Genomic DNA, 115,343 nt, shown 5'->3' on the forward strand with positions numbered 1-115,343 from the left:
GAACTTCCAGCCGAAAGCCTAGGAGAGCCGCCATGGAGCACATTGCACAGGTCGTCGACCCCTTCGTCTTCCGGCTGTCGATTTTCGTTCTCGCCGTTTTCGTCGGCTATTTCGTGGTGTGGTCGGTGACGCCGGCGTTGCATACGCCGCTGATGAGCGTGACCAACGCGATCTCGTCGGTGATCGTGGTCGGCGCGCTGCTCGCGGTCGGCGTCGGCATGATCTCGAGCGGCTCGGGCTGGGCGCGCGGTTTCGGCTTCATCGCGCTGATCTTCGCCTGTGTGAACATTTTCGGCGGCTTCCTCGTCACCCAGCGCATGCTGGCGATGTACAAGAAGAAAGTGAAGTGAGCGGCGTGCACCTCGGGGTGACGAAGACAATAGGGGACCTGAGATGAACGCCAATCTGGCTGCAGTTCTGTATCTCGTGGCGGGTGTGCTGTTCATCCTGTCACTGCGCGGGCTGTCGAGCCCCGCCTCATCCCGACAGGGCAATTTCTTCGGCATGATCGGCATGGGAATCGCGGTCGCGACCACGCTGGCCAGCCATCCGCCGGCAGACGGCCTCGCCTGGCTGCTGGTCATCCTCGGCATCGCGATCGGCGGCAGCGTCGGCGCCGTGATTGCGCGCCGGGTGCCGATGACCTCGATGCCGGAACTGGTCGCGGCCTTCCACTCGCTGGTCGGCATGGCCGCGGTGCTGGTCGCCGCCGGCGCGTTCTACGCGCCTGAGGCCTTCGACATCGGCACGCCCGGCAACATCCATCCGCAGAGCTTGGTCGAGATGTCGCTCGGCGTCGCCATCGGCGCGCTGACGTTCACCGGTTCGGTGATCGCGTTCCTGAAGTTGTCCGCCCGCATGAGCGGTGCGCCGATCATCCTACCGTTCCGCCATGCCATCAACATTGTGCTGGCGCTGGCGCTGGTGTTCTTCATCGTCGGCCTGGTGCTGTCCGGCAGCGCGCTCGACTTCTGGCTGATCGTCATCCTCGCGCTGGCGCTCGGCGTGCTCATGATCGTCCCGATCGGCGGCGCCGACATGCCGGTCGTGATCTCGATGCTGAACTCCTATTCGGGGTGGGCCGCGGCGGGCATCGGCTTCACGCTCGGCAACTCCGCACTGATCATCACCGGCGCGCTGGTCGGATCGTCGGGCGCGATCCTGTCCTACATCATGTGCCACGCGATGAACCGCTCCTTCATCTCGGTCATCCTGGGCGGCTTCGGCGGCGAGACCGCCGCGGCCGGCGGCGCGACCGGTGAGCAGAAGCCGGCCAAGCTCGGCTCGGCGGACGATGCCGCCTTCATCATGAAAAACGCCTCCAAGGTCATCATCGTGCCCGGCTACGGCATGGCGGTGGCGCAGGCCCAGCATGCGCTGCGCGAAATGGGTGACGTCCTGAAGAAGGAAGGGGTCGAGGTGAAGTACGCGATCCACCCGGTCGCGGGCCGCATGCCCGGCCACATGAACGTGCTGCTGGCGGAAGCCAACGTGCCCTATGACGAGGTATTCGAGCTCGAGGACATCAACTCCGAATTCGCACAGGCCGACATCGCCTTCGTGATCGGCGCCAACGACGTCACCAATCCGGCCGCCGAAGAGGACAAGACCTCGCCGATCTACGGCATGCCGGTGCTCCAGGTCTGGAAGGCCGGCACCGTGATGTTCATCAAGCGCTCGCTCGCCTCGGGCTACGCCGGCATCGACAATCCGCTGTTCTATCGCGACAACACCATGATGCTGCTCGGCGACGCCAAGAAGGTCACCGAGAACATCGTCAAGGCGATGTAGCGGAACTACCAAATGCAGTGTTCGGGCAGGGACCCGCGCCACAAATGAAGTTACAACCTAAACTTGGAAATTTCGCGCTGATGCCTATCGGCCGGCAATTACCGCGCGAATAGGCTGCTGGACCTGACCACTCTCGACTTGGCTTCACGCGGCTGGCAAAGCTAAGAAACTTCTCGACCCGATGGCGGACGTCGAGGCCTCCGGCTCACCCGACCCGCCGAAAAGCCGGGACTTGACGTTCTGGATGATGAGCGTCATGCTGATGGTCAGATGACGACCGTCAGGCGTAGCCTATTCCGCTGTGTCGCTGCGTCAAACTGACAAGCACTGCCGCCCATCTTTCGGGGAATCGGCGTAAGGGTGCGCTTCTCGAGGGTGGAACATGACGGCCGCGCTTCTGAGCACGAAGTCTTCGCGAGAAAGCGGCGTCGCTTACGTCGAAATTGGTTCTCCTGCCGCGCGTATTGATAAACCGGACGCAATTAAGCCGCGAAAGGCTCGCCTGACCGAGGCGAACTGGGACCTCTTTAGACTGTTCTTGGCGGTGGCGAAAACCGGGAGTGTCAACCGCGCCGCCAAAGAGCTCGCGATGAGCCAACCGACTGTCAGTCGGCGGATGAAAGAACTGGAGCGGCATGTGGGCGCTCCTCTTTTTTTTCGTATACCGTCTGGTGTTAAGCTGACGGAAGAAGGCGAGGCTCTGCGGCTTTCTGCAAAAGGTTTGATGCAGTCGTTCGAAGCTTTTTATCGCGATATGTCGCTTCACGTCGGGGATAGATCGTTTGCAATCAAGATCTCTGCCACGGAAGGCGTGACCAAACACTGGTTGCTTCCGCGCGTCGCGAAGTTGCGCGCGCTCAACGGCCACATTCGGATTGACATCAACTCCTCCGTCCAACAGCAGAATCTCGCATCCAGCGATCTCGATTTCGTCATTCGAGTGGGCCATCCCGGCGATGACGAGTTGATAGGCAGGAAAGTGGCGACGGTCGCTTTCGGCATTTTCGCTTCCGAATCGTACCTAGCCGAGCATCCAGCCCCTAAAACGGTGGCTGATCTCGCCAACCACGAGATCATCGGAAGCTCGGCCGATTTCGGGGGACTTCATAGCCAGCGCACGGGTGGGATGGGATTGCTGACCAGTTTTGAGGCTGCCGGCGATGCGAAGGGTAGCTTGAGGGTCATGCCTATCGCCAATCATTTTGCCGCCGCCGGCGCAGGGCTCGGCTTGGCATTCGTGGCGGTACCGTTCGCTTTGGCGGAAGGATTGGTGCGTGTTCTGCCGGATGAGTCTACGTTGATGGACATATGGCTACTCCGTCGACGCGAGACTGATCTACGGAAGCTGACGCGGCAGGTGCGTCGCTTTCTGGAAAGCGAGCTCACCCAGTCAAGGTCGTGGTTCGCGGGCCAGCAAGTCGTGCGCAAATCCCTGCCTCGCCTCGCCTGAGACGGAATCATCCTACCGTGCCGCTTGGTGGATCGTAGCGACGGACAGCGCGGATCTACCCGAGGAAATCCTTAGCGTAAGCTGCGTTACTGACTTAGGGACGGCTTCGGTGCGTTACATGGCGGCTCGCAACACACAACCTGATAGGTCGGTTGGCACCAAGGGTGCAGGTGCGAAAGCCGCAAAAAGAAGGCGAGAGATCGGACGGCACGCCAAGTCGGCGCGCGGCGTTTCAACAGGTACTGGTCTCCGCGTATTCCAGTATGGACTTTCGTGCAGCCATCAGGATTTTATTCGACGTTTCCTCGTCGCTTGTGACCCGCGATAGCGTTATCGCGCCGACGACCGTGCACATCACTGATATCGCAAATTCGGTGGTGTAAGCGTCCTCTGTGAGATTGGAGACGTCTTCGAAGTATTTGGTGAGATGTTTGGTCATGATCTTGCGAGTCCGCTGGTCGGCCCGCGCAACATCGCCTGCCAGAGCGGAAAGAGCGCAGCCTGACCCCGGATTGTCTCTATGTCCCTTGCTCAGATAGGTATTCAAGAACGATTTGAGCGTGTGCGGTCCTTTTGCGCTCCTTGTGCGAATCGCGATGGCATTTCCCTCGCTAAGCGCCTGTTCGAGCGCCTCGGCGACTAGTTCGTCGCGCGATGCGAAGTGTCCATAGAAGCCGCCGTGCGTCAATTTGGTGGATTTCATCAGGCCTCCGATGCTGACACCCGCCAGCCCGGCCTCTCTGAGCTGAAACGCTGCCGCCTCCAGTATGCGCTGACGGTTCTTCGCCTTGTTCGCCCGAGAATGCCCCACCTTCGCCAGCTCCCAAAATGCCCCCGACAATCTGGAGAGCGACCGCCGAGGTGGATTCTGCATGATCGTTCTCATGCAGATATCGTGTAGAACATACAGGCATTCGCGCCGGAATTCCAACCGTTTTCGACACTGCGGCATGTCGATACAGTTGCGGCGCGATATAGGTCAGTTTGCTTCTAACGTTACAGGCTGCACACCTGAATGCGCTTAAACTTCGCGGCGGCCGAGAAAAGCTAGGCGCTCGAACAGATGCACGTCCTGCTCGTTCTTGAGCAGCGCGCCGTGCAGCGGCGGGATCAGTTTGCGCGGGTCGCGTTCGCGGAGCTGCTCGACGCTCATGTCTTCGTTGAGCAGCAGTTTCAGCCAATCGAGCAGTTCGGAGGTCGACGGCTTCTTCTTCAGGCCGGGCACCTCGCGCACCTCGAAGAAGATGCGCAGAGCCTCCTCGACCAGACGCTTCTTGATGCCGGGGAAGTGGACGTCGACGATCCGGCCCATGGTGTCGGCATCGGGGAATTTGATGTAATGGAAGAAGCAGCGGCGCAGGAAGGCGTCCGGCAGCTCCTTCTCGTTGTTGGAGGTGATCATCATGATCGGGCGCTGCTTGGCCTTGATGGTCTCGCCGGTCTCGTAGACATGGAATTCCATGCGATCGAGCTCGAGCAGCAGATCGTTCGGAAACTCGATGTCGGCCTTGTCGATCTCGTCGATCAAGAGTACCGGGCGCTTCTCGGCGGCGAAGGCGTCCCAGAGCTTGCCGCGCTTGATGTAGTTCTTGATGTCCGACACCCGCGCATCGCCGAGCTGGCTGTCACGCAGCCGCGACACCGCGTCGTATTCATAGAGGCCCTGCTGCGCCTTGGTGGTGGACTTGATGTGCCAGGTCAAAAGCGGCGCGTTCAGCGCCTTCGCGACTTCTTCCGCCAGCACCGTCTTGCCGGTGCCGGGCTCGCCCTTGATGAGCAGGGGGCGCTCCAGCACGATCGAGGCATTAACCGCAACCTTAAGGTCGTCAGTGGCGATGTAGTCTTTCGTCCCGGTGAATTTCATCGAGTCAGCTTGCTTCCTTGGAGAAGGCGACGGTGTCCGCAGATCGGGTGCGCCAGCGAAAGTTAGCGGCAGAAGCGCCTTCGACGCAATGACGTCGGTTCATGCTAACCTATTCATTTTTGTCTCCCGCCTATTCACTGTTGAGCGCACAACAGTAACCGTCTTCTCTCCGACCGCGCCGAACAACGGATGGAAGCCTCGAATGCGCTCTGCCCTTGACGGAGGTATGCGGCACCCTCATCTTCAGCGTATGTTCCTGCAATTCTTCACATCGCTGCGCGACGCGCAGGTCCCCGTGACGCTGCGCGAATACCTCACGCTGATGGAGGCGCTCGACGCTGATCTGTCGGACTACTCGGTCGAGAATTTCTATTATCTGTCGCGCACTTCGCTGGTGAAGGACGAGCGCAACCTCGACAAGTTCGATCGCGTCTTTGGCACCGTGTTCAAGGGGTTGGAAAGCCTGCTCGACGCCATGGAGAAGGCGGAGATCCCCGAGGAGTGGCTGAAGAAGCTCGCCGAAAAATACCTCAGCGAGGAAGAGAAGAAGCAGATCGAGGCGATGGGCTGGGACAAGCTCATGGAGACGCTGAAGAAGCGGCTCGAGGAGCAGAAGGGCCGGCACCAGGGCGGCTCGAAATGGATCGGCACCGCCGGCACCTCGCCGTTCGGCGCCCACGGCTACAATCCCGAAGGCGTCCGCATCGGCCAGGAGAAGAACCGCAACAACAGCGCCGTCAAGGTGTGGGACAAGCGCGAGTTCAAGGATCTCGACGGCAATGTCGAGCTCGGCATCCGCAACATCAAGGTGGCGCTGCGGCGCCTGCGCAAATTCGCGCGCACCGGTGCGCCCGACGAACTCGATCTCGACACCACCATTCGCGAGACCGCCAACCACGGCTATCTCGATGTTCACATGCGCCCCGAGCGGCGCAATGCGGTGAAGCTCTTGGTGTTCTTCGATATCGGCGGCTCCATGGACGCGCATATCGAGCAGGTCGAGGAGCTGTTCTCGGCGGCGAAGAGCGAGTTCAAGCACATGGAGTATTTCTACTTCCACAACTGCCTCTATGAAGGCGTGTGGAAGCAGAACAAGCGTCGCTTCACTGACCGCACCCCGACCTGGGACGTGCTGCACAAATACCCGCACGACTACAAGATCGTGTTCGTCGGCGACGCCTCGATGTCGCCATACGAGATCATGGTGCCCGGCGGCTCTGTCGAGCATGTCAACGAGGAGCCGGGCTCGGTTTGGCTCGACCGCATCATCCGCACCTATCCGCATGCGGTGTGGCTCAACCCGGTCGCCCAGAAGCACTGGGACTATTCGGAATCGACCACCATCATCAAACGCATCTTCGCCAACCGCATGTTCCCGATCACGATCGAGGGCTTGGAAGGTACGATGAAGGAACTGGTGCGGTAGTGCAACTTCGCCGCAGCCCCGAGCCTTCTCAGAATGACGGCACGATCCGGCAGCCGAAGCCGAACTGGAGCTGCTGCGCGGATTGGAAGTGGCGACCGGTCGATCCGTAGGCTCTCAGCCTTTGGTCTTCATCTCAAAGACGTGCTCGGGCCCGGGAAAGGCCCGCGAGCGCACGTCCAACGCGTATCCCTCGATCGCGGCCTCCATAGCCGGTCTCAGATTTCCGTAGCGGCGCACGAATTTCAGGGTCCGCGGCGAAAGGCCCAGCATGTCCTCCAGTACCAGCACCTGGCCGTCGCAGGCCGCACTGGCACCGATACCGATGGTAGGGATGGCGATGCTTTCGGTGATCTTCCGCGCCAGCGGTTCGGCGACCGCTTCGATCACCAATGAAAAGGCGCCGGCCTCCGCAATCGCCTTGGCGTCGTTCAAGATCGGACCCCAGCTACCCTCGTCCCGGCCTTGCGCGCGATAGGAGCCGAGTGTGTTGATCGACTGCGGCGTCAACCCGATATGGCCCATAACCGGCACGCCTCGTTCGGACAGGAAGGCGATGGTGTCCGCCATCCGAATTCCGCCCTCGAGTTTCACCGCGCCGCAATGGGTTTCTTTCAGGATCCGCACCGCGGAATGAAAAGCCTGTTCCTTGGATGCTTCATAGCAACCGAACGGCATGTCGACCACGACCAAGGCGTGCTGTGATCCACGCAGCACCGCTTGCCCCTGCAGGATCATCATCTCCAGCGTGACTGGCACCGTGGTCTCGAAACCGTGCATCACATTGCCGAGTGAATCACCGACCAGGATGACGTCGCAATGGCGATCGACCAAAGCGGCGGTATGGGCGTGATACGACGTCAGCATCACGATCGGCTCGCCATTCTTGCGGGCGCGGATATCCGGCGCGGTCTTGCGCTTGATCGTCGACTGAACCGACATGCTAGACTCCAGACAAATCATGCGCCCTGGTAGGACGGGAAACAAGCGACGATCCCGATCGCCTTCAAGATCGTTGCCGGACCGGCGGCGCGAGCGGCGCGTATGAGGCGACCTCTCAGGCAAAAGGACAGACGACGTTCGCGCGGGTGTCGTTCGTACCCCCGGAATTAAAAGGTTTCGGCGGGAACGTCCGTGATATTTTTGCCCCCGGCGAGTATCCGACGCAGGTTCAGAGCCGTCTCGGGCAGAGTGCGTTCCAGAAAGAATGCTCCGGTCGATAATTTCGCCGCAAGGAAATCCGAACGTTCGCCTGCTGCAATCTTCTCCTGCGCCGCCTTAATCATCATGGCCCACATATATCCCAGCGCCACCAGCCCGAGAAGATGCATATAGTCGGTGGATCCCGCGATTGCGTCGTTCGGGTCGCTCATCGCGAATTTCGTCACCGCGCCCGTAGCCGTTTTGAGATCGGAGGTGGCGCTGCGCAACGCCACCGTTGCCGGAGCTAAGCCGTCGTTTCCGCCGTTCTCCTCGATAAAGCGGTCGACTTCGCCGATGAAAGCCCGGATCGCTCGCCCATTCTCGCGTGGCAGCTTGCGCGCGACTAGATCGAGCGCCTGAATTCCGTTCGCGCCTTCGTACAGCGGGGTGATCCGTACGTCTCGGACGAATTGCTCGGCCCCGGTCTCGACGATGTAACCGTGTCCGCCGTACATCTGCTGCGCAGCCAGCGCGTTCGCCATGCCGCGGTCCGTCAGCACTCCCTTGATGACCGGCGTCAATAGACCCATGAAGTCGTTAGTGGCCTCCCTTATCGCGGGGTCATCGCTGCGGTGGGCAACGTCGTTGCGCAATGCGCTGAACAGGACCAGCGCGCGCGCGGCTTGGTTGTGCGCCCGAATTCCTTGCAATGTGCGTCGCACGTCTGGATGCACTATGATCGGATCGGCAGGCTTGTCAGGAGAGGCGGGGGATCCGAGTGCCCGGCCCTGGAGGCGCTCCTTCGCGTAGTTGGCGGCATTCTGATAGGCGACCTCCGATTGGGACGTGGCCTGCAGGCCAACGCCTATTCGCGCTTCATTCATCATCACGAACATCGCTTCCATGCCCTTGTTCTCTCGACCGACGAGCCAGCCCGTCGCGCCTTCGTAATTGAGGACGCAGGTCGGATTGCCGTGAATTCCCATCTTGTGCTCGATTGAGCCGCAGCTGACCGCATTCCGGTCGCCCAGCGTGCCGTCCTCGTTGACCAGCCGTTTGGGTACGACGAAAAGCGAGACGCCCTTGATGCCGGTCGGCGCTCCGTCGACCCGGGCGAGAACGAGATGAACGATGTTCTCGGTCATGTCGTGTTCGCCACCGGATATGAAAATCTTGGTGCCGGTGATCCGATAGGTTCCGTCGGCCTGTTTGACGGCCTTGGTCCGCATCATGCCCAAGTCGGTGCCGCAGTGTGGTTCCGTGAGATTCATCGTTCCGGTCCACTGACCGGAAAGCATTTTCGGAACGTAGCGCTGTTTCTGCTCCTCACTGCCGTGTACGAGCAGGGCCGCCACGGCTCCCTTGGTGAGCCCGGAGAACATCTCTAGCGCCATGTTTGCAGAGGAGAACATTTCTCCGACCGCGCAGGAGATCGTCATCGGCAGGTCCTGACCTCCGTATTCGCTTGGACCTGACAAGCCGATCCAACCGCCTTCACCGAGTTGTTTGAACGCCTCGCGGAATCCCTGGGGGAGGGTAACACTTGCGTCCTCGTGACGGGTGCAGCCCTCGATGTCGCCGCGGGAGTTCAGTGGGTGCAGCACTTCTTCGCTGAGGCGGGCCGCTTCCGACAGGATGGCAGTCCTGACGTCGCGGGTAGCTTCGGAAAATCCCGGCAGGTTGTTGAACCGATCGATCTTCAGAACGTCGTCCAGCAAGAATTGCAGGTCCTGTACGGGAGCGCGATAAGTTGTCATTCATCGATCCTGTTCGCTGGTTTACCGGCTCGCCTCAAGGGCGCTCGGCATTGTTGATCTCTCTGCACGCCGGAGATCTGGCCCTTCAAGGGCGAGGCGCCAATCGACGCCCTAAGTTCTCCACGCAATTTCCGTAATGCCCAAGCCCAATATGCTTTCGAGGCGCGATGTAAGCATCACAACAACGGAAGCATATTCCGGGATTGCGTGTTGACCGAGCCTCCAATTGGCCTCGGCCTTAAGGCCGAGAGAAGTCAATTAGGCCGATGCAAGGCAGCACGCCAGTTCTCCTTTGAATAACCGGTAGTCATAATTCCTCCAACCGCGTCGTGCGCTGTAGCATCAACGCAAGGCGACAAACTTAGGGCCTCCAAAAGGCGCCAAAATAGCCGGCAGCCTGGCGTTATCCGCCCCTCTGAGGCTCCCACGTGCCAAGCAGTCTGGATCGGCGCCCTTTGTTGGGATGGAAGCACGCCGCATAGCGTCTCCCCGGCGTGGAGATGGGACTACCCGTGCAGACCGGGTGGCTTCGCTTCAAAAGACTCTGCACGTTTTCATTCTCGGACCTCGCAACCGCGCAGAAACAGTGCTGCGCAGCGCCGAACTCGAACTTCGATTTGCGCCCGTGTAGGCAGCTTTGCGCCGCCAAAAATCCTCGCGCGCTGCGGCGCCGAAGCCAGCATACCGATTAGCATACCAGCCGCCTCATCAACATTTTCGAGCGCGATAAAGCCGCGGTCCTGTTGAACCCGTAGCCAGCCAGTCAGCGCATTGGCGGTGCGTTGCATGCCGTTGCGATAGAATGCACGCGCGAGATCGGAAGACTGACCGGCCTCCTGCAGCACTATGCGCTGCATGGCGACAACCTCTTCATCCAGTGTGAGATCGGCGCAGACCATCAGCACTTCACGCAACCCGGTCTCAATGTTCGAATGCTCGAGTGTGCGTAGGTTGACCTCGGTCAGGAGGCGATCGAGACGATCGGAGACCATCCCCTCAAACAGCGCAGATTTGCTCGGGATTAGGCGGTACAAGGTCTTTGTAGACACGCCGGCGGCTCGCGCCACCATTTCCATACTCGTGGCAGCAAAACCGCTGTCGGCGAAGAGCTGCCGTGCAGCTTCATAGATAATGCCGCGGGTTTCGTCGTCCGGCCGTTGCTGAGGCCGACCGCGATCCCGCCTTTCCGGCTTGGCCCTCATCTCACCCATGCTTTTAGTTATACCTGTTATTCGGTTGACAGTGCCAGGATAAGCACTAATTTGGAAAATATCAAGTTTCCTAAATAGCCTGTCGCAAAGGGCGAGCAGAGGACCCGGAGCAATCGCCATGAATAGCCATTCCCCCTCTTTCCCCGTCGATAGCCCGGTATCCGCCGACGCCGCGCACGGGTTTCGCCCGGGCTCCTCCGGCCAAGCCCCCGCCGATGGCGCAATTGCCGCACCACCCGCAGGATTAAAATCCAGCCTGCGCAGGAGGCTGATGATTGGAGCGGCGTTGGCGTTGGTCAGCGGGGCCGCCTGGTACGGCTGGGATTACTGGACCGTCGGCCAGTATATGGTCTCGACCGACGATGCCTACGTGAAAGCCGACAATACTACCGTCGCTCCCAAGGTCTCCGGCTACGTGCATCAGGTGCTCGTCGGCGATAATGAACCCGTTAAAGCAGGGCAGATCGTTGCCCGGATCGACGATCGCGACTTTAGGGTCGCGCTTGATCAGGCTGATGCCGATGTTGCGGCAGCAGACGCCGCTATCGTCAGCAAGGAGGCGCAGCTCGGCGTGCAGCAAGCGGTCATCAACGCCGCAAACGCTACCCTCGACGTCGATCGCGCGGCGCTGGCCTTCGCAGCGCAGGACAGCAAGCGCTACACCGATTTGGCGGCCACTGGCTCCGGAAGCGTGCAGAATGCGCAACAGGCGCAATCACGCATAGCCAGCGCGCAGGCGGTGATGGCCCGAGACGTCGCCAACCTCACTTCGGCAGAAAAACAGGTCGATCTCCTCAAGGCGGAGATCGTGCAGGCCAACGCGGCCCGCGCACGTTCCGTCGCCCTGAGGAGGCAGGCGCAGCTAAACCTCAGCTATACCTCAATCGCGGCGCCGGTCGACGGCGTGGTCGGGAATCGGTCGCTGCGCATAGGGCAATATGTTCAGGCTGGAACGCAATTGATGTCGGTGGTGCCAGTCGATGGCGCGTACATCGTCGCGAACTATAAGGAGACGCAGCTCCGCGGCGTGCGCAAGGGCCAGACGGTCGACGTCGAGGTCGACATGTTTCCCGGCCAGACGGTACACGGCCATGTCGACAGCATCGCACCTGCAAGCGGCCAGGAATTCGCGCTGCTGCCGCCGGACAACGCCACCGGCAATTTCACCAAGGTCGTGCAACGCATCGCGGTCAAGATTGTGCTTGATGGCGACAACGACGCCACCATTCAACTGCGGCCCGGCATGTCCGTGATTCCCAGCATCGCAACGCACAGCCTGCCGCGCCAGATTTCAGCCGTAGTACCCAAAGCGGCAACCAAGGCTTTCGGAGCTTCCTGCCATGTCAAATTCAACCCCTTCAGCCTCGATCTCCGCGATTCCAACATCTAGGCTCGCACATTCCGGTCCCGATCGCGCCACCCTGACCACATGGATTGCCGTGCTTGCCGCGATGATCGGCTCGTTTATGGCGATCCTCAACATTCAGATCACCAACGCCTCCCTCCTCAACATCGAAGGCGGCATCGGCACGGGCGTGGATAGTGGATCGTGGATCTCGACCTCTTACCTGATAGGTGAGATCGTGGTGATCCCGCTCACTGACTATCTCAGCCGGGTGTTCTCGTTCCGCATTTATATGCTGGCCAGCGCCACTGCTTTCGCGATTTTCTCTGTCGCCTGTGCCTTCACCCACGATCTACCATCGATGATCGCGATGCGAGGTCTGCAGGGGTTTGCTGGCGGCGTACTGATTCCAATGGCCTTCACTTTGGTCTTGACCAAGCTACCAAAACCACAACAGCCGGTTGGGTTGGCGATCTTCGCGCTGTCGGTTACGTTCGCACCTGCGATCGGACCGACCATCGGCGGTTATCTCACGGAGCATTACGGATGGCAGGCCATCTTCTTCGTCAACGTGCTGCCGACCATCGTGATGGTGACGGCGCTTGCTTTTACTTTGGAGAAGACGCCGATGGAGCTGGCTCTGCTCCGGGAAGGCGATTGGGCCGGCATCGTCACTATGGCGATCGGACTGTCTGCGCTGCAAACCGTGCTTGAAGAGGGAAACAAAGACGACTGGTTCGCTTCCCCCTTCATCCTACGCCTCGCAATCATTGCACTGGTCAGCCTCGCTGCATTCGTCTGGATCGAGCTGACCATCGAGAAGCCACTGATCCGATTGCGTCTCCTAAAAAGCCGCAACTTCGGCTTCGGCACTATCGCGATGACGCTTCTCGGATTTGCACTGTTTGGGTCGGTCTACATCCTCCCGGCTTATCTAGGTCAAGCGCAGGGTTATAATGCCCAGCAGATTGGCTCGGTGATGGCGTGGACCGGCCTTCCCCAACTTGTTTTGATCCCGCTGGTACCGCAGTTGATGAAGCGCTTCGACACGCGATACATAGCAGTTATTGGCCTTGTGATCTTTGCGTATAGCTGCATCATGAACACCGCGCTTTCCCCCGATTACGCGGGAGACCAACTTTGGATTCCGAATATCATTCGTGCAATCGGTCAGGCCATGGTGCTTACGCCGCTGACGTCCGTTACCACCGGCGAAATCGCCCCGCAGGACGTTGCGGCAGCCTCGGGCATAAGCAATATGCTGCGCAATCTGGGGGGAGCGATCGGCACCGCGACCTTGGCAACGGTGATTACCAAGCGCGAGCAGTTTCACTCCAATATCATCGGTCAGTCAGTCACTCTCGGCCGTGAAGAGGTCCGGAACCGCATACAGCAGATGGCCGACTACTTCATGGCTCGCGGGATGCCCGATCCTGCGGCAGCTCGTCAGCAGTCAATCCTCGCACTTGCAAAGGCCGTAAAGCACCAAGCGATGGTGATGGCATTTAGCGACACCTTCGCGGTGATCGGCGTCGTGCTGGCGCTCGCCGCAGTTGCCGTTCTCCTGACTCGGAAGGTAAGAGGTAGCAGTGTCGCCGCGCATTAGCTTCCGCCGATTATCGTTGCAACAGCCCTGCGCTCACCCTGCCGCCTAAACAATTCACGGTCCGATTCGGCTAAAATGATCAAACCAGGCCCTAAGAGCCGTTACCGGGCTCATACCCTCCATGGGCAAACCCGAAGGCCATGGACAGCCGCAGCCGCTCTCTACCTAGCTTGAATCCGATCAGACCTTCGCCGGCTCAGGCGCCGGCTGCCATCGTGTCGGCCGTGTATACCCTGACTGAAATCTGCAAGATACACGGCGTCCTTCCGCAAGCTGGTTCGCTCACTTGCTGGCCAGGCTTGCAGATCAGACGACCAGCACAGTCGCCGACCTGCTTGCTTGGAATGTGAAGGCGAAAAGCACTCAAAGGGCGCGCGGCTGCCTGAGCGTACGCCATCGCGCCTACGCGGGGCGCTGGTCGGATGCCGTACTCAGGTTAGGATGTTTTCAGGATTGAAATAGCCCTCTCGCAAAGGGCGATACGCTGGGTCTCGAAGTCGATACCGGCCTCGAGCACGAGAAGACGGAGCTTTTCAGCCCGCGTCATTCTCTTTTGCGAGAAGTCCCTAGCCTCAATTTGCCGGTAAACCTTAAGTTTCTCCCGGTGTAATCCGGCAAGTCTCTCGAGCTTTGCGATCAGGTGGGTGGGACCGATGATCGCTTCCGCCCGAAGCCGAACCATCAGCTCATCGCGAACCGGAGACGGGGCCTGCGCCTCCGCCAGCCAATGTCGCAGCTCCTTTAGACCGGCGGGCAGCACAAGATAAGTCTTCTTGCCGCCTCGCGCGCCGTCCACCAGAGAGCCTCGGACGAAACCAGCAGCTTCGAGACGGGCCAGCTCCCGGTAGATCTGCTGATGAGTCGCTTGCCAAAAATACCCGATGGACCGGTCGAAGCGTTCGGCCAGTTCGGATCCGGAACAGGGTCGTTCGATCAATGCGGTTAGCAAGGCATGGGGCAAAGACATCGGCGAAAGAGTCTCAATGTGGCAGTAAAGCTTCTCGCACCACTTATGGACGAACTCAATGGCGAGGTGGCCACACTTCTCGGCCGCGATTGGCTTCAATAAGACTATACGCTCGCGATGGACGGAATGCCCGGTGGATGAAGCCCGTTTCGCAACTTGCTGCAGTCCGGGCAGAGCAAAGGCGGGAGCGGCAATCCTGGCCAAGCTGAGAGTCCCTGTTGCGCCCGGGCCAAACGTCAGCTCAGACTGGACAACGGCAGATTCGAATGGGAGTTCCGCTCTCTTGTCGCCTCAAGCGACTGCTTCCGCGCTCTCCCGCCGGAGCGAGAGGCCAGTCGCGAATGCCTCTTTATGCCGCAGCCGCTTTCTTTGGCGCAAAGCGGCCGTAGAACGTTTCTCCCTTCGTCGCCATCTCCTCCAGCAACTTCGGCGGGGTGAAGCGCGAGCCGTATTTCGCCTCTAACTTGTGACAGAGCTCGACGAACTTCTTGGGGCCCATGAAGTCGATGTAGGACAGCGTGCCGCCAGTGAACGGCGCAAACCCGAAGCCGAGGATCGAGCCGACATCCGCCTCGCGCGGATCGGTGATGACGTGATCCTCGACCGTGCGCGCGGCTTCCACCGCCTATACTACAAGGAAGCGCTGCTTCAGTTCCTCGACATCGAGCGTATCGGGATCGCGATGCCTGGATTGTAGCGAAACCAGCTCCGGCCAAAGCCGCTTCTGACCCTTGCCCTTCTCGGGGTATTCGTAAAACCCCTTGCCGTTCTTGCGGCCGAGGCGTCCTCGCTTCTCGACCATCTCCACGAGCAGCGCCTTGTCATCTGGATCGACCGCCTGCGGGCCAATGTCCGCTTCGGTGGCTCTCAGAATTTTCAGCGACAGATCGATGGCGATTTCGTCGTTGAGTGACAGCGGTCCGACCGGCATGCCGGCCATCCTGCCGACGTTCTCGATCATCGCCGGCGGGATGCCCTCCTTAAACATCTCATAGCCCTCCGAGATGTAGCGCTGCACGCAGCGGTTGGCAAAAAAGCCGCGCGAATCATTAACGACAATCGGCGTCTTGCCGATCTGGCGCACGTAGTCGAGCGCGGTGGCCAATGCCACATCGCCGGTGTTCTTGCCCACAATGATTTCCACCAGCAACATCTTCTCGACCGGCGAGAAGAAGTGGATGCCGATGAACTTCGACTGGTCCTTCCACTCCTCCGCCAGCGAATTGATCGGCAGCGTCGACGTGTTCGATGCGAAGATCGCGCCCTCGCCCATTAGCGGCTGTGCCTTGGCGTAGGTTTCTGCCTTCACCCTGCGGTCCTCGAACACAGCCTCGATGACGAGATCGCAATCGCTGATCCTCTCGTAATCTGGTGTCGCAGTGATGCGTCCTAGGATCGCGTCGCCCCTGCCCTGCGCCATGCGTCCTTTTGAGACGAGCGCATCAACCGCGGCCTTGGCGTAGCCCTTGCCCTTGTCAGCACTGCCCTGATCGCGATCGATCAAGATCACATCGATGCCGGATTGTGCTGACACGAATCCGATGCTGGCGCCCATAAAACCCGCACCGATCACGGCCAACTTCTTGACCTTTGCGGGCGGCACGTTCTGCGGACGGCGCGCCCCCTTGTTCAACTCCTGCATCGAGACGAACAGAGACCTGATCATCGCCGCCGCTTCCTTTGAGCGCAGGATCTTGGAAAAATAGCGCGACTCCACGCGCAGCGCAGCGTCCATCGGCAGTTGCAGGCCTTCGTAGACACACTGCACGATCGCGAGGGCCGCAGGATAGTTGCCGTAGGTCTCGCGGCGCAGGAACGCATTCGCCGCTGGGAAGAACTGCGAACCCACTTTCGAGTAGACCGCATCGCCGGGCAACTCGAAGCCCTTTTCGTCCCATCGCGCAACGGCCTTGCCGCCGGCCTTGATCCATTCCTTCGCCGTATTGATCAGATCGGCTGCCGGAACAATCGCGTCGACGATGCCGAGCGCCTTGGCCTTCTCGAGATCTATGGCGTCGCCCTTGAGCAACATCTGCATCGCTTCCATCGGCGGCATCATGCGGGGAAGACGCTGCGTGCCGCCGCCGCCGGGAAACAGACCGACCTTGATCTCCGGCAGACCTAAGCGTGTTTTAGGATTGTCGGACGCAACTCGATAGTGACAGGCCAGCGTCAATTCAAACGCGCCGCCGAGTACCAAGCCGTTGATCGCTGCGACCCACGGTTTTCCCGACTTCTCGATCTTGCGTAGAATTTGCGAGAGCCTGAAGACTTCGTCGAACACATACTTATTGGCGGCTTCCTCGCCCTCGGTCTTGAGGATCTCCACGTGTTTTCGGTTTATGTCCCCTAGCATGGTGAGGTCCGCGCCGCCGGAAAAGGCTTCCTTGCCCGACGTGATGACCACGCCTCTGATGGCGGCATCCTTGGCAGTCGCTTCGACGATGGCGGCCAATTCGGTCCCGGTGGTCTCATCCAGCACGTTCATCGACTTGCCCGGGATGTCCCACGTCACCAGCGCAATGCCGTCCGCGTCGGTCTCGATCTTGAAATTCCTGTAGGACATAAGATAGTTCCTCGGTGCCAGCTGCCATCAGGAGCGAGACACGTCACCCCACCCCTGGCTCGCTCAGTTCTCGACGTGGAAGGAGAGACTTAATTAAACCCGTTCGATGATCGTCGCGGTTCCCATGCCGCCGCCGATGCACAACGTGACAAGCGCGGTCGACTTGTTGGTTCGCTCCAGTTCGTCAAGCACCGTGCCCAGGATCATCGCGCCGGTCGCGCCGAGCGGATGCCCCATCGCGATCGCACCGCCGTTGACGTTGATCTTTTCGTTGTCGATTTCGAACGCCTGGATGAAGCGCAGCACCACCGAGGCAAACGCCTCGTTGAGCTCGAACAGATCGATATCAGAGAGTTTCATGCCGGAGCGTTCCAGCACCTTCCTGGTCACGTCGACTGGACCGGTCAGCATCATCGCAGGCTCGGAGCCGATATTGGCGAACGCGCGGATCTTCGCCCGCGCCCTCAGGCCCCGCTCCTTGCCCGCTGCCTCGCTACCTAGCAGGACAGCGCCGGCACCATCGACGATCCCTGAGGAGTTGCCGGCGTGATGCACGTAGTTCACAACCTCGATTTCCGGATGTGACTGCACGGCGACTGCATCAAAGCCGCCCATTGCGGCCATCGTTGCGAACGACGCCTGCAGCTGGCCGAGCGACTGCATTGTCGTCGACGGACGCATGTGCTCATCCTTATCGAGAATGGTGATACCGTTGATGTCCTTCACCGGCACCACTGATTTATTGAAGCGGCCTTCGTCCCAGGCTCTGGCAGCGCGCCGCTGGCTCTGCACTGCGTACGCATCGACATTCTCACGCGAGAAGCCGTACTTGGTGGCGATCAGATCCGCCGCCACGCCCTGCGGCATGAAGTAGCTCGGCAGCGCCATGGACGGGTCCATCGGCCAGGCGGCGCCCGACGACAGGATACCGACCCGGCTCATGGATTCCGCGCCGCCGCCGATGGTGAGTTTGTGCTGTCCCGACATAACCTGCGCGGCGGCGAAATTCACAGCATCAAGACCCGAGGCGCAGAAGCGGTTGATCTGCACGCCCGGCACCGACGTGGCGAAACCTGCGTTCAACGCGGCGAACCGCGCAATGTCACCGCCAGCCTCGCCGACCGGATCGACGACACCAAGCACCACGTCGTCGATGCTGTCGGCTTCGAGGTTATTACGTTCCCTCAAAGCCTTCAGCGGGGCGGTGGCCAGCGCCAGCGCGGTGACCTCATGAAGCGAACCGTCGGATTTGCCCTTGCCGCGCGGGGTGCGGACATGATCGTAAATAAATGCCTCAGGCATTGGTCTCTCCTTCTTTATCCTTCTCCACCGTGAGAGAAGGAGATATCGTCAGGGCACTTCTCGAGGTCATCACTTCATGATTGTGTCGATAGCCCGTTAGACCCGATGGTGTCCCGCTGCTCTTCCGACTACCCGCTAACGAGTACGGTCGCGCTTTGGCGTAAGCACATGGTCGAAATCTCCAAGCGCGGGGAACTTAAGGGTGGGCTGTCGGTCGAGTTCACGCACATAGACGCGCAGATCCTTCAGCTGCGTCTGCCTCTCGTGGTCCGTAACGTATGGAACATGATAGGCGACAAATGGCTTGTGTACGGTTAGCCCGACATAGCCCAATGTCCCCTGAAAGAAATGACGCATCATCCCGGTGTCGAGTTCTCCGTGAAGGGCGTCTGGTCCGAACATATTTTGGCGCCCACCGAGAGACATCGCCGTAAATGTTCTCTTACCCTTGAGACCACCCAGGTCGTAAAACCGTTTGCCGCCATGCATCGGGCCGGAGAGCAAGACACGGTCGATCCAGCCTTTAAGAATTGCCGGAACGCTGAACCAGAATATTGGAAAAGTGAAGACGATGAGGTCCGCCGTCAGTACATTCTCTACTTCGCGGGCAATATCGGGAGCCAGCGTCGAAGCAGTGTAGCCATGCCGTTGTTCGAGCGTGTATACCAAGTAATCGGGTCGGCTTCTTGAAGTGAAATCGTCCCCGGAGAGAACTGGGTTGAAACCGTCGTGATAGAGATCGCAACTGGTGACACTCGCACCTGCAGCCATCAGTTCGTCGACAACAACATCGCGCATCGCGCTCACAAAGGACTTCGGCTCAGGGTGCGCATGGACCAGATGAACACGCATCTCATTTTACCTCGCTTGCAGCGGTAATCGCACCGGAGACGCGCTTCGCCATTTCCGCGGCAAGCGCCTGCGCTGCATTGAGCGGCCGCATCATCGCTTCGAACTCGACGATCTTGCCGTCGTCGTCAAAGCGAATGAACTCGATCCCCTTGGCCATCTTGCCGCCAACCTTGGCGCTGAACTCGAGAACAACATTCCGGCCATCGGCAGTCGTGGCTTGACGATGGTAGTTGATATCCTCGAAAATCTGGACCGCGTTGCTCATGGCGAGAACCAAGGCTTCGACGCTGTGGTCGGAATTGAATGCGATCGGCGAGCGGTAGACGACTTCAGGATGAGTGATCGAGCGAAGGTCGCCAAGATCTTTCCTTGCGATCATAGCGTGCCACTTCTCCAGAGATGCTACGGCGGCCGGGTGAAGATGGGGCAGTCCAATCATTGCGACTTCCTCGCCTTTGGAATTCCCGATTGCGTGCTCAGAGGGTGATGGCGCGCTTCGCGTCGAGTTCGACCGCTAACCACGCTTTGCCTTGTCCTTCTCATTTTGAGCCACGATGGCGTCGCGCGCCTCAGCCCAATCTGAATCCTTCCAGTCGCGCATCTCGTAAAAGTTTCCGCCCATCGCCAGCGCCTGGGCACCGTCCATCACGATGGTCTCGCCGTTGATCCAGTCGCAGCCGCCGGAGATCAGAAACGTCGCGAGATTTTGCAACTCGCTCATGTCCCCAAGGCGGCCCATGGGGTTCGCGGCGACGGTCCTCGCACCGGCCTCGTCGCCGGGCTTGATGCGCTTGCTCATGCCTTCGGTCGGGATTTCTCCCGGCGCGATGGTGTTGAGGCGGATGCCGTACCGGCCCCATTCGGTGGCCAGCGACATGGTCATGGCGTGAATCGCGGATTTGCTCATGGTCGACGGCACCACGTACGGACCACCATTACGTACCCATGTCACGGTAATGGAGACAACGTTGCCGCGCTGTCCCCCGGCGATCCAGCGTCTGCCGACGGCGTGGGTCACGTAGAACGTGCCGTGCATCACGATATTGGCGATGGCATCAAACCCGCGCGGCGAGAGATCCTGCGTTCGGGCAACGAAATTGCCGGCCGCGTTGTTGATGAGATCGGTAAGGGGACGGTCCTTGAAAGCGGACTCGACCATGGCGTCGACCGCCGCGGCGTCGCGAATGTCCACACCGTGGGCGGTGACCTTGCCGCCATGAAGTTTCATCAACTCTGCGGCGGTCTCCTCGCAAACGCCTTTGCGGCGTCCGCAAATGTGAATGTCTGCGCCGAGGCTGAGAAATTTCGCGGCCATAGCTTTGCCGAGCCCGGTGCCGCCGCCGGTCACCAGGATATTGCGGCCCGTGAGAAGTCCGTCGCTGAACATGATGCAATCCTCCTTGCGTTGTTTTTTTGTTGCTTAGCTCGTTGGTAGTCCGACGTAGATGGCGCCAGTCAGAACTCGCTGGCGGCGCGTGGTGAACCGGAGTTCGGGCGGGGGCAGCCCACGACATCCTTCTTTTTGCAATCCGTTGCAGAACCTATTTAACGCGCAATTTTGTCTTTTGCAACAAGTTGCAAACAACTAAGATTAAGGTCGGTGCGGAGATGGGAGGTTGCGGCGTCCGGTGGTCCTTTGGCTCGCTTTCGCGCCGCATCGTCAAGGAACAAACCCGCTAAACATCAACGGCTTAGCGGAGGCCGGCACTACATTTTTGATGGCTGGCCTTGCCAACCTAGAACCCGCATTACGTGACGCCGAGACGCCCTTCATCCGATACCTTTCACAGCCAACCAACGCCACGTAGACAAGATGACGGACAAGTTCCTCGTGACCGACGCGCCGGCGCCACACGGCTCAGCGCCTGCTCATAAAGGCCCTGCCGTCAGGAGATGGTCCACAGGGAGGATGAGCGCTCAGAGGCGCTTCGGCGCGGAGGTCGTTGTGGGCGATTTCTTCGAGCATGCCAGCATCCATGCACCCGCCGACACTGGTCAAGCGATCCGTCGCTTCGTATCTTTCGGCCAGGGAGGATCTGACGATGAAGCTTGGACTGTCAATCGGCTATTCGGGCCCGCAACTGGAGGTGCCGGTCGCCCTGGTGCAGCGGGCGGAAGAACTGGGTTACGACTCGGTCTGGTCGGCCGAAGCCTATGGCTCCGACGCGATCACGCCGCTTGCTTTCCTCGCCGCTAAAACCAACCGCATCAAACTCGGCACCGGCGTCATGCAGCTGGCTGCGCGAACGCCGGCCAACGCCGCCATGTCGGCCGCCAGCATTGACGCCATGTCCGGCGGTGGCCGCTTCATCGCGGGCCTCGGTGTTTCCGGACCGCAGATCGTCGAGGGCTGGTACGGCCAGCCGTGGGGCAAGCCCTATTATCGGGTCAAGGACTACGTCGCGATCATGCGCAAGATCTTCAAGCGCGAAGAACCCGTGACGCACGAAGGCCGCGAGATCAGCCTGCCCTACACGGGCGAAGGCTCCGCTGGTCTCGCGAAGCCGCTCAAATCGATCCTGCACATGAACCCTGATATTCCGATGTATCTTGCGACCGGCGGCGAGACCATGGTCAAGCTGACGGCTGAAATCGCCGACGGCTGGCTGCCAATGGGTTTCGTGCCGGGCGCCATGGAGGAATATGGCCCATGGCTGGAGGAAGGTTTTCGGCGCGCCGGCAACGGCAAGAGCATCAAGGATTTCACCATCCAGGCGTCCGTCCATGTCGAGGTCGACAACGATGTCAAAGGCGCGCTGGCGGGCCTCAAGCCGGAGGTGGCGCTCTATGTCGGCGGCATGGGTCACCGGACCAAGAATTTTCACAACGACATCATGGTCCGTCGCGGCTTCGGCGACGCCGCCAAACGCATCCAGGAGCTCTACCTCGCGGGCCACAAGGACGAGGCCATCGCCAGCGTGCCTGACGAATGGGTCGATCTGAAATCGCTGGTCGGCCCGCCGGCGCGCATCCGTGAACGCTACCGTGCCTGGGAGGACAGCGGCGCGGATTCGCTCAGCGTGCAATCACGCCAGCCCGAGGCGATCGAAGTGATGGCCCAGGCCGCGCGGCTGAACTGAGGTCCCCACCAGCGGAGAGCAAAGTTATGCGTCCACCCCTTCCAGGCGGTCATGCTCGACGGGCTCGGATTGGATCTCGTCTGGTTCACCGAACATCACTTCCCTCGATGACGGCTACCTGCCCTCGTGGGTGCCGATGGCGGGCGCGATCGCCGCTCGCACTAAACATGTATGGCCGGATCGAGGTCGGCCTCGACGTGGGCTATGCGCCGCACGAATTTCGCGGCTTCGGCCTGCCCGTCGCAAGCCGCGTCGCTGACGGACGAAGGCAGCGAGGTGCTGCGCCACTGCCTCACCGGTGAAAAATTCAATTTTCATGGCAAGCGCTACGATTTCGACGAGAGATCACACCTAGCGCATGATCTGGAAAAGTGTTCAGCGATTTTCCGAAAAGATCATGCGCAAGCAAAAATAGAGGAAAGACGCGCATGAGTGTCGGGATCGGATTGGGCTGTGCGGAGTTTCCGTTTTCCGGCGCAGCGGCATACTGGCGCTGGGTCGACATGTGCGAGGCCGGCGGCGTGGATTCGATCTGGCAGACCGACCGGATCGTCGGCCGCCAGCCGTTCCTTGAATCGATGACCACGATGGCTGCTTTGGCCGGGCGCACGCGGCGGATGCGGTTCGGCATGAATGTCGTGTCGCTGACGTTCCGCGATCCCGTGCTGCTGGCCAAGCAATGCGCCACCATCGACATGCTGTCCGAAGGCCGCCTGGTGCCCGCTTTCGGCATCGGCAGCCCGCTGGCGCCGGAATGGGAGGCGCTCGGCATAGACGCGAAGACGCGCGGCCGCAAGACAGACGAGTGCCTCGATATCATCCGACGTCTCTGGCGGGAGGAATCGGTCGACTTCAGCGGCGACTTCTACCAGTTGAAAGGCGTCACCATCGCGCCGAAGCCGGTACAGCCAGATCTGCCGATGTGGATCGGCGGCTCGACGGATGCCGCAATCCGGCGCACGGCGCGGATCGGTACCGGCTGGCAGGCCAGCGACGACCCGCCGGCAGAGACCGGTCGCGTCGTCGCCGCGATCAAGGCCGCTGCCAAGGAAGCCGGCCGATCCATCGACGAAGATCACTATGGCGCCGGCTTCGCATTCCATTTCGGTAGCCGGGACGGGCTCGGTATCGGCAGAGCGATGGATGGCTACGCCAAACGCACCGGACGTGACGCCACGCACGCGTTCGCGATCGGCGACGCCGACGCGATCCTCGCGCGCATCGCCGAATATGTCGACGTCGGTGTGTCGAAATTCATTCTGCGACCACTCGGCGGCGATGACGACACACTTCTGGCTCAGACCCATCAGCTGATCGAACAATTGCTGCCGCGTGCGGGAGCGCGCTGGCCAAAACGTCCAAAGACAGGCGATAAATAACGCAACAACAAAAAGGGAGAGAACGATGCGCATCGGCGGGGCCAGTTTTTCACGGACCATTCGATGTCGCCGACCGACCTGACGCAGGCACTGGAGGAGCGCGGCTTCGATTCGCTCTGGGTACCCGAACACTCCCACATTCCGCTGTCGCGCAAGTCGCCCTTCCCCAGCGGCGGCGACGTGCCGAAGAAATATTACGACGTGATGGACCCGTTCGTGATGCTGGGTGCGGCCGCGGCAGTCACCAGAACGCTGCTGCTCGGCACGGGCATTTGCTTGATCGCCCAGCGCGATCCGATCCAGACCGCCAGGCAGGTCGCTTCGATCGACTAGATCCCGGGCGGCCGTTTCCTGTTCGGCATCGGCAGTGGCTGGAACGAGGACGAGATGGCTAACCACGGCATCGTTTTCGAAAGCCGCCACAACCTGGCGCGCGAGCGTGTCGAGGGAATGAAGGAAATCTGGACCAAGTCAAAGGCCGAGTATCATGGCGAGTTCGTCAATTTCAACCCGATGATAACCTGGCCGAAGCCGGTGCAGAAATCGCATCCGCCGATCATCGTGTCGGCGGCGCCTTCCCGTTCGGCGCCCGGCGCACCCTGCGCTACGGCGACGGCTGGATCCCGCACCGCACACGCAGCTCGTACGCGGACGCACAGGCGCTTCCGCGAGATGGCAAACGAAGCAGGCCGCGATCCCGCGTCGTTGCCGATCACGATCTGGGGCGCCAAGGAGAATCTCGACTTGCTCAAGCGCGACCGCGACGACGGCGTCTCGCGTCTCATCGTCAGCCTTCGATTCCGCCAAAGCCGATACTGCCGGAACTCGACCCCTGGGCGAATTTGATCCGCCAGCTCGGCAGCAAAGGCTTAGACGAGCGGCAAGACCTCAGCCCGGAATTCTGCATGCCGGGGAGCACTTCTTCGGCTGTCGAGCCGCCGAGGCCGAAATCGACGCTGCCGACACCCCATGTCGCGCATCGCCCGGGCGTTTCCAACACCCAGAACTTTGAGAAGTTCTACAAGGCCGCGGGTGGCACGATCGTGACTGCCGAAGCGCGCCTCCTTCGACCTAAAGTGATTCGTGAAGGAGCCCTGTGGCGCAGCGGCTTCTGCCGCGATGTCGCGGACACCGGCGCCGGCATATCCCTTGGAGCGCGCATGACCTCGAGTCCCGCCTCGATGATCCGACCGCGTAACGAACGCCGATCATGCAGTGCGTCTACGAAGCCCTGCAATTGCCGATGGATGCGGCGCTGCGCGTGAAGTCGAGCTACTTCTCCAAGATCCCGCGCTCCACGGAAGCGGCGACGATGATCCGCTCGCTGTTCGTGTCGAGATAGGAGTTGTACGAGTGACGGATCCAGCAATCCGAATCCCTTCTTGTGAGAGTGCTCACGCCCTTCTCATTAAGCCATCGAGGCATCGCACCGTTTCCTTCACGCACCGGATCGCTCTTTCGATATCGAGGTCCTCCATTGCGACCACCCCGATCGAGAACTCTGGTGAGCCTGCTCGATTGTCTGTGCGGCCTAGGGCCACGGCAACGCCAACGGCGCCGCGTTGCAGTTGGCCCTGGGTGAGGCTGTAACCGTCTGCCCGCGCTTGGCGGACCGACTCTGGATCATCGCGCTGAGGGGGGCGGGCCGCAAGGATGGCAAGACCGGCGGCACCCTGCGAAAGCGCATGACGGCTTCCGACTCGATAGCCGACCCGGATCAAGTGCCCGGGAGGCTCTTCGACCTGCATCGCCACGCAATCGTCACCTTCAGCGACGGCAATAAAGGCCGTCGCTGCGGCGTCCGACGCTAGTTTCCGCAGCGGCGCCTCCGCCAAGACTCTAAATTGCGGCATGAACTGGCCTGCAATCGCGGGAATACCAATACCCAGTAGCACGCGCCCGTCGGGTGAGCGGGTCACCATCGCATGTGTTTCCAAAGTCGACACGATTCGATAGGCGATCGCCCGATGAACCCCTAGAGCCTTAGCGATCGCCGCCACGGTTAGTCCCTCCGACGACTGAGCCACCAGTTCAATTGTCGACAGGCCGCGATCCAGGGTCTGCAGCGTCCCCGATTCTTTTTCCTTCATCTGCCCCTCTCGTTCGCCCATGCCTACCCAAATCCCTCCGATTGACCAAGGGACCTCTACTTCATATAATCTATTATAGAACATTATGTGCGATAATAGAGACAGAGGAGACGACCATATCATGAGCATCGCGACCCGCCGGGGACCCGAAACACAAGCCGCCTGCCCATTCACCGGCGTGACGGCTCCGCGAGCGCCCACCGGCTGCCCCTTATCGGAGCGCGTTGCGAGTTTCGACCCTTTCGAGGAAGGCTATCAGCTGGACCCGGCGGAGTACCTTCGCTGGGCGCGTGAATCAGAACCAGTGTTCTACAGTCCAAAGCTCGGTTACTACGTCGTGACGCGTTACGACGACGTGAAGAGCATTTTCCGCGATAACCTCACGTACTCTCCGAGCGTCGCATTGGAGAAGATCACGCCATTCTCCGAAGAAGCTCAGCAGGTTCTCAAGTCGTTTGACTATGGCATGAATCGGACGTTGGTGAACGAGGACGAGCCAATTCATATGGAGCGTCGCCGCGCGCTGATGCACTCCTTCAATCCAGATCAACTCGCTGCGCATGAGCCCATGGTCCGGCGTTTGGCGCGCGAATACGTGGACCGTTTCGTCGATAATGGCGAAGCCGATCTTGTCGATGAAATGCTGTGGGAAGTGCCGCTCAGTGTCGCGCTGCATTTCCTGGGCGTGCCCGAAGAAGACATGGATAAGCTACGCGAGTACTCGATCGCCCATACAGTCAATACCTGGGGAAGACCGACGCCGGATCAACAAGTCGAGATCGCCCGGAAGGTCGGCAATTTCTGGCAACTGGCCGGCCGCGTGCTCGAAAAGATGCGTGCTACGCCTGACGAGCACGGCTGGATGCGCTACGCGATCCGGCGGCAGAAGGAGTTGCCTGAGGTTGTTACAGATTCCTATCTTCATTCCATGATGATGGCGATCATCGTGGCCGCGCACGAGACCACGTCCCACGCCACGGCGAATGCCATCCTCGCCCTGCTCCGCGACCGGCCCCTATGGGACCAATTGTGCGAGAACCCGGACCTCATCCCCAACGCAGTCGAGGAATGTCTCCGTTTTTCCGGGTCGGTAGCGGCTTGGCGGCGGATAACAACCCGCGATACCACGATCGGAAACGTGCAAATCCCGGCTGGCTCGCGGCTGTTGATCGTCAGCGCATCCGCCAACCACGATCCGAGTCATTTCGAGAACCCCGACGCTATTGATCTGTATCGCGCCAATACCACGGATCACCTCACATTCGGCTACGGCAGTCATCAGTGCATGGGCAAAAATATCGCTCGGATGGAGATGCGGATCTTCCTCGAAGAATTGACCCGCCGCCTGCCGCACATGGAGCTGGTCCCTGACCAGCGCGTTACCTATGTCGCCAACACGTCGTTCCGGGGGCCGGAGCATCTGCGCGTGCGCTGGGACCCGTCGCGCAATCCGGAAAAGCTCGCGGGAGGGGTATCGTCGCCAAAGCGAAATTTCCCGATCGGTGCGCCGTCGATCCGCAACGTCGCGCGCTCTCTGACCATTGCCGCGGTAGAGCCCGAGGCGGAACGAGTCGTGCGACTGACGCTGGTACCGAGCGGCACCGATGAACTTCCCGGCTGGACGCCCGGCTCGCACATCGACGTGGTCCTCGGCGATCTCGTTCGCCGGTATTCGCTTTGCGGAGAACCGGGCGTCCCGACTTGGGAAATTGCCGTGCTGCGCGAAGCTCAAAGTCGCGGCGGATCGGCTTTCATCCACGACCAGCTTCGGCCTGGAATGAAGCTCATGGTCCGCGGACCCAAGAACCATTTTCAGCTCGACGACCGTCATTCAGGACCGTACATACTAGTAGCGGGCGGTATCGGCATCACCCCGATCATTGCGATGGCCGACCGCCTCATGCACCTCGGCCGGAACTACGAATTGCACTATTGCGGTCGAGCACGCCGCACGATGGCTCTGCTGGACCGGGTGGTTAGAGCCCACGGCGATCGGCTGCATCTCCACGTCTCAGAGGAGGCAACGAGGCTGGATACCGCGCGGCTCGCGGATCAAACGGCGAGCGGCGCTCGGATCTACGCGTGCGGTCCGGATCGCCTGCTCGACGCGCTCGCCAGCGAACCTGGATTGCGGCCCGGACAGCTCCACGTCGAGCATTTCACAGCGACTGAGGCCCGGCTGGATCCCAACGTCGAAAACGCGTTCGACGCCGTGCTTAAGGATTCCGGCCTTACCGTCCGTGTCGCACCCGATCAGACCTTGCTGGAGGCGGTTCGGGCTGCTGGTCTCGATGTGCAAAGCGATTGCGAGGAGGGACTTTGCGGCACCTGTCAGGTCGAGGTGGTCGAGGGGGACGTTGACCATCGCGACCGCGTCCTCAGCAAAGAAGAACAGCGCGCTGGCGATCGGATGATGGCTTGTTGCTCGCGTGGCCGCGGAAAGATCGTGCTCAACCTGTAAAACTGGTCGAGCCGGGTGGAGGCGGATCGCCTTCGCCCGGCGCGACGCCACCTTGTAAAGAGTGGCCGCTCGGCGTTCGTTTTTCGGGTACCCGGACTCGTAAGCGGAACAGGTTCCCCGCTAGGATAACCACCTACAGATATTCCCAGATATCCTTGTCTCTGATCGAGGACGGATCGCCGTCGTAGCGGGTGGTCCGTCCATCCTTGACGATGCAGATAGTGTCGACGACGCTGAGCAGGGATAGGACGTTCTGTTCGACGACGACCGTGGCGACACCTTCTTCGGCGCTGAAGCTACGGATAGCGTCCATCAATTGATGCACGACTACAGGAGCCAACCCAGTGGTCGGCTCGTCGAGCAACAGCACGCGCGGCTTCCCGATCATTCCCAGCGAGATCGCCACCATCCTCTGTTCGCCGCCACTCATCAGTCCCACCGCCTGGCGTTGACGCTCCCTCAGTCGCGGAAACAAGTCGTAAACTATCTCCTTGCGTTGCCGGCGCTGACCATCGGTCCATCCCCTTGTTAGGACGCTGACCGCCAAATCAATGTTATCGCCTACGCTCAGCCCCGGAAACACGTTGCGCTCCTGCGCGACGTAGCTGATCCCAGCCGCCAGCCGCTCGCGAACCGATAGCCGCGAGATATCGCGATCCTCGTAGCGAACTGCGCCCGAACTTACCGGCAAGATCCCGTAGAGGGTGCGCAGCAACGTAGTCTTTCCCGCGCCGTTCGGCCCGATGATGCCGCACAGCTCCTTCGGCCCGATGGTGAAGTCGACCGATCTGAGGACTTCTTGGCTGCCGTACCCGGCACACACGCGATCTGCTTGCAGAATTACGCTGTCCATTTCATTTGCCCAGATACAGCTGCACGACGTCCGGATCTCGCAGCACGTGGTCGGTGCTCCCCTCGCGAAACACCTTGCCCATGTGCAGGAATACAACCCGGTCGGCCAATTGACGGACAAGCCTGAGATTGTGCTCGATGAACAGAATTGTCTGGCCCTCGTCCGCGAGCTCGCGGAACTGGTGCGCGATATGGTCCACGACCCCCTCTTCGAGGCCTGCGCACAATTCGTCGAAGCACATCAACTTGCCGTCCGCCGCGAGCGTCTGCGCGAGCATCAACAGCTTCTGCTCTCCGTAACTGAGCTCTGACGCCCTAATCTCGGCCCGCCCTTCCAACCTGCAGAGAGCTAGAACCCGGCGCGCAATCCCCTCCGCCGCGTCTGAGTCGCGAGATTTGAATGTCCGCAGGAGATTTCCCACCAGGGTTTCCTCCTCCGGCAAGCGCGCCGCGAGCATCACCGATTCCACGACGGTCAGTGATCGAAAGGATCGCGGATGCTGGAACGTCCGCAGCAGGCCCGCGCGCGCCCGCTGATGCGCGCTGGTTGCGGTGATGTCGACCCCATGCAGGAAGATTGTCCCGGCATTCGGGCGGATCAGCCCGGAAACAATGTTGAGGAGCGTCGATTTTCCGGCACCGTTCGATCCGATCAGCGCGGTCACCTGGCCGCGTGGAATACTGGTCGTGACGCCCTTGAGGATTTCGATTCCGCTGAAATGCTTGCAGAGACCGTTTAGTTCGAGAGCCACACTCATGCGCTGGTACCCGCATCTGCCGTCCGGCGATGTCCGAGCAATCCCTCGGGCCGCACGAACACGACAAGAACCAGGATCAAACCGTATGCCAGTTGGCGCAACGCGGCGCCGACCCCCAGCGGCAACGGTACGAATTTCAGCAATTCCGGCAACGCCAACAGCAACGCAGCACCCAACACCGGTCCCCGAAGCGTGCCAGCCCCTCCCAGCATCACCATCAGCAAAATCAAGATCGATATGCTGATGTCGAAACTGCGCGGGTCGACGTAAGTCACGTAGTGCGCATATAGACTGCCGGCGAACGCAGCAATCGCTCCGGAAACCGCGAAGGCGGAGATCTTCATCGCAGCAACGTTCTTTCCGAGCGCGACACAGCCGATCTCATCGTCGCGCATCGCCTGCAGCAACTTGCCATAAGGCGAACGCAACAGCCGCCACATTACAAAATACACGAAAACGCTGCAAACCGTCGCAAACGAGAGGAACGAAACGCCCGACAGCGGCATTCCGAAGATCGACAGCCGCGGGATACCGGGCACACCCGCGCTTCCACCCGTGACGTCAGCCCAATTGACCAAAAGCAGCGTCGTAACGATCTGAACCGCGATAGTGATGATTAGCAGATGGATTCCGCGAACTCTCAGCGCGGGGAGCGCAATAGCGCCACTCAACGCGGCAGCGCAAAACATTCCCGCAGCAATCGCGACGAAAGGCGGTACCCCGTTGATCGTCATCAGCGCGCTCGTATATGCGCCCACACCGAAGAACGCCGCCTGCGCCAGCGAAATCAGACCCGCGAAACCGACCAGCAGGTCGAGAGAGATCGCCAGAATTACGTAGATGTTGAGTGTGATCAGAAGATGAATAACGTACTGCATGAGTTTCAGACCCTGCCGAACAAACCGTGGGGCCGATAGAGAAGCACCGCGTAGAGGATCAGGAAGGTGATCAGCAGGCGCCAGCCCGCAGCGAGGTACCAGACAGTCGCACTTTCAGCGACCCCGACCACGATTCCCGCCACCAACGCCCCGATGATGCTGCCCCGACCACCGATAATCGCCACGATTGCTGCGACCAGAACAATGTGGAGCGCTTCGATCGGTCGAACTCCAGTGTTGTAGAGCATGAAAGACGCGGCTGGAACGACAAGGAACGCGGCGATCAGGGTGGTTTGCCGCGCGACCCCGACAATGTCGATTCCTAGCACGCCAGCTAGGTCCGGGTTCTGAGCAACCGCCTGGATGCGCTTGCCATAGACGGTGAAGTGCATGAAGCCCGTCAGAGCAGCGAATACCAAGCCAGTGGAAACGACCACCGCTATCGCAAACGGATCGAGAACCAGAACGACGCTTGGCGCCAGCGGCGTCCGCATCGCGCCAGCGTCGAGCGTTGCTCCATCCAGACCGAAGGCGATGACGAGGGAATATTCTATAATGATAAGTGCGCCGAGCGACGCCGTGAGCATGCCCATCTCGTCGGTACGACGCTCCTTCAGCGGCTGATAGATCAATCGATCAGTCCCGAAGCCGAGCACTCCCGCAGCAATGAGAGCGGCGGCTATCCCGATCGGAAGCGGAACGCCGAAAATGCCGACGAATAGATAGAGCACCAGACCCGCGGCGACCAGCACCCCGCCATGGGCGAGGTGCACCACATTTGATACCCACCAAGTCAGGGAAAAACCGATCGCGAGCATAGCGTAGATGCAGCCCGACACGAACCCATCGACGATGAGGTTGGCGAGGAGGCCGTAGGACGTCATGACTGCACCGACTTAAACACGCGTTGAGAGACCTACCCTGCGATCAGGTAAGATCAGCGACCTTGACGAACCTGCCATTGGCAACTGTCTTTACGAACTCGGAACGGCGCACACTGCCGTCGTTGAAATTGAATGCGTAGTTGCCGCCGACGCCTTCGTACGTCGGGAACTTTGCCTTGAAGGCGGCGCGGAAGTTGTCGGCCGAGATCTTATCGCCGCCCTTCGCGATCGCGCGCGCAATCTCGGCGTACAGCCTGATCAGATCGTAGTGGTTGGCCTGGTGTACGTTCGGCGGTGCACCGTTCTTGGCCTTGAACGATTCAACGAATGCCCTTGCGTTGACGTCCGACGTGGCCGCGTCGAAAGCGGGCGTCGAGAAAAAGCACTTCGTCGCCTTTTCGCCAATTGACAGGACTTCCGGATCCTCGAACGCTCCGAAAGAGATGAAATAGCCCTGATAGCCAAGCTCGCGGGCCTGCCGAACGATCTGCGCCGCCTGTTTGCCCGTCGATGTCGTGATGTAGATCGCCTCCGGGCCTGCGGCGATCATCTTCAGCATTACAGCACGGAAGTTGGTCTCGTCGATCTGGTGCGTCTCTTCGACAATTACCTTTCCGCCCGCCTCGGTCCAATCCTTGTGGACGGCTTTGCTGATCCCGGTCCCCAGGTCGCTGACGATAGTGAGGATGCCCAGCTTGGAAGCCTTGAGCACGTTTCGCGCATAAGGCAGGATTTGCTTCGCCGAGTCGTCCGCGTACATCCAGGTCGATTGGAAATTCGGGGAGATGCCGCGCACTGCCGGCGAGGCCGTGCTCGCCGACAGGAGATAGACGCCGTCACGTTCCGCCAACGGCGCAACACCGACAACCACCGCGGTCCAACCGGTTACAAGAACTCGGGCACCGTCAACGTCGACGAGCTTGCGGTACCCATCAATTCCATTTCGCGCCAGACCCTGGCTGTCCTCTGGCAACAACCGAAGCTGGCGCCCTTCTACGCCGCCGGCAGAATTGATCTCGTCGATGGCAAGCGAAGCACCCGCCATCATCATGTTGCCGAGCTTTCCAGAGCCGCCCGTTAGCGGCATGAGAAACCCAATGTCGATTGGACCGGCCGCGAAAGCCGCCTTTGACAGCATCGAGGCAGTCGTCAGACCAGCCACACCGCTCACAAAATGACGCCGCGTCAAATCAATCGCCATATCGAACCTCCCTTTGCGCGTATTAGCTTGAGCTGTGCCGCGATGGCTGCGCACCACTTGATTGTGGCCGCAGCTTGGTTATTACATCTAAACATATATGTAAAGTATTATAGGTCGCGCCGCTTGATTTATTCAGGCTGCGTGGTCAGAAAGACCTCCAACCCACAGAGTGCTTCGAATGAGCCACTTGTTCTCGGACAAGGTGTCCCTCACCTTTCAACTTTCTCAGTTGCTGCGTAACAGAATCAAGCAAGGCGTCTATCCGCCCGGGGCGCGCCTTCCGCCCGAGGTAAGGCTCGCGGGCGACCTGGGAGTGAGCGTCATTACGGTGCAGCGAGCGCTCAAAGATCTCGAGGGTGACGGACTGATAACTAGGACTCGGGGACGCGGCACATTTGTCTCCGAGCAATCCGCCGCTTCCGCAGCGCACGTGGACCGCGACGTTTTGGCGTTCATGTTTCGGGATGAGTTTGATCCGGGAACGGAAATTCAAACTTGGGCACTCGTGGACCGTCCTGCAGGACTACCGGGATTTGACAGCTCGATCAAAACGTTAAAACTTCTCCGGCGCCGCGTTTACTACGGGGGCAAACCATGGTCTTTCGGATCGATTTACATCCTTCCTGACGTGGCCAAGGCTATGAAGAAGTCGGACATCAAGCGATTCCCGATGTTCCGTCTGATGCGCGAGCAACTCGGCTTGGAGCTGAAAGACGTCGATCTTTCGTTCTTCGCCGAAGTTCCATCTCCTGAGGTGAGCCACGCACTTGATATTGATCCGGTGGCGCCAGTCATGGCCTTTCGAGGCGTTTTGCGCGACGTCGAGGATCGCGTACTGACGGTCCTAGAGATTTATTATCGCGCCGAACTTTTCGCGGTGAAAATCAATTTGGATCTCAGGAACCCAACTGTCGCTGTGTAGCAATTTGCGGAGCGCGCGGAACTGCGGTGGCGGCGGAGCCGACAACACGCTTCGCGAAGGCGGAAAACTCGGCGAGCGCCTGCTGTGCGCTTTCCAGGAACGGATACAAGCTGAAGATGTGGAGCCGCTCTGCGTAAAGATGCAATGTGACGTCGACACCGGCCCCTCGCGCGCGATCGGACAGCCGCCGCGCGTCGTCGACCAGCACCTCCGTCTCGCCGGCCTGGATGAGCATGGGAGGCAATCCGTGTAGATCACCAAAGATCGGAGAGACCAAAGGGTCAGTGGCCGGCGCCGACTGGAAGTATCCCGTGGCCATGTAGGTCAGGATATCGCGATCAATGATCGGATCCTGACCTTCGCGCTGGTCGATGCTTTCGCTTGACAAGCTGTTGTCTGCGAGAGGGGAGAGCGCGAGGAGCCCACCGGGGAGGGGCAGACCAGCATCGCGAATGCGCATTGCTGCTGCAACCGCCAAGCCGCCACCCGCAGATTCGCCGCTGATGATGATGCTGGACGACTCGAAGCCTTGCCCGAGCAACCATTTATACGCTTCGACCGTGTCGTCGAGGGCAGCCGGAAACGGATGCTCCGGCGCCAAGCGATAGTTTAGGGCAAAGCAATGACCATCGACGGCCTCCGCAAGGCGCTCGCCGTATTCGGTCGAGCATTCAGCCGATCCGAATGCGAAGCCGCCTCCGTGCAGGTGAAGTACGACATTCTGGCGAGCGGTGTTCTGAGGATCAATCCACAATCCGTCCGCAGCACCGACTATCACCGTCTGCATTGTCGTCGAGGCTTTCGGTCGAAACTGACTGAAAAATCTGTCGTAACCTTTCCGGAGGCCGCGGACACCGCTCGCCTCCTCTTCGACAGTGAATAGATCATGCCACATCTCCCAAGCTCTTGCTTGAGCTGGCGTGTCGGTATCGTAAACAGAGCGGAGGCCGCGCTTATCCGGGGCAATGCGCTCCTCGCTTGAGGCCTTCACCACATCGTACGAGTACAGCCAACGCCAGATCGTTGTGGCCAAGGGATCGATCTGCGCCAGCCCCTTCATTCGCCCGTCGCGCGCGCGAGACTGGATACCATCCTTCTCGGTCCAAAAAATATGAGACGATCGCGCGGTGGTCTGCACTTTGGTCGCACGCGGCCGACGCCGCGCTTCGTAGTCGACCATCGCATCGGCGATACGCTTGGTGCCGTGTTTTGCGAGCGTGGCCGCCAGCATGCTGCTGTCTTCGAGAGCTTGGCATGCACCCTGCGCAAGGTACGGCAACATGGCGTGCGCCGAGTCGCCGAGCAACGTCGCCCGGCCGACTGTCCAGCGCCGCAGCGGATCGCGGTCATAAAGGCCCGTCACGAAGGCTTCGTCGATTGCATCCACGAGTCCGGCGAGACGTTCATTCGCGCCGCGCATCGACGCGCGCAGATTGTTCAGGTCTGCGGACGCGTCCCACGACTCGCGATGAAATTCGGTCGCCGGCACCACACCGCCGAAATTGAGCAATTTTCCGGGGCGCACCCAGTACGCCCAAACCATACGGTCGGCACCGGCCCACCCGTAAAACCGCTCCTTGAAGGCGAGTTTCTGCACGCGCTCTGCCCGAATCAATGCGCGCCAGACCAACTTACCTGAAAAGACCGTGGGCCCGTCGCCCACCAACTTCTTTCGGATTACCGAGTGAAGGCCATCCGCACCTATAAGCACGTCCCCATGAATTTGCTCGCCATCGGCCAGCGTGACGCGAACGCCATGGGCATCTTGTTCGAAATCGTCGACCCTGGCATTGAGCCGCAATACGCCGGGGGGCAGCGCGGTCAAGAGAACCTCGAGCAGATCCGCACGATGAAATTGATAAAACGGTTCTCCGTAGCGTTCGGCAGCTGCGGGTCCGAGCGGCATATCCGAAATGACGCTGTCACTGTCAAATGAGAGCACGCGAAAGGAAATCGGCCTCACCCCGACAGCGTGAGCTTGCGGCAGAATCCCGAGCTGCCTCAAAACCGCTGTGCCGTTGCTGGAAATCTGAACACCTGCACCGATCTCGCGCAGCGCCGGTGCTTGCTCAAGCAATGTAACCCGCATTCCCAATCGCAAACACTGAAGAGCAGTACTCAACCCGCCAATCCCCGCCCCGACGATGACGACCTGCATTTGGAGACTCCCTGACTGTTCGGGCCGCAGGCGCGTTAAGAAGCGTAGCGGCTCGAACCCGGTATTACATATAAACGTATATGTAAAGCGTTATGGTGGTCGAACGCCGCCCGTACAATTTGCAAGTTCCCAGTGCCCCGGTTAAACCCGAAACGCGCGAAGATCGACCTGAAGAGCAGATGCAGATGCCAGGTTGTTGGGAACGAGTCGGCAGGCCGCAAGAACCTGCAATTCGGCCGGCCGCGGGTTGAATGTGACCGAAGCTGATGCCTCTACGTCAGACTGGATAGCACGCGAACTCATCGCGAAGCCGCAAACAGGCCGGACGCTCTGCCCCGCCGACGCAACGACGCAACGCACGAAGATTTTTATTCAGAAGTCGCTGTGCGGCTTCGGTGATTCCATCCAGCTCGCCCCGCAATCGATGATCGGAATTGTCGCCGAGGCCTCACATGCGATGCCATCCCGCATCGGCCATGGCGGTGCCAGGCCAAACGGATTGCCAAGGGCTTCACCAACATGAATTGGCTTGTGCATAGAATCTATTTTCGTCGGTGCTTAACAACCACCTTGGCTTCCATCAGGCGCTTGATCGCGTCCGCGCCGAAACCGTGATCAGAAAGGATCTCGCGGGCGTGTTGCGAGAACTTCGGCGGAAGCGACGTCAATCCTCCGGGGGTTCTTCCAAGTCGGATCGGCGTACCGATTCCCCGATACCAATCATCTTCATAAACGATGCCGCGGGCCCTCGTATGCTCGCTCTCTATCGCTTGGCGGGTATCAAGCACCGGCCCACAAACCAATCCTGCACGCAGGAGCTCTAGAGCGAAGGATTCACCGTCTACTTCGCTCAGCTGCGTAGTAATAATCTCGTTTAACAGTTCGCGATTTTTCTGCCGGTCTCCATTCGTTGCAAACTGAGGATCACTTGCCAAATCTGGGCGACCGATCGCTTCCGCCAGCTTGCGGAACGCGTCGTCGTTACCCACACCCAACATGACAGGAACAGTTCGGGTTGGAAACATCCCATACGGCACGAGACTGGCGTGCTGGTTTCCTGTGCGCTTGGGACTCTCTCCGGACATGAAGAAGTTGGTAAAGTGTGGATGCATCAGCGACATTGCCGCATCGTACAGCGTCACCTCGAGAAACTGTCCCAGGCCGGAAGTCACTCGCTCCACCACCGCCAGCAGGATTCCGTTCACGCAATAGAGGCCTGTCGAGATATCGACCACCGGCAGTCCCAAGCGCATCGGTCCGGATTCCGCAGAACCGGTTACACTGCAGTGCCCCACCATGGCTCCCACGACTCCGTCATATCCTGGGAAGCCGCCGAGAGGTCCATCGGCACCGAAGCCTGAAATCTTGCAATAAATCAGCTTCGGAAACTGCTTGCTCAGTTCGTTATAGCCAATTCCCCAAGCCTCCATTGATCCGGGCTTGAAGTTCTCGATCAGAATGTCGGCGTCCTGCAGTAGGGCCAAAAGGACCTGCCGTCCTTCCTCGCGAGTTAAGTCAAGTCCAATCGATCGTTTGTTACGATTGATTCCGTGGAAGTAAGCGGCGTCCCCATCGTGAAACGGAGGACCCCAATCTCGAACCTCGTCGCCTTGAGGTGGCTCTATCTTGATTACGTTCGCTCCATGATCGGCCAGAAGTTGCGTGGCAAATGGCCCACCTAGTACCCTGGTTAGATCGACGACCTTGAGACCGTCCAGAGCTCGTCCCGGCAGTGTCATTCCTGCTCTCTATCACTTAGATGTCAACTGGATCTCGCGCAGCGCCAATTGCCTGAAATCGAAGCTCACCAGGCAGGTAAACTGCGCCACTCGTCGTCCGCACCAAGAACAGCTTTCTCCGCGTCGTAGCTGTAGAGCCAATGCTGCTCTGGCGTGATTCGATCGCCGAATTCTACGTTTTTCTTGCGAAACCGGGCGTTTCGCCTTGCGACCTTCTCAGCATCGGCGAGATGATACCAACCCTCCGCTTCCCGCGAGTGTCGCACCATACGGTTTGCCCGATCGATTCGGAGATCTTCGTAGCGTTTTAACGCAGCTTTCGGATCCGATGCACCAATTTGGAGACAGCGCGCCAGCACCCACGCATCTTCAATCCCTTGGCCGGCACCAGACGCATGATAGGGGAGCATGGCGTGAGCCGCATCGCCCATCAGAGTGATCCCTCCCTGAACCCAGCTTTCAAGCGGGTTGCGGTCGCACATGCCCGTCACGAAGATTTCCTTCGTCTTTTCTATGACCCGCGCTGGCCTGTCGTACCAGCCCTTGAAAGCCCCAAGAATCTCTTCTCTTGAAGCGGTCTGCGACCAGGATTCCAATTTCTTGCCGTCTGTCGGCCCGGTGGCAAGCCAATTGAACTTGCGACCCGCGGAAATGTAGTAGTAGACGAAGGAAAGATTTGGCCCCATGTCGATATAGGCGGAAATGGGGATATCGAGATCGGCGATGTCCTCCGCATCAACCACGCCGCGCCACGAAACATAGCCTGAAGCACGCGGAGGCTCGGGCTGGAAGATCTGCTCACGAACCACCGAGTGGATGCCGTCGGCACCGATCAGGACGTCCGCTTCGTATTTGTCTCCGTTCTCGCAAATGACCCAAGCTCCACTTAGTCCCTGCCCAACAGCTTTCACTTTTTGCTTCATCTTAACCCGCTTTCGGTCCAGACGTCGGGTAATCGCATCGATCAGATCGGGTCTGTACGCGTGATAATAAGGGTGACCGTAAATTTCTTGAACCTGCGGCTTCAGCGCGACACGCAGAACAGTTTCTCCGGTATCCCACACCGAATACTTGTGAAAATCTGGCTCGGCGCAAACGCGTTGCAGATCTTCGCCAAGCCCAAGCCAACTCAGAATGCGCACAGCGTTAGGACTAAGCTGAATTCCAGCGCCCACCTCGCCGAAAGCTGGTGCTTGTTCTAGCAGCAAGTAATCAAGACCAGCCTTGTCCATACCAAGTGCCAGCGTCGAGCCTGCGATACCGGCGCCGACGATGATCGATTTCATCGACCTCTCCTGTTGTATGTTCAACCACCTGCAAAACGGGCCGCTGCATTAGTGGTCACTGCATTTTGATCTCTGCGTCTCTCACCACAGCGCCCCACTTCTCGAACTCAGTCCGAAAAAAAGCGCTGAACTGCTCTGGAGCGCCTCCCGCGACCTCTGCACCCTGAAGGGTCAAAACCGCGCGAAATTCCGATTTTGCTAGGCTCTTGTCCAAGGCGGAAGACAGCCGCTCGATAACGCCCGGCGGGGTCCCAGCACGAGCAAGCAAGCCAAACCACGTACTCGCCTCGACATTCGATACGCCCGCTTCCTTGAGCGTCGGAATGTCCGGTGACAAGGTTGAACGCTTTTCCGACGTGATGGCCAGCGCGCGCAAATTGCCCGATTGTACTTGTGGAAGTGCGGTGATCAAGACGTCGAACATCATGTCACTTCGCCACCGAGCAGCGCGGTGAGCGCGGGGGCACTGCCCTTGAAGGGAACGTGCAAGATGTCAAGCTGCTGCCTCAGTTTGAACATCTCTCCAGCGAGGTGGGAGGCGCTTCCAAATCCGAAAGAGCCGTAGCTCATTTTGCCCGGCTGCCGCCTTGCAAGATCAATAAGTTCTCGCAAGCTGTTCGCAGGAACTTTCGGATTGACGATGAGAAGAAGCGGCGAAGTCGCAATGAGCTTGACCGGGACAAAGTCATCTACCGGATTGTATGGCAGTTTCGGATACGTATGAGGCGTGACAGTCAGCGGACCCGCCGCACTAAACAATAAAGTCGACCCGTCAATTGGTGCTTTGCTGACGAAGTCATGAGCGAGGACGCCGCCTGCTCCAGGCTTGTTTTCTATGTAAAAGGTCTGCCCAAGTTCATCAGTCAGTTCCTTGGCTACCAAGCGGGCAATTGCATCAGTAGAACCACCTGCCGCATAAGGAACGATTATCCGAACAGGTTTGTGCGGGTAGCCTTGCTCGTTCGCGCTACAAGTGACTGATGTTGCTACAGCGAAACTTGCCGCTACGAGCACTTTCGCTATGCCTCGCGGGATTTTCGACATGGCGCTACCTTGCATTTGAACCGAGAACTGATCGCAGCGGTTCTATAGATTACTCTTGCAGGCTGGACCGGGAGTGGGGTGTATGGTCGGCGTGGAATTTCAGCAGAAATGTCGACCCACGGGTCATTCGACGATAGCTAACTCTTCACCTTCAACTCCTCGCCGCGAACGGATGATCCGGCGGCTTCATTGTTAGCGCATTTTCCGGTATTAAAAAAATTGAATGTTCTCATGTTAAGATAAGGCAATCTCATGGCTGTCTCCATCCGGCAATTGCGCGCATTTATTGCGATTAGCGAACTCGGGAGTTTCACTCTGGCTGCAAGACGACTTCACGTGACGCAATCCGCGCTAAGCCTCTTGATTAGGGACTTAGAGCGAGAGTTGCGTGTGAGACTGATGGATCGAGGTCCGCGCGGCATTTCCCTCACTGTCGCGGGCTTTGACTTCCTTCCGCCAGCGATCAAGGTGATCGAAGACCTAGAAGCGGCGGTGAATGGAGCTGCTCAACTTCGCGACCGGCGTCGAGGGTTTGTCCGGGTTACCTGCACGCCTCTTTATGCCTCGACCTTCGTGCCGCAAGTCTTGGATGGATTTCGGGCGCGATTCCCTAACATAGACATTCGTCTGCTCGATACGCTGAACGAGGAAGTATTTCGACGAATACTCATTGGCGAGGCAGATCTCGGCATAGCCCCCCAGAGGCCTACACCTCCAGAGATTGACGAGACGCCCCTCTTCGTTGACCGCATCGACGCGATCTGCCCGCGCGGTCATGAACTTGCAAAGCGGAAATCGGTTTCCTGGAAGGAGGTGCTGCGCTTCCCGTTCATCAGCTTGACGAGAGACTTCACGGCTCGGCTGCAAGCCGATCTTTCAGATGGCTCGTCCTCGCTGGTGTTGTCGCCGGTTCACGAAGTTTCGTACCTCGCCACAGCCTTTGGACTCGTTAAGTTCGGCCAAGGCATCACGGCTCAGCCTCTAGCTGCCAAACCCATGCTCGCCTCTTTCGGACTAGTCGCAGTTCCGACGGTGCAGCCCATCATCCGCCGCCAGGTCTCACTCTTCACGCGACGGGGGCGTACTCTATCGCCGGCTGCGGACGGATTTCGTCATTTTGCGATCGGCAGCACAGAAAAGCTGGGCGTTTAGTCGATAACAATACGAAGCTACGTGGCCGGAACGAGATCGAACATCTAAGTCCGGACGTAGCTTTGGCCGCCAAGATAGAACCGTATGAGATCCGTGTTTGAATGCAGTTCTGGAGCAGTTCCTTCAAGCGCGATCCGACCGTTCTGCAGAATATAACCGCGTTTTGCTATGTCGAGCCCGAGCGATGCATTTTGTTCGGCAATGAGGATCGTCACGCCCTCTTCGCTTGAGAGCAGTGTGAGTCGCTCCGCGATTTCGTCGACGATCCGAGGAGCAAGGCCGAGGGACGGTTCATCGAGGACAAGCAACTTGGGCGAACTCATCAAGGCGCGTGCAATCGCAAGCATCTGCTGTTCCCCGCCGCTCAGCGTTCCTGCTGCCTGATCGAACCGATCGCCGAGACGAGGAAACATCGCAATGGCGTGATCAGCGGCTCGGCGCAAGGCGGCGGAACGGATGGCCGGCCGGGAGTAGGCCCCGAGTTCCAGATTTTCCCGGACGGTCATTTCCGAAAAAACGCCGCGTCCCTCGATCACCAGCGCCATCCCGTGCTCGACCCGAGCGGCGGCATCTAGCTTTCCCATGTCTGCATCGCGAAACTTGATAAGACCTGCAACCGGCCTCACCAGCCCCGCAATCGCATTAACGGTGCTGGACTTACCTGCCCCGTTGGCACCGATCAGGACAACAATCTCGCCCTGATTGACGTGAAGGTCGAGACCGTCGACTCCGAGGACAGTTCCGTAGCGGACCTGCAGTCCCTTTACATCAAGCATGTACGTCGCCACTCTCGCCGAGATAAGCGAGCCGTACTTTCGGATCGCTGATGACTGTCTTGGGATCACTGTCGATGATCGGCATACCGCTGTTCAGCACCAGGACGCTGTCAGACAGCGGTAACACCAGACTCATGATGTGATCGACAAGTACAATGGCGCGGCCGTTCGCTTTCAGTTCGCGCAGAAGGGACGCGAGTTGTTCGATGTCTGCGGAAGACAGGCCAGCTCCCGGCTCATCAAGCAGCAACAGCCGGGGATTCCCAGCGAACGCGGTTCCTATCTCTGTCAACCGACGCTCGTACTGATTGGTCTGGTCAGGATAGTGTTGGGCAACGTGCTCAAGGCCGACCTGCTGGAGAACATGACTTGCCTGGTGTTCGTCGCGTTGCGTCGCGCTGCCAAGCACGGACGCACCAAGCAGAATGTTCTCATAGACCGTCAGCGTCGGAATCAGCCGCGCGTGCTGGAACGTTCGCCCCAGCCCCAGTTGCGCGCGCTTGAATGCCGGTGCTGTCTCCACGCTCTGGCCGCACAGCTTGATCGTTCCGCCATCTGTTGCGATCGCACCAGAGATAAGAGCCAGCGCCGTCGATTTTCCCGCTCCATTGGGCCCGATAATCGATTTGATTTCTCCGGCGTCGACATGAAAGCTCAAGCCCGTTACGGCCTGCACGCCACCAAACGCTTTTTCGATTTCATTCACCGTCAGAACGCGCTCGTCACGATGAAACGTCGTATTCGGTACCTTCCGCGTGACCGGCGCGAAGAACGATCGCCGGCGCACCACACCCGCAAGGCCGTTCGGCGCAAACAACATGATGGTCGCCAGGATGGACCCGAAGATAACCGGCTGCCAGGTTGCCGCCTCGCGCAGCAGTTCCGGCATCCAGCCCAGAAGGACCACACCGAGAATGCCGCCCCAGATGCGCCCCATGCCGCCGACAACCAGCATGATCACAAGAATCAGCGAATAGTTCAGACCGAACGTATCCGGCGCGACAAATTGAACATTGTGGACGTAAAGGCTTCCGCTAAGCGCCGCGATTGCAGCGCTTGCGACAAAAACCGAAGCCTTGAGAAACACGACGTTGATGCCGCGCGCGGACGCAGCGGTTTCATCGGCATGAATGGCGCGCAGCTTCAGCCCAAGGCGCGAGCCGGCCAGATTCCAGAGCACGATGAGCACGACCGCGACAACGCCGAGCACAAGATAATAATAAACCAACGGATCGCGCAGAATATAGCCGCCCAGCCTCAGCCTCGGGATCGAGATCACGCCAGACGAGCCCCCGCTCCATTGTGACGTCACGCGGATCATTGCATCGAACAACACGGGAAACCCGAGCGTCGCCAGGGCGAGATAGTACCCGCGCAGTCGAAGCGTCGGCACGGCTACAGCCGCCGCGAGCAGCGATGCGGCGATCGTGCCAACCGGCATCGCCGCCCAACCCGACCAGCCGGCCTTTGTCGTTAAGAGTCCGGATGCATAGGCGCCGATGGCAACAAAAATTCCGTGCCCGAGCGAAAGCTGCCCGGCATATCCGAGCAGCAAGTCGAGGCCGATCACGACGAGAATGTTGAGAAGCAGGAAAGTCCAGACCCCGAGGACGTAAGCATCCTGCGACATTGCCGGGATCGCGGCGAAGGCCGCGAGTATTCCGAGGACCGGAGCTTGCCTGACCCCGACACCCGACCAGCCGGACGTTTTGCTCATCTCGCGGATCCCGCCGCCGCACGACCGAACAGGCCTTGCGGTCGAACCAGAAGAATAACGAGGAGCGAAAGAAACGCGTATGCGTTCTGCAGGTCGGACGAAATCAACCCGACGCCCAGGCCCTCAAGCAGCCCGAGAACCACACCGCCAACGACGGCACCGAACGGATTCGCAAGGCCGCCAACAATGGCTGCGGTGAACCCCTTGATCGCCAGAGGAACGCCGTTGTCGTACGACATCATCTGCGACGGCGTAATGAGAATGCCAGCGAGGCCGCCGATCCCTGCGCTTGCGACATACGCCAGCAGAACCATGCGCCTTGGCCGTATGCCGATCGTCTGCGCAGCGCGGCTGTCGTTGGCGCAGGCACGCATAGCTTTGCCGATCATGGTTCTGTAGAGAAAAACCCACAGCAGCGCGCAGACCGTGGACGTCGCAAGCAGGGTCGTGATCGTGCCGTAGTTGACGGTCGCGCCCATCAGCCGGATGGTGCCATCCGAATAGAGCGCGAAAGTTTTGAAGTCGGTGCCCCAGATGTGTTGCGCAAGCCCTTGCATGGCGATGGCTACGCCGATGGTCGTCATGATGTAGGTCAGTTCGTTGCTGCCCCGCCGCGCCGTTGACAGAAGCGACTGCAAGGCGCCGCCCAGCACGACGGACGCCGCAAGCGAGAGAGGAATCGCGACAGCCGTAGGAAGGCTGGCAGCCGTGAGGGAGACCGTGGCGAGTCCGCCGTAAACGACGAACTCGCCTTGCGCAAAGTTGATCACCTTACTGGTGTTGTAAATCAAGCTGAACCCGACACCGATCAGGCCGTACACGGCGCCGATTGCGAGGCCTCCTGCGAGGAACTGCGGGATGACATCCCAATCCATACTGATCAGACCCGGCTCTTACTTTTCATAATCGGCAAGACGCCAGCCGTCTTTGTCCGCGATCATCATCACCAACGCGTCGCTCCTCAAACCGGCGTGGTCCTGCGGCGTGAAGTTGAAGATGCCAGTGATGCCGACGTGGTTCTTCACGTTGTTCTCGAGCCAATCGCGGATCTGCGGATCGCCGTTGGTCTCCCGGATGGCTTGCAGCACCATGTTGGCGGAATCGTAGGCTATACCGGCGAACATGTCCGGGGCCGTTCCGTACCTGGCCCTGTACTTCGTGACGAATGCTTCGGCGGCCTTCTTTTGCGGATGAGTGTTCGGCAACTCGTTCCACACCAGAACGGGCGCACCGACGATGGGTTGACCAATTACGGCGTCGCCGACAGCGTCACGAAACGCACTGTTGGCTTGACCGTGACCGGAAATGATCGGGGTGGCCAACCCCAGTTCGCGTGCGTTTTTGTAGACGATCACCGACGGTGCGCCGAGGCCGTGCATGAAGATCGCATCGACGCCGGCTGATTTCAGCTTGGCGAGCTGCGATTTCAGGTCGGTGGAATTTGCAGGGAAGGATTCTTCGCGGTCCAGCGACACGCCGACGCCTGGCGCGAGCTTTCGCAAATTGTCACGTCCGTCTTCTCCATAAGCGTCGGCCGAATAGAGAATGCCAAGCTTCTTCCAGCCCGCGCGCTTGGCATAGTCGAGCACCTTGGCCACCGACAGGTCTCCGCCCTGCCCCGGCCGGAACACCCATTTGCGCTCAACAATCGGCTGCACGACACCGATGCCGGACACGGGACACAACAGCGCGACTTCGGCCTCGTTAACGATCGGAATGGCGGCCATCGCGCCACCGGTCCGGCTCGGTCCGATCAATGCGAGCACCTTGGATTGGTTGATCAGCTTGCGGGCCGCGAGAACCGTATCGGTTTCGGTGCTCTTGGTATCCTCGAACATCAATTCGATCTTACGGCCGCGGATGCCGCCGGCCTGGTTTCCTTCATCGACCGCAAGCATCACCGCGTTCTGTTCGGGCTTGCCCAGGAACGACGCGCCCCCGGTGACATCCAGCATGGCGCCGATCTTGTAGGGCTCCTCTGCCGACGCCGGTTGCGCGATGATGACGCCAAGGCCTAGGACGGCCAGTAAGCGGCGCGCCGATCGAACGTGATGCTGTTTTGTCATGATGTGTTTCCCCCTGCGACCCGCTTCTTCCTGGATTATGTGGCTCACGGTTGCCTTCAGACCTGAACGTCGTGCTTCTCCCAATAGGACTTTCGGACATCCCGTCTCAGAATTTTCCCGAATGAGGACATCGGCAATTCATCGCGGAAGTCGATTTTCTTCGGTACCTTGAAGCTCGAGAGCGATGCCTTGCAGTGAGCGATGAGATCACTCTCGCTCACGGTCTGTCCGGGCCTCAGCGTTACCGCCGCCACAACGATCTCGCCCCACTTCGGGTCAGGCGCACCGACCACTGCCGCCATGTTTACAGCCGGGTGTTTGTAGAGAATGTCCTCGATGTCGTTCGGATAAATGTTCTCGCCTCCGCTGATGATCATGTCCTTCTTGCGATCGACAATGTACAGGAAGCCTTCCTCATCGAACCGGCCCATGTCGCCGAGCGTGAAGAAGCTGCCACTTCGGGCACTGGCGGTGGCCTGCGGATTGTTGAAATATTCGCGGATGAGCGTCGCACCGCCGATGTGGATCTCTCCGACTTCGCCTTGCGGGACCGGATGGCCGTTCTCGTCGCGCAACTCGACGAACATGCCGATCACCGGACGGCCGACGGAGCGGACTTTCCGCAGCTGATCGGCGGGACCGAGATTGGTGACGAGACCGACCTCAGTACCGCCGTAGAATTCATTGAGACCGGCATTTGGAAGCCGCTTGATCAAGGCTTCCTTGGTGTGGGTGAGCAGCGGCGAGCCGCCGCTGATCACCATGCGCAGCGAACCGAGGTCGAACCGATCGATCTCCTCGCTCGCGACCATGGACGCCCACATCGTGGGAACCATGAAGGCCCATGTCGCCCTGTTTCTGTCGATCATGCCGAAGACATTCGCCGGTGTGCTGTCGCTGGAGACAATCACCGTGCCGCCGCGGAAAAGCTGAAGCAACGCAAACAGGGCCGGCGCTTCATGAAACAGCGGAGCCGCGACAAACTCCCTGTCATCCGACGTAATGCCATAAACCGTGGCTATCCGGCGCAAGCAGTCGGCGAATTCTCGATGCGGGTTCACACAGCCTTTCGGAAAGCCGGTGGTGCCCGACGTATACCCTTGAAAATAGCAGGTCGAGAGATCGGCCGGCACTTCAGGCTCAACTTCACGGCCGGATTGAACGAGATCCTCGTAAGAATAACTTCCCACGCCCTCGGGACCGTCGCTGACGATGTACTTCTTGCCGACGGTCAGAAGTTCATCCCGCAGCGATTGCACCATCGGGATAAACTGGGAGTCAAACACCAGCGCGCTGGCGCCAGAGTGATTGACGACGTACTCCACTTCGCTCGCAACAAAGCGAAAATTCAGCGGTACGACCGTAACCCCGAGCAATGCGGCTGCCTGATAGAGTTCAAGATACCGGCTGCTGTTTTGCATGACCACGGCAACACGGTCACCAGGTTGGACGCCGATGCCCGTGAGCGAGTCGGCCAGCCGTCGCACGCGCGACCAAAGTCGCGCATACGTCTGCTCACCTTCCGATGAAATAATGGCAACTTTTTCGGGCGTGTAAGTCGCGTGCCAGCGCAACGCATCGCCAATTCTGCTCGGCATGGCTTCTCCCCGGCATTTTTCTTCCAAACGATCGTACGTTCGATTAGCTGCGCGAGTTAGTGGAGCGGCTCATCGCAACCCGCGGGGGGGCGCCGCCTCCGGCCCTCCAAATTCGCTCAATCCGGAAGGTTGTAGCCGAGCTCGGCGAGACCAATCAGATCGCCGGTCGAGTCCTTGGCTTCGACGGCAATCTGGACCCAGTTCTTTCCGGGGCCATAGTGATGCTTGCGTTTGACCTTGCCGGTTGCTGTGACGGTTTCGCCCACTTTTACGGGCTTCGTGAACTTCGCATCGACGAATCGGATGCTGCCGCCGTTCTCGCCGACGACACCCCAGGCGCGCGTGACGACAGATGCGAGTGTCGACATAGTCATCATGCCGTGCCCGACAGTTTCGGGCATGCCGAAGACCTTTGCGCGGGAAGCCCATTCCTCGTTCGTATGAACCGGATTCATATCGAGCGACCCAAGCGCATACCGATCGATTACAGCCTGGGCATAGGACTGCACTACTGGCGGAAACTCGTATCCGGCATTGATCGTGCTGAAAGTTGGATCGGACATTTCGGGCTCCTTTGGTCAGGCGTTGGCGAAGCGGGCAACATCTGCCTGCGTTTCAGGGAGAATCAGCGAGCACCACCAGCGCGCCTTGAGCACGCCGCTCTCGTTGCGGAAATCGAGAAGCATCTGAAGGTAGGGCTTCTTGCGCTGAACGAATTTGTCCGTTGTCGTAACGGTCGTCGTGATCACCTCGCCATCCCGGAACGGCTCGAGAATTTCGATCCGCTGGTGGGGATTGCGGGCACCAGGCGTTCGGATCCACGTTCCGATACCCTTTTCACCGAGACTGTAAAACCCGATGGTGGTCACGAAGATCGGATGCTGCAGGACTGCGCCGGTTGGCGAGTTCTTCCGCGCAAAGTCCGGATCTATCATCAGGGGATCAGTTTCACCGCAGGCGCGGTTGTATGCGACGATGTCTTCCTCGGATATCTTGAACGTACGCATGGCCGGTCCGGAATCCCCCACGGTCGCCTGCTCCCACGTCTCATAGTTTTCCCAGCCGACCATGAAGTCCCGGGAGAAATGCCGCTGTTTTTCAGTTTCAATGTATTTTTCGAGACGCACGGGAACAGGCATGGCATCCTCCTTTGGCTCAATATCCAACCGAACGATCGTTAGAAAATTAACCTACCGAACGATCGTTTGAAAATCAAGACCAGAGAAATTCGGAGAAGCGGATGCCTTCGGCAGTATCGACAAAGGCGCAAAAGCCCAAGACCAGCAAAGAGATGGCGCCCAAAGCGGACCGCGCGACGAAGGGAATGCAGGCCAGGGAAAGAATAATTTCAGTCGCCGAAGCGATTTTCAACAAGCAAGGGTTCGACGGAACGTCGATGCGGGACATTGCGGCCGCCGCGGAAATGCAGCCGGCGTCGATGTATTACCACTTTGAATCCAAGGAGGAATTGTTGTGGGCAGTTTGGGAAAAGGGGGGAATTGAACTGCGGAACCGGGTCAATGCCGCCATCGAGGCAGAGACTGGCCCATGGCAACGCATGGAAACCGCATGCGTTGCTCACGTGACCGGTTTGCTGGATTGGCGGCGCGCAAATCAGGTCCTATTCGTCATGCCGCCTTGGCATTACCCTGAGAGCATCAAGGCGCGCGTGATCGCGCTCCGGCACGGGTACGAACAAATCTTCGTAAGCCTTATCGATGACTTGCCGCTACGAACCGGCATCGATCGCCGTTATCTGCGCCTCACGCTGATCGGCGCGCTTTCATGGTCTCTCTTTTGGTTCAAGAAGGAGCGCGACACACCAGCGGCTATAGCGAAGCAAATTTTATCGATGTTGCGTGAGGGCATAGAGGGCACGAAGTAGCGTAAAATTCCACGCCTGCCAAAACGCGAGGCGGTCATCATCCACTGCCGGGCGACGGCCGCGTGGCAAAATGGCCGACTGTAGGGCAGTCGGCCGGGGGTCCAAGTTGAGCGGAGCGATACCGCCTGCTTTGCGGGAGTCGCAATCCCAGTCAACTGCGAATCTCCTGAACCGATTCTCAAATGGAATTGACAAATATCCGTCTTGAGGTCGAATTGGCGTTCGGTTCTGCTAGAAAATGTTCACGACCTACGTCGGCAAGCGACTACTTAGCTCCCATGAAAGGCCGCGAATAGATTTGCCTCAGGTGCAGCATTATCTTGCGGCAGTTCGGCCAGTCCAGCAGCAGCGCTAGGATTGGTGCAAAGGAAGAACAAGGGAGGCGCCACAGATGGACCATATCGATACGACCAGGGAACTCTTCGCGCAATTCCGGGGGGACGACCGGCCAGGCCCGATCCACATGCTCAACTTGGTGCGCTTGCGCAAGGAAGCGGCATATTCGGACGGCCGGAAGGCGAGCGGCGCCGAAGCCTATGCGGCCTATGGCCGCGAGAGCGCACCGGTGTTCGAGCGAGTCGGTGGCCGGATCTTCTGGCGGGGTAAGTTCGAGTTGATGCTCATCGGTCCGCAAGAGGAGCGCTGGGATCACTGCTTCATCGCCGAATATCCAAGCGTTGCGGCATTTGTCGATATGATCCGCGATCCCGTATATCGCGAAGCGGTGAAGCATAGGCAGGCGGCCGTCGAAGATTCACGCCTAGTCCGCCACGCGGTGCTGCCGGTCGGCAGGAACTTTGGCGAGACAGCGCAGTAGGCGAGGGGCTGCGGATGTGGCCCATACACGGCCGCAACAACGGTCGCCCGCGGGTTCGCTGCTTCATCCCGGCCAGCCGGATGTGACCTGTAGTCGGGTCCGCCCACTAACCATCGCTGGCCCGACCTTGTTGGCCCTACCTTTCCCGTTGTGCCCGACCGAACGGCCGTGCCGCGCAGCGAAAGTTTCTCGGAAGCTCGCGTTTGACTTCCGTGGCACAGAGCTTGGGCCATCTGCGGCCTGACGCGTTTCGGGCAAGCACCTGATGGAGGCGGGTAGAACGCCGGCTAGGCGCGGAAAAGATCGGCGCATTTGCCACATTATCCGACATAGCGATGCCGCGGACCGCGCGCCACATCTTGGATGAGGAGATGATGCTGGCGCATGGTGCTGGCAACAAACTCGCGCTGCCGAAAGTCGTCTCGTTCGATCGGGTTCGGGACTTAGATATCGTCATCCCTTCACGCCGTCACGGGCTCAGGCGCATCGTGGACGACGCGGCCGCCAAAGCTGGCTTCAGCCTGAGACCCCGCTTGAGATTGGCACGCCGTCGGCTATCTGCGAGGTAATCGCCACGACGGGCATCTGGATTGACCAAGCTGCCTCAAGACGCCCCGGCTTGCCGGACCGCGATACTTCTCCGATATCGAAACGGCGAGCAGCCATCCTCTCATAGGCTTCGTATCGCCGCTATGGTGCTAGGGAATAGGCCTTAACACCCAGCTTCACATGCGTTCTATTTTAGAATTGACAACATTTGCTTCTGGTGATTACTTCAAGGAGCAAGTGAGAGAAACCTCCCGATAACTTGCATGACTCGGAGCCACCTTCATAAAGGTGGCTCTTTTTTCGAACCTCCGCTCTAACGGAACGTCGCTTAAGCGCAATGGTTTTTGTCGTCTGCCGATCCTAATTTGGCGACTTGAGCGAATGATCCGCGTGGAAACACGCCTCCTGTTGGAAATGTCGCGGGCGAGAAACGATGACCCCCTCTTCCAATTCTCAGATTTCGCGGTATGGCCGCTGGCTCGCGGAGAACAGAAGCCTCTCCTTCGCGAACTACGAGGAAATGCGACAGTGGTCTGTGCGCGATCTGGAAAGCTTTTGGCACAGCGTCTGGGACTATTATGATTTGCAATCGCCAACGGCGTTTTCGGCGGTGATCACCGAACGCAAGATGCCGGGCGCAATTTGGTTTCGTGGCGCGCAGGTCAACTACGCCCGCCAGGTTTTCCGGCACGTCACCGCAGCGGACGCTTTTGGTCTCCCGGCGATCGTCAGCGGCGGCGAGGATGGCCCTCTCAAAGAGACGAGTTGGCCCGAGCTACGGCGCAAGGCGGCCGCCCTCGCGCTGCACTTGCGCGAAGAGGGCGTTGGCCCCGGAGACCGCGTCGCGGCGTACTTGCCCAACATCCCCGAGACCATCGTTGCGTTTCTGGCAACCGCCAGCATCGGCGCGGTCTGGAGTGTTTGCGCGCCTGACATGGCCGCGCCTGCCGTGATCGATCGTTTCAAGCAGATAGAGCCAAAGGTTCTTATTGCGTGCGACGCCGTCACCTATGCCGGCCGGCGGCACGACCGCCGCGATGTTGTCGACGCGCTCAGGCGATCTCTGACGACAGTCCAGCATGTGATTCTGCATGGCGAGCGGATCGGGGCGCCCGACGCACAACTTTCCAGCGTTCTCGCAAGCACGAGTGCGGCTATCGAGGGCTTCGAACCGATCTGGCTTCCGTTCGACCATCCGCTCTGGATCGTCTATTCCAGCGGCACTACAGGACTACCGAAGCCAATAGTGCACGGCCATGGCGGCATCATCATCGCGATGATGGCACTGTTGGGCCTTCACAACGATATCGGCTGCTCCTATCACCCAAACTCGTTCGGCGAGCGTTATCACTGGTACTCTTCGACCGGCTGGATCATGTGGAACAGCCAAATCGGCGGCCTGCTCGGCGGCACCACCTGCTGCATCTTCGACGGCAGCCCCGGTGGCGCCAAGGACAAGCCGGACTGGACCACCTTGTGGCGCTTCGTCGCGCAGTCGAAAGCCACCTTCTTCGGCGCGGGCGCGGCGTTCTTCGCCAATTGCGCCAAGGCGGAGATCGATCTTGCCGCCGCCGGCGATCTGTCGCGGCTGCGCTGCCTCGGCTCGACCGGCTCGCCACTCAGCGCCGACACCCAGGCCTGGTTCAACGAACGCTTCGCGGCGCTGTCGAAGACCAACGGCAGCGCGGCGCAGGCCGACATCTGGTGGGCCAACATCTCCGGCGGCACCGATTTCGCCGGCGCCTTTATCGGCGGCAACCGCGAGCTGCCGCAAACGCCGGGCGCGATGCAGTGCCGGCTCCTGGGTGCTGCCGTGGAAGCCTTCAACGAACAGGGCCGCGCCGTGATCAACGAGGTCGGCGAACTCGTCTGCACCGAGCCGATGCCGTCGATGCCGCTCTATTTCTGGAACGACGAGGGCGATGAACGGTATCGCTCGAGCTATTTCGAGACCTATCCGGACAATTTCGACGGCAGCGGCCGCGGGCCGGTGTGGCGGCACGGCGACTGGCTCAAGGTCAATCCGGACGGCTCCTGCATCATCTACGGCCGCAGCGATGCCACCATCAACCGGCACGGCCTGCGCATGGGCACCAGCGAGCTCTATTCGGCGATCGAGGCGCTGCCGGAAGTGCTGGATTCGCTCGTCGTCGACCTCGAATATCTCGACCGCGATAGCTACATGCCGCTGTTCATCGTGCTGCGCGAGGGCGTCGCGTTCGACGGCACGATGCAGGCGAAGATCAACAAGGCGATCGAGGCCAGTCTGTCACGACGTTTCCTGCCGAACGAGATTTTCGCCGTCGTCGAGATCCCGCGCACGCTCTCGGGTAAGAAGCAAGAACTGCCGATCAAGAAGCTCCTGCTCGGACAGCCGGTGGAGAAAGTCATCAATAAGGAGGCTATGGCCAATCCGGCCTGCCTCGACTGGTATCTCGCATTCGCGCGCGACTATCTGGCGCGGAGTGCGGCTAACTAGACCACGCTTGGAGACGCCGGCGCGGCGTGCCTCCGTTTCAGTGCTGGTCGCGGCCAGGCCGGTGGGTAGCGTTCAACCCACGCGCAGGCAAAACGCAAGTCGGCCATCACCCACTACCGGCCGGCACGCGTGGCGGTAGGCGCGTGAACGCCGTGAACCCCTAGGGAAGCAGTGTGCTTCCAAATTCGCATGTAGATCACCGCAGTCGCATCCTGCTCGGTCCGCTCGCAAGATCAAGACCGGACGGGCCCTCGATGCGTACCCAGTCGATCTTGCCAGCCGGAATACACAGCTCATGCTTCAGATGATGATGATGATCGTGTCCCGGCCCTGGAAACGTTCGCTCGATCTCGCCGTCTGGTGCTTCTTCGGCCGCATCGTCCCTTCTGATGCAGGCAAGGAATGATGCTTCCCGCCTGGAGGGAATTGCTAAACGAAATTGCGGGGTTCTGAAACCCACCGCTTCACAAAAATCGCAATCTTGAAAGGGCCTTAGCTCGACCGCGATTGCCGTTCAGCGGCTCAGGCCTTCTTCACGGATGAGGAAGGGGTATGAAACACATTACAACAGCGGACGATTGACACTCCCTAGCATATGCTCGTCTATTCAGCTCTGCGGCCTCTCAAAATGGTCGCAAGAGCGACTTCATATTACGCGCGGATGGTAACGATGAACGAGCAGCCTCTTCCGAAGCAAACGGCAAACGTCCTTGGTAAAAGGATGGCTTACTACGACGGAGGAACAGGAACTCCGATTGTGTTCCTCCACGGCAACCCGACCTCTTCGTATGTTTGGCGCAATGTAGTTTCAGAACTGAGAGGATGTGGTCGTCTCATTGCGCCTGATCTGATCGGTATGGGAGATTCGGAAAAGCTGCCAAATCCGGGGCCTGACACCTATAGCTTTGAAACCCAACGTCAGTACCTTTGGTCACTTCTCGACACTCTTGTAGCACCCACGGAAAAAATCATTCTTGTAATTCACGATTGGGGATCTGTGCTCGGGTTCGATTGGGCACATGCCCGTCCCGACAGGGTTCTTGGAATAGCCTACATGGAAGGCATTGTTCGCTCGATCAAAGACTGGAGTGAGTGGAACGCATCAGCCACCCCGGTTTTTCAGGGCTTTCGATCAGAACAAGGCGAGGAAATGGTTCTGGACAAAAACCTGTTTATTGAACGGGTGTTGCCCGGATCGATCCTTCGAAAGCTGTCCGACAGCGAGATGGCAGAATACCGAAAGCCGTTTATGAATCGGGAGGATCGATGGCCAATGCTTTCTTGGCCACGGCAGCTCCCCATCGCGGGAGAGCCCGTGCGAATCGTGGAGTTGGTTGATTCGTACTCAAAGTGGATGTCTGAGAACGACATCCCCAAGCTGTTTGTAAACGCGGAGCCTGGTGCCGTGCTTACGGGTCAAGTCCGGGAATTTTGTCGCAAGTGGAAGAACCAAACTGAAGTGACAGTCAAGGGCGCTCATTTTATTCAAGAGGATTCCGGCCGCGAGATTGGTGATCAGATTCGAGCTTGGATCAACAAGCACGCACTCACCGCAAATAGATAAAGCTGAACGCGCGTCGGCATCTCGTCGTTATCGAAGTTGCTTTGGATCCCAGAGCGCGATCGGTTTGGGACCGCTTCGAAGCAGGGACCGCAACCCTGGAATGCCGCCTGGTAAACCGCGGATCTCGATGCTGCGGTGGCGTTAGCTCAGGACGCCTCCGCTTGCGGCTGCTTCAGGAGCAGGGCCTGCAATTCCCCGGATCGAAACATCTCCGCCACGATGCCACAGCCCTACGAATTCGCCGCGGACGTATAGTTGCGGAATCGTCGGCCGATCCGAGTAATCCTTGATAACTTGCCGGAGTTCTTCTCACTGGTACATGTCGTGCGATTTGAATGGGGCGAGATGGTCGACTTTCCGGGTGACTCGCGCAGAGAACCAGGAGCTGGCGCCGTTGGCGCCCCTTTCATGAACAAACGGATCTCGTTTGCGTCCACTTAGTGGCGGATCGAATCTGCGACACTCAGGACGCTTCCCCAATCATCGGCCAAGCTTGGTAATAATCACCGCCCAAGCAGGGTTAAGCTTCGCTGTTGAACCGACCAACGCGCCGAGCGGAATTCCCGAGGGAGGTTTGCACAACTCTAGGCAGTCCGCGGCTCTGCCGGTTCATAAAAAGGGCCGGCTGCAGTGCAGCCGGCCCAAGGTCCAAGTCAGCGGAAGCGATACCGCCTGCCTGGGAGCTTCAAGAGCAATAAACGACGGACGTTCGGTAACATCAATTCCAAAATAGCACTGACGTTGGCCTTGCCGTGAAGTGAACGGCCAGTAGAAATCCGCTCTCTATCAATCGAATAACGTTTATTCCTTTAACTCTTCGCATGGTTTGCTGTTTCGCCAGCCCGATATCCCTCTCGCGACATGACACGCTCAAGATACGGTGCGGCACTGTCGCAGATGCCTACGCCATAGTCGATCGCCCATGTCAGGCAGGTCGTCAGCAATATGTCCGCCGTGGTGAACTGGCTTCCCATGAGATATTTGCGGCCGTCGGACAGGGCAACATCGACATGACGGAGTTGTTCGCGAAAATATTCACCTGCCTTCGTCACCACCTGCGGCGCTTCGCCATAGATGTGCGCCAGTCCTTTGTTGGTGCCATGCCGTCTCATGACGTAGAGGCTGGTCGAATCCAGCTCGGTCACAATGAAGAAGCACCATTCCAGCCACTTCGCGTAAAGTTTCGCAGAGGCTGGAACTAGCCCGCCATCGGCTGTCCGGTGCTTGTTGGCCAGATACGCGACAATGGCTGCGCTTTCCCCGATGGTTAGGTCGCCGTCCTGCAAAAGCGGGATCTTCTGTCGTGGATTCAGCGCGGTGTACTCCGGTGTCTTGGTTTCGCCTGACCGCGGAAGAATAGGTCGGGATGTGTATGGGAGATGGAGTTCGTGAAGCGCCCAATGCGCACGGATCGTGCGCGATGTGCCTACACCCCAGAGGACAAGTTCATCTGTCATTTTACCAGGTCTCCGATGAAGGACGCAGATCGAGTTCATGGGTCCAGCCGTCTTTGGACTGGTGGTGAGCAAACCAGTACGCGTCGGCGATCGACGAGGTTTTGGTCAAGCTGTCGGCTGGAATCTCGTTGGCACTGATTCCTGTTGCTGCCTTCATGCGCTGATGAATGGCTTCGCTGTCGACGCCCGCATCAATCAGAAGATGGACGACATGAATGTTCTTCGGCCCAAGCTCACGGGCCATGGCCTGAGCGAGCGCGCGCAGACCGAACTTGGCCGCCGAAAAGGCCGCAAAGCCCTTTCCGCCGCGAACACTGGCGGTGGCGCCGGTGAAAAGCATCGTGCCCCGTCCGCGCGTCGACATGTATTTCGCTGCCTCTCGGCCCACGAGAAAGCCCGCATAGCAAGCGAGTTCCCACGCCTTGAAGAACAGCTTCTCTGTTGTTTCCAGCAATGGCTTGTTGACGTTTGATCCAGCGTTGAAGAGACACACCTCGATCGGGCCGACGTCACGCTCGACATCCGCAAAGAGTTTCTGGACCTCCTCTTCCTTGCGTGCATCGATGCTGTAAGCCAGAACTGCGTATCCCTCCGCCTTCATCGAATCGACCAAGGCCTGAGACTTGGAAGCATCGCGCCGCGCGATGCAGACCGCGTAACCGCCTTTCGCGAACCTCTGCGCGACGGCAGCGCCGATGGCGTCACCTGCACCGACCAGGAGTGCAACCCCGCTTGACTTCGACATACTCTTCTCCTGTTCAGCGTCTAGTTCGATGCTGCCCGCACGGTCTTGTCAGCAATCATCCGCTCAACAGCGCTATCGCTGTACCCCAGGGCGCGCAGCACGACGCGAGAGTGCTCACCGACCCGTGGCGCCGGGCCACCTATGACGGCCTTACTGACCTCGAAGATCGCCGCAGGCTTCGGTTGCCGCACCCGGCCCACCGTCGGCTGTTCGAACTCCTCGATCAGACCGCGCGCCACCACCTGTTCGTTCTGAATGATATCGCCGCGGCGTAGAATCGGGGCACAAGGCACGTCGGCCGCGTCCAATCGTTCCAGCCACTCGGCGGTGGTGCGCTGGGCGATATATTCTTGCATCTTGTTTATGCGCGCGGTGGCGTTGACAAAGCGCGCGCCTGGTGTCGCGAACCGTTCGTCCTTTGCGAGTTCCGGATCGCCCGACGCTTTGCAGAATCCCTGCCACTCGGAGTCCGAGATTGTTCCCGCCGTGATGTAGCCGTCCAACGTCTTGAACACGAGGTCCGGCCTGTCGTTTGGATCCATGGTGTTGGTTTCAGCGCCGACTACCGTGTACTGCATCATACCTTCCGGCCAGAGATACGAGATCATGGCGTCGAGCATCGCGACTTGGATATGATCGCCCTGCCCGGTCTTCTCGCGTGCGTACAATGCGGACGACACTGCCTGTGCTGTGAACACCGCCGTGGTCTTGTCGCAGACGATCGTGCGGATCATCTGCGGGCGATTAGTCACTGGCTGGGATTGGATGTCGGCAAATCCCGAAAGCGCTTGGATGATTGGATCGTAGACGCGCTTCTTCATATACGGCCCGGAGTCGCCGACGCCGCTGATCGACACATAGATCAGGCGCGGATGGCGCTTGCGCAATTCCTCAGGTCCGAGCCCGAGCCGCTCCGTGGTGCCAGGGCGGAAGTTTTGCACCAACACATCGCTCTGTGCGACGAGCTTAAGCATCACCTCGCGGCCCGCTTCACTCTTGACGTCGATCGAGAGCGAGCGCTTGCCGCGGTTTGACGAGATGAACAGCGCCGAGAACTCGCCGGCCTTGTCGATACCGGCGCGGCTACGGCGCGTGATGTCGCCTCCAATCGGCTCGATCTTGAGCACGTCAGCACCCTGATCTGCGAGAAACATCGTCGCATAGGGCCCGGACACAACTCCGGTTAGATCCAGAACGCGCACTCCGCTTAGGGGACCAGGCATGGTTTCACTTTCTGACTTTGGTGTTTCATTTTCCGTCTCTCCGTCTCCTTGTGCGTCAAACGCTCAAGTATGTTCGCCTGACATCGCCGTTTGCGATCAGTGATTGCGTGGCGCCGGCGAACTCTACCCGCCCCTGACAGAGGACGTAGACGTAATCGGCTAATCTCGTTGCGAGATGGTAGTTTTGCTCGACGAGCAGAATGGCAGTTCCGGACGCCTTGACGTCTTTCAGTACGGCTTCCAACCGTTCAATGATCACCGGTGCAAGACCCTCGCTCGGTTCGTCCAGAATCATCAGGTCCGGTCCGGCAACCAGCGCGCGCCCGATGGCCAGCATCTGCTGTTCGCCGCCCGACAGTTGCCCGCCGAGACTTCGACGTCGTTCCGCAAGACGGGGAAATATCTCGAACACCTGCTCAACTGGCTTGCGGCCGGGGCGCCGCCTCGACGCGCCATAGGCAATCGCGAGGTGCTCCTCGACGGTCACCGTCGGAAAAATGCCGCGATCTTCTGGCACAAAAGCAATGCCGGATTTCACGATCCGATGCGTCGGGAGCCGCGTGATATCGACGCCGTTGAACTCTACGCGGCCGCGCCGCGCGGGCGTCAATCCCAATATTGAGCGCAGCGTCGTCGTCTTGCCTGCACCGTTCCGGCCAAGCACTGCTACGCACTGCGCTGTCGCCACACAGACATCGACGCCTTGCAGAATGTGGCTTTCACCATAGTAGGTGTGAAGACGCTCGACCTTAAGCATGATGCTGCCCTAGATACGCTTCGATCACCTGGGGATTGGACTGGATCTCTTCCTTCGAGCCTGTTGCGAGCACCTTGCCGTAGCTCAGCACCGTAATGACATCGCAGATCGCAAACACGACATCCATGTCGTGCTCGACGAGAAGAATGGTCAATTCGGTCGACAGGCCGTTGATCAGCTTGATCAGGCTGGCCCGCTCATCTGGCGACGTTCCCGCCGCCGGCTCGTCCATCAGCAGAATCTTCGGCTCCGCACATAGCGCGATCGCGACTTCAAGCTGACGCTTCTGTCCGTATGATAGCTCGTTCACATTCCGATGCAGCACGGTATCCAGATGCATCTGCTCAGCCGCGAGGTGCGCTCTGCGAACGACGTCCGAGAACGACCAGCATGACCGGAAGATAGAATGCCGCGACGCATCAAGCGCCTGACATGCGACACGCAGGTTCTCAAGAACCGTGACGCTCTCAAGCAGCATATTCTTCTGGAACGAGCGCGACAGTCCCCCTCGCGTGACAAGATCAGGCCGCCCTTGCTGCACCGGGACGCCATGAATGAGAATTTCGCCACTAGTCGGCGGCTGCCATCCCGTGATGATGTTGAACAGCGTCGTCTTGCCGGCGCCATTAGGCCCGATCAACGCATGACGCTGGCCGGACGGCACCTTCAAATCCAGATCACCGATGATCTGTAGCCCACCGAAGGCTTTGCGCAAGTTCCTGATTTCAAGCGCGCTCATGGCGTTTTCCGATCAGTTTGCTGATGGCGCCGAGAACACCGCCGCGGAAAAACGCAACCACAAGCATGAAAAAGATACCGAAGAACAGATTGTACTCTTCAGTGATCATGCTCAGCGCCTGCTTGACGACGACGAATACTGCTGCCCCCACCAAAGGCCCGAGGATGACATTGGCGCCGCCGATGATGACCATCAGCACGCCCTCGCCGCTCATCTGCCAGCTCATCGCATCGGGATTGACGAAATATGTGTACTGCGACTGCAAAATGCCCGCGACTGCGCACGTCACGGCGGCCAGCGCAAACGATCCGATCTTGTAGTTCGCAACGGCGTAACCCATCGAAGTCATGCGGCGCTCGTTTTCACGAATGCCGACCAGGACGCTTCCGAAAGGCGACGTTACGATCCGCCACAGCATCAGCAGCGCCAGAGCTGCAACAGAGAGAACATAATAGTAGAACGCAGTTGGGTTATCTGCGTTAAGGCCGAGCAGTGACAGATCGGGACGCGGAATTCCTGTCATACCATCGGACCCGTTAGTCCAGCGCAACTTGATGGCAGCCCCATAGAACATCTGAGAGAATGCCAGCGTAATCAGGAGAAACTCGACGCCCCGTGTCCGAGTGCAAATCGCGCCAATAGCCGCCGCAATCACCGCCACCAGCACAAGCGTGACCGGGGCAGAAACCCACAGGGGCCATCCCAGCAAGGCCGTTCCAATGGCGATACCGTATCCGCCAAACCCGAGAAACATCGCTTGCCCGAGCGATACGAGACCCGTGTATCCGGTCAGTAGATTGATGCCGGACGCGAATACGCCCGCGATCATGACTTCGACCGCCAAGGTCACGACGTAGCCTGACGCGAAAAATGGCAGTGCGCACAAGAGAACAGCGAAAGGGCCAAACAACGCAGCGTACGCACGACCCAGAGCTGGGACCGGTAGGCGCTTCAACGCGCCGACGCGCTTGTCTCGCGTGAGAATGAAATCTGTGCTCATGCAACCCGCCCTGCCGCGCCAAAGAGGCCCTGCGGACGAAAGATCATCACTGCAATCAGCATCGCATAGATCGCAAATAGCTCAGCTTCCGGCAGGTAAGCCTGTGCCAATGTATCCGTCACACCAACGATAAGGGCCGCATAGAACGAGCCCTTCAGATTGCCGAGGCCGCCCACCACCACCACCACAAACGTTGTAACAACGATCCCGATGCCCATGTTGGAATAGATGCTCATGATCGGCGCCGAGACGATTCCCGCAAAACCGGCGAGAGCGGAACCGAACCCGAACACCAGTGCGAACAAGACATTGATGTTGATGCCCAGTGCCGTGACCATCTCGCGATTGTCGACACCGGCACGCAGCGTGGCGCCCACCAATGTGCGGTCGATCACCAGGACAAGCGCGGCAGCGATGGCAATACCAACCGCGATGATGAAAAGGCGATATAGCGGGAACTCGATGCCAAGTAGCGCAACCCGGCCCTTTAAGAGGTCGGGCGTGCCAATGCTGTGAAATGCCGAGCCATAGATGTATTCGACTGCCCCCGCTGTTGCGAACAGCAAGCCGAACGTCAGCAGAGCAAGATCGAGATGGGTCGAGCGCCCGCGCTGGGCCAGCGGCTGTAATACGAAGAATTGCAGCAACATGCCGGCCACGAACGGCAACAGCGGACCTATCAGCAGCGCAAGCCAGAATGAACCTGTCTTATTGGCGACAACCAATCCGAAATAGGCCCCCATCGTAAAGAAGGCGCCATGGGCCAGATTGAGAATGTTCATCAGCCCGAAGATTAGCGTAAGGCCCACCGCCAGCAGGAACACCAGCATGCTCAGCTGCACGCCATTAAGAAGCTGGATCAGGAAGATCTGCATGCGTCACACAAGTTCGAGAGAACGCGGGCTTCGCTGGAGGCGACGCTCGCCTCGGATCAGAAGGATTTCGTGCAGCCCGGCAGATCACCTGCCCCGGGAAACTCATCTAGGGATTTGCGCTGCAAAGTTCCGTCGGGACCCTTGACGATTTCAATCACATAGACCTTCTCGAGCAACGCGCTGTTCTGCGCATTGAACTTGATCTTTCCGCGTGGGGCATCGAACGTAAGATCCCGCATCGTGGAGATGAACTTGGTGCGATCTTCCGGCATTTGACCGCCGAGTGACTCCAGAGTCAGCATGATCGCCTTACCGTTGTCGTAGCCAAGCTCGGCGCTGACATCGGGGGTCTGTTTATACCTCGCGGCATATGCCTTTACGAACTTCTCGTTCGCTTCGCTCTGAATGCCGGGATAATGTGTGGCAACGTGCTGCGCATTGAGCGCCAGATCTCCGAGGGCTGGCCACAGCGCTTCGTCGTAGACCCAGTGATCGCCGATCAGCGGGATCTTGCTCCGCAGTCCGAAATCGGCGTGTTGCTTGACGACTTGGATTGCCTCCGCGCCGGCATAGAAGGCGTAGATAATTTGCGCGCCCGAGTTCGCGGCCTGCGTCAGCGCGGCGCTGTAATCCTTGGTCTTCTGGAATGGCGTCCAAAGCTCCTCGATCACCTTGCCGCCGTTGTCCTCAAAGCCGCGCCTAAATCCGCCGATAAACGCGCGTCCAGCCGAGTAGTCGGGACCCATAGTTACGGCGGTTTTGATGCCCTTGCTGGCCCAGTACTTTCCGGACGCGTATTCGAAGGCGTTTGCGCTGAAGGACGTGCGTGCGATATAGGGACTGCAGAACTTGCCGGTTATTTCGTCAGCGAAAGCGTTGACGAATACCATCGGCATCTTGTTTTTATCCGCAAGCTCCGAGATGGCAATCCCAACGTTCGAGCCGACAACCCCGGCAACCAGGTCTACCTTGTCTGATTGCACGAACTTGTTAAACTTCTGAACGCCCACGTTTGGCGTCAGCTCATCGTCAGCGCGGACAATCTCAACAGGATGACCGTTGGCCTTGTTACCGAACTCCTCCAGGGCGAGTTGGAAGCCGCGATCAATGCTCTCGGTCGGCAGCGCATAGACCCCCTTGTAGGGCAGCATCAGACCGATTTTGATCGCCCTCTTCTCTTGCGCGTACACTGTCACGTTGGACAAAGTTGCGATACCTATCGCGACGGCAAGACCAATGCGCGTGCATCCCTCGAAAGAAACCACCATCCCGCTCTCCCCTTAAATACCGCGCCGGTTTTTCCAGCTTGGTACTTGCGCTCCAGCCATGGCCAATCGGCTGGAGTCTTGTATGATGCTGTACATCGGGGGGATGATCGTGACTTGCAGGATAGCGCCAAGGTTTCCGGAAAAGGGTCGTTTATTCCGGAACGGGGCCGGTGGCGCCCTTCACAAACTGCTTTAAGACAGACAACGCTGGCGGAATGCCGACGGCGTCATACCGGTCGCATTTCTGAAAGTCGTTGAGAAATGCTGAGCATAGTTGAAGCCTGTCGCAAGCGCCACATCAACAATACTGTCCTCGGTTTCCGACAGCAGCCGCTTCGCCTCAGCGATCCGAAGCGAAAGAACGTAGTTGTAGGGCGTCGCGCCGACGCTTTCCTGAAATGCGCGCAAGAAATGCCGCTTGCTCAGCCCGACAACCTCCGAGAGTTCCGCAAGGCAGATCGGCTGGGTGAGGTGCTCACGTACATATTCTTCGAGGCGCCGACGACTCCGGCCCGGTAAACCGCCACGGAACTCGCTGGATTGCTGCTGATTTCTTTCACTTACCCGAGAAATGTGAGCCAGCGCCTGAATGGACCATCCCTCCGCCATGAGGTCGAAAACGTTGTCAGGCGAGGCGGCCTCACGGCAAAGCTCTGCGAGGCCACGGGTCAATCCGTCGTGCTCAAAAGCGACTGTCGGATCGGTGATTGCGTGTCGAAGGCGCTCACCGATGAAGGACGGGTTTAGGAAGACCACGGTATAGTCGAGAGTTGGCCCTACGTTCCACTCGCCTTCGATCTCAATTCCAGCGGGAAAGATTGCCAGCTTCGATTTCCCCGGAAACCGGCGTTCAACCAGACGTCCGTCAATCCTCGCTCTGAGCCGTTCGGCTCCCTTGTCGAACCAGAACAACGATAGCTCTGGCTGGCGAAAGTGCCAATGCATTCGCCCAGCCGTTTTCCTGCGAAGAACTTCGATCCGCATGCTCGGCGTAGCGGTAATGATGGACGACACAAGATCGCCCCCGACCGACCGAACGTAGTTCTCCTCGACGCTCGCCATCCCAAAAACCCCGCTTAAACGCGAGTTCCAAGATAGAATGCACCAAACACAGGAAAGAAGCGAGACTTTTTGTTGGTGCACCGCGACACAGATGATTACCGTGTTGCCGGCCGTCAATGCCGATTTGCCAAAGGTCTGCTTAGAGTGGACATTCATTGCGCGTCGTCGAGCGACGGCGCCTCCGGCCCATGACGGACACCAGCGAACGCTCCTGAGATTGTTTGCTGGATTTTGTTATCAGTGGACACCCCGCTCGGTCGCGGCAGGGACACCCATTGCCGGGGCCCCCGACCAGTTACGTACGAGCGCGATTCACGCATCGACTCCCGCCCCGGTGACAACCGAATTCATGCCCGGGGGCTGCCGCCCAAATATTACAATTTCCTGTACGCAGTGTGGGCGTCGCGGTTCGACTAAGTCAGGGGGGGCTCCTGAGTTGAGTTTGGAGGGTCGCGAGGTTTACCTTCGTCGAAGCCGTTTCTCATTGCCATCACGGCAGCAGATATTGCCGGACCATCCCCGGAACAAATCGACCATAAGTCAGGCGACGCAACGGCAGAAAGGTTTTGGCTCATCACAGGCGTTTCGATTGCGGCTCGCCCCGATCGGCACGCCGCAAATCGGAGCCATGCTCCGCGTCCTTCGCCAATTTTTCTCACCTGTAACTGGGAACGCGCTTCTCGATGAAGGCCCGCACGGCTTCGGTATGCTGCGCAGTGCTCGCCGCAAGAACCATCTGCTCGGCCTCGTGATCCAATGACGTCAGGAAGTCAGCCGACAGCGCCAGGTCGAGATTGTCTTTGATGGAGGCAAACGCACTCCCCGGACCGTTCGCCAGCGTCCGCGCCAGTGCAAACGCTTCGTTCTCCAGGTCAACATCAGGTACCACGCGATTTACCAGCCCGAGCGCTTCGCAGCGGCGCGCATCGATCCGTTCGGACAAGAACATCAGCTCGCGGGCACGGGCCGTCCCTGCCAACCGGGTCAACAGCCACGAAATGCCGTAATCGCCGGTGAGCGCAATCCGGGCGTAACCGGTCGTCACGATAGTGGATTCGGCTGCTATACGAATATCGCAGGCGAGCGCGATCGCAAGCCCGGCGCCAGCCGCCGGGCCCGGCAGAGCCGCTATGGTGGGCTTACGCACCGAGACAAGTGCTCCAGTCAGCGTTCGCTGACGTTCCTTCAGTCGCGCAACCTTGTCGCTGAATGACGTGGCGCGTGCGGCGGAGTTGCCGCCCATCCCCTTGACGTCGCCGCCGGAACAGAAAGCGCTGCCCGCACCGGTAATCAGCAATGCGCCGACGTCCGGATCGTCACCGTTTCGCTTGATCATCCGGCGCAGCGCCGGCGTGAGATGGTCGGACAGCGAATTTCGTGCTTCGGGTCGGTTCAAGGTGATCACCGCGACGCGATCCCGGATCGCACACAGCAACTCGTCGGTCCCAGTATCAATCGAGAGTGACCCATCAATCATCGTTTTGACCTTTCAAATTCTGCGTCTGCGGAGCTCGCTAAGCTGAGTCAGGAACGTTGACGGGCCTAGCGTCACCAGTTTTCGCGGAATGGTCGCAGTTCCGTGAGGAATGACCAGGCCGATCGATCCTGACCGTAGAGATGGTACAGTTCTTCGGCAATGGACGCAGGTTTAATGAAGAAGTCATCCGGTTTATCGTTCATCCGCGTGCGCATCCTCGGCGTATCGATCACGGCGTCGATGAGAACATAGGCGACGTGGACGCCGAGAGGTCCCACCTCACGCGCGATCGACTCGGCCAAAATACGCTGTGCCGCCTTTGTTGGGGCGAATCCGGCAAAATTGGCCTTGCCCCGGATCGAAGACGTGTTTCCCGTCACAAGGATTGCGCCCTTGCCTCGATCGATCATGTCAGGAGCCACTTCGCGGGCAAGGTATAACAAGCCCATAACGTTGACCTCGAAATTGCCCTTCAGCATCTTCGGATCGATCTCGCGAAAGTTGCCCCATCCTCCTCCGACCGCGTTGTGGATGAGAACCTCGGGCGCGCCGAAAAGGCGCTTTAAGTCGGTGATGACGGTGCGTACTTGGGTCTCATCTGAGACGTCGCAGGCAATCGCGTGCACATCGGGAAGCTCCTGCGCAAGGCGATTGATGAGCTCCGCGGAACGGGCGAGCGCGATGACGCGAAATCCGCCGGAAGAGAAGCGCTTGACGATGGCAGCTCCCGTGCCCGGCCCGACTCCCGTCACGATCGCTATTGGTTTCTCTGTCATTTTTTACGCTTCCTTTGAGCTACCGTCCGGCCGCCCTCAGATGAATTCGCCGGCCTGCGCCGATCGTTGGCAGGGTGACCTCCCTACGGTATGGTTCTTTGCAGCGCATCGGCCTTATGGTCTTTGGCTAGGCTTTCGAATCCGGCGGCCCGCGGTCTTGCGTCCAGCATCTAGGATGCGCTCCGAAAGTTTCCCCGCGCCGACAGCACGCGACAGCACGATCGATCCCACCATCGCTGCGACAATGCCTGTCGCGGTTTGGCGAGCCTGTCGAGGCGGCTCACCGGAAAGGAGCTCGACAAAGACATCGATCATCTGCTCCAGCTTGGAAGCCAGGGCCCGCTGTTCGCTGGGGCTCGATCGAGCGACATCGGCGGCCAGAGCCGCAAGTGCGCATCCCTGTTCAGGATTGTCGCGATGCCGGGGACTAAGATAATCGGCGACCAACGCTTCGATGCGCTCCCGGTCGCTCTTCCCGCTCGCGAGTGTTCTCAATCGCTCAGTCGTTTGGTCCATTGCGAAAGCGATCGCCTCACCAACAAGCGCGGCGCGCGAATCGAAGTGGTAATAGAAACCCCCGTGCGTCAGACCCGCGAGCTTCATCAAGTCGACGACGCTGACCCCTTTGGCGCCGTTTCGGCGTAGGCCATAAGAAGCAGCTTCAACGATGCGGCTGCGGGTTTGACGTCTGTGCTGTTCTACGTATCGCATCGGCACTCCATGCAAGGTCCTAAAGGTGGCCGGCTGTATCAAGCCGTCCCATCGGCCGCGGAGCGATTCTGAAAGCGCGCTTCCGTGTTGGCAATGGCAACATTTCACCGCGTTGCTGGGCGATTTAAGCGGCCGGATCAGGATCCGTGGAATGCCGGGTGACTACTCACCGAGCGAGACTGCAGGGCGGCGACCAACCATCCTCGCCAGCGAACGCCTTTTGGCTCTACTCGCCAACGTCAGCCCGAATGACGTCGCCGAATCTTTGCCAGGCGCGGCCTTTGAACTGCATTAGCTGAAGACTCGTGACCGGAGAGTAATTCGTTGGGCTTGTGTTTACTTTGATGCCCGGTATCGCGGTTTCGAAGGAGACCTCCTTCAGGTTCGCGGCCTGCCTCATGACATTCTCTCTCGTGAGATCATCGCCACATTGTTTCAGAAGCTGCACCGTGACCTGTCCGGTCATATAGCCAAACTGGTAGTTCACGTCGACCTTGTTCGCATCCGGCAGCCACTTCGAGAGAAAAGCAAGGTAGTTCTTCATAGCAGGATCGTTTGCCCACTCCGGGTCCGCCGTGTCCATCAGGATGGTTCCAGATATGACGCCTTGGGCGTTCTCCAGACCTGCGGGCACAATGGTCGAATTCAATGAGGCCGATACTGATGGAATGAAGTGGAGCGGTGACCACCCGATCTCAGCTACTCTCTTTATGCTCTGCGCGGCAAACTTTGGGATAGCAAAGCTGAAGAGGGTGTTAGCTCCGGAATCTTTGAGTTGAGAAATCTGGGACTCGATCGTTGGTTGAGTCACTTCGTACGACAACTCCGCAACAATCGTGCCAGCTCTATCGCCCAAGCCTTCCTTCAGACCTCTGAGAAGCTCTTTTCCAAAGTCATCATTTTGATAAAGAACCGCGATCTTATCGCCGGGCCTTGTCTTAAGAAGATAGCTCGCATAGATGCGGCCCTCGCTGACATACCCGACGCCAATCGGCCCCATAGTCCAAGGAAAGTGTTTGGGGTCGCTCCACTTGCTGGCGTTAGAGGCCGGAAATAAATGCGGAACATACTTTGTGTTCAGATATTTTTGAATTGCTGAATTTGTAGGCGTGCCCATAGGGCTTAATATAAAAAGCACTTCATCGCTTTCGACGAGACGCCTCACCTGTTCGACGGTCTTTGGCGGGCTGTATCCGTCGTCGTAACTGACGAAGTTGATCTTCCTTCCGTTGATGCCGCCTGTCTCGTTGACCATGCGGAAGTACGCGGCCTCGGCTTTGCCAATATTCGAGTAGGACGAGGCTGGCCCGCTGTATGGCATGGTGTTGCCAATTTTGATCTCGGTGTCGGTCGCTCCCGGACCATAATTCTTTTGGGCGAGAGCGCCTTGAGCTGATGGCACCAAGAGCATTGCTGCAAGCAGGCATGCGCGAGCGTTCATATCGTTTCCCCACTATGATGTTCGTCCCACGCACGCTGAGCCGGGCGCGGTCCTTTTCTTTCAACCATAGAGTTCGTTTTCAGAACGAGTCAAGGGACGGAGTATCGCCACACGAGGCGCGCTCCGGCTCTTCGATGTACACGTTTCAGTATCAAATCGGAACGTGATGGCGTCGTGCCGTGACTCCCGGGCGTTTCGAGCGCATCTAGGCGTTACCTGACGGCGAAACGGGCGGAGCCGGTGGTCCCTTATGCAGGTCAACCTAGGTGGCCCGACTGGAAGGCATCGGGCAGGCCCTCGAACTCGTTCCAATGAGTCCGAAAGCGCACAACGACGCCCCGTATTGTTGCGATGGCGGGGCTCGCCAATGGTGTCCAATCGTTTCGCGTCCGGCTACCCTTGCGTTTACTTCAGCCCGGCCCGTGACGGATTGGTCGATGGCCAAAGCGATGGCTTCAATGACACTTAAAGCGTCACGTGACACTTAAAGTCGGGTCGACCCTGCCAGGCGTCAGATCAGCCGTCGGTGCTAAAGCTATCGCACGGCTTCAGACGCAGGCCATCGGAAGTATTTTTGACAATCCGCCTTCGCATCTGCTGCCCTCGGTCTTCCGGCTAAGGCATCCTAAGCCTCGAAAGGCGCATATCACCGGAAGCCGAGAGGGGTGGACAGAGAAGCTCAGGAAGGCAGCACCGACGTCAGACCACCATCGACGGCGAGGATCTGACCGGTGATGTGTTTGCCGGCGTCGCTGGCGAAGAGAACCGCGGCGCCTTTCAGATCGTCCTCGTCACCGATGCGGCGCAGCGGAGCGCCGGCGGCGAGCTTTTCGACACCGACAGTTTCGATTGTGCCCTTCGTCATCCTTGACGGGAAAAAGCCGGGCGCGAGAGCATTGGCCGTAATGCCGTAGCGCCCCCAACTACCCGCCAAGGCCCGCGTGAAATTGACCACCGCGCCCTTGCTCGTGTTGTAGGCGATCATCTGCGTATCCCCCGAACTTCCGAATAGGCCCGCGATCGAAGCAAGGTTGATAATGCGGCCATACTTGTTAGGAATCATCGAGTGCTTCGCCACCCCCTGGCTGAGTAGGAACAGTGAGCGGATGTTCAGATTCATGACCTTGTCCCACGCCTCGATCGGGTGATCCTCCGTAGGCGCCCCCCAGTTTGCGCCCGCGTTGTTCACCAGAATGTCCACCCGGCCGAGCTTCTTGATCGCTTCATCGGTGAGCCGCTTGACGTCTTCGTCCCTGGAATTATCCGCTACGATCCAGTGCGCGTCGATACCCAGGCCGGCGAGGTGGATCTGTGCCTTCTCCAAATCTGGCGCCTTGCGGGAGGAAATCACGATCCGCGCTCCTTGCTCACCTAGTGCCTCGGCGATCTGCAGCCCAAGGCCACGAGAGCCGCCTGTGACAAGAGCGTTCTTGCCGGTTAGATCGAATGCCTTCTTGATGCTTCCCATATTCAAATCCTCTTTTGCGCGAGGTTGTCCCGCACGGTTGGCGGCATTCCACGGAATCTCTCTTCTCGCGCGATACTGCCGAGCGACATTCCAGGGAAACATTGAAGGGCTTGCCCCATGCATTCGACGCTGAAAACGAGTTCCCTGACCTCCGCGGTGTAATCGCTCGTAGCTTTGTCATCGATCTCGGTGACTTTCAACGCGGACTCCTTCGGTCCCCGACGGCTATGGGGCGCGCACCTGGCGACCAGAGTTGCAATCGCCATTGGGCGGCCCAACTGCTCGCCGTGAGCGACGACTTCCTGAACAAACCCGATTTTCTGCGCTCGGGTCGCATTGACTTCTTCGAAACAGAACAAAAGATATGTCGCATCTGCCAAGCCGGCCCGGCGCATGATTGGCCGCCGGCGCGTCACATTGCGCAATGTTCGCGCCGGTCGTGGTATCGAGCGCGTTTTCGAGTGCCGGCTCTTGTCCTGTATGCACGAGGTCCGAGATCTCGATCCCGTGACTCCGCAGGGGCCTCAAGTCAGTCGCTCGGAAGATTTGTGAAATCCGGCTTGCGCCGCTCGGCAAAGGCCGCGAAGGCCTCGCGCGCTTCGCCGCTCCGCAATCGCTCGGCAAAGAGCTCGATCTCCCGACTCATTTGCGCCCCGATCTTGTCCGTTTCGCGCATCAGCGCCTTGGTGTGACTGAGAGCGCCCGCGGGCCGCTTGGTCAGGCTTTCGGCGGCCTGCCAGGCCCTGGCGCGCAAATCCGCGGCCGGCACCACGGCGTTTGCCAGACCGCAGGCGACTGCGGCCGCCGCATCAAGCGGCTCTCCCAACGCAAACATGGCGTATGCGCGGACATGCCCGACACGGGCGGGCAGCAGCCAAGTCGAAGCCGCCTCCGGAACCAGCGCCAGGTTTACGAACGGCGTCATTAGCTTTGCCGTCTCGGCAAGAAATACGAGGTCACAATGCAGCAACATCGTGGTGCCGATGCCTACCGCGTTTCCCTGCACCGCGGCGATGAGGGGTCGAGTGGCCTTGCCAAGATTGAGGACGAATCGGAATGCTTGGCTCTCTCCTGAATGGCTTGCATCGGCTTGGGCGCTGAAATCGGCAATATCGTTTCCGGAAGTGAAACTGTCGCCATCTCCCTGGAATAAAACGACCCGTATCGCCGGATCGCTCTCCGCGCGCTCTAACCCATCCGACAAGGCCCTGTACATATCGTTGGTAAGCGCGTTCTTCTTTTCGACACGGGCCAGGGTCATCGTCATGATGCCTGCCGCTATTTCGGTTTTCACATGCTGGGTCATAAATCGTTCTCTAATCAGGTGCCGTGGAATTCCGGCTTGCTGCTGCCAGGCGGTCGTTTCATCTCGAACATGTTCTCCGTCTTGACCTCGAGGTAATCTCCACCCCGGCCGGCGCGCAGTATGGGGCGCGCAAGTGCGGTGTTGTACACGCCGTCCTCGATCAAAGACTTGTCGATGTACACTGCGACCACCTCCCCGAGCACGAACCACCCGTCGACTTTCTGACCACGCGCATTCGTCAACTGAGAGACCTCGGTGACCTTACATTCCATAGCGGCCCTGCTCTCGCCGACCCGCGGCACTGCCACATGCCGCCCGGGTATTGGCGTCAGACCTGCCGTTTCGAACTCACTCACTCCGTGATCGAGGGGCGCGGCCGTCGCGTTCATGCGATCGCCCAAATCCATCGTCACCAGATTCCAGACGAATTCGCGGGTCTCGCTGACGTTCTTAACGGTGTCCTTCCACGAAATTGAGGAGAACCCGATTATCGGTGGGTCGTAAAGGAACGCGTTGAAGAAGCTATATGGAGCAAGGTTCAGTTGACCAGCCGCATTGCGCGAAGAAATCCAACCAATCGGACGCGGTGCGACAATCGCGTTGAACGGATTGTATCGGAGTCCGTGGCCCTTCGACGGCTCGTAGTAGTGGAACTCAGTCAGATCCATAAACTCCCCCTCCCCTAAACTGCTGAAGGCCATTCCGTCGCTGGCCGATCGAGCTTCGCAATAACAGTGGCCGCACGCGCGACCGTGCGCGGGCATGGCCCCTATCAGAACTTCCGACTACGCGATCGCCCGGGCGGCGGCCGGCCTTTGCTCGGAAGCGTCCAGAAATCCCGTCAGGCGCTGACGGATGATTCGTTCGGCGTCCGCCATGATACGATCAACCAGTTCCTTGACAGTCGGGATGTCGTGGATGAGCCCTGCGACCATGCCGCAACTAAAGGCGCCAGCATCCATATCGCCGTCGATCATTACTTTGGGATAAACGCCCGCCACTTGATCGATGATGTCCTCGATCTTGAGCTGATTCCCCTTCTCCCGTTCGATTTCTAGAAGCTGCTCGACGCCTTTGTTGTTCAATACCCGTTCGGTGTTGCGGAGCGCGCGCATAACCAAGCGGGTGTCGAGTTCCGATGCTTTGACGAGCGCATCCTTGACGTTCTGGTGTACCGGAGCTTCCTTGGTGGCAATGAAGCGTGTGCCCATGTTCATTCCCGCGGCGCCCATCGCCAGCGCCGCGACCAAGCTGCGCGCGTCCGCCATACCGCCGGAGGCGACAAACGGGATCTTCAGTTCCTCGGCGGCGCGCGGCAACAGGATCATGTTTGGCATGTCATCCTCGCCCGGATGGCCGCCGCACTCAAAACCGTCGACGCTGACCGCATCGCAGCCGATCTGCTCGGCCTTCAGCGAATGCCGGACCGACGTGCATTTGTGAATCACCTTGATGCCACCTGCCTTCAGGGCCGGCATGTATTGTTCGGGGCTGCGCCCGGCGGTTTCGACGATCCTGATGCCGCCTTCTTTGATGGCTGCAATGTATTCCGGATAAGGAGGTGCGCTGAAAGTCGGCAGAAAGGTAAGATTCACCCCGAATGGCTTGTCCGTCATGTCCCGGCAGCGCGCGATCTCCTTGGCCAATAGCTCCGGCGTCCGTTGCGTCAGGCCTGTGATGAGTCCGAGCCCGCCGGCATTTGACACTGCGGCGGCGAGTTCGGCAAACCCCACGTAGTGCATTCCACCCTGAATGATCGGATGTTCGATGCCGAACATCTCCGTAATTGCAGTCTTCACGTGTGCCTCCAGTCGGTTAGAAATGTATGGCCTTACTGGCCCCGTTGTTTGTCAGTGGACAATTTCGAGCAGGCCTGCGGCACCCATACCGCCGCCGATACACATGGTAACAACAGCATACTTGGCTTGGCGCCGACGGCCTTCGATCAGGGCGTGGCCGGTTACTCGCGCTCCGGTCATCCCGTAGGGATGACCGACTGCGATCGATCCACCATTGACATTGAGCTTCGCCGGATCAATCCCGAGCTTGTCGCGGCAATAGATCACCTGCACCGCGAAGGCTTCGTTCAATTCCCAGAGATCGATATCGTCGATCTTAAGCCCATGACGCTTGAGGAGCCGGGGCACCGCATAGACCGGCCCGATGCCCATCTCGTCCGGCTCGCAGCCTGCCGCGACAAAACCGCGGAAGATGCCGAGTGGCTTTAGTCCCTTCTGCGCGGCCAGCTTGTCGCTCATGATGACGGCGGCGCTGGCGCCATCCGAGAGCTGGCTTGCGTTGCCGCCCGTAACACTGAAGCCAGGTCCCTTTGCCGGCTTGAGGCTGGCAAGACCCTCGGCGGTGGTATCGGGACGGGGCCCTTCGTCAGCTGACAGCGTTATCTGCTGATAGGATACGGCACCGCTCGCCTTATCCGTGACCGCCATGGTGGTTTTGATAGGGGCGAGCTCGTCGTTGAACCGACCGCCCTGTTGGGCAGCTGCCGTCCGGCGCTGACTCTCGAGGCTGTACTCGTCCTGACGTTCACGCGAGATGTCGTAGCGTTTAGCGACGACCTCGGCGGTATCAAGCATCGCGATATAGGCATCTCCCTTTATCGCGAGCAGTTCCGGATCGACTGCATGAAAACTGTTGAATTGCGTGTTCTGGACCAGGCTGATCGATTCGCCGCCGCCGCCGATGGCAATCTCCACACCGTCGAAGATAACCGAACGCGCGGCCAGCGCGATCGCCTGAAGGCCGGAGGCGCATTGGCGGTCGATGGTTGTTCCCGCGACGCTGACGGGAAGTCCGGCACGCAGCAGCGCTTTGCGGGCGATGTTAGTGCCCGTGGTGCCCTGCTGCATCGCGCAGCCCATCACCACGTCCTCGACCTCGGCTGCTTCGACCCCGGCACGCGACACCGCCGCGGAAATCGCATGCCCCAACAAGGTCGCACCCTCGGTGTGGTTGAGCGCGCCCTTATAGGCCTTGCCGATCGGAGTACGGGCGGTGGAGACAATCACGGCTTCCGTCATTACTTACCTCTGGTTGGATGCGCCAATCTGACGATTGAACAGGAGTGCGGTTCAACTCTGCTGCGCGTACCGCATCAGATGATAGGTCGGATCGCCAAACTGGACGTTGATAGAGCTGATCCGCTTGAAGTAGTGGCCGACGTTCAATTCATCGCTCATACCCATGCCGCCGTGGAGCTGCACCGCCTGCTCGGCGATGAAACGCGCGGCGTAGCCGACCTTCGACTTGGCGCCAGAGGCCAGTTTCGATCCGTTGGGTTCCCGGGCGGCGAGGCTGAGGTTCAAATGCTGCATGAGCGAGACCGCCTCTTCGAGCGCGATGAACATGTCGACCATACGATGCTGCAGCACCTGAAAGGTCCCGAGCGCGACACCGAACTGCTTGCGGGTCTTGCTGTATTCCAGCGTCGCCGAGTTGAGCACCGACATTGCCCCAACAGCTTCGGCGCAGAGCGCCGCGATCGCACGGTTGCGGCACGCCTCGAGAGCCACGACGCCATCACCTTCGCCGCCAAGCAGCTGGTTGGCCGGGACCTCGACATTCATAAGCGCGAGCTCGGCGGCGCGCCGCCCGTCGAGGGTCTTGAAGCTTTGCACATGGAGATTGGCCGAATGACGATCGACGATGAAGAGACTCACGCCATGCCGGTCCCGAGAGTCACCCGACGTACGTGCTGATACGATCAGCTTGTCGGCCCACGGCGCCCCAACGACCGCGGCCTTCGTTCCGCTCAGGATAAAATTGTCGCCTTGACGCCGGGCTGTCGTAGTGACGTTGTTAAAATCGTACCGTGATCGCCCTTCCGACCAAGCCAGCGCCCATATCGCCTCGCCTTCCATGATGCTCGGCAGGAGCGCCTCGCGTTGCTCGGAGGAGGCAACATCCTCAATCAGACCGCCTGCGAGGACCACTGTCTCGAAATACGGTTCGACGACGAGGCTGCGGCCGAACTCTTGCATCACGATCATCGTCGCAAGCGGGCCGCCACCCAGACCGCCCGAGCTTTCCTGGAACGGGGCCGCGCAGAGCCCTAGTTCGGCGAAGGCTTCCCAGTGCTTACGGCTCCAGCCTTCATCGGTCGAGACTATCTTGCGGCGTTCGTCGAAACCGTATTGCTCGCGCAAGAAACGTTGAATGCTGGAGCGCAGCAATTCCTGTTCTTCGGTGAATTGAATATCCATCGGATGCCTCTTGCGATGTGATCAGAGACCCAGGACCGCTTTCGCGATGATGTTGCGCTGAATCTCGTTCGATCCGCCATAGATGCTGAGCTTACGGGAGTTCAGATACTTCTCGGTGGCGGTGTGCCCGTAATCGGGTCCAGGCATGAAGTGGTTGGCGCTCACCGGATGCTCGCGAATGGCCAAGCCGTAATTGCCGACCGCCTGGTGCGTAAGGTCCGTGATGCGTTGGAATATCTCGGTCCCTCGGATCTTGAACAGCGACGCCGCCGGACCCGGATCGATGCCGCGGGACATTTGCGCGATGATCCGCAGTTCGGTCGCTTCCAGCGCGAGCACGTCTAGCTCGACCCGCGCGATGTCCTTGATGAATTCTCCGTAGGACGGGTCGTCCTCGCTGATTTCGGTCCGAACGATCTGCGCCAGGCGCTGCAGGTAGCGGGTCGAACGACCAATTCCCGCCATGCTGGTGCGCTCGTTGCCGAGCAGAAATTTGGCGTAGGTCCACCCCTTGTTTTCCTCGCCGATCAGGTTCTCCACCGGCACGCGCACGTCCTCCAGGAAGACGTCGTTTACCTCGTGCGATCCGTCGATGGTGATGATCGGGCGGACGGTGACCCCCGGCGATTTCATGTCAATCAACAGGAAGGAGATGCCTGCCTGTGGCTTTGCCGAAGGATCTGTTCGCACCAGACAGAAGATCCAGTCCGCATGTTGCGCCAGGGTCGTCCAGGTCTTGTGGCCGTTGACGACGTAGTGGTCGCCGTCCCGCACGGCCTTGGTGCGGACCGAGGCCAGGTCGGACCCGGAGCCCGGCTCCGAATAGCCTTGGCACCACCAATCGTCGCCAGAGAGAATTCGCGGCAGAAACTTCTTTTTCTGCGCCTCGCTGCCGAAGGTGTAGATGACCGGGCCGACCATCGTGACGCTGAAAGCGAGGGGCGGTAGTGTTCCGGCCCGCGACGTCTCCTGCTCAAAGATGAAGCGCTGCGTGACCGACCAGCCTGGGCCGCCGTAGTCCTTGGGCCAGAGCGGCGCGATCCAGCCCTTCTTGTGCAGGATACGGTGCCAGAGCAGCGACTGCTCCTTGGTCAAATCGGTCTCGGGATTCGGTACCCGCATTTCCTGCGGGTAGTTCTCCGCAATGAAAGCCCGCACCTCGTCACGAAATGCCGCGTCCTGGTCCGAAAGATTGAGCTCCATCGCAACGGACTCCGCTACCATTTCTCGCCGAAGGGGCGAATCTCCAGCTCAAAAGTCCAGGCGCTTTTGGGCTGCTGGTAAAGCATCCAATAGGATTCCGCGACCGAGGACGGCGGCATCAACGCATCGGGGTCGTCAAGCGCGGTCGGGCCGAGCGCCTCGATTCGCCGCTGGCGTACCCATTCGGTGTCGACGCCGGCATCAATGATGAGATGCGCCACGTGAATGTTCTTAGGACCCAACTCGCGTGCGGTCGCCTGCGCTACTGCCCGCAGTCCAAATTTCGCGCTGGCGAAGGCCGAATAGCCCGCTCCACCTCGCAGGCTCGCGGTCGCGCCAGTGAAGAAGATGTTGCCTTTTCCGCGGGGCAACATCAGCCGCGCGGCTTCGCGGCCAGCTAAAAAGCCGGAATAGCAGGCCATCTCCCAAACCTTGCGGAATACGCGCTCGGTGGTCTCGAGGATCGGAAAATTGACGTTGGCGCCGATGTTGAAGATGCAAACCTCGAGCGGCGCGTGCTTGTCTGCATCGCTCAAGAAGGAGACGATCTCTTCCTCTTTACGGGCATCAAGCGAACGCGCGTGAATTTCGCCACCAGATTTTTCGATTTCCTTCACGAGCGGCTCAAGCTTGGCGCCGTTACGGCGACCTGCGAACACCGTGAAGCCCTCGGAGGCGAACTTCTTGGCGATCTCGCCACCGATAAAGTCGCCGGCACCGATTACGGCTACTGTTGCGTTTCTCTTTTGCAAAGACCTTCTCCCACTCTAGTAAAGTTGCTTTCTGTTGGAATTAACTACCTACGCAGCAGATCAGCATAGCGACTGGGTTGCGGGATCGGCTTGGGCGGCTGCGTGTCTCTTAGATGGCTGTAGGCCGATGTCATGCATCGTGCCTATTTGTCGGTTCTTACCGCCGTTGCGTGATGCGCGCACCGCCGTCGGTCTCGAAACTCTTGACATAAAGAACAGTCCGCGGGCCCGGCTATGATCGCGAATATCGTCCAGCTCGCCTGCGGACGACTGGCCATTGGGGACGACCGCCCAGGCGCTGACTCGAGTTGTGGCGAGGAACGCGGTGGCGAGCGCTGTACAGGTTTTGCTGATGATGATCATCCGATCGCCCGCTCCGGTTCTAGGCGAGGAGAGGACGGCGGCGATTTCTCTAATTGCCGCAGATCCCGAGAGCTCCACACACCCGCCGTGATCGAAAAGCGCAATCCACTCAGGGCACTAGCAACCCGTCGCACCGTTGCGTCGTGAATGCGGCGGGGCACTCCGGCAGTAGTCTCGCCGAGATTAATCGTCTCTGAAAGCTTTGCCACGGCCGACCTCCCGATCAAGCATGCCCATTTTCTGCATCGCGGCACATCTGACCGCAGTCATACCGTTCTTTTTTGGAACGCGTCAATCACTAAATCATAGATCCGTTTTTGATGAGGTGCATGAAAGGGCAATCTAGCTGCCAGTTTGATCGGGGCTCTGTTGCCCACCCCCCGTTTACAAGAGGCCAGTTCGCCAGTACGGTCTAAGTTTTGAAATAGAACGATGTGTGAGCCGCGGAATGGCACGGCGCAGCGGGGTGGCGATACTTGCAGGCGCAGCCGATGCTATCGGAGCAGCGGTCGCCAAGCGTTTTGCGAAGGGCGGCTATACAATTTGCATCTGCAGGCGTGATGCATCGAAGTCGCAGGCGCTCGTGGGCGAGCTGAGGGCTGGCGGACAGAACATTCATGCCTTTAGTGTCGACCTCCGCCAGGAAGCAGAAGTGCAAGACATATTCGCGCGGATCGAGAAGGAGTTCGGCCCAATCGACGTCTGTCTCTTCAACGCGGGATCTAACGTCAACAAGCCATTACTTGAGACAACCGAGAAGCTATTCTTGAATGCTTGGGAATTGGCCTGCTACCGCGGTTTCCTTGTCGGACGTGAGGCCGCCCGCGTCATGCTTCGGCGCAAACGTGGCACCATCTTTTTTACGGGTGGAACGGCCAGCGTCCGCGGCGGCTATGGGTTTGCGGCGAGTTCGTCAGCCAAGTTCGGACTTCGAGGAGTGGCGCAGGCAATGTCGCGCGAGTTGGGACCAAAGAACATTCACGTCGTGCATCTCGTAATCGATGCCAATGTCGAGGACGAGGCGATTCACCAGCGCATTACGGCGGCGAAGGGCATCGATGCAACCGAAATTGCCCCAGATAGCCGGACCAAAACGTCTTCTATCGCCGAGGCTTGTTGGTTTACCCACCAGCAAAGCAGGGATGGCTGGACCCACGAGCTAGATCTCCGTCCGCCCGCGAAGAAGTGGTAACATGGAGGCGAGGCAGCCTAACCGTTTGCGGTATTGGGAAAGCCGCGTCTTTCGTCTGCATCGGGCTATGCACGAGATGGGTTTTGTCCACAAGCAAGGCCAGTCGGGCCGCGGACGGTGCGAGACCAAAGCTGTTGAATACTCCGGCCTCAATCCGCGTCAGAAGATCACGCTACTTTAGGAGGGCGGCCTTGTCCATCGGCGAGAGCGCCGCGATACGCGCCTATTTGTCGCGAATAAATTCGATGACGCGATGCTCGCTACCTTGCTCCGGGCGGGGCACTGTTTTCGGAATTGCCCAGTGTTGATGTCGCGCCCGCCGACGGCCGGCACTTCTGGTTGGCGGGTCGATCACGACCGCGCCAATAGAAACCGACCGCCGCTCGATCAAAGGATTGAAGGATAGGGATAAGCCGCTACGCGCATGCTGCGCCGCCAATCCCGGACAGCCGCCATTATGCGGTCTTGGGAACAGGTTGCCTGATCTGTTCGACGATCGACTCCTCGACGTCGCGGAGTTGGTCCTTGCCGAAGAACATTTCCTTGCCAACGAAGAAAGTTGGTGAGCCGAATGCTCCGCGGTTAACCGCGTCGGTGGTCCGATGGATTAACCCCTTCTTGACGTCATCCTGCTGCGCACGCGCAATCAGCCGATCAATATCAATGCCTGAGGAGATGAATGCGGTCCGGAAGATTTCGAGGTCGTCCATCTTCTTCGGCTCTTCCCACATGTGGTGGTACGCGGCGCGGAAATACGGCTCGAACATGCCTTCGAATTGGGCGGCGACGGCGCCGCGCATCAACATCAGCGTATTGACCGGAAAGAACGGATTCTGGCGGAATTTAGTGATGTTGTGGCGTCGGACGAACCGCTGTGTCTCAAGTGCTTGGTATTCCGGCTTGTTTTTGATTCCGCGAAGCGAGTCGAACGGCGACATATTGCCCGTAGCCTTGTAGATGCCGCCAAGAAGTACGGGAACGTATTCGAATTTCACTCCGGTTCGCCGTTCAATCCCGGGAATAGCGAATTCCGCCAGATAAGCGTTCGGGCTGCCGAAATCGAACTGGAATTCAACTTTCAGGGACATGGGGGCTCCTCCGGCGAGTGCATTGAATGTCTTGAATAGCCGAAGGTCCGACTATTACTCATTCTTACAGTTCCAAAAATGAACTGTCAATCAATCCTGATTTCTGCTGGTTTCACTTGTCTCTAGGGGATTGTTTGGAGCTGAGTACCTATCTAGAATGACAGAACCTGAGTTCCCCTGGACGAATCGAGATGCTCAGGTCGTGGATTGATTGGAGAATGGGAATGCGATGGGATGCCCTTGAAGAAGAGCCGTGTTCAATGGCCCGAACGATCGGGGTTATCGGCGACCGTTGGACCCTACTGATCCTGCGCGAATGCTTTCTGCGCACGCGCCGCTTTGAGGGATTTCAGTCCGCGCTTGGGATCACTCGCCATCTGCTCGCGGAACGGTTGAAGAAACTGGTCCGGCAAGGCGTGCTGCGTCGCATTCCGTATCAGGAGTCGCCCAAACGGCATGAATACATTCTCACTCAAAAAGGGCTCGATCTCTATCCCATCATGATGGCGATCGTGCACTGGGGTGACACGCATATGGTCGACACACGCGGGCGGCCGCTGCTCCATGAGCACCGCAAATGTGGCAAGAACTTCGATCCGGTAATGGTGTGCTCCGAATGCGGTGAGCCGCTTTTAGCCAAGGAGGTTCACACCCACCCTGGACCCGGTGCCCAAGGGAGCCTAGCGACGAGGGGCTTAGAAGCTCGGAAAGCAAAAAAGAGCCGCGAAGCCGCCTAAGGCGGGCACGCGTGCATGAGGCCTCGTTGCAGCGATGGCTGCCGCCGTTATCGGACACGCAATGGCGGCATGGGCCAAAATGATGAACGCCCTTAGACTCGGACGACATCTTGACTTGCTTCTTCACGATAGAGACGTCCGACCTGTTCGGAGCGATGTCTCAGCACAGCACGCTGATTTACATAGGCCTTGTCGGTGATTTCTCCTGCGGCCAATGAAGGCGGATCCTTCAGCAAGGAGAACGAGCGGATCCTTTCGCTGCTTCCAACGGTTTCATTGTATTCTCTTAAACAGTCCCTCAGAAATTGGATTACGAGCGAGTCGCGGATCATATCCGCCCCTGGCGCGTTCGAAATCCGCGCCGCCCCGGTAGGGTTCAACCAGCAGAGCAGCGCACACGATTCACGGTTTTCTCCCGAAACGACAATATCCAACAGCACTCCACGTGTGGCTGCCAAGATCGCCGCGCGCATATTCCCACTCGACACCCAGGTGCCGTTCGCGAGCTTGAAGTTCTCGGAAATTCTGCCGGTAAAGCGCAATCCAAGCTCCGGTTTCTGAGCATCCAGAAACGATACCGTATCGCCGATCCGATAGAAGCCTTCTTCATCGAAGGCCCGTTCCGTCACATCCGGCCTTCCGAGGTAACCCGGCGTAACGTTGGGTCCCTTGACCCTCGCTTCGTAGGTGTCGGAAACAGGAACGAGCTTTAGCTTAAGACCCGGCGCCGGAAGACCGATCTCTCCCGGCTGGTCCGTCGCCCAATGGGTCACACTGATAGTCGGGGCCGTTTCGGTAGTGCCGTAGCCCGACATGACGGGAATTCGCCGCCCGGTGATCGAGGATGTAAACCGATAGAGTTTCTCAAGCGTGTCCTGCGATATTGCAGCCCCGGCATAACTCAACCTGTCGATTCGCCTGAATACACTGGCGCCAAGATCGACGTCGTTTTCGATTGCGTCACATAGGAGATTGTAGCCGGCAGGTACGTTGAACATGGCGGTTGGCGAAATCTCCTTGAGATTCGCGACCGTCTTGTGGAAGAGCTGAGGAAGCGGCCGGCCATCGTCGATGTAGAGAGTCCCGCCATTCTTGAGAATGCTGTGAAGGATCACGTTACTGCCCATTGTATGGTGCCAAGGCAGCCACTCAACCTGCACCGGCGCGTCCGGAGGAGACACGAGCAGACTCCCCATTTGCAACGAGGTGGCCATCATGCGGTGGGTGTTCAGCACGCCCTTGGGAAAACCTGTCGACCCGGATGTGAAGAGAATCTTTGTGACGGAATCGCAAGAAACTGCCCGTGAAGCATCCGCAAAACCTTCGTTGCCGGATCGAGACGTCAGCGCCTTGAACGGCACTGTGTCCGGCGCCTCATCGACACTGATCCAGGTGGCGGCTGCGAGTTCGGGAATCGAGCGCCCCGCCGAAAACTCGCGTCCGCTCTGGACGAAAACGAACCTTGGGCGTAACACGTCCGCTATGTCCTTGAGGCGGGCCAGGCCTCCGGGCATCAGCGTGTAGTTTGGCGATATCGGCGCCAGGACTACCCCCATCGACATCGCAGCAAACGAGATCACGGCGTTCTCGATGGAGTTTCCTGAAAGTATCGCCAGCCTGTCACCGGCCTTAGCACCCATATCGATCAGGCTTTGGCCGACCGCCTGAACCTGCATCCATGCTTCGCTGTAGGTGATCTCATTCCAACCCGCCTGGGCATTGCGCTGCGCAAGAAATATCCTGTCGGGAACGGAGTTTGCCCAGCTCGGAAGAAAATCCGTGATGCGCCAATCGCACTCCCCAAGCTCAAGGGGCGAGCTCAATATCAGCGTGCCGTCGGGACGACGCTCCACGGCAAGCTCCCTCGGCGCAAAGGTCAGTGGCTTGGTTGACATCGAAACAATCTCCTAAATGGCTGTGATGATCGGGAAGCGCGGGAAGCGCGATTTGTCTCTTAGCCGTCTCTGCTGGACCTACCCGCTGGACAGCGCGGAGGGATCAATCGAGCTTGCGGCCCAGACCAGCCGGCAGTTGGAAATCGACCGGCGAACTGCGGCGCTCGTCGCTTCGCCCAGGTGATTTCACTCGGACTTGGCGTCCAGCACTTCCCCGAAGCCTTCCCAACTTGTGCCCGTCCAGCGCTGTAGTCGCATCTGTGTCCAGATCATGTTCAACGTGTCGGTCGTGTTGACCTTGATGCCGGGCAGCACAGTAGGTACGACAAAATCCCTGAGGTTCTTGGCCTGCGCAAGAATGTTCTTGCGCGATAGATCGTTGCCGCATTGCTTTAGAATCTGCTCGAGCAGGATGCCTTGCTGATAGCCGGTCAGATAACTGCCATTGGTGATATCGACGCCGGGCAAATACTTTTCCAGGAAGGACCGGTAGCTCTGCATGCCCGGGTCATCATTCCATGTCGAATCCAGAATATCCTTGTTGGTGGTACCGACGATCACGCCAACAGATTTGTCGAGACCCGCGGGCGCAAGCGTGCCTCCGACAGAGCCCGACGGAAAATTGATGATTACAGTTGTCTTCCAGCCGATTACCGAGGCTTGACGTATCGCCTGAGCGGCGAACTTCGGCGTGCCGGCGATCACAAGAGCGTCAGCACCAGAGCTCCTCAGATTGACCACCTGCGAATCGACCGTCGGCTCGGTGACTTCATATGAAGCGGTCACGACCTTTCGGTCAAAATCCTTTCCGAGGAACGCCTTGAAGGCGCTCACATAATCTTTGCCTAGATCGTCGTTCTGATAGAGGATGGCATACTTGGCGCTTGGTAGCGTCTTGGCTAGAAATTTGGCGTAGATCTTTCCCTCAGTGTCGTAACTGACAAGACCAGTCGTGGTCATCGGGTAATTGGCCACGTCGGTGAACTTGGACGACCCGCTGACGATCGCGATGCTAGGCACGCCTTTCGACCTCAGGTATTTTGTCGTAGCCGAGATGCCGGGAGTGCCGAGCTGGCCGAACATGAACGACACTTCATCGCTCTCAACGAGTCTGCGAATGTGCTCCACGGCTTTGGGAGGGCTGTAGGCGTCGTCATATGCGAGGTAGTTGATCTTGCGCCCGTTTATGCCGCCCCGATCGTTGATCGACTGAACATAGGCGATAACGCCCTTGCCAACGAGACCGATAGATGATGCCGGTCCGCTGAAGGGAAAGACACCGCCGATCTTGATCTCCGTCGCTGAAACTCCGGGCTCGTCAGCCGCGAAAGCAGGCCCGCTCAGCAGTAAAGCCAGAGCCGCCACAGTCTTCAATTTCACGAGCATTGCGCATCCTCCCGGCGCGCATCCTCTGAGGGTACGTCGCCGCAGCAATCTTACCGTTCCGTTTTAGAACTAGTCAAGCTCGAGGTGATCGTCCGGCGGAAGCATCGCCCGGATACGAGCCGAGGACTTAAGAGTCCAATTTGTCCATGGAATCGGGTCCACTCACCTTCATCCTCAAGGTACGCGCGCTCAGCTTGCAGAACGCGCGCGGGGTGGGAGACCGCTTCGCGAACCGAGCGAAGCCCGTGCCGGTTTCAAACTGAGGTTCACGTGGTCACTATCATCTATCGGGCCTGCCCCTGGAGCCAAAGTTGCTAGACTGGCTCCTCGATCCGGGGCTTTCCCGGGCCGGATGGGCGATGATGCTTTCCTGCCCGGCGGCCTGCGCGGGCCGCTTGACGATACCGCCGACGGACCATGGACTTCGTCTTTCTGGCCAAATTGCGCAGGAACCTGTCTTCCTTATCGGCGAGCGGGGCCTATACGGCTTCATGCCCTGCGCGAACCCTTATGCTCGAGATCGGGTTGCGATCTCGTTGGGTGCAGCAGGAAGCGCCAAACAGTTCTGGTATGGTGCTCGAACATTCGCTCGAGGGCTATGGCGCAATGACACCTGGTACGAAGATCCATCTTTTCACCGAGCGAAGAGGCCTCACATCCGATTGCGCCAGAAGCGGCCATTCTGGCAGCAATCGCTCTTCACAGTTTCCGATGCGATTGCAAGCGCGCGACGCCGCACGCAGAAAACGTGGGGAGACTGACGACACTTTATCGAGACAAGTAAGCCGATCTCCATCCGACGGCGCTGACCGTCCCCTCGCAGAAGCACCCAACGGTGACCGCCACGGCGCATAGGATACTACTGTGCACCTGCCCGCAGCCGGCCCACGCGGACCTATCTCGGGCGCTCGGATGGGCACACGGCCGCCATATGCAGCAACCGCGGGCGCTGCAACGAGGCATGACAACGCGCCGCTAAAGCCCGACCAGGGCGATGGCATCACATTCTACTGGAGCAGGTTAGACTGAAACCGATTGAGGTACGCCACCATGCCAATAGATCTCGGCGCGCTCTTTGCCGGCCGACCAGCCCCTGCGGGGGAGATGTCGCAATGAGAGATGCCGCCGATTACAAGGGGCTGACAGCTCACGTAACTCTCTCAATTGGGCTTTGGTGTTGCTCATCGATGCCCCCTAAGCACTGTACCATCGCAAACCTGACTAAGACCAAGTTCGGAATCGGAGCAAGAAAGCTCCAAATTGCTTACGCGAAGCACTTTGGCAGTGCGACCACCAACGTTAGCGGTGCCGCTTGGCGACTAGGTATCTCTAAACAGATGACGAACCCGCAGAGCCAAGCATCATTCAAGCAGATGCCGGCTTTTTGGGCTTCAGTTCTCGGCGCAGAATCTTGCCGACGTTACTCTTCGGGAGTTCCGGCCTGAACTCGACGTGCTTCGGCACTTTGTACTGCGTCAGTTGCTTCCCCGCGAACTTGACAATGTCTTGCGCCGTCAAATGCGGATCTAGACGGACTACGAAAACCTTCACGACTTCGGCGGATTTCGCATCGGGGACGCCGATCGCGGCGCATTCCAGGACTCCCGGATGACTGGAAATCACCTCTTCGACCTCGTTTGGGTAAACGTTGAAGCCGGAGACGATGATTATGTCCTTCTTGCGATCCACGATTCTGGTGAACCCATCCGGCGACATCACGCCAATATCGCCTGTCCGGAAAAACCCGTCGCTTGTCATCACCTTGGCAGTTTCATCGGGCTTGTTCCAGTAACCGGCCATCACCTGCGGCCCTTTCCCGCAAATCTCGCCGGCTTCACCGATCGGCACTTCCTTACCATCATCATCACGGATCGATATGTAGGTCGATGGGAGAGGCAAACCGATCGTTCCAGAGAACTCAGCTAGGTCTGACGGCGTCGACGTCAAAGTCGGGGCTGTCTCAGACAGGCCGTAGCCTTCGGAAAGGACACATCCAGTCGCACCAAGCCATTTATCCGCGACGGTCTTTTGAGTCGCCATCCCGCCGCCGAGTGCAATCTTCAGTTCCGAAAAATCCACCTTCTTGAAGTCGGGATGGTGCAGAAGACCATTGAACAACGTGTTGACGGCCGGGAAAACGTGAATGGTGTGTTTTCGGAGCTCCTTGATGAAGCCCGGAACATCCCGGGGATTCACAATCAGAAGGTTGGTACCGCCTAGGCGCACGGAGAGCAGGAAGCAGGCTGTGAGCGCGAAGATATGATAGAGTGGCAGCGCGCAGACTGTCAGCAAGGGCTCGACGAGTGGCGGCTTACGCAAGGCCGGATCTGTCCAAGCAACAATTTGAAGCACATTGGCCACCATATTGCGGTGGAGCAACATTGCTCCCTTCGACACGCCCGTGGTGCCGCCGGTGTACTGGAGGAACGCGATATCGTTTGGCCCAATGTTCGGCCTGTACAGCTTCATCTTTCGGCCAGCAGATAGCGCATCGTTGAACGAGATCGCGCCCGGTAACGAATACGGAGGGACCATCTTCCTGATCTTACGTACCACGAAATTGACGATAACGCCCTTGAGACCAAGCAGATCTCCCATCGTGCCGACGATAACGTGTTTGATGCTCGTCCGCGGCAGTACCTCTTCTAGGGTCGTCGCAAAATTCTCCAGAATGATTATGGCCTCCGCGCCGGAGTCCTTGAGCTGATGCTCCAGCTCCCGCGCAGTGTAGAGGGGATTGACGTTCACGACCGTGTAGCCTGCACGTAATCCAGCGGTTAGCACGACAGGATTTTGCAGAACGTTGGGCATCATGATCGCAACGCGGGCGCCCCTGGCGAGCCCCCTGCTTTGCAGGTAAGCGCCGATCGCGGCTGACATGTCGTCAAGTTCTTCGTAGGTGATCGCCTTGTCCATACAGATGGCTGCTTTGCGATCGGCAAACGCTGTAAAGCTTTCCTCGAATAGTTCGATTAACGAGGAATACTGGTGGACATCGATATCCGCGGGTACCCCATCCGGATACTGCTGTAGCCAAAAACGGTTCACGATATTCCTCCTGCAGAAAAGCCGCTTTTCGGCCTTTGTGCGGTTTACTCTGCTTGCCCGGCGGCCGAATGCAGCCCGCCGGGAGAGAACTGATGGCGAGCAGCACGAGGGAGCTCGCCTTGCATCCAAGTCATCAGATTGTCGGCGCACCACCTGATGACGGTCATAGGACGGCCTACGTACCGCGGAACACTGTCGAGCCACGTTCCACGAACACTCGGGTCGCGCTTCAGCTCAGTTCCGTCAACGCGGTCCGTTCGAAAGCCATCAGCTCTTCCGTCCGGCCGTCACGTATCTTCAGTAGCCACTGCGGATCCTGAAGCAGCGCCCTGCCCACTGCGATGAGATCGAACTCTTCGCGATCGAGGCGGCGGATCAACTCGTCGAGGGATGCCGGACGGGAGCTTTCTCCACTGTATGCGGCGATGAATTCGCCCGTTAGACCGACCGATCCGACCGAAATCGTCGGTACTCCCGTGACTTTCTTCGCCCATCCGGCGAAATTCAAATCCGAGCCATCGAACTCCGGCTCCCAGAAGCGCCTTTGTGAGCAATGCAAAACGTCGACGCCCGCGTCGACCAGAGGTTTGAGCCAGGCCTCCAATGCGCGAGGCGTATCGGCCAGCTTCACATCAAGATCCTGCTGCTTCCACTGGCTGATCCGGAGCAATATCGGAAAATCCGTTCCGACCGACTTGCGCACCGCGTGGACGATATCAGCGGCAAACCGGGCTCGGCCGGGCAGGTCCTTGCCGCCATAGGCATCCTCGCGGCGATTGGTACCCTCCCAGAAAAACTGATCGATCAGATAGCCATGCGCTCCATGCAATTCGACGGCATCGAATCCCAAGCGCTTTGCCGCAAGCGCCGCATCCGCGAAAGCACGAATGGCGTCCGCGATGGCCTCTTCGCTCATTGGCTCGCCGAACTTCTTCTCCGGCCGGGACAGGCCGGACGGACTGTCGTAGGCGCCGGGAGGAGACCAATTCTGAGCGCGCGTTCGAACGGCCCCGACGTGCCATAACTGCGGAGCCATCAGCCCGCCGGAGGCATGCACCTCGTCAACCACGCGCCGCCACCCCGCCAGTTCCTTCTCGCCATGAAAGCGAGGAACGTCCGGATCGTTCAGGGATGCCGGACGATCCACACCCGTCCCCTCCGATATGATGAAACCGACCGCTCCCTCGGCACGGCGGCGGTAGTACCGTGCGACGTCTTCGGTCGGAATTCCGCCGGGAGAGAACGAACGCGTCATCGGCGCCATCACAACGCGGTTCGGTAAATTCAACCCTTTCAGCTTGAAAGGTCGGAAAAGTGCGTCGCTGGACATTGGTCCTCCATGCTTTCGTTAGTCTTTGCGGGCCCAGATCACCCGCATGGCACCAAGCGGCAAGTTCACTTCTCGTCGGCGCTGAGAACTTCTCCGAATTGAACCCACGTGCTACCGCTCCAGCGCTGCAGCTGCAGCTGCGTATAGGCCATACTGCTTCCGGGGCCCGTATTGATCGTGACACCCGGTATGAGAGTGGGGAGCGAAAGCCCGTGAATGGCCCGCGATTGCTTGACCACATTCTCGCGCGAGAGATCGTCACCGCACTGCTTCAGCACCTGCTCCAGGATCTGTCCTTGCTGCGTACCGAACACATAGTTGTTGTCACCGATGTCAGCGCCCGGCAGGTATTTGGCGAAATACTCTCGGTACCATTTGATGCCGGGATCGTCGTCCCACTTCTTGTCGTTCGGATCCTTGGTGATTGTCGCGGCGACGATGCCCACGGCCTTCTCCGGTCCTGCTGGAATAATGGTCGAAGAGACGGAGCTCGAAATGAAGTTGATCAGGAACAGGGGCTTCCAACCAATCTCATCGGCCTTCTTGATCGCCTGCGCTGCGAATTTTGGCGTTCCAGCGACGAGAAAGGCTTCTGCGCCGGACGATTTCAGCGCGACGACGTGCGAATCGATAGTAGGCTCGCTCACCTCGTAGGAAGATACGACAACCTTTTTGTCAAATTCGTCCTTCAGCGACCCCTTGAACGCATTCACGAAGTCCTTACCGAGGTCGTCGTTCTGATACAGGATCGCAATCTTTGCGTCCGGGCGGGTCTTTGTGACGTACTTTGCGTAGATTCGACCTTCCGTGTCGTAGCTCGGCAGCCCCGTCGTGGTCATCGGAAACTCAGCGAAGTTGGTAAACTTCGTGACGCCGCTGACCACGAAAAGATGGGGCACCTTCTTCGCATTGACATACTTTATGGTTGCCGCAATGCCAGGCGTACCCAGCGGACCGAATAGAAAGGCCACCTCATCACTTTCGATAAGCTTGCGGGTTTGTTCTACCGTTTTGGGCGGACTGTAAGCATCATCGTAGGTGATGAGGTTTATCTTTCGCCCGTTGATGCCGCCGCGATCGTTGATCGAATTGACGTAGGCCATCAAACCCTTTCCGGTATTGCTGAGCGGCGAAGCAGGGCCGCTGAACGGAAAGGTCGCACCCACCTTCACTTCGGCACTCGTGACGCCGGGCGTTTCCGCACCGGCGTGCGCGGCGACAATCGTCACCCCGATCGCTGCTGCTAGTATGGTCTTCCTGAGCATCGATATCTCCCCTGTGCGGCAACGGTCGCGTCGCTCATGACTCGTTGAGTTTCCTTGCGGCGTCGGCAGCCGACTCGTGGCGTCGCTTTGCCCCAGCCCTTGCGGTACATCGGTCAGCCTGCGGCTGCGGCATCGGACGCCTTCCCTGCCGTTCGCTCGATCGCCATCTCTCGCAGCTTGTGTTTGAGTATTTTCCCGGTGGAGGCTGAAGGCAGAGCGTCGAGCACGATGAATTCAGTCGGACGCTTGTACGAAGTGAGCTGTTGGGCTGTGTACGCCTTCAAGTCTTCGGCGCTAATACTGGTGCCGGGGAGAAGCTGCACGAACGCGACGACCTCCTCGTTCCCATCAATCGGTCGTCCAACAACAGCTGATTGGACGACTTGATCGTGCGCGTTCAGCACCGCCTCCACCTCGGCAGGGTAAACGTTGAAGCCGGAGCGAATGATGAGTTCTTTGGTTCGGCCAGCGATGTAGAGGTGGCCCTCGCCGTTCACCCGTGCGAGATCCCCCGTGTTGAACCATCCGCGGTTATCGATCGCCGCGGCCGTCTGCTCGGGAGAGCGATAGTAGCCAACCATCACGTTAGGGCCTCGGACGTGCAACTCGCCCACTTCGCCGGTCGCAACCTTGTTGCCCTGCCTGTCCACGATCCGGTGCTCAATACCGGGGAGAAACGGGCCGACGGACTCGTCTGAGACAGGATGCCCCGAACGGACACCCGATAGGCCCGGCGAACACTCGGTTATTCCGTAATTATTCAATAGCGGGATTCCGAATTCGTCCTCGATCCGCTTCTTCAAATCGAGATCGAGCGGCGCGCCGGCGACGCTCGCGATCCGCAGCTTGCCTCGCTCGAGTCGTTGGATGCCCTTGACCGCCTTGTGTTCGAGCAGGCGCTGGTATGTCGCGGGTACACCGAACAGACTTGTAATCCCCTCCTCGGCGATGGCATGGGCTAGGGCAGCGGGATCAGCCTTGGCCACAACATACAACGTGCTGCCGTGCATCAGCGTGGCGATCAGCAGGATCGAATACCCGACAATGTGGGACATCGGCAACACGCCGTAGATGCGGTCGGCCGGACCGCTTTGACGAAGGATTCCCGAAGTCTTTGCGGCGAAGAGCAGGTTACGGTGGCTCAGCATGACTCCCTTCGGTGCACCGGTCGTGCCCGATGTGTACAAGAGACCAGCGACCTGGCGGGCGCCATCCTTCTCTACGGGCTCCGCATGCGCATCCGTATTGAGAGGGCCAATGCCGATCCCCCCGAATGGTCCCACGGCGCTGATTTTAGCGCCGACGCGGTTGGCGTGATCGGCCGCTTCCTTCGAAAGCGCCGCGTTGAACAGCATGCGTCTTGCGCCGCTGTGGGTGCTGATCAGGTCGATCTCCCTGGCAGAAAGGCGGGGATTAACCGCAACGCCCCAAGCATCGAGCTTGCTCGCCGCGAATAGCATCGCCCCCAAAGCCACGCTGTTCTCGCTCGCAATCATCACGCGATCACCGGGTCGAACCTCCAAATTGGAAAGGTCCTTCGCCGCGGCGTCGACAGCTTCCGAGAACTGCCGATAGCTCCACGAACGCCCCCCTTCCACGAACGCGGGATGATCCGGGATGTCCCGCACGAACGGCGCGTAGACCTCGTGTATCCTGGACGGTAGGCCGTCCAGCAGCTCGGCCGCGGTGATATCGTCCGCGCTCCTCATGCCATCCTCCTCGCGCCTTGTGTTCGGGAGCGCTGCGCGGCCGCCTTCAAACCGGCTGGTCCTTCATCGGCTGGCGAGTAAACAGTTCTAAAATAGAACTGTCAAGTCCAATGCGAGTCACTGCATAAGACCGGGCGGAAGCGACGACCGTAGGCATGACGGCGGTGCTCGCTCGACGCGGGCGCATAGATGCCTCCGGAACGCGACTTTAAAGTTCGCGAGACGCGCAACTTGCCGATTTGCAACAGCTATTGCTCAGCGGACTCGGCATCCTTCCGAACATCATGTGTCAGAACCATGTAAGGACAGACGACTGGTTCGCGTGCTTACTGACTGGGAAAGTCCGTCACTGCAGGTCAGGCGACATTTTTCCGCAAACGCAAGGAGTCGCGACGCCTGCGCGCGTTTCTCGATTTTATGGAGCGCATGCTCAAGATCGAAGGAAGCGCCGCCCAACCATTGTCGGCCGTGCAAGGCGCGGCTGAACTGACAAGACTTGAGGGAAGCGTTGTCCGATGAGATCGCCGCCTCTAGACCACTCCGAAATCCTAGTACCGTGCTTGATCTCGATGAAATCGTTCCGCGCCTCTTGACCATGAAGGCGGCCTAATCCGCTGCGGCGGCAGCCGCCAGTCTCGGCCTCGGGAACAGCTTGTTCTGGTCGTTTATTCTAGATAGTGCCATTCCGCAACGCGCCAAACACCGCCGACCACATTACGGGACTTGCAATCGGCCGCGCCGAGCGCGCTCAGCGGAAGTTGCCCTTGGTCTCCGGGATCACGACGGCCCCGATCAGGTAGATCACGAAGACGCCGACCGCGAAACAGGCCAGCGACATCGGAATCTCGGCGGGACTGCCGCTCACCAGCGAGACGACGGTCGGCATCATGCCGCCCAGCGCAAAGCCGATGTTCCAGGACAGGCCCGTGCCGCTGGCGCGCAAGGCGGTCGGGAAGCGCTCGTTCAGGAAGATCAGCACCGGTGCGTAGCCGGCATTGCCGATGAAGGCGATGGCAAACGCATAGAGCGTGATCTGCGTGGTGTCCTTGGTGGCAGCAAGGTTGAGATAGCAGAGCGGCAGCAGCACCGCCGCCAGCACGCCGATGATGAGGAACGTCTTCTTGCGGCCGATGCGGTCGCTGAGCGCACCGACCAGCACCGCGGAGAAGAACGCCGAGACGCTCGCGCCCATCAGGATCAGCGACGAAGTCTGGTTCGGGACCGCATTGATGACTTTCAGGAAGCTCGGCAGATAGCCCGAGGTCAGATAGTAGCCGGCGCCGCCCCCGAAGGTGATCAGCAAATTGACCAGCAAGACGCCGCGATATTCGCCGGAGAACACGTCCTTGACCGGCGCCTTCGAGACCTTCGCCTGCGTGTTGCCCTGCTGGCGCTTGAGCTCCTTGAAATACGGCGACTCCTCGAGGTTGCGGAAAATGAACCAGCCGAGCAGCGAGCTCAGGAGTCCAGAGAAGAACATGAAGCGCCAACCCCACACAGCGAAGGCATCGCCGGGGAAGATCGAGGACGTGATCAGGAAGATGAACGACGCGAGCAGCGCGCCGATACCGGCACCGCCGCCGCCGACCAGACCCGACATCGCGCCGCGCCATTGCGCCGGCACCGATTCGGTGCCGATGGTGTGGGTGGACGCCACGACGCCACCGACGAACACGCCCTGCACCAGACGTAGAGCCAGGAAAACGATCGGTGCGAAGACGCCGATTTGGGCGATGGTCGGCAGCAGGCCGAACGCCGCGGTGCTGATGCCGACGCCGATGATGGCAATCAGCATCGCCTGCTTGCGGCCATGCACGTCGGCATAATGCCCGAACACCGCCGAGCCGAGCGGCCGCATCAGCAGGGTCACGGCGAACGAGCCATAGACCGCGGCCAGCGACAGCGCTGCATTGCTCGACGGAAAGAACAGCGCGCCGATAACCGGCGCCACGTAGAGCAGAATGAACAAATCAAACAGATCGAGCGCCCATCCCAATACCGATGCGATGATCGCGTTGACCATCTGCTTGTTGGCGGCCGGCACCTGTGCGCCTGCGACCGGCATATCCATCTCAGCCATTTTTTACCCTCCCCGTTTGAAATGCGCCGCGGTTCGCGCCATTGCGAACCGCGGCAGTCGTTAATGTTGTTTGATCAGCGCCCCGCGAATTTCGGCGGCCGCTTGGCGTTGAAGGCCTCGACGCCCTCCTTGAAGTCGTCCGACTGGCGCAAACGGCTGTAGCAATGGCCCTCGAGCTCGATCGCGATCGCCAGCGTCGAATCCTCGGTGTCGTTGAGGAGCTTCTTGGCCGTACGCTGCGCCAGCGGCGAGAAGGTGCGGAGCTCGCCGACCAGCTTGTCGGTCGCCTTCTCCAGCTCGGCGTCCGGCACGCATTCGGTGGCGATGCCCCAATCGAACGCCTGCTTGGCCGAGATGCGCTTGGAGCGCATCACGATGTCCTTGGTGCGGGTGATGCCGACCATCTTCTGCAAGCGCGCCGAGCCACCCGAGCCCGGGATCTGGCCGAGCTTCTGCTCCGGCAGCGCGTATTGCGTGGTCTCCGACGCAATGCGGAAGTCACAGGCGAGCGACAGCTCGAAACCGACGCCGAAGCAATAGCCGCGGTTGGCGACGATGACGGGCTTGGCGCAGCGCGCGGGCGCGGCGATGTTCCAGGCGAGCTTGGAGACGTGCTCGGGGCTCGCTTCCATGAAGCCGCCGATATTACCGCCGCTGGAGAAGTGTTCGCCCTCGCCCCGCAGCACGATGATGCGGACGCGCGGATCCTCGTCCAGCGTCTCGAAGGTCAGCCGAAGCTGGTCGCGCTGCGGCATCGCCACGACGTTGTAGGGTGGGCGGCCCAGGATAATGTCGGCGCGCTCATGCGCCTCGTCGATCTCGACCTTGAACCCGTCGAGCTTGACGAGCCGGGGATCGGCGAATGTATAGGGTGACGACATGTTGGCTTCCTTCTGTTGATGATCGATGATCAGGCCGCGTCCGATGGCGGCAGGCGCTCGGCCTCGTATTCTCCGGCGACGAGCAGTCGACGCAGCAGCTTGCCGACGGGCGATTTTGGAATCGTGTCGACGAAGACGTAGCGGCGCGGCCGCTTGAAATTGGCAAGGCCCGAGGTGCGGCAGAACTGCTCGAGCTCGACATCCGAAACCGAGCGATTTCGCTTGACGAAGGCGGCGACGACCTTGCCCCACTTCTCGTCGGCCACGCCGACCACCGCGACCTCGTCGACCGCCGGATGCAGCGACAGGCAGCTCTCGATCTCGACCGGCGAGACGTTCTCGCCGCCGGTGATGATCATGTCGTCGACGCGGCCGGTGACGAACAGGTCGCCATCGGGATCGACGAAGCCGGTGTCGCCGGTGAAATACCAGCCTTCGCGCAGCGACTTGGCGTCGGCCTCGGGGCGTCGCCAATAACCTTCAAAGGCTTCGTCGCCCTTGAGCGTTGCGATGATCTCACCCTCCTCGCCGACCGCGGCGAGGTCCGAGACCGAATGCGCGCCGATGCGCACCACCTTGATGTGCTGGTTCAGCCCGGCCTTGCCCGCCGACCCCGGCTTTGCCGCGGCATTCTGGTCGATCGTAAACGTGTAGATCTCGGAGCTACCGTAGTGATTGACGAACAGGTCCGGCTTGAACGCCTCGTTCAGCTTCTTCAGCTGTCCGTCGGTCATCGACGCCCCCGCAAAACCGAGCTTGCGGACGCTGGATACATCGGTCTTGGCAAAGGCCTCGTGATGGACGAGGTCGTGATAGAGCGTCGGCACCAGATAGAGATTGGTGATCGCTTCCTGCTCGATCAGCGCCAAAGCCTGGCGGCTGTCATAGCGCGGCAGGCAGACGAAACTGCCGCCGATCAGCGACATCGCCAGCAGCGAGCGGACGCCCATGGTGTGATAGAGCGGCATCACGCCGAGCGTGCGCTCGCTGCGGCCGTAGAGGTTTTGCGCCACATGGGCGATCGCCGCGGCGCGTTCGGCACGATGCCGACGCGGCACGCCCTTTGGCCGCGAGGTCGTGCCCGAGGTGTAGAGCATGATCGACCAGGCGTCCGTGCCGACGCGCGGCTCGGCATCGGGCGCGGCGTCCCGGATCAGATCGGCAAAGCTCGTCGCCTCGCCTATGCCGGGATCGACGGATATGCGTAGCAGCTTGCCGGCCAGCGCCGATCCCTGCACCGCCTCCGCCGAAATGTCCTGATAGACGACCGCGCAGGCTTCGGCGTTCTCGATGCAATAGTCGAGCTCGTCGGCCTTGGCGCGCCAGTTAATCGGGGTGACGACGAGACCCGCAAACTGGCAGGCCCAGTGCAGCGTCGCCGCCTCCCAGCGGTTTTGCAGCAGCGTGACGACGTGATCGCCCGGCTTGAGGCCGAGGCGGTCGAAGGATGCCACGAGTGCGGAGATCTTGTCGTACCATTGCCGGTAGGTCAGGCGAAGATCGCCGTCGACCAATGCAATGACGTGGGGATCGCGCGCGGCGCTGGCCATGAAGCTGCTGGCGAGATCAAGCATCTGACGTCTCTTTTTTGGATGAAGCAAGCTGGGCGGCGGCTTCCAGCGCCGCCTGGATGATCGGGGTGTAGCCGGTGCAGCGGCACAGATGGCCGCTGAGGAGATCGCGGATCTCCGCTTCCGTCGGCGAGCGGTTGCGGCTGAGATAGTGATCGAGCGACATCAAAATGCCGGCGGTGCAGAAGCCGCACTGGAGCGCGTGGTTGCGGCGGAACGCCTGTTGCAGCACGCCGAGCCGGTCAGCGGACGGCGCGAGCCCTTCGACCGTCCTGATCTCGCAGCCATCGACTTGCGCTGCGAGCGTCAGGCACGACCGCGTCAGCGTGCCGTCGACGACGATGGTGCAGGCGCCGCAGACGCCGTGCTCGCAGCCGACATGGGTTCCGGTCGCACCAATCTGGTGACGCAGGAAATCGGAGAGCAGCGTGCGCGGCTCGGCTTCCGCCTGGACGAGCTTGCCGTTAAGCGTGACACGGACGGAATGGCGGTGATCGGCCTTGAGGCGGGTCATTGCAGCACCTCGCAGATCAGGTCGCGGCCGATCATGCGGACGAGGTCGCGGCGATAACGTGCGGTGGCGTGGACGTCGTCGCGCGCGCCGAGCTCGTAGGCGAACGCGTTGAGGGCATCGTCGAGCGCGCTGCCCTCCAGGCGCGGCCAGTCGCGCATGGTCGGCACGTCGGCGACGCCGCCGACGGCAAGGCGCACGCCCGCGGATGTCTTCATCGCGGCACAAGCGACGATGGCGAAATCGCCATGGCGGCGGGCGACCTCACGGAAGGCGAAGCGCGTTCCCTTGACCACCGGCAACGAGATGCCTTCGATCAGTTCGTCGTCGCCGCGCGCCGTCAGCATCATGCCGGCGAAGAAGTCTTTTGCCAACACGCGGCGCCGCCGTTTGGCGCTGCGCAAAAACACTTCGCCGCCGAGTGCGACCAATGTGAGCGGCATCTCGGCGCTGGGATCGGCATGCGCGAGCGAACCGCAAATGGTGCCGCGGCTGCGGGTCTGCATATGCCCGACCCATGGCAGCGCCAGCGCCACCAGCGGCAGCGCCTCGGCAAGATCGGGCCAGGCGAGCAGATCGGCTTGGCGCACGCCGGCGCCGATGACGACGGCATCGCCCTTCTGCTCGATCTTGCGCAGCTCCTCGAGGCGCATGATGTCGATCAGAAGCTTCGGCTTGGCGAGCCGCATGTTGAGCATCGCCATCAGCGACTGGCCACCGGCGAGCACGCGGGCATTGCCGCCTTCCTGCGCGAGCCCTTCGAGGACATCGCCGACAGTCTCGGCGCGGAGATAATCGAAAGCTGGCGGCTTCATCGGCGCCCTCCGAACAGGCTGGCGAGCTTCGCCACCAGCGCGAACAGCGAGAAACCGCTGCCGGTCGCACCGCCGCCGCTGGCCTTGCGCGCCAGCGCCGTGAAGAATTGGCCGATGATCACGCGCGTGGCGCCGTCGAGCAGGCGGCCGCCGATGCTCGCGACCTTGCCGCCGATCGCGGCGTCGTAGCTGTAGGTCAGCCTCGTGCCGCCGCTGCCGTCGGGCACGAGCGTGATGCGTCCCTCGGCGTTGCCGAAGCCGAGCGCGCCGGTGGCGCCGCCGCGCAACGTGACCGCGCGCGGCGGATCGAGATCGAACAGCTGGACATCGGCGCGATAGCGACCGCTGACGGGGCCGATGCCGAGCGTGACGTCGGCGCGGAAATGCGTCTCCGTGACCTTGTCGACGCGCTGGCAGCCGGGAATGACGGATTGCAAGGTGTTCGGATCGAGCAGCATCGCCCAGACCTGCTCCGGCGCGGCCTTCACCGAGGCTTGCCCCTCGCCGCGCAGCCGCCGGTCGCCTTCGCGCACGGACGCCGCGATCGCGCCGCCAGCCGGCGGCGGTTCGGCACCGCGCACCATCTCTGCAAGCCGCGCCGGCACCAGCGGCAGCGTGATGTCGGCAACGCCGAGCGCATCCGCGACCGCATTGGCGATGCAGACCGGCGTCGACATGCAATTGCCCTCGCCGACGCCTTTCGCCCCGAGCGGCGTGAACGGCGACGGCGTCTCCATGTGGATGATCTCTGGCTCCGGCACCTCGGTGGTGGTCGGCAGCAGATAGTCGGCGAGCGTTCCCGTCAGAAAGCTGCCGTCCTCGGCGTAGGCATATTCCTCGTAGAGCGCGGCGCCGAGCGCCTGCGCAAAACCGCCGCGGATCTGACCGTCGACCATGCCGGGATGCAAAATGGTGCCGCAATCATGCATGGTGACGTAGCGGTCGATCCGCGTCTCCAGCGTGGTGCGGTCGATCTCGACGCCGCAGAAGTCGAAAATGAAGCCGTGGCAGAGCGAGGAGTTGATGCGGTCGTCCTCGTCGGGCGGCGTCAGCTCCGGCGGCGTCCAGAACGCGGTCTCGCGGATGGTCTGGCCGGCATCGTCTGGCAGCGAGCCGGGCGACCAGTGGCTCAGCGCGGCGACACGCGAAAAGGCGATCCGGTTCTCAGGATTGTGTTTTGAGGCGACGAAGCCGCGCGCGAAGACGATATCGGCTGCCTCGACGTTCAACTGGCTGGCGGCGATGCGGGCGAGCCGGCCCGCGACACGCTCGGCGGCGAGTTTCGCTGTGCCCGCGACCGCCGCGGCAAAGCGGCTGGCGTAATTGCCCGACGCGATCGACCAGGCATCCTTGGCCGTGTCGATCTCGGTGTTGACGCGAATGTCCTTCGGTTCGAGGCCGAAGACGTCGGCGACGACCTGCGACAGCACGGTCCGATGGCCCTGCCCCTGCGGCACCGAGGCCACGTGAACCGTGACGCTGCCGACCGGATCGAGCCCGACGGTCGCGGTCGCCTGCGCCCCGTTCTTCGGGCCCGCCTTGCGGCGCTCGGCCGCCGTCAATACGGTGGTGATGTAGCCCATGTTGGAGACGCTGGGCTCGACCACGGCGGTGAAGCCGATGCCGTAGAGGCCGCCACGCGCCCGCACCTCGTCACGCATCGCCTTGAGTTCCGCGAGCCTGCCCTGCTCGACCGCGCGCGCGACCGCCTCCTGGTAGTTGCCGGAATCCAGCAACGCACCAGTGGCCGTGCGATAGGGAAAGGCGCCCACATCGATCAGATTGCGCTTGATGACATCGAGCGGATCGAGACCGAGCCCGATCGCGATCCGCTGCACCAGGCGCTCCAGCGCAAAATAGACCTGCGGTCCGCCGAAACCGCGGTTGAGGCCGGTCGGCGTCTTGTTGGTGACGACGACGCGGTTGCGGATCCTGACGTGGCGGATGTCGTAGGCGCCGGTCAGATTGCCATGCATGCGGTAGAGCGTCGCGGGCTCTGGCGCGCGTAGATGCGCGCCGCAATCCTCGACCTGGTCCCAGTCGAGCGCAAGGATCTTTCCGTCGGCCGCAACTGCCGCCGACAGCGTCGTTGCACGGTTGGTGGCCGACACCGATGCGGTGAGATGCTCGAGCCGGTCCTCGATCCACTTCACCGGCCGTCCCGTGACGCGCGCCGCAGCCGCGATCAGCACGATATACGGAAACACGCCCTGCTTGACGCCAAAGCTGCCGCCGGAATCCGGCGGCGTGCGCAGCCGCAGCCGGTTGCCCGGCACCTTCAGCGCGCGCGCGATCACCGTGTGGATGCTGAACGGGCCCTGGAAATTGGCGAGCACCTCGAACGCATCTTCGCCGGCATCGTGCGAAGCGACGACGCCATAGGTCTCGATCGGCGTGCAGGAATTGCGGGGGTATTTGATGTCGATGGAGAAGCGATGCGGCGCGTCCGCAAAGGCCTTCTGGGGATCGCCATAGCTGAAGTGGCGATCACTGGCGAGATTGCCGGGAAAGCCGTCGTGCAGCAGCGGTGCATCCGGCGCGAGCGTGCCGAGCGGATCGACGACGGCAGCGCGCGGGCGATATTCGACATTGATCAGCTCGGCCGCATCCTCGGCGCGGGCGCGGTCGGTGGCAACGATCACAGCCACGGGCTCGCCGACATAGCGCACGCGATCCATCGCGATCGGCCAGCACTCGACCGGCGCCTTCACGCCGACGACGAGGCTCGCGGTGACGGCCTTGACGTCGCTGCCGATCAGAACGGCGGCAACGCCCGGCAGCCGTTTTGCGGCGTCAACGTCGATCGAGAGAATATCGGCGTGCGCGTGCGGAGAGCGCAGGATGGTCGCGTGCAACGTACCGGGCTGAACGCCGAGATCGTCGATGAAGCGGCCGCCACCACTGAGCAACGCGGCGTCCTCGACGCGTTCGATCGAACGCCCGACCCACGGCTCATCGCCACGTCCCGGATTTGCGGATTTGACCGCCTGCAACATGTCCCGGCATACCTCCCGACGCGCTCTTTGACGCGGCGGTGACAGATGTCAGGACGGCGGGTGCGCGGGCCATACCGCCCGCTCTCACGACTTACCAAATCGTCTCATTCGAGCGCGTGCAGCGCAATATCAGCCCACAAGACTCAACCTGCAAGACGCGAGACGTTGCGAAACTCGCGCGGGCTGACGCCGGCATGATCGCGGAAGAAGCGCGTGAAATGCGCAGGCTCCGGAAAGCCGAAACGCTCGCTGAGTTCGCCGAGCGGCGTCTCTTCGCGCATCACCGCATCGAGCGCGCGCTCCATGCGCACGACGTTGAGATAGATCTTTGGCGAGACGCCGAGCGAGGCGTCGAACAGGCGGAAGAACTGCGCGCGCGACAGGCCCGCGCCTCTCGCGAACTGGTCGACGCTGGCATGGGAATCCTGCACCCGCATCGCATCCATCGCCCGCCGGATCCGCCAGTCGCAGCTCACCGCACTCATGCTGCGGATCGAGTTCGGGAAGCTGCGCCAGGGCGTGAAGCGTTCGATCACCGCGATCATGAGGTCCGACAGCGTCTCCTCATGGGTCCGCACCGCGTCCGGATTTGCCATCATTTCGGCCGCCAAATGCAGCGTGAGCTGGCGGATGCGCGGCGACACCTCGCCCGACGGCCGCTCGAAAAAGCCCGGTGCGCCGCTCGCGGCCCATCCGGGACGGAATTCCTTCAGCCATTCCGGCTCGATATAGAGCGCCATGATCAGCGTGCGCGGCCGATTGGCGTCATGCACATAGGCGTGCGGCTTCCAGCCGTCGACGAGCACGGCGGTCGTGTCCGTCAGCGGCGTGACCCGGTCGCCGACCAGAAACTGCGTGTCGGCGCCTTCGACCTTGAGCAGGACGTGGCAGTGATGATGGGCGTGACGGACCAGCGAACGGTCCATGTCGAGCAGAGCGACCCTGCCAAAAGCGCCATGAGCGATGCGCAGGGCCGTCGACATCAGTTCCTCCCTCCCGGCATTGCGCCGCAAAACGATTGGCTTGTTGACGCGGCACTATAAGCAGCACCCGCTACATATTCCAACGGCGCAAACCGACGCAAGTTGCTTCCAAGCGGTAACCCGCTCATGTCTACGCCTCCGCGAGAAGCCGCGCGACCGCGGCGCTGGGGTCGGCCTGCAACGCTGTGGCGAGATCGACCTCCTCCTCGCCCTTGACCCGGATGCGCTTGAAGGCGAGTTCGGGCGCGCTGACCGGCGCGGTCGCATCGAGGCCCATCTTGGCGCTGATGCCGTTGTCCGTGGTCGGATCGAGTTTCGAGCCGAGCGCGCCAGCCACGACCATGAGGTCGCGGTCGGCCTGGAAGCGCGTCGCCACCGCCCATTCGATCTCCTCGGATGAGGAAATGTCGACGTCCTTGTCGACCACGACCACCTGCTTGATGTCGTAATGCGCGCCGAAGGCGCACATCATGATGTTCTTGGGCTCGCCATCGTTGGTCTTGTCCATTCTGATCGCGAGATGATAGCGGCAGGTGCCGCCGCGCGTGAGGCGGACGTCGAGCACATTTGGAAAACTGCGGCGCAAGTGCTGAAGCAGCGTCGCCTCGCGCGGCACGCCGCCGAGGATGAGATGCTCAAAACCGCCGCCGACGATGGTATGGAAAATCGGCGCCTTGCGATGCGTGATGGCATCAACCTCGATCACCTCGCGATTGGCGCGCGGACCGTAATATTGAGGGAATTCGCCGAACGGCCCCTCCGGCTCGCGCACAGCCTGAAGAATACGTCCCTCGATTACGATCTCCGCATGGGCGGGCACGCGCACCGAATTGGTGCGGCATTTGACGACATCCACGGGTGAGCCGAGCAGCGCGCCCGCAATCGCCATCTCGTCCTCGTCGAGCGCGGCAATCGCTTGCGATGCCAGCATCAGCGCCGGATGCGCGCCGATCACGATCGCGATCTCCAGCGCCTGGCCCAACTCTTCGGCGAGACGATAATAGGAGAGCGTGTGCCGCGGCAGCAGCAGCACGCCGATACGGTTCTTGCCGGAGATCTGGCAGCGGTGGATCGAGACGTTCTGAACGCCCGTCTTGGGATTGCGGGCGATCAGCAGACCGGCCGTGATGTAAGGGCCGCTGTCGCGCTCATTGTGCTTGGGCACCGGAAGCTGGCGCAGCAGATCGACCTCGTCGTGCACGACCTCCTGCACCGGACCGCTCGCGACCTCATGGATGGGGAGCGGATTGCTCGCGGCGGCCAGGAAGCGCGGCAGCAACTGGTCCTCGGTGACGCCGATGGACTCGGCGACCCAGTCACGGCCGGCGAAGAGATTGGCGACGACGGGAATCTCGTGCCCGTCGGGGCGCGGAAACAGCACCGCGCTGTCGCGCTCCAGCCGCTTGGCGATCGCGGCGAGCTCGTCAGCCAGCCCAATGCCCTCACGGGCAATCGCAAGCCTGCCGCGTTCGGCGAGATGGGCGAGCCAGGCGCGCAGATCGGCGGGCGAGCTCACACCTTTCGCGGCAACATTCTCCATTCGCATATGACGGGTCTTTCCTTGGTCTCTAAGTCAGGTCGCCATCTTGCGCAGCGGCGGCGAACGGCGCCTGAGCGCTTCGCCCTCGCCCCAGCGACGCACCACGCCGATATCGATGTCGAAGAGGTCGAGCACGCGGCCGACGGTGTGCTCGACCATGTCGTCGAGGTTTTCGGGTTTGGCATAGAAGGCCGGCACCGGCGGCGCGATGATCGCGCCCATCTCCGATAGCGCCGTCATGGTCCTGAGATGCCCGGTGTGCAGCGGGGTCTCGCGCACCATCAGCACCAGGCGACGGCGCTCCTTCAGCACCACATCGGCGGCGCGGGTGAGCAATGTCGTGGTCACGCCCGAGGCGATCTCGGACATCGAGCGCATCGAGCACGGCGCCACGATCATCCCGGCGGTACGGAACGAGCCGCTCGAGATCGCCGAGGCCATGTCGTCGATCGCGTGGCTGACATTGGCGAGCGCCCTCACCTCCGCGATCTTCAGATCGGTCTCATAGGCAAAGGTCAGTTCGGCCGTCTTCGACATCACCAGATGGGTCTCGACGCCGGCATTGCGCACAAGCTGCAGCAGGCGCACGCCATAGGTGACGCCGGAGGCGCCGGAAATGCCGATGATCATCCGTTTGGGCGTTGCGTCCTGCATATGTCTGGTTTCGCTCCCTGGGTCCCGCCCAACGCGGGTCCGCCGCGAGACTAGGCAATTCCAGTCATCATCACAAATAATGATTGATTATATCATTCATCATAACTCGAACCCCCGACCCCAGGATTATGATTCCCGTGCTCTGACGGTATGAGTCCTTGGCGCGGGTCTTTTGCGCCGATCCGGGCCGAAGCGCCCGGGAAAAGCCTACCCCGACAGGCACTTGCAGGGCGATTTTCCGTCCCCTCGCCGCCGCCCCGTGCTACGATAGTGCTACGGCAGGGGTCACGGAGGTGGGCCATGTCAGGCTCACGCAGGCCAGCTGAGAAGTCCACGCGGGTCCTGATCGACGACGAGGTGGTGACCGACGCGCTCGCCCGTGCGGCGCGCGCCAAGGACTCGAATGAGTTCTACGACTACTGCGACACGGAGCAACGCTACCTGATCCTGCGCCAACGCGGGCCCCGCGTCGGCTGGTTCGTCCGCGCCAACGGCCAGATGAAGCGGATCGGCAATGCCAAACGCGAGCCCGGCGACGGCAACTATCTTGCTGTGAAAAAGGCGCGCGACACCGCCGGCGCGCGCTACTATGCGATGCGATCGGGCCGACGCCCGCGCACGAAGGGGTGGAGCTGGGCCGACCTCGACCGCGAGTTCCAGGCCTCGCGAGGCGTCAAGCGCAAGAAGGGCAAGCGCGTCAAACTGCCGGCGCCAAGCACCCTGAGCGATATCGCGGGTTGCTTCGACAAGCCTCAGTTCGCCGCGTGGCAGGCCAAGAGGCTGTCCCATCTGACCGACGTCGACCTGATCGAACTGCTCGATGCCGTCCACCTCGCGCGAGGGCACGGCGCCTGCTGCAAGACACTCGCCTGGGTTCGGGCCGCGCTGACCTGGGCCCGTTCAGAACGAACCATCGAGAGCGGACTCGTCGGCGTCGTGCCCTGGTGGGAGGAGATCAAGCCGCCGCAGCCGACAGCCGATGAAATCGAGGAGATGGAGGACCGCGATCGCGAATTCAACGCAGCAAGGGCGGCGTTCAAGGTCGAGGCGCTGGGTAAGCTGCTCGTCGTCCACGAACGCTATTGCGCCGGACGCAGCGGAAACCGGAAGGTCTCGCCCGCCGTCCGGGCCAGCCTGTGGTGGCTGGTCTTCACGCTCAACCGGAAATACACCTGCACCCAGCTCAGGCGGAGCAAGCTGCAATATGCCGATCCGCTGAACCCGTATTCCACTGCCGCTCAACCCTGGGGCACGGCGGAATGGCCGGCCCAGGGTGTCAAGAACAAGCGGCGATTTATGCTCCCTATCCCGCCGTTCCTGCTCCACATCGTGCGCTGTTGCGAGCGAGATTTTGAAGCGCTTATCGCCAAAAAGCGCGGCCTGCGCAGCAGGAGCGATTGGATGTTCGCCTCCTCCCGAAGATGGAGCCGCCGCAATCACCCCCAAAACCCGGATCCCGGGCTCTATCCAAGCAGCCTGAATGCGCATTTGCGCGCCATGGGCGGCAGGAAGAAGAACAGCAAAGGAGAGTACACGGAAAACTATTTGCGGGATCTGCCGCGCTTCTGGCCGCACCTCGTGCGGACCATCGGAACGGATTTCCTGAATGCGCAGCCCGACAAGGTGTCTCGCGCAGCGGCATCAGCCATGCTCGGCCATGTTCTACCGCGCGACCGAAACGATCCGGACGACGAGATGTCGGAAGTCACCCGGGAGTTTTACCTCACGAGCCAAGACATGCCGTTGAAGATCGAGGCGATGAAATTGTGGAGCGACGCCGTGCTGAGCGCCTATGTCAAGGCCGGAGGCACGTTGCCCATGCCACACGAACTCGACCAAAACCGCCCGGAGAAGCTGGACTGGCCGCTGCCGAAGCTGCCGCAGGTCGCGGGACCGCAGCATCACCGGGGCGGTTCGCAGCCGCGCCGCGAGCGCGGTTCACGACCGGCGGCGAACCATGGCAAACGGCAACAACGGCAGGGCCGGCTTCGCAGGGCGTAGGCTTAGTTAGGTGCTGTGGCGGGCCGCCGCTGTCGGAGTGCGGCGCCAGTCGAAGTGCGTCCCCTAATCCCCCTGCAAGTCGTTGGAATCGCATGCGCTGACTCTCTCGCGTCGATGCGAATGTTGACGGCTGCCGAGCAAAGTACGCCCCCTATCGAAAGTCATGGTCCCGATTGACCTAAGCCGCAGCACTTCCGCTCGCGGAAATCAGCAAATCCGCCGGAATATGGAAACGTTCGCGCAGACGCTTCACCATCGTCATGCTCAATTCGCGCTTGCCGGACATGACCTCACTGACGCGACTCGCAGTGCCCAGAAGCGGCACAAGATCAGCGCGCGTCAAACCATGTTGCTCCACCAGATAGGTCAGTAAATCGGGCAACGGCGGCGCTTTGCGCGGCCAGCGCGCGCGTTCATACGCCTCGATAAGGCGAGCCTGAGCTACCATGCGCGCTCGATCGGCAGTCTCGTTAGATTGCATCAGCTTGCCGACAAGCGCCTTGGCCGCCTCATGATCGGCCTGGTTCTGGATAATTATCAATGTTGCCTTCATCACACCGTCTCCGCGTCCACCTTGTCATAGTCTTCATGACTGCCGAAAAAGCGGATCATCAACACGCCATCACGATATTGAACCATGGCGATCAGGCGGTAGTCATTGGCCTTGATGTTGAACACCACACGTCCGCCTTTCAGGATACTCGCCTTGGGATGCGATCGCTTCACCTGTTGCGGCGTCCGCCAGTCCGAAGCCTCCGCAATCGCCAGCCATGCCCTGTATTGAGCGCGCGCCGCATCGATGCCCCGATGACCAGAGCGCTCGGCAAAATAGCGTTCAACAATGTCCGTGCCGATCACCAGCATGAAAGGATACTACCGTCGATTTCCCAAAAATGGAAGAGGGTATTTCCATTTTTGGGAAACTCACGCGGCCCGCCGATAGCAAGATCGCCTTGCACTCGGGCTAATTCACGATTCGTTCGGTTCGCACTTTCGCGGCGAAACCGAAGCCCGCCGCGAACCCTTCTTGTTTCACTCGGCGCCGGCGGCGCCGAGCAGGGGGCCTACTTTGCCCGATTAGGGGATGCACTTGTAGAGGACCGGAGACAGGGATCGACTGACCCGGCCCGGGGCGGCGGCCGGTCCGTCCTTCGCCGAAGGCATGGACGTTTCCGATGCCAGGCGAGGCTTCGGTATGCCGCGTGCCGGTGAGCAAGTTCGTGGCCCAGCTCGTCAGCACCTCCCGCGCCGAGCCTCAGCGACTGCATTTGTTCGCTGGAGAACGGGAAAGGACTAGGACACGTACAAACCGTGACGGCCGTTCAAGACGCACTCACCTCGCGATCTGCCCCAGCCGCCGCATCGTAGATTTTGACTTGCAACATGGGAAATCGCCGCTTCAGGTCTCGCGCCCCGATCTCCACACCATCGCTTGTCGCGAACTCGGTCTTCACAAGGCCATCGATGATAATTGCGTAGTCGCTGGCGGGCAGATTTCGGCTCGACTTCGACATCTTCGGTTCACGTACGAAATTTGCCGACTAGTTGCTTGCTTAGAGTGAGTCTCCCGGTGCGGGCAAGCACAGCATCGATGTTCCGCAGCTTTTCGAGGTCCGTTTCAACGGCCGACTGAATTTGGACCGCCGCAAGGATTCGTCTGAACTCTGCAAAGTCGATCTGCCATCGCGCGACGCCAATACTCCGAACGATTTGGCCTTTCATAATTGAGACTCTCCAATGCTACCGTTGCACGTCCGGACCAAGCTGGGTTGATGTCTCGGAGACCAGCGGCTGTCCTTCGACCCTGCTGTGGAAGTCGGCGACGAGCGAAATGCTTGTTCAGAAGCGTGGCGCCGTCTCGCCTAAAATGGCAAACTGCGGCCTCCACCAAGCTAAGGATTCCGGGAGTGGGCGTTTGGCGATATCTGAATCCTTCCTACAGACTCAATCGCTGCTGCGGGCCACGTTGGCCCGCAGGGTCAAGGAGCGGCGGCAGTTATCGAAGTTGAGCCAACGGGATCTGGCCGAACGAGCCGGGATCCGCCAGGCGCTGGTCAGCCAGATCGAACTCGGCGAGGCCAACGTAACGCTGGACTCCCTTCTTAGAATTGCAATCGCGCTGGACGTTGATCTTGCCGGCTTGTTCGCAGCGAAGGGCGACGATCCACAGGTTGGTTCCAGGCACTCCTGAGCCGCAGCCCATCTCGCGCGGAAATTTGGCTAGTCGATCGGTCAGACTCTCGATACCTTATAGCGTGTCTCATATGTGCCGGTGGAACCGGGAGGAAAGATCAGGAAGCGTGCGGACCTGCTCGGAAGCGCTCCCGATGCACGGGGGCGAAGCTGTGATCGAGGTCAGCAGAAGAGTTGCGTCAGCGGCAAAGTAAACCCAAGATGCTCGCCAAGCTATTGGGAATTGCGTACTCAGCTGTCCCAGCGCCCCGCAACCGGGTGCCGCCAAGCAAAGGACGTCCGCCATAGCCTTCTCTGCGCTCAGCGCGCCCGGGGTCAGGGCGCTCGCTGCCAACGGTGACCATCTTTTCAGGGCCATTGCCGAGTAGACCCGCAGTACGGAGTGCGAGTCTTGCCTGGAGTGAGATGCCGGTGCCGTAGCAGGTTCGCCAGAGCGCGTGATGACGCGCCTGAGGCATAGGAGGAAACGGCTTCGTCGACTTGTCCAGGCGAAAGCGCGGCATTAGGGCGGCTTCGCTGGATACTCGGACCAACTCTCAAGGGAGCCATCCTCGTAGCCATGACGAGTCGAGTCCGCGAGGCGGCCTTTCCTATCGCGGCAAGCAGTTTATCTTACACGCGGGCGAAGGTCTGGGATGTTGCCATGGGTGTTCCTGAGCACGACAAGCTCACAATTGCGAAATTTTTCGCGGCCATTTCGGGCAGCGAGATCCGCTACGAACTCGTGGGCGGCATAGCCTATGCCATAGCCGGAGGTAAAGAAGGGCACAACGTCATCTGCAGTAACGTCCAGACGGCGTTTGTTCCCGCCGGGAAGAAGAAGGGATGTCGTACCACGTCGAGCGACACGGCCGTCCAGACCGGTCCTGATACAGTCCGTTATCCGGACGTGGTGGTGGATTGCGGCCCGCCAAATGCCGCGACAATGACGGCCTCTAGGCCCACAATCATCGTTGAAGTCTCCTCGCCGGGTACCGCTGTCTTCGACTACGGGGCGAAGCTGCGCGAATATCAAGCCGTAGAGAGCGTCGACACGGTCATGCAGATCGAGTCAGAAATCGCCCTCGTTAGAGTTCATCGACGGCAAACAGACGGGACTTGGCTCGAGCATGCATTCGAAGCATTTGACGTCGACATTCCACTGCCGACGTTGGGAATGTCCATCACGCTGAACGAGATCTACGATACGCTCGACGTGAAGCCTCGACCGCGTCTCCAAGTCGTAAGAAGCGACGACACCGCTCGTTGATCGTTCTCCGATTGCGAGCATGGCGCCGTTTCGCCTCGGCGGCGATCCCTGCCTCCATATCCGCGATCGACTTTGCCCATCCCTTGTACGGCAGGGAGCGGCTTCGGCTCCGGTTTGTCGCGGAGAATATTAAGGTAATCGTCGTGGGCGTAGACTCGATCCCCACGCTTACCGGTGATTTCTCTCAGGATCCCGAGCTTCCGGAGCTGCTCGATTGCTGAATTTACTGTCGGGGCGCTCATTTGGGTACGCTCCGTTGCGCTCTGCACGGTTACGAACGGCGTTCTCCGGAGGAGTTCGAAGACCCGAAGGGCACTTCCGGGAGAGTAAGCCAAGAACCACACAAGACAAAACCCCGCCGTCGCTGATGAGGTTTTGTTATTTCAGGCTAGGAGACGAACTTTGCCCCCATTGGCGGACAAATTGTAGGTGACCTACTGTGCCCACTACAGCATGCATGCCCGATTGAAAGAACTGAAGGACCGTAGGGCCTCAAGGGAACGAACGCTCGTATCCCGGCGGCAGACAAGCGGATCAGCCGCGATTGAGCCTCCCATAAAGATCGGGGACGATGATCTTTACCGCCTGCAACGCGACCAGAGCGGGACTGCGACGGCTATGTCGCGCGTTGCGAGATGCTGGGTTGCGACCGCGAAGACTACATTCGCCGGCCACGCCGCACTTGAGGGCGGACAGCCTTGATCCGTCGGCGTCGCCTAATCTAGTGGCTCGCACAATTTGTCGCCGTCACAGCTGATTGCCATATCTTTGGCGCAATCTAGTGACACTCTTTAGCGTGTCAACCGGTAAGCGCCAAGCTTTCAAGTTGGCCTCATAGACATTTGCAGCCTGCAGCATGCGAACCGGCAGAGCGCCGACGCTATTGAACTGACGCACTCACAGGGCTCGCCTCACATTCAGCACATCGGAAGCGCTTGTCCGGGGCAACCAGACCTCGCTCGTGCCCGGGTTCGCTTGTCCAGGTTCGCCGAAATCGGTCTCTTCTGAATTCACCTATGGAAGGAGCGCGCTAATGTTCATCGATCATCATCACCGTCCGGAACGTCGCCGTCTGCGCCCGCAACGCAATGTTCAGGACATCATGTCATGCATGGCAACCAATCCCTTCGCAAGGCAGCATCGACCACCTTCTCCGGCCCGAAATGCAAGGTCGCCATTCCCATTGAAAGCCTCCTCCTCCGTGACGCGCTCCAGGAGGCGAGCCTTGATGCGCAGGTACGCGCGCTTCACTATCGGAAGGCTCCGAACCTTTATGGTACGCCGCCCACGCTGATGAGCGTGGTGCTGCAAAGGATTGACGGAGATTTTCTGCTTGCCGTCTGCGAAAGGCGGCCGCAGAGATCCGCAGCCGACTACGAGCGACTCGGCGAGATGCTAGCGTCGGACGGGCTGCGCCTTCTGGAACGCGATGCTGACGACATCCGGCGCGAGCCGATCTACTCCAATGTGCGAGAGGTCTGGTCTAACGCGCGCTTTCACGTATCGATCAGAGATCGACTGAAGATTGGCGCGGCGCTCGCCGAAGACGGCCCACAAACAATACTTGAACTCGAGGAGCGTGCCCGTCCGTGCTGCGACATCATCGCCGCCATGTGTGCATTGGCGTGCGAGGGATTGGTGGAAATCGACCTTCGCGACGCTCCCTTGAGTCCGCGCAGCGTGGTGCGTGGGTTTTAGAGACACGCCGGAGCGCATGCACCTGCGAGACATGCGGGGAACTTGGGCAGCTCTATCTGGACGATGGCGTCTGCATGACGCGCTGTGCCGCTCACGCCAAAGGCATGCCGGTCGCGGACGAGTCCGAGGGCGATAGAATACGCATTGTTCGTACGCTGAGGAGCTATGGCTCTGGCTATGAGCTCCGTCGGTACGACCGTGAGAACGACCGCTTGGTCGACCCGGCGCCAGATGAGGAGGAGTGAGATGGCGCAGATCGCTCAGAACTGGCGGATCGAATTCATGCGGGCTCACCCCCGGCTGTTCGAGTTCATGCAGGACGAGCCAAAGGATACCTTCGGCTATCCGCTGTGCAACGAAGGCTGGCAGGACGTGCTGGAACGGCTGTGCGGCCGCATCGAAGAGGCGCTGCGGGACAACGAGACCTTCGAGTTTGTCCGCATCAAGCAGAAGTTCGGGATCCTGCGTGTGGACTGGGAAGGCGAAGTCTCCGACCGGACCAGGGCCCGCATCGAAGAGGCCCTCGCGCTCGCTGAGGCACGTAGCAGCTGCACGTGCGAGCTCTGCGGCGCGGAAGGCGATAAGTATCACGCCACCAACAAAGTAATGGTCCCCGGTGCCAGGCACGCCGAGGGCCGGCCGATGTTAGCGACTGGTCCCCCGGAGGACGGGCAGCACGAGGATAGATAAGGAGTAGCGATGGCGCGCTTTCGGTACCGCACCTGCCAACAGGAAGGCACTTGGGCTTACGCCCCGGAGCGCTACACATGTCTAGTCCGCGACTCCGATCGATGTGCAGTTCATCTCTCCGCAAGACGAGCTGCCAAAAGGCCGTCCATTTCTCAACATGGCCGATTCCTCGTCCAAGAACGGTAACGAGAGCTCCTCGCCGAAGAAAAGTGGCGGACTAGCACGGCCAGATTTCGCTGATGCGTCTTGGGGGGACACACTTCGTGTACCAGCACCGCGGGCAAGAGGACTGACTCGCGTCCGCGGGTCTGGTCGATCCGCAAGCCGAGCGGCGAGCGAAGACGACTGTCGCCGCCACGGGCAACAGGTATCGCAATTGGCCGAATTGGATTCGTCTCAAATGCAGTCTGAACGGAGCGAAACCATGAACCAATATAGACCGGGTCGGCGCGACCTTCTCGCGCGGGCCTACCTCGACATGCTAGCTGCCAAAGCTGGCACCAACAGCGGACCGCTGCTGCGCAGTGGCGACGCCGATGACCCCATCGAGCACCTGATCAACGATTTGGCCACCGCACCTGAATCCGTCGGCCGCACCTCCATTCGAGCCGATCTTGCGGCTGCCGCGGTGCTCGTGGCGCGCGCGATCGAGCCGGTCGATGGACTGACCCGCGACTTGCGGCGAGGCTGCCCGGTGGTCTCACTTGCCACTCACGCCGCCGACGTGGTTTCCCTGGCGCGTCAGGTCCTGAAAACCTGCGCGTTCGGTGCCGAGGCCCAGGTACTCGACGAGCGAACCTTCAATCACGGACCGATCCGGCCGGTATTGCTGCTGGCAAGGGACGGCACCTCGAACGAGCACAAGGCTGAGCGCGGGAACGACACGGTTGCACAGGCCCTGCACGCTCGCGCTCCGGTGTTTGGCCTGGCGCCCGACCCGCGCCGCCACTTGCCGCGCGATCTGCTTCGCGCAGCCGAGCACCATCTCGCGCTCAGCCAACTTGACGGCGCCGGCGTCGCGCTGGTGATCGAGGCGGTGACCGGCCGATCCCCGAGCACTGCGCTCGACGACCAGCTCGTCCGAGCCGTTGACATCTCCGACCTTGTGCTATCGGTCCGCTCCGACCGCACAGCCGACGAGTGCGTCGAACGGCTTCAGCGGATCGTCGCAACGAAGTCGTTCTTCGATCACCGGGGCCCCGCGCTGGAGGAGCTCGCCGGCTACGGCGCGGCCAGGGAATGGGGACTTAATCTCGTGAACGACCTGCGCGAATACCGCGCCGGTCGATTGGCGTGGGAATGCATCGAGAAGGGATTGCTTCTGGTCGGCCCGCCCGGTGTCGGCAAGACGCAATTCGCCCGCGCCGTGGCGAAGTCGGCAAACGTACCGCTTGTGGCAACCTCGGTCGCCGACTGGAACGCCTCACCCTTCTTGTCTGGTACGTTGGCCGCGATCAAGGAATCGTTCTCGCGGGCACGCCAGCTCGCGCCGTGTCTGTTGTTCATCGACGAGCTGGACGGGATATCCGACCGCACGACGCTGACGAGCGACTACAAAGAATATTGGACGCAGATCGTCAATCTCCTTCTAGAGCTGCTCGCCGGTATCGAAGATCGGCCGGGCGTCGTAGTGATCGGCGCAACCAATCACCCCGAGCACATTGACGCCGCCGTGAAACGCGCTGGACGGCTTGACCGTACAATCGAGATCGACCTGCCCGATTCCGAGACGCTCGCGGCGATCTTCCGCTTTCACATAGGACACGACGTGCTGTCGGGCGTGGACCTGATGCCGGCAGCGCTTGCTGCCGCCGGCAAGACCGGCGCCGACGTCGAGGCATGGGCACGGCGCGCGAAGTCGCGGGCTCGTCGCGCCAAGCGGGATCTTGCGCTCGACGATCTGCTCCAGGAGGTCCGGTGCGGCCGCGAAGCAATGCCCAAGTCGTTGCGGCGATCGTGTGCGATTCACGAGGCGGGACATCTCGTTGCGGGTATCGCCCTGGCGGTGTTCGAACCGCGCGCACTGACCATCCTGGATCACGGTGGCGCGACCCGCGTCGAGCTTTCCAGGGCCAACTCGCAGACCCTGACCGGACTCGAGAACTACATCACGGCACTGTTGAGTGGCCGCGCCGCCGAGGAGATCGTCCTCGATGCGTCTCAGGCGACGGCGGGATCTGGGATCGGCGAGGACAGCGACTTCGCCCGGGCCACCGCAGCCGCAACCGACCTCGAACTGCGGTTCGGCTTCGGCGCTCTCGGAGTGGCCCACTTTTCGGATCGCGCCACCGAGATGCTGCTCCACGATGCGTCGGTGGTGGGGCTGATCAAGCAGCGCCTGGACCGATGCCTGGCTCGCGCCCGTGAATTGATCTCCGAGAACCGGACAGTCGTGGAAGCGGTGGCGCGGCGATTGGAAGAGACGGGATATCTCGATCGCGCCGCGATCGACGACCTTCTCAAGACTCATCCCCTGCGCACTAGGGCCCGCAGAGAGAATCGAGAGCCTGAAAGCTCGGCCTAGTCGGACGGGCGCCAGTTCACGGGCACCGCCTGGACACAGGGGTTATCTCTCTCGGCGCCCGAGCATCGCATCACAAGGATGCGCGCTAGCGCCGGGATCATTGTTGCATCGTGAAGCACTAGCTCTGAGGTGAAAACGATGAGATTGCCGGACGCCCAGGTGCTCGATGGCGAACTGCTGCTGGTCCTACATGGAAGTCCCACGGCGATGTTCAGCGCCACGGCGGGGATTGCCCACAGCCTTGGATGCGGGGTTCATCTCGTCACGACGGGAATGATGCGCAGGATACGCAATATCCAAAGGAAGTCAGGTGAATCAAACATCGAGTTCCTCGCACGAGTCGCCATCATTGACACCATCGCAGGCCACACCTCGGCGGACACACCTGTGGTCGTACGTCGGCCCGATGTCATGGGCGGCGCTCCCGTTTTTCGCGGCACGCGCGTACCCCCCGGCCCCGTGTTCTGCATGCTGGCCGACAAGTCGGCAACTGAGCTCGTTCGCATCGACTACCCCTCTTTATCGCAAGACCTCGTCAGGTCCGCGCTGCTGCAGGCCTGCCGCTTGCTGGAGCGCGAAGCACCATGGGCCGATCGATGATGACGAGATTGCTTGCACCGACCGAGCGTGACGGAGCCACCCCTGCGCTGCCCGAACGCGACGCTGCTGTGCACGATCGGGAGCCTGATAGCTCGCCGGCAATTCAGAATTCGTTCCGGTGATCAGAAACGTGGCTCAAAACAGAGGATCATGATGAGGTACTCCAGGCGAGGCATCCTTCTCGGAACCCTGACGACGATGCTCACGTCGATGTGGTCCCGCATCGTCGGTGCGCCGCGGCGGCCCGCGCCAACGCCATCGGAGAGGCCAATCTGGCCTACCGACGTCGTCGGCAAGCTCTACCGTGATATGTACCGCCGGCTGATTGACCTAGACGCATTCGAGGCCGCCTTCGATCGGGCGATCGAGGTTCTCCGCGCGAGCAATGCCGGCAAGATTGAGCGCGAGGAAGCGACCACGCGCCTGCTCGCGATTCACTCGGAAGCGCTCCGGCATCCTCCTCCACCGCGCGAAATCGCGGCGCTTCGAGCGGACGAGATAGGTGTTGATGAAGCGATGGCACTATTGCGCCGCGCGATCGCCGGGGAGAGTCATATTGAACTCGAGCACCCATGGGCAGAGGTCTTCCATTCCTATGGCCAATTCGCGATCGAGGGTTGGAAACTGACAGCTTTCAAGCGCAATTACGGCATCAAGTATCTCGACGCGGCGCTATCGCCGGACGGACGCATGGGGACGTACGCTTCGTGGCAGGCCCGCGAAGGCAACCCCGTGCACCTGCTTTTCGACGAAGAGCAAGACTGCTTGGACGAGCTGATCGAAAGCATCGATGCATAGGATGCCTTGATCCATCATCGGGTTCGCTAACGGCTAACCGGTGAGGTTCGCATCGCTTGTGACGGCGACAGCACGTTGAGGAGATCATCAAGCATCTGGCGGCGGCTCCGACCGCGGGACAGGTCGAAATTGAGTGCGTCGCTCGATGCAATTCTTCCGGTTGGCATCCGAGGCTGCCGCCATTGCGGCGGCCTTCTTTGCGGGGATCGAAATGACAGATCAGGATTCGGAAGGCCACGACTCGTCGGCGCGCCGCGATCGCTATCTGCGCTACATCGCGAGCAGCGCTTGGCGCAACAATCCGGCGCGCCTCGCCGAGCTCGAGGCCTCCGGCATGCGCTGCCGCATCTGCAACGCCAGTGCGGAAGAGGCCGAACTGCAGGTGCACCATCGCACCTACGAGCGCCTCGAACACGAGCTCGCGGAGGATCTAACGACGCTCTGCGCCGGTTGC

The 115,343-nt window shown here is 60.0% G+C and carries 99 protein-coding genes and 4 pseudogenes (1 of these 103 running past the window's edge); 31 read left to right on the forward strand and 72 right to left on the reverse strand.

The window, feature by feature from the left end; genetic code table 11:
- The first annotated feature begins 32 nt into the window (after positions 1-32).
- The 3 genes from GWG65_RS23340 (at position 33) to GWG65_RS23350 (ending at position 3,241) form a co-directional block, all read left to right on the forward strand.
- Complete coding sequence (locus tag GWG65_RS23340; protein WP_007596278.1) at positions 33-350, forward strand: proton-translocating transhydrogenase family protein; 318 nt, start codon at positions 33-35, stop codon at positions 348-350.
- Positions 351-393: 43 nt separating this feature from the next.
- Positions 394-1,791, forward strand: coding sequence for an NAD(P)(+) transhydrogenase (Re/Si-specific) subunit beta (locus GWG65_RS23345; RefSeq protein ID WP_275197920.1), 1,398 nt, complete (start codon positions 394-396; stop codon positions 1,789-1,791).
- 382 nt (positions 1,792-2,173) lie between these two features.
- Positions 2,174-3,241: a LysR family transcriptional regulator gene (locus tag GWG65_RS23350; RefSeq protein WP_275197921.1), complete on the forward strand. Its 1,068-nt coding sequence runs from the start codon at positions 2,174-2,176 to the stop codon at positions 3,239-3,241.
- A 232-nt stretch (positions 3,242-3,473) separates the two neighbouring features.
- Here the strand turns inward: GWG65_RS23350 and GWG65_RS23355 are convergent, their stop codons facing one another.
- Positions 3,474-4,127 (reverse strand): TetR/AcrR family transcriptional regulator, encoded by a 654-nt coding sequence (locus tag GWG65_RS23355; RefSeq protein ID WP_275197922.1) that lies wholly within the window; start codon positions 4,125-4,127, stop codon positions 3,474-3,476.
- 135 nt (positions 4,128-4,262) lie between these two features.
- Positions 4,263-5,105: a MoxR family ATPase gene (locus tag GWG65_RS23360; protein WP_275197923.1), complete on the reverse strand. Its 843-nt coding sequence runs from the start codon at positions 5,103-5,105 to the stop codon at positions 4,263-4,265.
- Positions 5,106-5,355: 250 nt separating this feature from the next.
- Here GWG65_RS23360 and GWG65_RS23365 point away from each other — a divergent pair, with 250 nt between their 5' ends.
- Positions 5,356-6,531, forward strand: coding sequence for a VWA domain-containing protein (locus tag GWG65_RS23365; protein ID WP_275198058.1), 1,176 nt, complete (start codon positions 5,356-5,358; stop codon positions 6,529-6,531).
- A 114-nt stretch (positions 6,532-6,645) separates the two neighbouring features.
- Here GWG65_RS23365 and panB read toward each other — a convergent pair whose 3' ends face one another.
- The 3 genes from panB to GWG65_RS23380 form a co-directional block, all read right to left on the reverse strand.
- A complete protein-coding gene (gene panB, locus GWG65_RS23370) occupies positions 6,646-7,470 on the reverse strand; it encodes a 3-methyl-2-oxobutanoate hydroxymethyltransferase (RefSeq protein WP_275197924.1) in 825 nt (274 codons plus the stop codon).
- Positions 7,471-7,637: 167 nt separating this feature from the next.
- Entirely contained in the window at positions 7,638-9,428 is a 1,791-nt protein-coding gene (locus tag GWG65_RS23375; RefSeq protein ID WP_275197925.1) for an acyl-CoA dehydrogenase C-terminal domain-containing protein, read from the reverse strand.
- Positions 9,429-9,982: 554 nt separating this feature from the next.
- The gene (locus tag GWG65_RS23380) at positions 9,983-10,759 is read right to left on the reverse strand and encodes a TetR/AcrR family transcriptional regulator (protein WP_342760662.1); all 777 of its coding nucleotides are present in this window, start codon (positions 10,757-10,759) and stop codon (positions 9,983-9,985) included.
- On the opposite strand from GWG65_RS23380, the gene GWG65_RS23385 reads away from it, so the two are divergent.
- Together GWG65_RS23385 and GWG65_RS23390 are read left to right on the forward strand one after the other, a co-directional pair.
- Positions 10,758-12,029, forward strand: coding sequence for an HlyD family secretion protein (locus GWG65_RS23385; protein ID WP_275197926.1), 1,272 nt, complete (start codon positions 10,758-10,760; stop codon positions 12,027-12,029). The two genes, GWG65_RS23380 and GWG65_RS23385, sit on opposite strands and share 2 nt — an antisense overlap.
- Positions 11,980-13,590, forward strand: a complete 1,611-nt coding sequence (locus tag GWG65_RS23390) for a DHA2 family efflux MFS transporter permease subunit (RefSeq protein WP_275197927.1) — start codon at positions 11,980-11,982, stop codon at positions 13,588-13,590. The genes GWG65_RS23385 and GWG65_RS23390 overlap by 50 nt, the downstream gene beginning before the upstream one ends.
- 436 nt (positions 13,591-14,026) lie before the next feature.
- Here the strand turns inward: GWG65_RS23390 and GWG65_RS23395 are convergent, their stop codons facing one another.
- From GWG65_RS23395 to GWG65_RS23420, 6 genes and pseudogenes are all read right to left on the reverse strand, one after another.
- Positions 14,027-14,761 (reverse strand): PadR family transcriptional regulator, encoded by a 735-nt coding sequence (locus GWG65_RS23395; protein ID WP_275197928.1) that lies wholly within the window; start codon positions 14,759-14,761, stop codon positions 14,027-14,029.
- A gap of 145 nt (positions 14,762-14,906) precedes the next feature.
- Positions 14,907-17,123: pseudogene (locus GWG65_RS23400) on the reverse strand (3-hydroxyacyl-CoA dehydrogenase NAD-binding domain-containing protein).
- 93 nt (positions 17,124-17,216) lie between these two features.
- Positions 17,217-18,425, reverse strand: a complete 1,209-nt coding sequence (locus GWG65_RS23405) for an acetyl-CoA C-acetyltransferase (RefSeq protein WP_275197929.1) — start codon at positions 18,423-18,425, stop codon at positions 17,217-17,219.
- Between the two features lie 135 nt (positions 18,426-18,560).
- Positions 18,561-19,277, reverse strand: coding sequence for an NAD(P)H-dependent oxidoreductase (locus tag GWG65_RS23410; protein ID WP_275197930.1), 717 nt, complete (start codon positions 19,275-19,277; stop codon positions 18,561-18,563).
- A 1-nt stretch (position 19,278) separates the two neighbouring features.
- Complete coding sequence (locus GWG65_RS23415) at positions 19,279-19,716, reverse strand: nuclear transport factor 2 family protein (RefSeq protein ID WP_275197931.1); 438 nt, start codon at positions 19,714-19,716, stop codon at positions 19,279-19,281.
- Positions 19,717-19,791: 75 nt separating this feature from the next.
- Positions 19,792-20,664, reverse strand: a complete 873-nt coding sequence (locus tag GWG65_RS23420; protein WP_275197932.1) for an SDR family oxidoreductase — start codon at positions 20,662-20,664, stop codon at positions 19,792-19,794.
- A 655-nt stretch (positions 20,665-21,319) separates the two neighbouring features.
- Between GWG65_RS23420 and GWG65_RS23425 the strand changes: the two genes are divergently transcribed.
- From GWG65_RS23425 to GWG65_RS23440, 4 genes and pseudogenes are all read left to right on the forward strand, one after another.
- Positions 21,320-22,357: an LLM class F420-dependent oxidoreductase gene (locus GWG65_RS23425; protein WP_275197933.1), complete on the forward strand. Its 1,038-nt coding sequence runs from the start codon at positions 21,320-21,322 to the stop codon at positions 22,355-22,357.
- Positions 22,358-22,561: 204 nt separating this feature from the next.
- On the forward strand, positions 22,562-22,789 hold the full coding sequence (locus GWG65_RS23430; protein WP_275197934.1) for a hypothetical protein: 228 nt from the start codon (positions 22,562-22,564) through the stop codon (positions 22,787-22,789).
- Positions 22,786-23,736 carry an LLM class flavin-dependent oxidoreductase gene (locus GWG65_RS23435; RefSeq protein ID WP_275197935.1) on the forward strand — a complete coding sequence of 317 codons (951 nt, stop codon included), beginning with the start codon at positions 22,786-22,788 and terminating at the stop codon, positions 23,734-23,736. Before GWG65_RS23430 ends, GWG65_RS23435 begins: the two co-directional genes overlap by 4 nt.
- A gap of 63 nt (positions 23,737-23,799) precedes the next feature.
- Positions 23,800-24,582 (forward strand): annotated as a pseudogene (locus GWG65_RS23440) (TIGR03619 family F420-dependent LLM class oxidoreductase).
- 212 nt (positions 24,583-24,794) lie between these two features.
- Here the strand turns inward: GWG65_RS23440 and GWG65_RS23445 are convergent.
- A pseudogene (locus tag GWG65_RS23445) lies at positions 24,795-24,898 on the reverse strand (TetR family transcriptional regulator); the annotation flags it as partial.
- A 48-nt stretch (positions 24,899-24,946) separates the two neighbouring features.
- Between GWG65_RS23445 and GWG65_RS23450 the strand changes: the two are divergent.
- Positions 24,947-25,078, forward strand: coding sequence for a hypothetical protein (locus GWG65_RS23450; protein ID WP_275197936.1), 132 nt, complete (start codon positions 24,947-24,949; stop codon positions 25,076-25,078).
- A gap of 52 nt (positions 25,079-25,130) precedes the next feature.
- On the opposite strand, the gene GWG65_RS23455 is transcribed toward GWG65_RS23450, so the two are convergent.
- Complete coding sequence (locus GWG65_RS23455) at positions 25,131-25,826, reverse strand: helix-turn-helix domain-containing protein (protein WP_275197937.1); 696 nt, start codon at positions 25,824-25,826, stop codon at positions 25,131-25,133.
- Between the two features lie 121 nt (positions 25,827-25,947).
- Between GWG65_RS23455 and GWG65_RS23460 the strand changes: the two genes are divergently transcribed.
- A complete protein-coding gene (locus GWG65_RS23460; RefSeq protein WP_275197938.1) occupies positions 25,948-28,287 on the forward strand; it encodes a cytochrome P450/oxidoreductase in 2,340 nt (779 codons plus the stop codon).
- A gap of 133 nt (positions 28,288-28,420) precedes the next feature.
- Here the strand turns inward: GWG65_RS23460 and GWG65_RS23465 are convergent, their stop codons facing one another.
- Genes GWG65_RS23465 through GWG65_RS23485 form a run of 5 tightly spaced genes read right to left on the reverse strand, consistent with a single transcriptional unit; the run spans position 28,421 to position 32,860 of the window.
- The gene (locus tag GWG65_RS23465) at positions 28,421-29,140 is read right to left on the reverse strand and encodes an ABC transporter ATP-binding protein (RefSeq protein ID WP_275197939.1); all 720 of its coding nucleotides are present in this window, start codon (positions 29,138-29,140) and stop codon (positions 28,421-28,423) included.
- A gap of 1 nt (position 29,141) precedes the next feature.
- A complete protein-coding gene (locus GWG65_RS23470; protein ID WP_275197940.1) occupies positions 29,142-29,897 on the reverse strand; it encodes an ATP-binding cassette domain-containing protein in 756 nt (251 codons plus the stop codon).
- Entirely contained in the window at positions 29,894-30,775 is an 882-nt protein-coding gene (locus GWG65_RS23475) for a branched-chain amino acid ABC transporter permease (RefSeq protein WP_275197941.1), read from the reverse strand. Before GWG65_RS23475 ends, GWG65_RS23470 begins: the two co-directional genes overlap by 4 nt.
- Positions 30,776-30,780: 5 nt before the next feature.
- Positions 30,781-31,659, reverse strand: coding sequence for a branched-chain amino acid ABC transporter permease (locus GWG65_RS23480; RefSeq protein ID WP_275197942.1), 879 nt, complete (start codon positions 31,657-31,659; stop codon positions 30,781-30,783).
- 43 nt (positions 31,660-31,702) lie between these two features.
- Entirely contained in the window at positions 31,703-32,860 is a 1,158-nt protein-coding gene (locus GWG65_RS23485) for an ABC transporter substrate-binding protein (RefSeq protein ID WP_275197943.1), read from the reverse strand.
- A gap of 178 nt (positions 32,861-33,038) precedes the next feature.
- Between GWG65_RS23485 and GWG65_RS23490 the strand changes: the two genes are divergently transcribed.
- A complete protein-coding gene (locus GWG65_RS23490) occupies positions 33,039-33,782 on the forward strand; it encodes a GntR family transcriptional regulator (protein ID WP_275197944.1) in 744 nt (247 codons plus the stop codon).
- On the opposite strand, the gene GWG65_RS23495 is transcribed toward GWG65_RS23490, so the two are convergent.
- Positions 33,757-35,940: an alpha/beta hydrolase fold domain-containing protein gene (locus GWG65_RS23495; protein ID WP_275197945.1), complete on the reverse strand. Its 2,184-nt coding sequence runs from the start codon at positions 35,938-35,940 to the stop codon at positions 33,757-33,759. The two genes, GWG65_RS23490 and GWG65_RS23495, sit on opposite strands and share 26 nt — an antisense overlap.
- 253 nt (positions 35,941-36,193) lie before the next feature.
- On the opposite strand from GWG65_RS23495, the gene GWG65_RS23500 reads away from it, so the two are divergent.
- Positions 36,194-36,463, forward strand: coding sequence for a hypothetical protein (locus tag GWG65_RS23500; protein WP_275197946.1), 270 nt, complete (start codon positions 36,194-36,196; stop codon positions 36,461-36,463).
- Between the two features lie 19 nt (positions 36,464-36,482).
- Here GWG65_RS23500 and GWG65_RS23505 read toward each other — a convergent pair whose 3' ends face one another.
- From GWG65_RS23505 to GWG65_RS23520, 4 genes are all read right to left on the reverse strand, one after another.
- A complete protein-coding gene (locus tag GWG65_RS23505; protein WP_275197947.1) occupies positions 36,483-37,679 on the reverse strand; it encodes a CoA transferase in 1,197 nt (398 codons plus the stop codon).
- Between the two features lie 65 nt (positions 37,680-37,744).
- Positions 37,745-38,965 (reverse strand): FAD-dependent monooxygenase, encoded by a 1,221-nt coding sequence (locus GWG65_RS23510; protein ID WP_275197948.1) that lies wholly within the window; start codon positions 38,963-38,965, stop codon positions 37,745-37,747.
- 55 nt (positions 38,966-39,020) lie between these two features.
- Positions 39,021-39,392, reverse strand: a complete 372-nt coding sequence (locus tag GWG65_RS23515) for a tripartite tricarboxylate transporter substrate-binding protein (RefSeq protein ID WP_275197949.1) — start codon at positions 39,390-39,392, stop codon at positions 39,021-39,023.
- Positions 39,389-40,009 (reverse strand): tripartite tricarboxylate transporter substrate-binding protein, encoded by a 621-nt coding sequence (locus tag GWG65_RS23520; RefSeq protein ID WP_275197950.1) that lies wholly within the window; start codon positions 40,007-40,009, stop codon positions 39,389-39,391. The genes GWG65_RS23515 and GWG65_RS23520 overlap by 4 nt, the downstream gene beginning before the upstream one ends.
- Before the next feature lie 252 nt (positions 40,010-40,261).
- Between GWG65_RS23520 and GWG65_RS23525 the strand changes: the two genes are divergently transcribed.
- Entirely contained in the window at positions 40,262-41,161 is a 900-nt protein-coding gene (locus GWG65_RS23525; protein WP_275197951.1) for a LysR family transcriptional regulator, read from the forward strand.
- Between the two features lie 44 nt (positions 41,162-41,205).
- Here GWG65_RS23525 and GWG65_RS23530 read toward each other — a convergent pair whose 3' ends face one another.
- From GWG65_RS23530 to GWG65_RS23560, 7 genes are all read right to left on the reverse strand, one after another.
- Positions 41,206-41,937 (reverse strand): ABC transporter ATP-binding protein, encoded by a 732-nt coding sequence (locus GWG65_RS23530; protein WP_275197952.1) that lies wholly within the window; start codon positions 41,935-41,937, stop codon positions 41,206-41,208.
- Positions 41,930-43,654: an ATP-binding cassette domain-containing protein gene (locus GWG65_RS23535; protein WP_275197953.1), complete on the reverse strand. Its 1,725-nt coding sequence runs from the start codon at positions 43,652-43,654 to the stop codon at positions 41,930-41,932. The genes GWG65_RS23530 and GWG65_RS23535 overlap by 8 nt, the downstream gene beginning before the upstream one ends.
- On the reverse strand, positions 43,651-44,529 hold the full coding sequence (locus GWG65_RS23540) for a branched-chain amino acid ABC transporter permease (protein WP_275197954.1): 879 nt from the start codon (positions 44,527-44,529) through the stop codon (positions 43,651-43,653). The genes GWG65_RS23535 and GWG65_RS23540 overlap by 4 nt, the downstream gene beginning before the upstream one ends.
- Positions 44,530-44,547: 18 nt before the next feature.
- Positions 44,548-45,720: an ABC transporter substrate-binding protein gene (locus GWG65_RS23545; RefSeq protein WP_275197955.1), complete on the reverse strand. Its 1,173-nt coding sequence runs from the start codon at positions 45,718-45,720 to the stop codon at positions 44,548-44,550.
- A 56-nt stretch (positions 45,721-45,776) separates the two neighbouring features.
- Positions 45,777-47,318 (reverse strand): AMP-binding protein, encoded by a 1,542-nt coding sequence (locus GWG65_RS23550; protein WP_275197956.1) that lies wholly within the window; start codon positions 47,316-47,318, stop codon positions 45,777-45,779.
- A gap of 116 nt (positions 47,319-47,434) precedes the next feature.
- Complete coding sequence (locus GWG65_RS23555; RefSeq protein WP_275197957.1) at positions 47,435-47,881, reverse strand: MaoC family dehydratase; 447 nt, start codon at positions 47,879-47,881, stop codon at positions 47,435-47,437.
- 15 nt (positions 47,882-47,896) lie between these two features.
- Complete coding sequence (locus tag GWG65_RS23560) at positions 47,897-48,457, reverse strand: hypothetical protein (protein ID WP_275197958.1); 561 nt, start codon at positions 48,455-48,457, stop codon at positions 47,897-47,899.
- A 101-nt stretch (positions 48,458-48,558) separates the two neighbouring features.
- Here GWG65_RS23560 and GWG65_RS23565 point away from each other — a divergent pair, with 101 nt between their 5' ends.
- The 5 genes from GWG65_RS23565 to GWG65_RS23585 all read left to right on the forward strand — a co-directional run bounded on the left by GWG65_RS23565 (position 48,559) and on the right by GWG65_RS23585 (position 54,612).
- Positions 48,559-49,203: a TetR/AcrR family transcriptional regulator gene (locus GWG65_RS23565; protein WP_275197959.1), complete on the forward strand. Its 645-nt coding sequence runs from the start codon at positions 48,559-48,561 to the stop codon at positions 49,201-49,203.
- Positions 49,204-49,594: 391 nt separating this feature from the next.
- Positions 49,595-50,020, forward strand: a complete 426-nt coding sequence (locus GWG65_RS23570; RefSeq protein WP_275197960.1) for a DUF1330 domain-containing protein — start codon at positions 49,595-49,597, stop codon at positions 50,018-50,020.
- 374 nt (positions 50,021-50,394) lie between these two features.
- Positions 50,395-50,589, forward strand: a complete 195-nt coding sequence (locus tag GWG65_RS23575) for a hypothetical protein (protein ID WP_275198060.1) — start codon at positions 50,395-50,397, stop codon at positions 50,587-50,589.
- A gap of 413 nt (positions 50,590-51,002) precedes the next feature.
- The gene (locus GWG65_RS23580; protein ID WP_275197961.1) at positions 51,003-53,048 is read left to right on the forward strand and encodes an acetoacetate--CoA ligase; all 2,046 of its coding nucleotides are present in this window, start codon (positions 51,003-51,005) and stop codon (positions 53,046-53,048) included.
- A gap of 670 nt (positions 53,049-53,718) precedes the next feature.
- Positions 53,719-54,612: a haloalkane dehalogenase gene (locus GWG65_RS23585; protein WP_275197962.1), complete on the forward strand. Its 894-nt coding sequence runs from the start codon at positions 53,719-53,721 to the stop codon at positions 54,610-54,612.
- 146 nt (positions 54,613-54,758) lie between these two features.
- Here the strand turns inward: GWG65_RS23585 and GWG65_RS23590 are convergent.
- The 23 genes and pseudogenes from GWG65_RS23590 to GWG65_RS23700 form a co-directional block, all read right to left on the reverse strand.
- Positions 54,759-55,022 (reverse strand): annotated as a pseudogene (locus tag GWG65_RS23590) (glutaredoxin domain-containing protein).
- A 399-nt stretch (positions 55,023-55,421) separates the two neighbouring features.
- The gene (locus tag GWG65_RS23595) at positions 55,422-56,069 is read right to left on the reverse strand and encodes a glutathione S-transferase family protein (protein WP_275197963.1); all 648 of its coding nucleotides are present in this window, start codon (positions 56,067-56,069) and stop codon (positions 55,422-55,424) included.
- A 1-nt stretch (position 56,070) separates the two neighbouring features.
- On the reverse strand, positions 56,071-56,814 hold the full coding sequence (locus GWG65_RS23600) for an SDR family NAD(P)-dependent oxidoreductase (protein WP_275197964.1): 744 nt from the start codon (positions 56,812-56,814) through the stop codon (positions 56,071-56,073).
- 20 nt (positions 56,815-56,834) lie between these two features.
- The gene (locus tag GWG65_RS23605; protein ID WP_275197965.1) at positions 56,835-58,037 is read right to left on the reverse strand and encodes a CoA transferase; all 1,203 of its coding nucleotides are present in this window, start codon (positions 58,035-58,037) and stop codon (positions 56,835-56,837) included.
- A gap of 55 nt (positions 58,038-58,092) precedes the next feature.
- Complete coding sequence (locus GWG65_RS23610; protein ID WP_275197966.1) at positions 58,093-58,794, reverse strand: ABC transporter ATP-binding protein; 702 nt, start codon at positions 58,792-58,794, stop codon at positions 58,093-58,095.
- Entirely contained in the window at positions 58,787-59,533 is a 747-nt protein-coding gene (locus GWG65_RS23615; protein ID WP_275197967.1) for an ABC transporter ATP-binding protein, read from the reverse strand. The genes GWG65_RS23610 and GWG65_RS23615 overlap by 8 nt, the downstream gene beginning before the upstream one ends.
- Entirely contained in the window at positions 59,520-60,533 is a 1,014-nt protein-coding gene (locus GWG65_RS23620; protein ID WP_275197968.1) for a branched-chain amino acid ABC transporter permease, read from the reverse strand. Before GWG65_RS23620 ends, GWG65_RS23615 begins: the two co-directional genes overlap by 14 nt.
- Positions 60,530-61,408: a branched-chain amino acid ABC transporter permease gene (locus GWG65_RS23625; RefSeq protein ID WP_275197969.1), complete on the reverse strand. Its 879-nt coding sequence runs from the start codon at positions 61,406-61,408 to the stop codon at positions 60,530-60,532. Before GWG65_RS23625 ends, GWG65_RS23620 begins: the two co-directional genes overlap by 4 nt.
- 56 nt (positions 61,409-61,464) lie before the next feature.
- Complete coding sequence (locus GWG65_RS23630; protein ID WP_275197970.1) at positions 61,465-62,676, reverse strand: ABC transporter substrate-binding protein; 1,212 nt, start codon at positions 62,674-62,676, stop codon at positions 61,465-61,467.
- A 192-nt stretch (positions 62,677-62,868) separates the two neighbouring features.
- Complete coding sequence (locus GWG65_RS23635) at positions 62,869-63,894, reverse strand: AraC family transcriptional regulator (protein ID WP_275197971.1); 1,026 nt, start codon at positions 63,892-63,894, stop codon at positions 62,869-62,871.
- Positions 63,895-64,393: 499 nt separating this feature from the next.
- Entirely contained in the window at positions 64,394-65,215 is an 822-nt protein-coding gene (locus tag GWG65_RS23640) for an enoyl-CoA hydratase-related protein (protein ID WP_275197972.1), read from the reverse strand.
- Positions 65,216-65,286: 71 nt separating this feature from the next.
- The gene (locus GWG65_RS23645; RefSeq protein WP_275197973.1) at positions 65,287-65,991 is read right to left on the reverse strand and encodes an SDR family NAD(P)-dependent oxidoreductase; all 705 of its coding nucleotides are present in this window, start codon (positions 65,989-65,991) and stop codon (positions 65,287-65,289) included.
- 114 nt (positions 65,992-66,105) lie between these two features.
- Positions 66,106-66,702, reverse strand: coding sequence for a TetR/AcrR family transcriptional regulator (locus GWG65_RS23650; protein WP_275197974.1), 597 nt, complete (start codon positions 66,700-66,702; stop codon positions 66,106-66,108).
- A 226-nt stretch (positions 66,703-66,928) separates the two neighbouring features.
- Positions 66,929-68,143 (reverse strand): ABC transporter substrate-binding protein, encoded by a 1,215-nt coding sequence (locus tag GWG65_RS23655; RefSeq protein ID WP_275197975.1) that lies wholly within the window; start codon positions 68,141-68,143, stop codon positions 66,929-66,931.
- A 679-nt stretch (positions 68,144-68,822) separates the two neighbouring features.
- Entirely contained in the window at positions 68,823-69,611 is a 789-nt protein-coding gene (locus GWG65_RS23660; protein WP_275197976.1) for an SDR family oxidoreductase, read from the reverse strand.
- A gap of 2 nt (positions 69,612-69,613) precedes the next feature.
- Positions 69,614-70,006: a hypothetical protein gene (locus GWG65_RS23665; protein ID WP_275197977.1), complete on the reverse strand. Its 393-nt coding sequence runs from the start codon at positions 70,004-70,006 to the stop codon at positions 69,614-69,616.
- A gap of 134 nt (positions 70,007-70,140) precedes the next feature.
- Positions 70,141-70,917, reverse strand: a complete 777-nt coding sequence (locus tag GWG65_RS23670; protein ID WP_275197978.1) for an enoyl-CoA hydratase-related protein — start codon at positions 70,915-70,917, stop codon at positions 70,141-70,143.
- 14 nt (positions 70,918-70,931) lie between these two features.
- Positions 70,932-71,585 (reverse strand): flavin reductase family protein, encoded by a 654-nt coding sequence (locus GWG65_RS23675; RefSeq protein ID WP_275197979.1) that lies wholly within the window; start codon positions 71,583-71,585, stop codon positions 70,932-70,934.
- Positions 71,586-71,702: 117 nt separating this feature from the next.
- Positions 71,703-72,716, reverse strand: a complete 1,014-nt coding sequence (locus GWG65_RS23680; RefSeq protein ID WP_275197980.1) for a nitronate monooxygenase family protein — start codon at positions 72,714-72,716, stop codon at positions 71,703-71,705.
- A 51-nt stretch (positions 72,717-72,767) separates the two neighbouring features.
- Positions 72,768-73,955, reverse strand: a complete 1,188-nt coding sequence (locus GWG65_RS23685; RefSeq protein ID WP_275197981.1) for an acetyl-CoA C-acyltransferase — start codon at positions 73,953-73,955, stop codon at positions 72,768-72,770.
- Between the two features lie 51 nt (positions 73,956-74,006).
- Positions 74,007-75,137 (reverse strand): acyl-CoA dehydrogenase family protein, encoded by a 1,131-nt coding sequence (locus tag GWG65_RS23690; protein ID WP_275197982.1) that lies wholly within the window; start codon positions 75,135-75,137, stop codon positions 74,007-74,009.
- A 21-nt stretch (positions 75,138-75,158) separates the two neighbouring features.
- Positions 75,159-76,340: an acyl-CoA dehydrogenase family protein gene (locus GWG65_RS23695; RefSeq protein WP_275197983.1), complete on the reverse strand. Its 1,182-nt coding sequence runs from the start codon at positions 76,338-76,340 to the stop codon at positions 75,159-75,161.
- A gap of 14 nt (positions 76,341-76,354) precedes the next feature.
- Positions 76,355-77,092: an SDR family oxidoreductase gene (locus GWG65_RS23700; RefSeq protein ID WP_275197984.1), complete on the reverse strand. Its 738-nt coding sequence runs from the start codon at positions 77,090-77,092 to the stop codon at positions 76,355-76,357.
- Positions 77,093-77,903: 811 nt separating this feature from the next.
- Here GWG65_RS23700 and GWG65_RS23705 point away from each other — a divergent pair.
- Positions 77,904-78,647, forward strand: a complete 744-nt coding sequence (locus GWG65_RS23705) for an SDR family NAD(P)-dependent oxidoreductase (protein WP_275197985.1) — start codon at positions 77,904-77,906, stop codon at positions 78,645-78,647.
- 455 nt (positions 78,648-79,102) lie between these two features.
- Here GWG65_RS23705 and GWG65_RS23710 read toward each other — a convergent pair whose 3' ends face one another.
- Positions 79,103-79,735, reverse strand: a complete 633-nt coding sequence (locus GWG65_RS23710; protein WP_275197986.1) for a 2-hydroxychromene-2-carboxylate isomerase — start codon at positions 79,733-79,735, stop codon at positions 79,103-79,105.
- Positions 79,736-79,959: 224 nt separating this feature from the next.
- On the opposite strand from GWG65_RS23710, the gene GWG65_RS23715 reads away from it, so the two are divergent.
- Entirely contained in the window at positions 79,960-80,472 is a 513-nt protein-coding gene (locus GWG65_RS23715) for a helix-turn-helix domain-containing protein (RefSeq protein ID WP_275197987.1), read from the forward strand.
- A gap of 92 nt (positions 80,473-80,564) precedes the next feature.
- Here GWG65_RS23715 and GWG65_RS23720 read toward each other — a convergent pair whose 3' ends face one another.
- The 15 genes from GWG65_RS23720 to GWG65_RS23790 all read right to left on the reverse strand — a co-directional run bounded on the left by GWG65_RS23720 (position 80,565) and on the right by GWG65_RS23790 (position 103,136).
- A complete protein-coding gene (locus tag GWG65_RS23720; RefSeq protein WP_275197988.1) occupies positions 80,565-82,367 on the reverse strand; it encodes an AMP-binding protein in 1,803 nt (600 codons plus the stop codon).
- 186 nt (positions 82,368-82,553) lie between these two features.
- Positions 82,554-83,753 carry an ABC transporter substrate-binding protein gene (locus GWG65_RS23725; RefSeq protein WP_275197989.1) on the reverse strand — a complete coding sequence of 400 codons (1,200 nt, stop codon included), beginning with the start codon at positions 83,751-83,753 and terminating at the stop codon, positions 82,554-82,556.
- Between the two features lie 1,365 nt (positions 83,754-85,118).
- Positions 85,119-86,801 carry a long-chain-fatty-acid--CoA ligase gene (locus GWG65_RS23730; protein ID WP_275197990.1) on the reverse strand — a complete coding sequence of 561 codons (1,683 nt, stop codon included), beginning with the start codon at positions 86,799-86,801 and terminating at the stop codon, positions 85,119-85,121.
- A gap of 229 nt (positions 86,802-87,030) precedes the next feature.
- Positions 87,031-88,131: an NADH:flavin oxidoreductase gene (locus tag GWG65_RS23735; RefSeq protein ID WP_275197991.1), complete on the reverse strand. Its 1,101-nt coding sequence runs from the start codon at positions 88,129-88,131 to the stop codon at positions 87,031-87,033.
- A 65-nt stretch (positions 88,132-88,196) separates the two neighbouring features.
- Positions 88,197-89,396: an ABC transporter substrate-binding protein gene (locus GWG65_RS23740; protein WP_275197992.1), complete on the reverse strand. Its 1,200-nt coding sequence runs from the start codon at positions 89,394-89,396 to the stop codon at positions 88,197-88,199.
- 113 nt (positions 89,397-89,509) lie between these two features.
- Entirely contained in the window at positions 89,510-91,105 is a 1,596-nt protein-coding gene (locus GWG65_RS23745) for an AMP-binding protein (RefSeq protein WP_275197993.1), read from the reverse strand.
- Positions 91,106-91,853: 748 nt separating this feature from the next.
- Positions 91,854-93,185, reverse strand: a complete 1,332-nt coding sequence (locus GWG65_RS23750) for an MFS transporter (protein WP_275197994.1) — start codon at positions 93,183-93,185, stop codon at positions 91,854-91,856.
- Positions 93,186-93,259: 74 nt separating this feature from the next.
- Entirely contained in the window at positions 93,260-94,066 is an 807-nt protein-coding gene (locus GWG65_RS23755; RefSeq protein WP_275197995.1) for an enoyl-CoA hydratase-related protein, read from the reverse strand.
- 29 nt (positions 94,067-94,095) lie between these two features.
- Entirely contained in the window at positions 94,096-95,640 is a 1,545-nt protein-coding gene (locus GWG65_RS23760) for an AMP-binding protein (protein ID WP_275197996.1), read from the reverse strand.
- Complete coding sequence (locus GWG65_RS23765) at positions 95,633-96,151, reverse strand: (2Fe-2S)-binding protein (RefSeq protein WP_275197997.1); 519 nt, start codon at positions 96,149-96,151, stop codon at positions 95,633-95,635. Before GWG65_RS23765 ends, GWG65_RS23760 begins: the two co-directional genes overlap by 8 nt.
- On the reverse strand, positions 96,148-96,963 hold the full coding sequence (locus GWG65_RS23770; protein ID WP_275197998.1) for an FAD binding domain-containing protein: 816 nt from the start codon (positions 96,961-96,963) through the stop codon (positions 96,148-96,150). Before GWG65_RS23770 ends, GWG65_RS23765 begins: the two co-directional genes overlap by 4 nt.
- Positions 96,960-99,959: a molybdopterin cofactor-binding domain-containing protein gene (locus tag GWG65_RS23775; RefSeq protein WP_275197999.1), complete on the reverse strand. Its 3,000-nt coding sequence runs from the start codon at positions 99,957-99,959 to the stop codon at positions 96,960-96,962. The genes GWG65_RS23770 and GWG65_RS23775 overlap by 4 nt, the downstream gene beginning before the upstream one ends.
- Positions 99,960-100,102: 143 nt before the next feature.
- The gene (locus tag GWG65_RS23780) at positions 100,103-100,942 is read right to left on the reverse strand and encodes an AraC family transcriptional regulator (protein WP_275198000.1); all 840 of its coding nucleotides are present in this window, start codon (positions 100,940-100,942) and stop codon (positions 100,103-100,105) included.
- 130 nt (positions 100,943-101,072) lie between these two features.
- Complete coding sequence (locus GWG65_RS23785; RefSeq protein ID WP_275198001.1) at positions 101,073-102,488, reverse strand: UbiD family decarboxylase; 1,416 nt, start codon at positions 102,486-102,488, stop codon at positions 101,073-101,075.
- 27 nt (positions 102,489-102,515) lie between these two features.
- Positions 102,516-103,136 carry a UbiX family flavin prenyltransferase gene (locus GWG65_RS23790; protein WP_275198002.1) on the reverse strand — a complete coding sequence of 207 codons (621 nt, stop codon included), beginning with the start codon at positions 103,134-103,136 and terminating at the stop codon, positions 102,516-102,518.
- A 300-nt stretch (positions 103,137-103,436) separates the two neighbouring features.
- Here GWG65_RS23790 and GWG65_RS23795 point away from each other — a divergent pair, with 300 nt between their 5' ends.
- A complete protein-coding gene (locus GWG65_RS23795; protein ID WP_275198003.1) occupies positions 103,437-105,137 on the forward strand; it encodes a hypothetical protein in 1,701 nt (566 codons plus the stop codon).
- Positions 105,138-105,315: 178 nt separating this feature from the next.
- Here GWG65_RS23795 and GWG65_RS23800 read toward each other — a convergent pair whose 3' ends face one another.
- From GWG65_RS23800 to GWG65_RS23810, 3 genes are all read right to left on the reverse strand, one after another.
- Positions 105,316-105,690 carry an XRE family transcriptional regulator gene (locus GWG65_RS23800; protein WP_275198004.1) on the reverse strand — a complete coding sequence of 125 codons (375 nt, stop codon included), beginning with the start codon at positions 105,688-105,690 and terminating at the stop codon, positions 105,316-105,318.
- Positions 105,690-106,001: a type II toxin-antitoxin system HigB family toxin gene (locus tag GWG65_RS23805; protein ID WP_074124010.1), complete on the reverse strand. Its 312-nt coding sequence runs from the start codon at positions 105,999-106,001 to the stop codon at positions 105,690-105,692. Before GWG65_RS23805 ends, GWG65_RS23800 begins: the two co-directional genes overlap by 1 nt.
- A 458-nt stretch (positions 106,002-106,459) precedes the next feature.
- Positions 106,460-106,651 (reverse strand): hypothetical protein, encoded by a 192-nt coding sequence (locus GWG65_RS23810; RefSeq protein ID WP_275198005.1) that lies wholly within the window; start codon positions 106,649-106,651, stop codon positions 106,460-106,462.
- Positions 106,652-107,052: 401 nt separating this feature from the next.
- Here GWG65_RS23810 and GWG65_RS23815 point away from each other — a divergent pair, with 401 nt between their 5' ends.
- The 8 genes from GWG65_RS23815 to GWG65_RS23850 form a co-directional block, all read left to right on the forward strand.
- On the forward strand, positions 107,053-107,328 hold the full coding sequence (locus GWG65_RS23815; protein ID WP_275198006.1) for a helix-turn-helix transcriptional regulator: 276 nt from the start codon (positions 107,053-107,055) through the stop codon (positions 107,326-107,328).
- A gap of 645 nt (positions 107,329-107,973) precedes the next feature.
- Entirely contained in the window at positions 107,974-108,579 is a 606-nt protein-coding gene (locus GWG65_RS23820) for a Uma2 family endonuclease (RefSeq protein WP_275198007.1), read from the forward strand.
- A gap of 1,107 nt (positions 108,580-109,686) precedes the next feature.
- The gene (locus GWG65_RS23825; protein WP_275198008.1) at positions 109,687-110,277 is read left to right on the forward strand and encodes a hypothetical protein; all 591 of its coding nucleotides are present in this window, start codon (positions 109,687-109,689) and stop codon (positions 110,275-110,277) included.
- A 246-nt stretch (positions 110,278-110,523) separates the two neighbouring features.
- Entirely contained in the window at positions 110,524-110,967 is a 444-nt protein-coding gene (locus tag GWG65_RS23830; protein ID WP_275198009.1) for a hypothetical protein, read from the forward strand.
- A gap of 157 nt (positions 110,968-111,124) precedes the next feature.
- Positions 111,125-113,491: an AAA family ATPase gene (locus tag GWG65_RS23835; protein ID WP_275198010.1), complete on the forward strand. Its 2,367-nt coding sequence runs from the start codon at positions 111,125-111,127 to the stop codon at positions 113,489-113,491.
- A gap of 138 nt (positions 113,492-113,629) precedes the next feature.
- Positions 113,630-114,091: a DUF433 domain-containing protein gene (locus GWG65_RS23840; protein WP_275198011.1), complete on the forward strand. Its 462-nt coding sequence runs from the start codon at positions 113,630-113,632 to the stop codon at positions 114,089-114,091.
- A 198-nt stretch (positions 114,092-114,289) separates the two neighbouring features.
- On the forward strand, positions 114,290-114,889 hold the full coding sequence (locus GWG65_RS23845) for a hypothetical protein (protein WP_275198012.1): 600 nt from the start codon (positions 114,290-114,292) through the stop codon (positions 114,887-114,889).
- A 145-nt stretch (positions 114,890-115,034) separates the two neighbouring features.
- A protein-coding gene (locus GWG65_RS23850) for a hypothetical protein (protein WP_275198013.1) crosses the window boundary here: on the forward strand, positions 115,035-115,343 show its 5' portion. Its footprint extends 264 nt past the window's final position; 309 of the gene's 573 nt are visible here — the first part of the coding sequence; its start codon is at positions 115,035-115,037; the stop codon falls past the right edge of the window.

Origin of the sequence: Bradyrhizobium sp. CSA207 (assembly GCF_029051685.1) — a bacterium.
In the GTDB taxonomy this organism is placed as follows: Bacteria; Pseudomonadota; Alphaproteobacteria; order Rhizobiales; family Xanthobacteraceae; genus Bradyrhizobium.

Excerpts from the sequence above, each read along its gene's own strand:
- GWG65_RS23340 (WP_007596278.1), top strand. The coding sequence starts at position 33 with ATGGAGCACATTGCACAGGTCGTCGACCCCTTCGTCTTCCGGCTGTCG.
- GWG65_RS23345 (WP_275197920.1), top strand. The coding sequence starts at position 394 with ATGAACGCCAATCTGGCTGCAGTTCTGTATCTCGTGGCGGGTGTGCTG.
- GWG65_RS23350 (WP_275197921.1), top strand. The coding sequence starts at position 2,174 with ATGACGGCCGCGCTTCTGAGCACGAAGTCTTCGCGAGAAAGCGGCGTC.
- GWG65_RS23355 (WP_275197922.1), bottom strand. The coding sequence starts at position 4,127 with ATGAGAACGATCATGCAGAATCCACCTCGGCGGTCGCTCTCCAGATTG.
- GWG65_RS23360 (WP_275197923.1), bottom strand. The coding sequence starts at position 5,105 with ATGAAATTCACCGGGACGAAAGACTACATCGCCACTGACGACCTTAAG.
- GWG65_RS23365 (WP_275198058.1), top strand. The coding sequence starts at position 5,356 with ATGTTCCTGCAATTCTTCACATCGCTGCGCGACGCGCAGGTCCCCGTG.
- panB (WP_275197924.1), bottom strand. The coding sequence starts at position 7,470 with ATGTCGGTTCAGTCGACGATCAAGCGCAAGACCGCGCCGGATATCCGC.
- GWG65_RS23375 (WP_275197925.1), bottom strand. The coding sequence starts at position 9,428 with ATGACAACTTATCGCGCTCCCGTACAGGACCTGCAATTCTTGCTGGAC.
- GWG65_RS23385 (WP_275197926.1), top strand. The coding sequence starts at position 10,758 with ATGAATAGCCATTCCCCCTCTTTCCCCGTCGATAGCCCGGTATCCGCC.
- GWG65_RS23380 (WP_342760662.1), bottom strand. The coding sequence starts at position 10,759 with ATGGCGATTGCTCCGGGTCCTCTGCTCGCCCTTTGCGACAGGCTATTT.
- GWG65_RS23390 (WP_275197927.1), top strand. The coding sequence starts at position 11,980 with ATGTCAAATTCAACCCCTTCAGCCTCGATCTCCGCGATTCCAACATCT.
- GWG65_RS23405 (WP_275197929.1), bottom strand. The coding sequence starts at position 18,425 with ATGCCTGAGGCATTTATTTACGATCATGTCCGCACCCCGCGCGGCAAG.
- GWG65_RS23410 (WP_275197930.1), bottom strand. The coding sequence starts at position 19,277 with ATGCGTGTTCATCTGGTCCATGCGCACCCTGAGCCGAAGTCCTTTGTG.
- GWG65_RS23415 (WP_275197931.1), bottom strand. The coding sequence starts at position 19,716 with ATGATTGGACTGCCCCATCTTCACCCGGCCGCCGTAGCATCTCTGGAG.
- GWG65_RS23420 (WP_275197932.1), bottom strand. The coding sequence starts at position 20,664 with ATGTTCAGCGACGGACTTCTCACGGGCCGCAATATCCTGGTGACCGGC.
- GWG65_RS23425 (WP_275197933.1), top strand. The coding sequence starts at position 21,320 with ATGAAGCTTGGACTGTCAATCGGCTATTCGGGCCCGCAACTGGAGGTG.
- GWG65_RS23430 (WP_275197934.1), top strand. The coding sequence starts at position 22,562 with ATGCGCCGCACGAATTTCGCGGCTTCGGCCTGCCCGTCGCAAGCCGCG.
- GWG65_RS23435 (WP_275197935.1), top strand. The coding sequence starts at position 22,786 with ATGAGTGTCGGGATCGGATTGGGCTGTGCGGAGTTTCCGTTTTCCGGC.
- GWG65_RS23450 (WP_275197936.1), top strand. The coding sequence starts at position 24,947 with ATGCAGTGCGTCTACGAAGCCCTGCAATTGCCGATGGATGCGGCGCTG.
- GWG65_RS23455 (WP_275197937.1), bottom strand. The coding sequence starts at position 25,826 with ATGAAGGAAAAAGAATCGGGGACGCTGCAGACCCTGGATCGCGGCCTG.
- GWG65_RS23460 (WP_275197938.1), top strand. The coding sequence starts at position 25,948 with ATGAGCATCGCGACCCGCCGGGGACCCGAAACACAAGCCGCCTGCCCA.
- GWG65_RS23465 (WP_275197939.1), bottom strand. The coding sequence starts at position 29,140 with ATGGACAGCGTAATTCTGCAAGCAGATCGCGTGTGTGCCGGGTACGGC.
- GWG65_RS23470 (WP_275197940.1), bottom strand. The coding sequence starts at position 29,897 with ATGAGTGTGGCTCTCGAACTAAACGGTCTCTGCAAGCATTTCAGCGGA.
- GWG65_RS23475 (WP_275197941.1), bottom strand. The coding sequence starts at position 30,775 with ATGCAGTACGTTATTCATCTTCTGATCACACTCAACATCTACGTAATT.
- GWG65_RS23480 (WP_275197942.1), bottom strand. The coding sequence starts at position 31,659 with ATGACGTCCTACGGCCTCCTCGCCAACCTCATCGTCGATGGGTTCGTG.
- GWG65_RS23485 (WP_275197943.1), bottom strand. The coding sequence starts at position 32,860 with ATGGCGATTGATTTGACGCGGCGTCATTTTGTGAGCGGTGTGGCTGGT.
- GWG65_RS23490 (WP_275197944.1), top strand. The coding sequence starts at position 33,039 with ATGAGCCACTTGTTCTCGGACAAGGTGTCCCTCACCTTTCAACTTTCT.
- GWG65_RS23495 (WP_275197945.1), bottom strand. The coding sequence starts at position 35,940 with ATGCAGGTCGTCATCGTCGGGGCGGGGATTGGCGGGTTGAGTACTGCT.
- GWG65_RS23505 (WP_275197947.1), bottom strand. The coding sequence starts at position 37,679 with ATGACACTGCCGGGACGAGCTCTGGACGGTCTCAAGGTCGTCGATCTA.
- GWG65_RS23510 (WP_275197948.1), bottom strand. The coding sequence starts at position 38,965 with ATGAAATCGATCATCGTCGGCGCCGGTATCGCAGGCTCGACGCTGGCA.
- GWG65_RS23515 (WP_275197949.1), bottom strand. The coding sequence starts at position 39,392 with ATGATGTTCGACGTCTTGATCACCGCACTTCCACAAGTACAATCGGGC.
- GWG65_RS23520 (WP_275197950.1), bottom strand. The coding sequence starts at position 40,009 with ATGTCGAAAATCCCGCGAGGCATAGCGAAAGTGCTCGTAGCGGCAAGT.
- GWG65_RS23525 (WP_275197951.1), top strand. The coding sequence starts at position 40,262 with ATGGCTGTCTCCATCCGGCAATTGCGCGCATTTATTGCGATTAGCGAA.
- GWG65_RS23530 (WP_275197952.1), bottom strand. The coding sequence starts at position 41,937 with ATGCTTGATGTAAAGGGACTGCAGGTCCGCTACGGAACTGTCCTCGGA.
- GWG65_RS23535 (WP_275197953.1), bottom strand. The coding sequence starts at position 43,654 with ATGAGCAAAACGTCCGGCTGGTCGGGTGTCGGGGTCAGGCAAGCTCCG.
- GWG65_RS23540 (WP_275197954.1), bottom strand. The coding sequence starts at position 44,529 with ATGGATTGGGATGTCATCCCGCAGTTCCTCGCAGGAGGCCTCGCAATC.
- GWG65_RS23545 (WP_275197955.1), bottom strand. The coding sequence starts at position 45,720 with ATGACAAAACAGCATCACGTTCGATCGGCGCGCCGCTTACTGGCCGTC.
- GWG65_RS23550 (WP_275197956.1), bottom strand. The coding sequence starts at position 47,318 with ATGCCGAGCAGAATTGGCGATGCGTTGCGCTGGCACGCGACTTACACG.
- GWG65_RS23555 (WP_275197957.1), bottom strand. The coding sequence starts at position 47,881 with ATGTCCGATCCAACTTTCAGCACGATCAATGCCGGATACGAGTTTCCG.
- GWG65_RS23560 (WP_275197958.1), bottom strand. The coding sequence starts at position 48,457 with ATGCCTGTTCCCGTGCGTCTCGAAAAATACATTGAAACTGAAAAACAG.
- GWG65_RS23565 (WP_275197959.1), top strand. The coding sequence starts at position 48,559 with ATGCCTTCGGCAGTATCGACAAAGGCGCAAAAGCCCAAGACCAGCAAA.
- GWG65_RS23570 (WP_275197960.1), top strand. The coding sequence starts at position 49,595 with ATGGACCATATCGATACGACCAGGGAACTCTTCGCGCAATTCCGGGGG.
- GWG65_RS23575 (WP_275198060.1), top strand. The coding sequence starts at position 50,395 with ATGCTGGCGCATGGTGCTGGCAACAAACTCGCGCTGCCGAAAGTCGTC.
- GWG65_RS23580 (WP_275197961.1), top strand. The coding sequence starts at position 51,003 with ATGACCCCCTCTTCCAATTCTCAGATTTCGCGGTATGGCCGCTGGCTC.
- GWG65_RS23585 (WP_275197962.1), top strand. The coding sequence starts at position 53,719 with ATGAACGAGCAGCCTCTTCCGAAGCAAACGGCAAACGTCCTTGGTAAA.
- GWG65_RS23595 (WP_275197963.1), bottom strand. The coding sequence starts at position 56,069 with ATGACAGATGAACTTGTCCTCTGGGGTGTAGGCACATCGCGCACGATC.
- GWG65_RS23600 (WP_275197964.1), bottom strand. The coding sequence starts at position 56,814 with ATGTCGAAGTCAAGCGGGGTTGCACTCCTGGTCGGTGCAGGTGACGCC.
- GWG65_RS23605 (WP_275197965.1), bottom strand. The coding sequence starts at position 58,037 with ATGCCTGGTCCCCTAAGCGGAGTGCGCGTTCTGGATCTAACCGGAGTT.
- GWG65_RS23610 (WP_275197966.1), bottom strand. The coding sequence starts at position 58,794 with ATGCTTAAGGTCGAGCGTCTTCACACCTACTATGGTGAAAGCCACATT.
- GWG65_RS23615 (WP_275197967.1), bottom strand. The coding sequence starts at position 59,533 with ATGAGCGCGCTTGAAATCAGGAACTTGCGCAAAGCCTTCGGTGGGCTA.
- GWG65_RS23620 (WP_275197968.1), bottom strand. The coding sequence starts at position 60,533 with ATGAGCACAGATTTCATTCTCACGCGAGACAAGCGCGTCGGCGCGTTG.
- GWG65_RS23625 (WP_275197969.1), bottom strand. The coding sequence starts at position 61,408 with ATGCAGATCTTCCTGATCCAGCTTCTTAATGGCGTGCAGCTGAGCATG.
- GWG65_RS23630 (WP_275197970.1), bottom strand. The coding sequence starts at position 62,676 with ATGGTGGTTTCTTTCGAGGGATGCACGCGCATTGGTCTTGCCGTCGCG.
- GWG65_RS23635 (WP_275197971.1), bottom strand. The coding sequence starts at position 63,894 with ATGAATGTCCACTCTAAGCAGACCTTTGGCAAATCGGCATTGACGGCC.
- GWG65_RS23640 (WP_275197972.1), bottom strand. The coding sequence starts at position 65,215 with ATGATTGATGGGTCACTCTCGATTGATACTGGGACCGACGAGTTGCTG.
- GWG65_RS23645 (WP_275197973.1), bottom strand. The coding sequence starts at position 65,991 with ATGACAGAGAAACCAATAGCGATCGTGACGGGAGTCGGGCCGGGCACG.
- GWG65_RS23650 (WP_275197974.1), bottom strand. The coding sequence starts at position 66,702 with ATGCGATACGTAGAACAGCACAGACGTCAAACCCGCAGCCGCATCGTT.
- GWG65_RS23655 (WP_275197975.1), bottom strand. The coding sequence starts at position 68,143 with ATGAACGCTCGCGCATGCCTGCTTGCAGCAATGCTCTTGGTGCCATCA.
- GWG65_RS23660 (WP_275197976.1), bottom strand. The coding sequence starts at position 69,611 with ATGGGAAGCATCAAGAAGGCATTCGATCTAACCGGCAAGAACGCTCTT.
- GWG65_RS23665 (WP_275197977.1), bottom strand. The coding sequence starts at position 70,006 with ATGCGCCGGGCCGGCTTGGCAGATGCGACATATCTTTTGTTCTGTTTC.
- GWG65_RS23670 (WP_275197978.1), bottom strand. The coding sequence starts at position 70,917 with ATGACCCAGCATGTGAAAACCGAAATAGCGGCAGGCATCATGACGATG.
- GWG65_RS23675 (WP_275197979.1), bottom strand. The coding sequence starts at position 71,585 with ATGGATCTGACTGAGTTCCACTACTACGAGCCGTCGAAGGGCCACGGA.
- GWG65_RS23685 (WP_275197981.1), bottom strand. The coding sequence starts at position 73,955 with ATGACGGAAGCCGTGATTGTCTCCACCGCCCGTACTCCGATCGGCAAG.
- GWG65_RS23690 (WP_275197982.1), bottom strand. The coding sequence starts at position 75,137 with ATGGATATTCAATTCACCGAAGAACAGGAATTGCTGCGCTCCAGCATT.
- GWG65_RS23695 (WP_275197983.1), bottom strand. The coding sequence starts at position 76,340 with ATGGAGCTCAATCTTTCGGACCAGGACGCGGCATTTCGTGACGAGGTG.
- GWG65_RS23705 (WP_275197985.1), top strand. The coding sequence starts at position 77,904 with ATGGCACGGCGCAGCGGGGTGGCGATACTTGCAGGCGCAGCCGATGCT.
- GWG65_RS23710 (WP_275197986.1), bottom strand. The coding sequence starts at position 79,735 with ATGTCCCTGAAAGTTGAATTCCAGTTCGATTTCGGCAGCCCGAACGCT.
- GWG65_RS23715 (WP_275197987.1), top strand. The coding sequence starts at position 79,960 with ATGCGATGGGATGCCCTTGAAGAAGAGCCGTGTTCAATGGCCCGAACG.
- GWG65_RS23720 (WP_275197988.1), bottom strand. The coding sequence starts at position 82,367 with ATGTCAACCAAGCCACTGACCTTTGCGCCGAGGGAGCTTGCCGTGGAG.
- GWG65_RS23725 (WP_275197989.1), bottom strand. The coding sequence starts at position 83,753 with ATGCTCGTGAAATTGAAGACTGTGGCGGCTCTGGCTTTACTGCTGAGC.
- GWG65_RS23735 (WP_275197991.1), bottom strand. The coding sequence starts at position 88,131 with ATGTCCAGCGACGCACTTTTCCGACCTTTCAAGCTGAAAGGGTTGAAT.
- GWG65_RS23740 (WP_275197992.1), bottom strand. The coding sequence starts at position 89,396 with ATGCTCAGGAAGACCATACTAGCAGCAGCGATCGGGGTGACGATTGTC.
- GWG65_RS23745 (WP_275197993.1), bottom strand. The coding sequence starts at position 91,105 with ATGAGGAGCGCGGACGATATCACCGCGGCCGAGCTGCTGGACGGCCTA.
- GWG65_RS23750 (WP_275197994.1), bottom strand. The coding sequence starts at position 93,185 with ATGGCTGAGATGGATATGCCGGTCGCAGGCGCACAGGTGCCGGCCGCC.
- GWG65_RS23755 (WP_275197995.1), bottom strand. The coding sequence starts at position 94,066 with ATGTCGTCACCCTATACATTCGCCGATCCCCGGCTCGTCAAGCTCGAC.
- GWG65_RS23760 (WP_275197996.1), bottom strand. The coding sequence starts at position 95,640 with ATGCTTGATCTCGCCAGCAGCTTCATGGCCAGCGCCGCGCGCGATCCC.
- GWG65_RS23765 (WP_275197997.1), bottom strand. The coding sequence starts at position 96,151 with ATGACCCGCCTCAAGGCCGATCACCGCCATTCCGTCCGTGTCACGCTT.
- GWG65_RS23770 (WP_275197998.1), bottom strand. The coding sequence starts at position 96,963 with ATGAAGCCGCCAGCTTTCGATTATCTCCGCGCCGAGACTGTCGGCGAT.
- GWG65_RS23775 (WP_275197999.1), bottom strand. The coding sequence starts at position 99,959 with ATGTTGCAGGCGGTCAAATCCGCAAATCCGGGACGTGGCGATGAGCCG.
- GWG65_RS23780 (WP_275198000.1), bottom strand. The coding sequence starts at position 100,942 with ATGTCGACGGCCCTGCGCATCGCTCATGGCGCTTTTGGCAGGGTCGCT.
- GWG65_RS23785 (WP_275198001.1), bottom strand. The coding sequence starts at position 102,488 with ATGCGAATGGAGAATGTTGCCGCGAAAGGTGTGAGCTCGCCCGCCGAT.
- GWG65_RS23790 (WP_275198002.1), bottom strand. The coding sequence starts at position 103,136 with ATGCAGGACGCAACGCCCAAACGGATGATCATCGGCATTTCCGGCGCC.
- GWG65_RS23795 (WP_275198003.1), top strand. The coding sequence starts at position 103,437 with ATGTCAGGCTCACGCAGGCCAGCTGAGAAGTCCACGCGGGTCCTGATC.
- GWG65_RS23800 (WP_275198004.1), bottom strand. The coding sequence starts at position 105,690 with ATGAAGGCAACATTGATAATTATCCAGAACCAGGCCGATCATGAGGCG.
- GWG65_RS23805 (WP_074124010.1), bottom strand. The coding sequence starts at position 106,001 with ATGCTGGTGATCGGCACGGACATTGTTGAACGCTATTTTGCCGAGCGC.
- GWG65_RS23810 (WP_275198005.1), bottom strand. The coding sequence starts at position 106,651 with ATGTCGAAGTCGAGCCGAAATCTGCCCGCCAGCGACTACGCAATTATC.
- GWG65_RS23820 (WP_275198007.1), top strand. The coding sequence starts at position 107,974 with ATGGGTGTTCCTGAGCACGACAAGCTCACAATTGCGAAATTTTTCGCG.
- GWG65_RS23825 (WP_275198008.1), top strand. The coding sequence starts at position 109,687 with ATGCATGGCAACCAATCCCTTCGCAAGGCAGCATCGACCACCTTCTCC.
- GWG65_RS23830 (WP_275198009.1), top strand. The coding sequence starts at position 110,524 with ATGGCGCAGATCGCTCAGAACTGGCGGATCGAATTCATGCGGGCTCAC.
- GWG65_RS23835 (WP_275198010.1), top strand. The coding sequence starts at position 111,125 with ATGGCCGATTCCTCGTCCAAGAACGGTAACGAGAGCTCCTCGCCGAAG.
- GWG65_RS23840 (WP_275198011.1), top strand. The coding sequence starts at position 113,630 with ATGAGATTGCCGGACGCCCAGGTGCTCGATGGCGAACTGCTGCTGGTC.
- GWG65_RS23845 (WP_275198012.1), top strand. The coding sequence starts at position 114,290 with ATGCTCACGTCGATGTGGTCCCGCATCGTCGGTGCGCCGCGGCGGCCC.